Raw genomic sequence first — 115,343 nt, 5'->3', positions numbered from 1 at the left:
TGTTCGGCGAGCTTGACGGCGTAGCCGGCCAACGCAAGGTCACCGCGCGTGAGCGAGGTGCCCTTCTTCCAGCGCGGGATGAAGTCGACGCCTAGGCTGCGTAGGCGCGCAAAGTATTCTGTCTCGCTCTTAGACGCATAGGCGGCGGCGACTAGTCGGCGCTTGAGTTCGTCGCGTACCGGGCGCGAGTGCAGGGTGTGGGCGTAGTCGCGGTGAGTGTAGCCGCGTGTGGCGGTGTGTTTTTCGCGTGAGGTGATGACGTAGAGGCCGAAGGTCTTTTCGGTGTCGAGCGCGGCGGCTTGTAGGCGCTGATACATGTCGTTGCGTGTGGGGAGGCGGCGGCCTGCCAGTGAGGTAGAGGCGATGACAACGTGGATGTGGGAGAGCCCGTTGCCTTGTGAAGCACCGTGGTTGATGGCGGCCCATTTGTATTCGCTGTGCCCGGCGTCGTCGATGATCCCGGCTTTCTCGAATAGGTGGTTGACGATCATTCGCCACGTGGAGTTATCGAGTTGCCCGTCGGTGGGCGCGGCTGAGAGGACGATGTGGGAGGCACGCCAGGGTTGGCGCTTGCGGGTGGCGATGTCGTCTTTACTGGTGCGCTTAGAGATGTAGGTGGGCAGTTGGTCGAGGTCGTCGAGGTGTCCGGTGATGGCTTGGTTAAGGTCTGTAGCCATAGCCGGGGTGAGGGGTGTGTCGATGCCCCAGTGGTGTTGGGTGCCGGCGTCTGCGGCAATGAGTGTGGGGTCGTGGTGTTCGTTGTGGTGTCCGGGCCCGACGAGGTAGGCGATGAGGTCTTCGGGCCAGGCGGTGCGTAGTTCTTTAACGATCATGACAGGTGCCACCATGCGCGGTCGTGGGTGAGGTCGTGGCCAATGCGTGTGGCGATGGTTTTGGCGTAGCCGGTGTAGGAGTCTGCGAGGTCGTGTAGGTGTGCGCGGGTGCCGGGCCAGGCGGCGTAGTCGTTGGGGTACATCGCGGTTTGGGCGAGGTTGGATTCGCTCAACGCGAGGATGCGGGTGAAGTGGGCGAGGTAGCCGAGCAGATCGATAACGGTTGTAAGCGAGAACGTATCGAGGTGGGTCGGGGCTTCGGGTGTGAAGGCACACCGGTGGATGACGAGATGGGACAGCGAACAGCCGAGCGCGTTTGCGTTGTTAACCATGAGGGTCTTAACAAGCGGCGTGCACTTGACGTTAATGGTCACGGTGCGCCGGTCGCCTTCGCTGCGGACTTGGCGGCCCTTGGGGTTGAGTGCGTCGGGTGTGAGGATGCGTAGTCCACGTCGGTTGCGGTTGTAGAGGTAGTGCGTGAAGGTCTTCGACAACAACGTGTAGGGCATGAGGGTCTGGACGAAGGCTTGCACGGTGGTGTTGTAGGTGTTGGGGATGGCGCGTGAGAGGTGTGTTTGTCGTGTGGCGGCGTTGAGGTCGAGTGCACGTGTGTGCAAGCGGGCGTTGATGCTGCGCATGAGTACGGCAAGGTTGTTGACGTCGATACGGGTTAGGCCGAGTTCGGTTTGCAGGTTGGAGCCGGTGGTGACTTCGTAGGCACACCGGCGCACGATGTAGTTACTGACTGAACAGCCCGCGGCTGCCGCGTTGGTCTTAACCCGGTCGCGCTCTTCGGGAAAACAACGCACGGTAAGTCGTTCGATGCATCCGGGTGTGTGGTCCTTGGGTTGGCGTCCGCGCTTCAGAGGTGCGCGGTTGGTGAGGGGTTGGAGTGGTTGTGGTGTCGTCGTGTTCGTCGTCGTCATGGTCGCGTCTCCCTCCCCTGGTGTGTTGGTCATCTAGTAATGCGCCCCTGCGCACACACGCCGTGGTGTGTGTCGTGGTGGTGTGTTCATCGTCGAACGGGCCGCCGCGGGCGGCTAGTCGCGGGCGTGTAGCCGCACAGAATGCCCAGTGCAACGAGACCTAGACCTTTGCGCGCAATGGCGCGCAAAGGTGGGTCCAGTAGCGCTTGCGCGTAAAAAGTTAGGTCAGTACCTATCGCTATCTTGCGTCCCGGCCCCTCGGGCTGGGACCGTTGCGCGCGGTTGTGTGCGTGGTTGTGCACGGGCAGTGACGGCGAGCGTGAGCGAGTCGGCAAGGCGCGTGCGCGAGCATGTGCACGGCCGCGCGCGGGGGTAGTGACAGGCCGCTCGCCGGCCTGTGCGACTAGCGCGACAGGGTCGCGCACGCGTCGTGAACGCGAGTGTGAACGTGCTGTGCGCGCTCTTGCACGCGACGCGCACAGCACGTGTCCCCTCGCTTCACGGGTGCGTGACGGCCTCGCGCACGGGGTGGAACGGAACGGAACGGGGTCGGCTCGCGAGAGTCGAGAGAGTGCGCGTGAACCTGTGCGAGAGGAGGGAGCAGGGACGCGACGGGGTCGAGTTCGTTAGCGATAGAACTCTTAACGAACACGAACGGAGTCCACGCGCGGGGTTTGCGCGTGGGGTCTCACCGGGTCGTGCGGGGGTCGTGTGCGGGTGTGTGGAGACTGCACGCGGTAGCGTGCATCGTCTCCACGCCCGCGCCGACACCGTGCGCCGGGTGTGTGTGCCGGGGTGGTGGCGTGAACGAATGTTCACGGCGCTGGTTAGTGCCGCGGGTGGGCACGCGTGTGTGAAGGGTGTGCGGGCGTAGCCTCGCACGCGTCTTCACACACGCGCCGCCGCGGTGTCACGTGGCTGGTGCAAGGCGCGCGCGAGTACGTGCGCGAGTACGTGCGAGAGTGCGTGCGCGGGTGCGCGGGGCAGTGTGGGGACTGCACGCGGCAGCGTGCACAGTCCTCCACACACCCCGCGTCACTACCGCGTGCGGGGTGGTCGCGGGTGCGGCGTGGGTGTGGTCGCGGCGCGTGTGCGAGTGCGTGCGTGGGTCGTGTGGGACTGCACGCGGTAGCGTGCATAGTCCTTCACACACCCCGCGCCGCTGCTGTGTGCGGGGTGGCGCGTCGATGGTGTCGACGTGGTGGCGGGTGCGCAGTGGCGCGCGTGACTTGTCGCGCGCGGTGGGTGCGTCATCGTCTCTGTGACTGTCACTGGTCCACAGTGAGTCGCGGCGTGAACTGTGCATGCGTGTGGGTGTGCGTGTGGCAAGGGCCGTCGCTGCCGCGGCGGGCCTTGCCGCCCGGGCCAGCGGCCCGGGCCGTGCGCGGGGCGCGCGAGGGGTGAGCTGGCACCTCGCGGCTCGGCGTGAGCCGAGCAGAGGTGCGCGACCCCCGCTCGCGCCCGCCTCGCGCACAGACAGATTGCGACAGGTCGCGTAGCGGCCTGTGCCGCTGGTCGGTTGTCCACATTGGGTGCAGGCGCCGGCGTAGCCGGGGCGGCTGTGCCCACTGTGGGCAACACCGCGGTGAAGGTCTAACGCTAGTCGCTTATGCCAGGGGACCGCCCCGGCCGGGTTGCGCAGGGGGGTGTGGGGGGAGCGGGGACGGCGGAAAGACACTGCCGGTTTGTGTCGGGCCGGCCTCGCTCCCCCCACTTCGCCGCCGCGTCGCGGTGGCGAGACTCGGCCCGGCTCGTCGCCTTGCGGCGGGCCGGGCCGCGCCGGGTGTGGGCGGGGTTGTGGGTATGGGTAGCACCCCCGCCGCGTCTGGGCGGCGGGGGTGCGGGGTGTGGGGGCGGGTCTAGAAGAGGGGGATGTTTTCCCAATCGTTGCTAGTGATGGTGGCTGCGGTGTTGCGGTGGGCGGCTGCCGTGGTCGTGGTGGTGGCCTCGGTGGTGGGGGTGGTGGTTCCGAAGATCCGGTCGAAGGTGTCGAACACGTTCGCGCCTAGGTCGTCGTTTTTGAACGGTGCGTAGGGCGCCTTGGTGTCGATGCGCTTGTGGTTGATGATCATCGACCCGTGCGCGATGTTGGGGGCTTGGTAGTACTCGAAGGCGCGGGCGAAAATCTCGGTGGGTGTCATGTAGTAGTTAACCTGTGCGGGCGTCATGTTCTCCAGGTCGAGCAGCTCCCAGTAGGCGCGCATGATGGGTTCGAATTCCTTGGTGAGGGAGTAGCCGCCGAAGACTGCGAGGTCGAGGTGGTGGCCGTATTCGTGGATGAAGGAGCGGGTGTCGCGCACGTCAACGGCGATGGTGTTGACGTGGGACCAGTAGACGCCGAGGGCGCGATGCTTGCCGAGGTAGCGCACTCGCAGGGCGGGTGCGAGGGCTTCACAGTAGGGCAGGAACCCAAGAAGGGCTTTATTGGCTTCTTCGTCGAACGTGTGCCAGGCCGCGGGGGTGACATCGTTGTCGATCTCGATGTGGCTAAACCAGTGAGCGGCACGCGAGTCACGCGCAAGCACGTGATGCTCGACGTCGGGGAACTTCTTATCTTGCCAGGCCTTGGCGCGGTGGGCTTTGGTGGTGACGGACTTGAGGTAGTCCAGTTGCGATTTAATCGCGCGCCGGCGGGCTTGGTAGTTAGATAGGTTCTCGTAGACGCGTTCGGCCGTGAACTCGATGCCCTGTTCAAAGGCGCGGGCGCGTGCGGCCTGGCTCGCGTCGGTGTCGGTGTTGTCAAAGGTGATACGGCGCCCGGCTGCGACGTCTTCGATCAGTTCTTCTCGCCCGTCGGTGAGGGAGCTGTCACCGGTGATAGCGGTATAACGCGTAAGCGACACGGCCGCGGGCTCGTTGCGGCGCCGAAGCGTATACAAGACGCGGCGCAACCATTGGGGGGCGGTTTCGTTGGGGAGCCTGATCAGGCTGGCGTTAGGGAAGGTGCGCGGGATGTTTGCGCCGGTCTCGGCTTCCGTGATGCGGCGGTAGCGGTCCGCGAGGGCGTCGATGCTGGAGTCGTGGCGGGTGTGGGCGGGGATGGGGGCGGCGGCACGCGGCGCGGGGTTGTTGGTGTTGGTGGACTCCAGGCGCCCGGGCGCGTTCGTGGTAACGGTGTGGTTCGCGGGGCGGGTCTCGGGGAAACGAATGATGTGGCTCATGATTGAGTCCTTTCTAATTCGGGTCGTAGTGGGGCACCTTGTGTGCCCCACGTCGAGGGGCGGGCGCGGTCTTAGTGGTGCGCTACTTGGGGGAGGCGGCCTTGTAAGGCGTCGTCGAGGGCTTGGACGATGGGGGCGGGGACGGGCCGGGCGTGGCGGGGGCTGGTGAGCTGGCGCGTGTGGGTGTTGAGGCGGATTGTGGGCGCGGTGGGGGTGAGGGTGATCTCGGCTCCTCGGTATTCGCCTCGTGTCCCGATGCGGTAGACAATGTCGAGGGCTGCATCGTCGAGGTAGTTACCGGGGGCGAGGTCATGGTGGGCGAAGTAGGCGATGAGGTCGTCGTAGTAGGCGGCTAAACGGTCCACAGTTTCGTGAGCGGCAGTGTTCATGTCGGCCTCCTTTAGGTCGTATTTGGTGAGCTTGGGCGCTTCCCTTCGTTGGGAAGGCGCTTGCGCTCGATCACGCCTGGAGCAGAGCGCATAAGCCGGAGGGTGTGGCCTCGCTCATGCGCGCGTTAGCGCGTGTGTGCGAGGTGACACCCGGAGGCGTTGCGTGGCGCGAGAGGTGTGATAGACCCCGAAGGGGCTTCCCAATGAAGGGAGGTAGCGCCGGCGTCAACTCGACCGGGGGCCGACATGAATACTGCCGACCCCGTTTTGCTACCAAGTGGCCGCCTACTACGGCGGGCTTATCGCCTTCCTTTGGTGACCGAGCCCCCGGTGGCTGCCTCGGCGATTCCTCGATGGTCTACCGCATCGGGGCGCGAGGCGAACAGGGGTGGGGGCCGGGATCGCCCTCACCCCCCCGCGCCCTCGACTGGTCACCCACGCGTGCCGGCTCGCCAGTCCCCGACACGCCGGCCTGTTCGCGCCCCCATCGCTCAATCGTGTAGACGCCTTGCGGGGCCGCCTCCCCTGGCGCGTGAACGCCTCCGCGCCCGCCCCTTTCGGGCACGCTTGCGTGCCCGTGACACGAATAAGAAAGGGCTCAATCATGAGGCGTGCCGTGGCGTTTCCCCGAGACCCGCCCCGCGAACCACACGCGCTAATACGGGGCCCGGGCGTCTGGAGTCCACCAACACCCTTTTCGTGCGGGCTAGACCAGCCTTGCTGGGCTGGCCCGCACGGAAAGCAGGGGGACTGTGGCCACGCCCGTGAGGGTGTGGCCGCCTTTGTACCCCGCGCCGCGTGCCGTGCGCCCCCATCCCCGCCCACACCCGCCCCGACAAATGGGGACGCCGGAGGGGACCGCTACCGCTGCTTCACGCAAGCCGAGACCGGCGCAAAAGCAGTGGAGGGATGGAACCAAAAACGCCCCGGGTGGGGATCGAGGGTGAGTGGGCAATAGAGCGGCGGTGGGGCCAGGCATCCCAGCGCCGCCCCGTCGTGGGGCGGCGCCATGAGACTGTGACGCCACCCGCGGTGGCGTCGCCTGGGGCTGTTAAGCCCTCAACCGCTACAGCGCTGGGCCAGGTGTGGGCGCTGGTGGGTGTCGCAAGGCTCGACGCGGGCGGGTCAGCGTAGCTGAGCCGGTCGCGGGGGGATACAGTGACGCCGCCGCCTGCGGTGGCGTCGCCGCGGCGTACGCCCTCCCCTGGTCTAGCCAGGCCAGCCCGGCGCATGTTCCGCGCCCGGTCCCTTGGTGGGGCCGGGCGCGGCGGGGCTAGCGGGTGAGCTGGGTGAGTTCGGTGGGGTTGAACCCGGTGGAGACGATGACGGGGCCGGATGTGCCCGGCGTGTAGAGGACGGGGGCGCTGGTGGCGCCTCGGGTCTTGAGTTGGGCGAGGGTGTCGGGGTGGTTGGTCAGGTCGATGGTGGTGTGGGTGATGTTGTGGGTGGTGAGCCAGCGCTTGACCATGCGGCAGCGCGGGCAGTTGGGAAGAGTGGCGAGGTAGAGCGTGGTGGTCATTGGTCTGTTTCTTTCTGTGTGGCCCCGTGTGGGGGTATTGAGTGAAGACAAGGGGCGTGCCTCACGCGTCGACAAGCGGGAAGGCAGCACGGGTCCTGGGGTGGCCTAGCGCATACACCGCAGGTGTGTGGGCTAGGCCAGGCCGGGTGTGTTGCCTGGAGCGGGACGCGTGATAGACCCGGTTTGCTTCACTCCCCCACACCCCAGCCACGCCAGAGACAGGGGAAACAGGCCAAGGGACGCCACTAAGTCGCTTAATGAACCCGAACCGTGGCGAGTGCGGTTAGCGTTTGGCCCCACAACATTCACCCACGCCTGGCCCGGCACCCGGCGGTCTCGCCTAGCACCCCGGGCCCGGCCCCGCTCCCGCGGACACGCCCCGGTGGGGTGTGTCCGCGGCGCCGGCTAGAACTCGTCGTCATCGTCGACGGTGAACTCGTAGTCCCCATCGAAGGGAGGCTCCCCCGTCTTGGCGGGAGCGAAGACGGTGAGTGGAACATTGAAGGAGGCGCCGATGTGGTCGGCGTAGATGGTGCGCGAGATGCGTTTGTTTCCGTCCTCATCCACCCACTGCCGGGTTTTCAGGGTGCCGGCGACGATGACGGGGATCGGCCCACACGCTGTCACAGTGTCAACAAGGTTCGCGGCGGCCTTGCCGCGAACCTTAATGGAGTAATACGTGGTGGGGCCGTTCACCCAGTTGCCTTGTTCGTCGCGGGTGGAGTCGCGGGCGGAGAGGTGGGCATAGGTGTAGGTGGTGGCGTCGGCGGTGTGGAGCTGGGGTGCCTTGGCGATGATGCCGGAGACGGTGATGTGGACGCGTGACATGGTGGGGGTCCTTCCGGTTGTGAAAACTACTGGCACTTGTAAGGGCTCCCCTGCGCACACCCCCCACGCGTTTGTGTGCACAAGATCACGAATTTATTACGGTCTCTCATGAGATCTGGGGTCACATAGTGACCCCAGATAGGCCCGACACGTACCCCTGGTTAGTGAGGTGCGCCACTGCCTAGACGGTGTGGTGTGGGGTCGGAACATGTGTGGTGGGTGCCGGGTGTGGGTGGGGTGTGCGCGGTGGCGCATATGGGGGTATGGGAATTGAACTTGAACACTTGTCGCTCAATCTTGGCGCGCTCTACGTGTTGGGTCGCGCTGACGCAGATATGCGTGCCGCTCATGCGCGCTACACCACCGCTTTGAACGGTGCTCGCGCGGTGGGGTGGAGCGATCACGCGTTGCGTGCCTTGGGCGCAACGATTCATTCAAGTGCGTTGAAGGGGGAACCGTTCGCCCCGCTTGGTGACTTGAGGTTGCCTGATGAGGACGTGGCCCAGATTGAAGAAGATCTCGCACTCGCCGCTCAAGCCGTGGCGGAACAAGCCGAACAGGCCGAAGCAGCACAGGCAGGGGAAGGCGAGGCAGAGGATTAAGGGTTTTACCCGTAATGAACTGGTGATGTGTAGGGAGGTGGTGACTAGGTAGAGAATTCGCGAACGTCTTTTCGAGGGATGACGACTAAAGCCGGTCCCGATCCTGCCCCTAGGGTCGGTCCCGGCTTTAGTCATACCCACACACGCACGTTTACGTATAAGGCGGGTGATGGTGGAAGACGACCGGGTGCTCGACGTTGTCTGGGGTGTAGGTGTGGGGGTAGCGGCGGGTGCAAATCTCATCGAGGATCTCGGGTTGGAAGCCGTCACCGCGAACGAACATGGCTTCCCCGGTGTCTTCGATGATGAGGGGTGAGTGGGTGAGGCCAGCGGTGATGGCGGCGCGTTGTAGCTCGATGTTTCCGGCCAGCTCCCATTCTTCCCAGGCCCCATCGCTAATGCCGTGGTCGGTGAGCCATTGGATCGTGGTCACGGTGCGCAAACACTCCCGATATGCGGCCAAAATCAGACCCCCGGCAGGTGGAGGCGGCGGCGGAAGTAGCGGCATGGAAGACATGTCAGCGGCGGGTGTGTTGGTGGTGGTCATGGGTGGTGTGTCTTTCTAGTTTTTCTTCTCTAAGCGGGTTGCTGCGACGAAGGTGTCGGGGTAGAAGGTTTGCGCGATCACGCCGGCGCGCTGGTTCGCGGCGTGGTTGATCTGGCCGTTACCGACGTAGATAGCAACGTGGGTGATCCTGCCCGGGCCGGTGCCGTAGAAGAGTAGGTCGCCGGGTTGGGCCTTGGTGGTGACCTCGGAGGCTTTCGTGGTGATGGTGTGGGCTTTGGTGGCGTCGTATTGCTGTTGAGAGTTGTGGGGTAGGTCGACGCCTAGGGATTGGTACATGACGAATTTGGCGAAGCCCGAACAGTCAAAGCCGCCATTGGTGGGGCCGTTGTTGTCCCCGCCGCCCCACACGTATTTCGTCCCGATCTTGGATTTAGCGGTGTTCAAGATGGCGGCTTGGTGGGCGTTGGTGAGCGTGGTGGGGATGTCGTTAGTGGGTTGGTCGCTGCCTAGCCCGAACAGGTCGCACATGAATTCATCAAACCCGCCCCGTCAGAGCTGCCGGCTGCGGTGGTTCCGGTTGCGGTAGCGGTTTTACCCTCAATGAAGGGCATGGGGTCAATGGGTTGGCCATCGCGTTCAATCTGGTAGTGCACGTGCGGGCCAGTAACCGCCCCCGTCGACCCGGTTTTGCCGATTTCATCGCCCGCGCGGACGTGTTGGCCAACTTTGGCTTCTGGCACAGACAGGTGACAGTGCGTGGTGGTCCATTCATGCCCGCCAAATGAGCCGTGGCGGATACGGACCCAGTTACCGCATCCTTGCACCATTTTCACCTCATAGACCACGCCTGGCGCGGTCGCGAACTGGGCTTCTCCGGTGGGTGAGGCAAGGTCGACGCCTTGGTGGAGCTTCGGGGCCCCGGTGAGGGGGTGGATGCGGTAGCCGAAGGGAGAGGTGATGGACAGACTCCCGGTCTTGGGTGGAGAGAAACTGCCATCCCAACCCGACTCGCCCACTCCCCCACTCGCATTCGTCTTCGCATCCTGGCCTTCGCCTTCGGTTTTGGTGGGTTTCTTGGTCTTGTTCGGGTCGGTTAGCTTTGCAGCCTTAGTGGCTTGGGTGGTGGAGGCGGTGGTGGTGATGGTGGCCCCGTATTTCTTGGCCAGATCGTTGATCTTGGGGATATACGCGAGGGTTTGCCCGTATGGGGGTACGCCGTGGTTTTCTGCCACAGCCCCTTCGCCGGCGTTGTAGGCGGCCAAGGCTAGGTCGGTGATGGAGTAGGTGCCGAGGCTGATCTTTCCTGATTGTGCCCACGAGTTCATGCGTTCATACAGGTCACACATGAGGTGGCCTTGGGAGTAGATGGCATCGGCTGGGTTAGTTATGTCGGCTTTGCCGTCCCCGTCACCATCCAGGCCGGAACTGGCCCAGGTGGAGGGCATGAATTGGGAGATGCCGCGCGCGCCAGCCGATGAGGTGGCGTTGGGGTTCCAGTTGGATTCGGCTTCTACCTGGGCCGCAATGAGGGCAGGGGTGATGGGTGCACAAATCGAGCCGGCCTTTTTGACGGATTCGACGTAAGCCGGGGGGACGGTGCCGGGGTCGAACCCGGTCATGGTGGTTGTGGTGGCGTGGGCTTGACAGGTGTTGAGGATAGCGGCGGCTGGGAGGAATACGCATGAGGCGAGGCAGAGGGTGGGGGCGAAGATGGTTGCGAGTTTCATAGCGTCCTTACTCCTACAGGCGCGTTTGTGGGGGTGTGCCCGGCAAACCACACACGCTGGTGGGGTTTGCCGGGCACAACTAGAGGGGGGCCGTTTTAGGCCTTGGTGGTGGCCTTGCGGCGGTGGGCGCTCATCGAGATACCCGAGCCGATGAGGAAGAGGGCGAACAGGCCGACGGCAGCTGCGCTAGCCCCGGTCTTCGCCAGTTCCTGCGGCGGGTTGTTGACGTGGACCGTCTGACCCTTGTCCTCAATATCGGCGTGCACGGCGATCTCGCGATCGTTGTGTGCCAGGGACTCGAACACGACGATGTCGTGGCCGGCAAGGTGTGTGGCGTCAACGGTGAAGGTGACGTCTACACAGTCATTGGCCTTGGTCGGCTTATGCGTGATCGTCTCGCTCACAGGCTTGCCGTTGGCAGTAAGGGGCTTACCGGTGGCCTTGTCCATGAGGGTGCCGGTGAGGGTGTATTCCTTTGCCGGGTCAAGGTTGGTGTAGCAGACCTTATCGGTAATCGTCTGGTTGCCCTTGGGCGCGATTTCCTTGTCCCCGTCCTTGCCGTCCTTGGCGGTGGTCTTCACCCCAGGTGCGGGCGGGATGGTCTGGTCCTTGTCCTTGATATCGGCGTGGGTAGCTACCTTGAGCTTGCCCATGTGCAGGTCTTCAAACACCACGGTGGGAGCCGAGGTGAGGTCGCGCCCGTCGACGGTAAACTCGATCATTTCACAGCCCTTAGCCGCTTCAGGTGTGAAGGTTTTGGTGGCCGTGTAAGACTTACCCGTCGCCTTAGCGGTAAGGGGCTTACCGGTGGACTGGTTCATGAGGGTACCGGCGAGGGTGTATTCCTTACCCGGGATGAGCGAGTCGTAGCAGACCTTGTCGAACACCTTTTGGTTAGCCAGCCCGGCCACGAATTTATCCCCGTCAGTTGAGCCCATTGCGGTGGTCTTGACGGTGGGCGGGGGCGGGATGGTCTGGTCGTGGTCCTCGATGTCGGCGTGGGTGGCAACCGACTTGCCTTCATGGATGAGGTCTTCAAAGACGACGGTGGTTTTACCGATGAGGTCACGCCCGTCAACGTCGAACACCATATCGACACACCCCTCAGCCTTCTCAGGCTTAAAGGTCTTGGTGGCCTCATAGGGTTTACCCGTAGCCTGCGCCATCAACGCCTTACCCGTCGCCTTGTCGGTCAACTCGCCGTTTAGCGTGTATTCCTTACCGGCAATGAGGTTGGTGTAGCACACCGTGTCGGTGATCTTCTGGTTAGGCAGGGAGGGCACAACCTTGTCTTGGGCGCCCATCGCGGTGGTCTTCAACTTGATGTTTTCCACATCGAACTCGCCCGTGGGGCCGTAGTGGTCGGTGGGGTCGTTGCGGTTAAACAGCATGTTTTGGAAACCGGGCTTGGACTGGAGGTGGTTGACCGTGCCGTCAAAGTTGAACTTGGTGGCATAGGTAACCGTGCCGTTACCGGTGGCAACCCATTCCAGCTCGATCGGGCCAGCCTGGCTGGTGCCCGTCCACGTGTCCTTACCGTTGGCCTTGAACACGGCAGGGCCCTTCAAGATGACGGTGACCGGGATACCGGCTACCCACTGGTTGGCTTGGGAGTACACGCCGATGTTGTAGATCTTGCCTTCCTTGTCCTTGGCCCCGTCCACGGTCGAGGACGTGTAGGAGTGGGGGGAGGCGGCCTTGGCCTCGGCGATATATTGACGCGTCAGCTTGGCAACATTGGGGTATTGCTTCTGGATCTCGCCCCAGTAGGTGACCCAGGAATCCTTGTTCGTGGCGTCGTAGTTCAGGTGCACGATAGCGGCAATCGCGGCCCGCGAGTCCGCGGTGTTCACGGCCTCATACTTCTTCAAAATCCACGCCATCTGCGCGGCAGACCCGATGGTGATGTCTTCTCCACCCAGCGGCATGATTTGCTGGTTTGATACGAGTTCGTAGTCGTGGAGGTATTCGTGCGGGCCAGGCGCGACGGCGTCGATCTCGGTACACCACGAGATCCCCGCGTCTGCCTTACCGGAGGGGTCTTTGAACGCGCCTAGCCACGTGTAGTGGCCGGCTTGGGGAATGTACATGGCGTAGCCAGCACCCGAAGTGTTGGCGATCGTGACCGCGTGAGCGGCTTGGGGAGCGGCAAGCCCCATACCCGCGATCGAGAGGCAGCCAGCCAGCAGCAGCGCCAATGTGGAGGCGGTGCGTGCCCACTGTTTCCTTAGCGAGTCGGACATGTTTTGTCTCCTCGAAGAGATGGACAAGATTGACAGGTGGGGTATCGCCCACGTGGCGCGTGGGAGAGACCCCGCTATGACATGCACCCGTGCGCACACAACACGCCCCCACACACGCACACACACCCCGCGCACACGCACACACGCGCGGGGCTTGGGTAGGGGTGTGCCCGCCCCGAGGGAGTAACCACAGGGCGGGCACGATGTGTGTGGTGGTTAGGCGGTGGCTTTGAGTTGTGGGTGGAGGTGGGGGAGCACGACGGTGGCGATCACGTGGTCGAGTTCGTCTTCGTTAGGGGTATTACCCATACTCAAAAAGCCCCTAGTGGCGCCACGGCGTGACCCGGTGAGGGCGGTCATGAGGGCCATCGCGGCAGGCCGGGAGAATCCCATGATGCGCAAGGCGGGGTCTTTCCCGGCCACGGTGTGCTCATACGAGGCGCGAGTGGTCATCGCGATTTGGAAAACACGCAACGTAGCAGCCCAGGCCAGGCGCGGGTGGACCTGGTGAGAGATCAAAGCGAAGGCGAACCCGGTAAAAGCTGGGTGATCGAGCAGAGCGGCATAGGTGATGGCGTCAGTGGTAGGCCCACTCACCGAAGCCTTGCCGTCTACGTGTGTGGTGAGTGTGCGGGCCATATCGGTTGGGTCGAGGCTAGTAGCGGTGCCCTTGCATTGGTCCCGGAACCGGCGGGAGGCGTAGCGCAGCAGGACGGACCATGTGGCGGCGGGTGGGCGATTTCTTCGGCGTGTTCTTGTAGCGCGATCCACACATCCGCGGCCAAGGATTGCGCCCGCTAGGTGTGGTGGGGTCGATGCCGGCTGCGGTCATCGTGGTGTGTCCTGCCCGCTTGTTGTAGAGCATCATTTTATCTGCGGCCACTTCCATGAACATGCTCACCACACGGGTCTCGATAGCGTCCCAACCGGTGTTCTTAGCCGAGATCACGAGTTCACGGATCCCGGTATCAGTAGCGAGGTTGAGCCGCTCTAGGCCGGTACGGGCCGGGCTGGTTGTGGTGGTGGGGGTGACGGTGTTCGCGGCGTTAAGCCGCGCATCCGTGGCCTCCATATCGATGGGCAAACACATCTCAGTGACCGCGCCGCGATAGGTCGCGAAATGGCGTTGACGGATACGGATGAGGCCCAGGTCGGATAGGTGGGTGAGGATCTTCGCGACGTGGGTACGCGAGTAGCCGGTGGCGTCTTGAATGTCTCTACGGGTCAACCCCAGTGCGACGCCTTCGGGGTCAACCCAGCGGGCAACCTCGGTGAGGATCGGTTTTTGGGCACGCGAGAGCTGGTGGGACTCCACCCATAGGTGAGCATTCGGGGTCAACACGAGACATCACCCACTCCCCCACTCACGGCCTCACTAGCGCCGTTAATGCCGTCGGCGGCGGTGTCGGTGTCGTTGGTGGTGCCGTCGGCGTCGCTAGCGGTGTCGCTGGTGTTGGTGGTGTCGTTGTTGTCGTCTTGGTCGGTGAGGGGTGCGGGGTGGGTGGTGCCGGTCTCGAGATCGGCTGCGGCTGCCACGAGGTAGAGCCTGCCCCCGCTCGAGCGGTTGATTAAGCGATATTCCATAAGGCTGCGCATCGCGGCCCGGTAGTTCGCCCGCCCGGCCTTCGTTGCCCCGAACAGTGGAGCGAGGGTGTCGCGGTAGCCAGAAAGACGTCCCTCAGCATCACAGTGGTCCCACAAGATCGATAGCAGGCCGCGTGTGGCCGCGTCGGGGCCGGGTGCGGGTGGTTTCAAGGCGAGGAACCCGGATTGGCAGATCACCATGTTTTTCTCGATCACACTCACCACAACCCCTACGAGGCGTTCACAAGCATGGTGAGGGTCGAGCCCAGGGCAAGGGCGGTGGCGTTAGTGACAAGCCACAGACGCATCATCAGGCCGCCCCACACACTGCCCCGGTTCGCATAGGCGATCAGGCCGAAGCTAACCCAACCAAAGATCCACCCACACGCCAGAGCCATCACTTTTGCCACATCGAGGCCGGCCAAACCGGTGCCGGTGAAGAGGCCGGTGAGGAATGTGGCAATATTCGAGGCCAGGCCCCACGCGAGCCACATGTGCAACAAGCCCAACCCGGCTGGTGCGATCACGTCGAGACCCCAACCAAGCAGGCCGGCTAGGCCTATGCGGGTCCAGGTGGTGTCTTCCGGGGTGTTCTCAACCGGTTGGGACAGCGTGTGCGGTTGGTCGTGGAGGTTGCTCATTTCGCGGCCCCCTCACTCAACGAGGCCAAGCGCTCCGCGAGCCCTGCGAGGCGGGCATCGCCAGTGGCGGTAAGCGCTTTAGCCAGACCGGTAGGGGTGCCGTGGCGTTCGGTGAGTTTGCGCATCGTGCGCCACGCGGCGGCGATCGAGGCGCCGGTGGCGTGTTGGTGGCTCACGTAGGCGTCTCGGGCTTCCTCACACGCCCGCTCCAGCGGACTCATCGCGGCCAAACGTCTAGCGTCGGCCTCGGCGGCGGCTTTCGCGTCGGCGGCCTCACGCGCCGCCAAGGCCTCGCGCTCTTTCCCGGCCTGGGCGTTCTTGGTCTTTTTCGCTGTGATTGCCGGCGAATCCAGCCTCGCGATCTCGCTCGAGAGCCGGTGGAGGATCAGGCCACACGCGTTGCGCAACGCCGGCGGGAGCGGGTTTGAGCCCAAGCGTGCCTGGATCTGCGAGGGCGTCCACTCCCCCGGCCCCGTCAAGGCCTGCAAGTGCCGGGCGATCTCTTCGATCTGCGACGCTCCCAGCAACCCGATCCAGCCGGTTGGCAAACACGCGCTAGCCAGGGCAAACGCGTCCGGATCCACCCGGGTATTCCCGGCCCTCGAGGGGCGAGATGCAGCCGCCCTCGACGGGCCGGCCTGTGGGGCGCCCTGCGGGGTGCCTGGCTGGGGCTGGCTGGCGCTAACCCCGCCCGGCCTGGACCTGGTCGAGGTCCCGGCTTGGGGCCGGCCTGCGAGTGTTTTCCCCGGTGCTGCCTCGGCGCGGTGGCGTGCAAAGGCCCTAGCCGGCCCGGACTTCTCGCCAAGCCTCGCGCCAGCCTCGGGCCTAGCGCTGGCCTCGGGCCTGGCGCTGGCGTTGGTGCGTGGCGTCGAGGCTGGGGTGCGTCGGGCAGGCGGCGAACCCGCCGAGTCCTGCCGCGGTGGCGTGGTCGTGTCTGGTCGTTGCGGAGCATCCGCACCATACCGTTCCCGAGAATCGTTCTCGCGCGTTTGGTGAGAAGGTTCTATAACGGTTTGGTTTGGTTTGGGTTCTTCTGGTGTGGGTTCCTTCCTTATATGGAAGGTGCGCGCTGGGTCACCTTCGTTTTGCTGATTTGTCACCTTCGTTAACGATGGTGACAAATGAGCACCATCGTTGCGACCTGCGGTTTTACCCGGCTCGGCAAGGCTGCCCTTAGTAAGGTCGGCCTCGCTCGGGTTAGGCGTATTACCCGCGGTCTGGTCGGGTGCGTAGTCGTCGACGGGGGCCTCAGAGTGGGGGTATTCCTCCCCCGTCCAGCCCGTCCAGGTGTCGTCGTACTCGGGTGCGGGGTAGTCGCTCCAGGGGTCCTCGGGGGCGTCATAGCCCCAGGGGTCGGGTGGCATGTCCCAGTTGCCGTTATCGCCTTCCCACGGCTGCCACTGGTCAAAGCCCGCCCCGGCCTCGCCGGCCTCCTCGGGCGTAACCGTCTCGAGGCTAGGCGGGGCGTCGTTGGGCGTGGTGTTCTTGGGGGCGTTGTTCTGGTTGCGGCGGTGGACTTCATAGGCGTGGGCGTTGACCTGGTTACGGGTGCGCTCAATCGCGTCAGGCAGGGCGAGTACGTAGATGTTGCTGGCGCGTCTGATGTGTCCGTGTGAGGCCGTGTTCGTCGCGACTACCCAGCGTTCTTCAACCTGAACGAGCTTGGCTTCACGTAGTTCCGCTACCGAACGCGACACCGTGTAGGGACTACACATGCCGTGAAAGGCCAGGGTCTTACGCGAGGGCCAGGCCTCCCCATCGTCATTCGCATAGTTCGCCAGGGCGAGCAAGATCAGCTTGGTGGTGGGTTTCAACCCGGTGCAGTTCAGCGCCCAGGCCATTGCTTCAACACTCACAGCGACTCACCTCCCCCACGCTCAGTGCGGGTGTGCGCGCGGGTGAGTGCGGTGTCGCTATACCCATACAGGCCCCGGCGTTGGGGTGTGGGGGTATGCCACAACGGTTGCCCGTGTTCATGGCGGCAGTCCTTGAAGTTATGTGAGTAATCGGTCGAGCGACGCTGACCGCTGTGGTTAGCAGCGGCTAGCGTCGGGCGCTTAACCACCCGCTCACATTCGGGCCCGTAGCTTTCCCCCCGAGGGTCTTGTATGGCTACGCGCCGCCCGACTGCCGCCAAGCTGTAAGGCCGGCGATAGCCGATACAAATAGTCCCCATCACGGAGGGAAGGCCCGATGTGAGAGGTGTGGTTAGCACCCGCCATCAGGCTAGCACGCGTGAAGGGTCGACAGGTAGAGACAGGGGTGTGTGGGGTGTGGGCGTGTCCGCGTGTGTCCCGGCGTTGGGGTGTGCGGGTATGCCTAGCCTGTGTCATGGCGGCAGTCCTTGAGTTGTGTAGCAAATCGTTCGAGCGACGCTGGCTGTCTTGTTCAAGGACGGCTAGCGTCGGGCGCTTGAACACCCGGCTACACACGGGCCCGTAGCTTTCCCCCCGGAGGGGTCTTGTATGGCTACGCGCCGCCCGACTGCCGCCAAGCTGTAAGGCCGGCGATAGCCGATACAAATAAGCCCCATCACGGAGGGAAGGCCCGGTGTAGCAGGTGTGTTCAGCACCCACACTGAGAGTAACACGTGGGGCGGTCGAACCTAGCGGCCTTACTGGGGGCGTGTGTGGGGTGTTCATGCGGTCTGCCCCTTGTACTTGTTTCCTAGAGAGGCTTTGGTGTCTTCGCGCCAACACGCCCCGACAGCGACGGGGAGCCATTCGGCCAAGCTCTTGTCGATCACGCTGTGGGCGTTCTTGGTGAGGGTGAGGTGTGCGTATTGGTGGACGCGGCCGCTGGTGGAGCGGGGTGTGTCTTTATCCCAGTTGGGGATGTCGATCCATACGAGGTGGCGGTCAAAGTCGGCGGTGCCGAGGTCGTAAATGTCGAACGTGTAATGGTCCCATGTGGCGACCCATGCGGGTGCGAAGGGCATATCCAACAGTGGCCAGGTGTCTAGCTGTTCGCGGGTGGCGAGGCGGCGTGGTGTGGGGATGGTGTCCCTTATAGGGCCACACCATGTCCGGGAGTCCCACACTGTGTGCGCGACGGTGGGGCGCCTAACATCGGCGGGAAAGATCATGAAGTCTGGTGTGTTGACTCCACAGATGACGGGGACACTGATGTGGTCCCCGTCGGGTAGGACATAACCGGGGAACACATGGAGGTTCCCGATCCCGGCGAATGGGACGGTGAGGAGGGCGTCGCCTCCGGGTAGGTCGGGGAGTTTCCCGCTAACCCATTCAGGGTGCGGGGTGATAGTGAAAGTACTGTCGATCATCGCGCACTCCCCATGTTGGGTGTGCGGGTATGCCTCGCCTGTGTCATGGCGGCAGTCCTTGGGTCGTGTAGAAAATCGGTCGATCGACGCTGACCGCTGTGGTTAGCAGCGGCTAGCGTCGGGCGCTTAACCACCCGTCTACACTCGGGCCCGCAGCTTTCCCCCCGTAGGGGTCTTGTATGGCTACGCGCCGCCCGACTGCCGCCAAGCTGTGAGGCCAGCGGTAGCCGATACAAATAAGCCCCATCACGGAGGGAAGGCCCGGTGTAGAAGGTGTGGTTAGCACCCGGGGCCAGAGTAACACGTGGGGCCGCCGTCATCGCCGGCCTTACGGGGCACATGTGGGTTGGTGTGTTCATGGCGTCTCCCTTGGTTGGTGTCGTCATGATTGAGTGGGGGTGTGCGCACGGGGCGTGTGGCAGATGTAGGCGGCGACGTCGATTCCTGCCCACACCACACACGCCTGGGCGGCCACACTCCCCAGGCCGGCTAGGACAGTGGTTAGCGTTTGGAGTGTTAACGAATCACTACCGGCGAACGCGGCCCACGCCGCTAGCGCCGCAAGCGTGATGGCGGGGATGAAGGCGAGGGTGGCCCGTAGCCCGGGAACGCGTTTAGCTACACGCCAGGCGTAGTAGGCACGTAGGACGGTGATGGCGACGGGATTGTGGCCGCGCCTAGTCGAGGTCATGGTGGCAGTCCTTGCCATACCCCGCGCCGGCGCTAGTCAACATGTCGTCGATGTCTGAGGCGCGGAAGAACAGTCGCCCGGTGGGGGTGCGCATACTCGGCACGTAGCCCTTGCGTGCCCATCGTCGAACGGTGGCGGGTGATTGTCCTAGGCGCTGAGCTACTTCACTCGCCGTACATAGCTGCAACGATCCGCTATCTTCGCCTCGCATGTTCGTAACATACATAATGCACATCATGCATAGCAAGCGCTCGATTGGTCAGACTCGCTCAAGGTGGCGCATTGCGCGCACAGCGAGCAGGTGATACATTTGAGGCATGAGGAGATCACAGCGCGTGCGCGACGTCGGCAAGGTTACCGCCGATAGTGCTATCGGCATGACTGTGCGTCAATACCTCAATTATGGCGGTATCTCGGTCGGCACCTTCGGTGACATGATTGGTATTACCCAGGGGACGGCTAGCCGCAAGCTTGGCGGCAAGGTTGCATGGACCGCCCAAGAAGTGTTGATGGCGTCGGCCGCGCTTGGTCTTAGCCTTGAGGACTTGATGCCTACTTGGGATGGGGCGTCGGATGTTCCTAGCTGGATTCCTGCCCCGTTTAAGCCTGCGAAGGCGCTTGATTTTGAAGAGTTGTCGGTGCGCCCACAGGGGCTCGAACCCTGGACCCACGGATTAAAAGTCCGCTGCTCTACCAACTGAGCTATAGGCGCATTATCGCCAGTGTAGCGGACATTTTTGACTCCGCCGAAGTGGCGGCCGCCTCACTAACGACCACCTTCGCCACGCACGTTACCGCACGTTACCGAAGGCCTTCCACGCGGCACCTGCCATGAGGAGACCCAGCCCGGCCGCGCACACCGCGGTGAACCACGATCCATCACGCACGCTGATGACGACGGTAACAACCATAGCTGCGGCCAAGAACGTCGTGATCCCGACACGGAAGCGCGCCTCGCGCTGCACCGCAGCTCCACCATCGGTTTCAGTCAGGACACGCGCATAGTCCTGCGGCGCTCCAAACATGTCCTCCGGATCCACGCCATCCGCCGTAGCCGCGTCGCGCGCACGTTGGACCGCGGCATGCGCCTCGACGCGCGGCCACCACATGCGATGACGTAAGAGCACGTATACCTGGTGATACCAATCCCCTGCCTCGGAGTGTGTGGCAGGCGGGGTAAGCGTACGGTCGGGAATCTTCTTGACAATCACGACCATGACGAGCGCCGCGACGACCAACCACCACAATCGGCCCCACGGCAACGGCAGAGGCCGAGCCAAACCGGCGACGCCCTTACCGATTATCCCAAAGGCAGCCATGGCGATCGTGGCGGCAAAGCCGACAACAATGCTCCGTGACCGGAGTGCTCGCGGCCCCAACCAGCCCCACATCCACCCCAGATAGGGAGCGCCTACGAAAAGCAACACCACCGCACAGACACCAACGATTTGCGCCACGCTTATGCGCGACCATCCAAAAACCCACGCCCCGCGCGAGATCATCATGAGGCCGGCGCCCCCGACGGCGACACCGCGCAGAATAAGGTCTTGCCGCGTCAATCGAGAGCGCTCCCTTGCTACATCCGCAATGCGCCTGTTCATATCCGGCACCTCCCGACCAGCTCTGCGTTGAGATCGTCATAACGACGTTATCGCTGCTCCTCCAGGGCCGCAATGGCACGAACGCCCCGTGGTAGCGCACCGGCACAGCCATGGCGCCATGCACGGCTGGGCCCTGTGAGAGACAATGGAGGTGATTCATCTTGCCGATCACGGAGTGTGCATCATGGCTCGTGCGCCATTTCGTCGTCCTGCCCCACTCGACCCGGCCGATGCCGAAGCAATCGAAGCAGGCATCGACGTCCCCGGCGACTCGGAAGTAGCCCACGCCTCGGCGCGACTACTCGTCGGTCACGACGACTCTCACGATCTCGACGCGCTCGTCGGCATCATTCGCTCAGGTGGCGTCGACACGGTATGCGAACTGTGGTCGTCGTCGCCCGCTACGACATTGCCGGGGATCCTGTGGCGGCTCTACCTCATCCACCAGTGGGGGGTTCGCGACCCCGACCAGTTGGCCAAGCGGTACCGCGAGGGCATCGCGGCGCCGGTTATTCCAGGCGTTGCGGAGGGAGTCCAGGTCGGCCTTGACGAGACGCTACATGCGATTGGTGCCCTCATGCGCGGAGAATGGGCCGCTCCCGACGCGCCTCCTCTGTGGTCGCTTCTTGCCCGCTCCGGGGTGTTGCTGCGCATCCTCGCCGCCGGTGTCACATTCGGGGATGCATGGATCACCGACGACACCGACGCGCTTGCCGATTACGTGACGACCCGTGCACGCGCACTGACGCGTACCGCCGAGGAACTTCACGAAGCCGCCCGCCGAGCGCGAGCCGGCCGGCTAGATTAGACAGCGAGGACCTGTCGATCCGACCCAAAGGCTGTGACGTGATGAGTAACGAGTCCCCCTCTCCGACCGAGTCCACCGCCGACCATCACCACGACGTGGCGACTCCCCATGCCACGTCTGCGTCGGGACCGGATTTCGAGCCCGCCACCGCGGAAGAACTCGTGACCTCAAAGATCTCTCCCGAGGAATTCCCCGGAGAGGAGTACGAAGACGCCGACTACGAGGACGACGACGGCGAGGACGCGCCGCTGTTTAAGACCGTCCCGAACCTGCCCGACCTACGCAAGGCCGGGCCACTCGGCCTCGACCACCCCCTGCCCGCGGGGCGCTACGGCGACCGAGAACTGTCGTGGATGCAGTTCAACGAGCGCGTCCTCGAGCAAGCCGAAGACCCCAAGCTGCCGCTGTTGGAACGCGCCTGGTTCACCACCATTTTCACGTCGAACCTTGACGAGTTCTACATGGTTCGCGTGGCCGGACTCAAACGGCGCATCGCCGCCGGAATTGCGCGCACATCCGCCTCTGGGCTGACCCCGCGACAGGTACTTGACGGCATTAGCGAGCGCGCCCAAGACCTGTGCGCTCGGCAAGCGCAGTTCGTCCAGGACGAGCTGCTGCCGGCGTTGGCCGATGAGGGATTGCGGCTACGGCACTGGAGCAACCTCAGCGACGCCGAGCGCGACAAACTCCACGGCTTCTTCCGCAAACAGATCTTCCGATTCTCACTCCCCTCGCCGTCGATCCCTCCCACCCATTCCCCTACATTTCCGGTCTCTCGCTCAACCTCGCCGTCGTCTTGCGTAACCCGTTGACGGGGAAGCAGCATTTCGCCCGCGTCAAGGTTCCCGAGTCCCTGCCCCGCCTCGTGTGCATCGAGCACGTGACCCGCGCAATCAGCCCCGAAGACGCGATCGATTCGCGCCAGGGTGCGTCCTTTGTCCCCATCGAAGACATCATCGGCGCCCACCTCGATCACCTGTTCCCCGGCATGGAGATCCTCGAGCACCACACGTTCCGACTCACTCGCAACGAGGACCTCGAGGTCGAGGAGGACGACGCCGAGAACCTGTTGACGGCGATGGAAAAAGAACTTCTTCGCCGCCGATTTGGTCCGGCGGTGCGCCTCGAAGTCGCCGAGGGCATCACCCCCGTGGTCCGCGCTTTCTTGTTGGCGAAGCTGGAAATCGGTGCCGACGACGTGTTCACGCTGCCCGAACCGCTCGATCTCACGTGCCTCAACGAATTGCATGATCTCGACATTCGCCGCCTGAAGTACCCGGGCTTTGTTCCGGCGACTGCCCACGGTCTCGCCGAGGTCGAATCGGCCACGCCGACCGATATTTTCGCGGCAATCCGGGCCGGGGACATCCTCCTTCACCACCCTACGACTCGTTTTCGACGTCGGTGCAGCACTTCGTCACCACGGCGGCGAAGGATCCGCGGGTGCGCTCGATCAAACAGACGCTGTACCGCACGTCCTCGGATTCCCCCATCGTCTCGGCCCTCATCGAAGCCGCGCAAAGTGGCAAACAGGTGCTCGCAATCGTCGAAATCAAGGCACGTTTTGACGAGGACGCCAATATCGAGTGGGCGCGACAACTCGAGCGCGCGGGCGTTCACGTGGTCTACGGAATGGTCGGACTCAAGACGCACTGCAAACTGTCGATGGCGGTTCGCGAAGAGGCCGACGGAATGCACCGTTACTGCCACGTCGGAACCGGCAATTACCATCCCAAGACAGCGCGCGGATACGAAGACCTAGGTCTCCTCACATGCGATCCCGACGTCGCCCAGGATCTCACCCGGCTGTTTAACCAGCTCTCGGGCTACGCCCCGCGCACGTCGTTCCACCGGCTACTCGTCGCCCCGCGCACCATTCGCCCCGGTTTGATCGAGCGCATTGAGCGCGAGGCCGCCAACAAACAGGCCGGGAAAGAGGCCTACATCGGCATCAAGGTCAATTCGCTCGTCGACGAGGCTGTCACGGACGCCCTCTATCGGGCCAGTCAGGCCGGGGTGAGCATCGACATCGTCTGCCGCGGAATCTGCACCATTCGCGCCGGCGTCAAGGGGCTAAGCGAGAACATCCGGGTGCGCTCGATCCTCGGCCGCTTCCTCGAACACTCGCGCATCTATGCGTTCGCCAACGGCGGCGATCACGAGGTATGGATCGGTTCGGCCGATCTCATGCATCGCAATCTCGATCGCCGCGTTGAGGCCCTTATCAACATCAAGGATCCCGCCATGATCGCCGAGCTCTATGACCTCGTTCGTCGTGAGGCCTCCCCGTCGGTCCCGTCGTGGCACCTGCGTCGCTCGGGGACGTGGAAGCGGCACCAGGCCACCAAGGGCGGCGAACCTCTCGACGACATTCAGGATGTGTTGATGGCCCAGGCGAACGCCCGGATGACGGGACGCTAGCGGCCTACCTGTTCTGTCGGACGCGGCACCCGGTCTCTCGGCAGCAGGAAACTCAAGCCGAAACCGATGACGAGGACGACGGCAGCAGCCGCAAAACTCCACCCGTAGGCGGCAAGCACGCCGTCGTGGTCTCCTCCGGCATTCGCGAGTCCACGGGCCAAAACGGTCGACGTCATCGCCACGCCACTGGCGCTCATGACCTGGCCGACGATCGTGTAAACGGTCGTCGCGTTACCCATCGCGTGAGGCGGCAACCCCTGGATGGAGGCGGTTGACGTCGGCATCATCGTCGCGCCCATGCCCAGTCCCATGATGATGAGGAGGAAGCACATCACCCACCAGGGAAGATCCCCCATGAGCGCCATTCCCACGACGCCCACGGCGATACCCGCCATTCCCCACGGCACGATCCGCCCGACGGGAACCCGGTCGACGCGCGAAGAGGCAATCGGCATTGTCACCATCGAGGCCAGGCTCGACGGGGCCATGATGAGACCAATGTGGAACGACGAGACCTCGCCGATTTGCTGCATACGCGCGGGCACGAGGAACAGCGTGGCAAAGATGCCCACCTGGAACGTCATCATGACGACGAGGGGGCCGAGGAATGACCTATCGGCGAAGACGCGCAAATCGAGGAGAGGATTCGCCGCCTTGAGCGCGTGACGCACAAATGCGACCACCAGCGCGGCCCCAACGATAAATAGGGGGATGATCTGCGTCGCAGGCAGATTCGAGCCGATCCCCGTGATTGCCCACAGCAACAACGCCAACCCCGGCGACATAAGGCCGACACCGAGGAAGTCCACGCCCTTTTCGGCCCGCGTTCCGTTATCGGGCAGCAGCTTCAGCGCGAGGACGACGGCGATGAGACCAAAGGGAATGTTGATGAAGAAGATCCACCGCCACGTCGCGTACTGAACGAGCCAGCCACCAATGATCGGCCCTAGGACGGGCGCCAGCAGCATCGGCACCCCCATGATCGACATCATCCGCCCCAGACGTCCGGGCGGGGATGCAGCGGCGAGGACGGACACACCCAGCGGCATGAGGCAGCCGCCACCGAGTCCCTGAAGTACCCGGAAGAAGATGAGCATTCCTAGGCTGGGAGCCACACCGCATGCCAGCGATGTCACGGTGAAAAGCGCCGTGAGGATCGCGAAGGCGCGCCGCGCCCCAAGCCATCGGCGGATCCAGTCAGTCAGCGGGACGATGGCCGCTTGAGCGAGGGTGTACCCCAAAACGATCCACGCGATCGTCGAATAGGCCACGGATCCGCCACCGCCAAAATGCGTGCGCAGCACCGGCAAGGCGACATTCATCGCGGTTCCGTCGAGATTAGCCAAAAACGCACCGAGGATCGCAACGAGAGCGATACCGATCGGATCCTTGGTCGGTGTCGTGTCGTCAGGTGTCGAGGTCATGATTCCTCTATTAAATTCCGTCGTAACCCCACCGGTCGATGGGGTCTGCGGAGTTCTGGGCCTCGGCCAGGGAACCGCTCTCCGCCGTGGCGGAGACTCATGTGTGGGGCGAATGCAACACACCCGCCCCACACGCGTGAGAGACAACTACATGTCCGTGAGGATCTTCTCTCCCATCGCAAGGTGGCGACGCAGCTGTTCGTCGGCATCGTCGAGGTAGAAGGCATGTCCCTCGTACTCCGACAAGAAGACGCCCGTGAACCCTCCCTTGACCAGGGTCTGCATGGCCGCGGCGTAGGGGATCGTCGGCTCGTCAAGGTCCTCGTTGACGTGGTAGAACTTTCCGTGCACGTAGGACACGTACGGCACCATCGCGGCGAAGCCCTCGATGTCGGCCGGGGCGAACGACAGGTAACCGAACCACTCGGAGATCGCGATCTTCTCGCCCTCGCCGCCACCGCGTGAGGCGATGTGTTCCTGCATCTCCTCCTCGGTCATGCCGTTGTGGCGGTTCTCGATGATCCACTCCAGCCGGTCGCGATCCGCCCCCAGTTCGACGTAGCGGTTAATCGCGATCTCGGTGGGACGCTCGATGAACATCCCGAAGTCGGGCACGAGACCCACGCGGGTCGTCCCCAGCTTCTCCAGGACCTTCATGTACTCCAGCGTCGAGGGATCCGACGGCGTGTGCGGCGCGTGAATCTCGAGGCCGATCGTCACGTCGTGGCGCTCAGCGAGTTCGGCCACGCGCGGCAGCAGCTGGGCCGAGATGCCCGAGCCGCGCATGTACTTCGCACCCAGGGCCTTCGTCGTCATGATGTCGAGGTGGATGTCCGACAAGATGTCATCCTCGCTCATGCGATACCCGGTGATGCGCCCGAGGTCGACGTAGCCGCCATAGGAGAACGGCTCCAGTCCGTGTTTTTCGGACGATTCGAGCACCTCGTCGATTTCGCGGGCCTCGGGCACCGGGTAGGCACCGAAGGTTTGCGCACCGACGAGTTCGAAGCGGCGAACACCGAGGTCAGCGACATGCTTCAAGACGGTGTCGATGCCGAAATCGGGACGCTCAATGAATTGCTGGGTGTAGCTGTATGTCGACACACCCTGTTCAACTCCGTTGATCGTTGCCATGGCTATCACTCCTCCACCGTCATCGTGGCGCGGGCAGAACCGTCAAACATGCCGAAGACGCCCGGGGCAAACTCCATGTAGACGACGCGCGCTTCCAAGGTCAGTTCGATGTCGTGTTCACCCGGCGTCAGCGTCTCGCCGTAGACGTGGAGCCGGATCGGTGTACGCACGCCCCAATACTCGGTAAACGCCAGTGGCACCTCGTGGATGCGCAGTCGCTTGCCGTTGATCTCAACGAGGATGTCGTTGTCGTCGACACGCTTGCCGTCGACTGCGAGCTCGAGGCGCTCGACCGCCGACAGCGGCGTCCCACGGTAGTAGTTGAGGCCGACGTCGATGGTCCAACCGACGTCGTGGCCCTTTTCCTTCACGTTCTTCAGGTTGCGAAGCGTCTGTTTCTCAAATCCCAGACGCATGAACTTGGTGGGCATTACCCCACGTCCTTCCGTGTAGTTACGGGATCAGTCAGCTAATCAATGGTGAATCGAACACTCACCGTGTTCTGCGACAGAATGGGCAGGTACGACACCCGCAGCGTCTGCGTGACCTCCAGAGTGTGCTCACCCGCGGCGAGGCCGCCCGGATAGGCGACGCCCACGGTAGCGAACTCACGCAGCTCCCAGCGTTCGTCGTAGACATGAGCCAGCTCGGCAAACGTCCGCGTCTTCCCGTGCAGGGTAAATGTCACGTTCTCGCCTGCGATCTCCTCGCCGTCAATGACGATACGGGGAGTCTCGACCATCGACAGCCCGAGGCCGCGGTAGTAGGCAATGTGAGTCTCGAAAGCGAATCCCTCACGCTCACCCGACAGGTTACGGACCGACCCGTCTTTGACAATGAGGTCGTTAAACATTCGTCTCGTCCTCCTCATCAATGAGCGCGGCCAACATCCGCTGGTGAAGCCTCACCTGAGCCACCGAATCGACAGGCTCGGCGTCCTCGATGTGGCGGTTGCCCTCGTATTCACTCGACAGGTATCCCTCGTAATCCGCCTGTTTGAGCGCGGCGACAATCTTGGGATAGGGAATCGAGTATTCGTACGGGGTTTCGCCGTCGTCCACCATCTCGTAGAACTTCGCGTGAATGTGCTTGATGAACTCGCGATGTTCGATGAGACACTGCGGATCCTTGGCAATCATGAAGGTCGCGTTTCGCGCCAATCCCACCGTGACCGGGTCACAGCCATCAGCAATGAGGCGCTCCAACAATCCGTCAACGTCGCCGCGATCGTCGTAGGTCGCAATGATCTTCTTGGCGATCTCAGGATCCGCCCCGTCACGCAACGCCCGCTCGATGATGACTCGGGGCAGCCGCTCGACGAAGATTCCCAGGTCGGGCACGCATCCCACGACATCGGAACCGACGCGCGAGGCGACATCGAGGTGACGCTTGATCCAGTCGTCGTTCGAAGTGGAAGGGAGAGTGGATCTCCACGCCCATCCACACCCCGAGGTCACGCGCGTACGGAGCCGCCGCCTCGACGACCTCGGGCGGAGTGTTGACGATGATGCGGATGTAGGACGCCTCCAGCTTCGCCGTATGGCGGATGTCGCGTTTAAGCGAGTCCACCATTTCGTCGTGGCTGAGCAAACGGTCGGGATAGAGCTTCGTGTCGAGGAAGAGATCATGCGCCGTCGCCACGGTGCCGTGCGTGGCCATGAGTTGCTTCCACGAGTCGTAAAACGAGTCGGGCAGGTCGGGCTGGCCGGGCATCGGGTAACGGGAAACATCTGTTCCGCCAGCGTCTCGATGCCCAGCGCCCCCAGGCCGGCACTGACTGCGACGCAATCTTCCAGGTCGAGCGTGCCGCGCACGTATTCGTCCTGGTACGAGTACAGGCTGACGCCTCTCTTGATACCCATAGTTGTGCCTATGTCGTCTCAGTGCTGACCGACGTGATTAGTCGAAGACGACGGGCTTGCCACCGTTCTCGGCGGACTTGTAGATCGCGTCAAGAATCTCGGTGACAACGCAGGCCTGTTCGGCCGTGACGTAAGGCTCGGTGTCGTCGAGAATTGCGTCGAGCCACGCGCCTGCTTCCAGGCCGCCCATGTACTCGAACCCGCTCATCGCATCGCCGCCGGCACCGAAGTAGGCGGCCGCGGCTTCGGGGTGAGTCTTGACGAGTTCACCACCCTGAACGTTGTTGAGGGTCACGATGAGATCGGATCCGGCCGGAGCCTGGACGGTATCGGCACCACCTTCGGTGCCACACAGGGTGACGCAACCCTCGCGCGAGTCCTGGACGTTGAGCGCCCACGAGGCCTCAACAAAGAGCGAGGCGCCGTTCTTGAACGTGACGAAACCGAAGGCCGAGTCCTCGACCGAGTAGGTCTCGGGATCCCACGGGCCAGCCATGTTGCCCTCGGGCTTGTCGCCGAGCTTGTAGTTGACGACGCCGACGACCTGAGCGACCTCGTAGTTGTCCATGTACCACAGGGCCTGGTCGATCGCGTGACCACCGAGGTCGATCAGCGGGCCACCACCCTGCTTCTCCTTGTCGGTGAACACGCCCCAGATCGGCACGCCGCGGCGGCGGATCGCGTGGGCCTTGGCGGCGTAGATCTCGCCCAGGCGGCCCTCATCGACCACCTTGCGGAGGAACTGGGCTTCCTTGCGGAAGCGGTACTGGAAGCCGACCGACAGCTTCTTACCCGTGCGCTTGGCCGTCTCGACCATCTTGCGGGCATCCTCGCCGGTGACCGCCATCGGCTTCTCCACGAGGACGTGCTTGCCGGCCTCGAGCGCGGCGCAGGTGATCTCGCAGTGGTTGACGTTCCACGTGCACACGTGGACGACGTCGATCGACGGATCATCTACGACCTTGCGGTAGTCGGTGCAGGCGTAGGAGTCGTCGCTGCCGTATTCCTTCTGTGCCTTCTCGGCACGATCGATCTCGTAGTCGCAGAAAGCCACCATGTCGCAGCGATCCAGGTGCTGCGAAAGTCCGACCAGGTGCTTCTGGGTCCCGATGAACCCCAGCCCGATGATGCCAATGCGAAGCTTGTCGCTCATGATGAGAACTCCTATGTTCTGTGACGAATGCGCTCGTTCCGTCTGATCGAGCAGGCGGGCCTGTCGGCCTCACGCCCCCTACTTTTGCACAGTAGAGAACACTGATCGACACTTCGCCGCATTCTTCTGCCTTAACTGTGCATAAGCGGGGGGCGTGAGGATGTTAGCGATGCGCGTGCCTAAAACGCGTAGGGAGTGGCCTTGAGGCAGGTCACGGTATCGCCCAGCCGCAGCGACATGCGTTCGTCGCCGTTGAGGACGCGCCCGCGCTGCCACTGCCCGTCGATGAACGTCCCCTCTTCGACAGTGAGAAAGTCGACGGTGACATTGCGACCGGGCTTGGCCCGGAACGAGATCGTCGACATCATGCCGCAGATAATGAAGGACCCGTCCTCGCACTCGATGACGATGCCCGCTCCGACGGGCTTGCGCGACTCGCGGGGAGCATACGCGACGCTGATGTCGAACTCGCTGGCGCTAATGAACGTCCCGAAGTCCGTTTCGTTATGCCGACAAAATGCCCACATCCGATCGCTCGCACGATATTTGAGGTAGATCGGCATGAGACGCTCGCACATCTCGTAGGTTGCCGCCAGATAACGGGCACTACCGGCGGTGTCGAACGCAGTCGGGTCGATATTGAGCGCGCGCATGACGGCCATCGGCGGCTTGTCGATCTGCTCCTCGGGGAGGACGAGTTCCTCGATGCCGAACGGCGAGTATCCCAGCGCGTGAGCCTTGCCGAAGGCGTAGAGGCAATACGAGGCGGTGACGGCGTCTTTGCGCACCTCTGGGATAAACAGCGGGTTGCCGTCGTAGCCGTAGGCGTCAATGACGTCGGGCACGTAGGGCACGTAGATATCGGGAGCCAGGGTCACCAACGACGGGGCGGCGGCGCGCCACACCGGGTGAACATCGCACACCGGCCCGCCAGACGGATACGAACCCGGATACCAGGGATACTGCTTGAGCCAGGCATTCGCATAGCATGGCAGCGGATATTCGGCCCGACCTGCCGCGGTGATCTTCTCAACCGCGCTCGCGTAGTGGTAGGCCATGAAAGCCTCGCCGGCGTTATCGCCATAGACCTCGCTCCACGTACCAGTCGTGCCGTCCTCGCGAGACAGGCACTCGGGAACCGCGCTGGCGAAGGCGGCTTCGGCCTCAGCACTGTAGTCGCGATCAGAGCCGAGAATGCCGATTTCGTTTTCGACCTGCACCATGATGACCGTGCGCTCAGCATCAGTGTCGCGCAGATGAGCCATGAGCGCGGCGAAAGCCTGGGCGTCACGCGTGACGGCTGCCTCACACAGCGGGGTGACGATGGTCGCCGGTCGGCCCGAAACGTCTTCCCCCCGGCGGTAGGTATCCGTATCGCGCTTCACCCATGCGGGGGCATACATCGATTCGGAGTTCTTCCACAGACCGAACCACAGCAGGACGAGCCGCAGGGAGTTCTCGCGCGCTTGTGCCACCAGACCGTCGACGAGTGTGAAATCAAAGTGCCCCGGCTCCGGCTCAACGAGTTCCCAGTACACCGGCACGAGGACCGCATTCATGTTGAGGTCGCGCAGGTTGGGCCACACGTGGGAATTCATGTAGTCCAACTGCGACGCGCTGGAGTTATGCAACTCACCGCCGCGGATGAAGAACGGCTCGTCGTCAACGTAGAGCGTGGGGATGCCTCCGTGATTGCGTACGGCAGGAATCGGCTTCATGTTCATACTCCTTATGTGTGGTTATCGGTCGGGACTAGCCCACACGCGGACGGGACCGCTCAGGCCCTGCGGGCGGGTCGTCAGCTCAATGGGCCACGGGCCGGCAGTGACAACGCCCGCAGCTAAGGCTGCGTTGCGCAGCGGGGTTCGCACCTCGATCTCGAGGATCCCCTCGGCGTAGGCCGCAGGTGGAAGAGCGACGGGGCGGTCGGAGATGATCGGCGCGCCGAAAGCATTGCCCTCGCGAATGCGAGCTGAACCGTCGATGCGACCGAGACTGCACCACACCGTGCCGCGAACCTCACGCGGCCACCGCACCGGCGTTCGGTAGATGGCGACGCCCGACACCTCGCCCAACTCGTCGTCATCGCGCCAATCCCCCAGGTGCGCTCGCGTGAGCATGAGGTCTTCGCCGCGCGCTCCCGCCACCGCGATGGTCCACGGTCCGAGCTCGGCCTCGCATGCACCCGGCACCGGGGCAACCGGAGCCGCGAGCGCGTCCCACTCGGGGGCGGGAGTGTTGCTGAGTCGCAGCAGTGCGATGTCGCCTGCCTCGATCTCGATTGTGGGGGCGGGGGTGTGGTCGAGGCGGTGGGTGTGGCCGGTATCGGGATCGAGTTGGTGCATTGTGGGGGCTGTTGAGGGGATGGGAGCGGTGACCTGGTGGTCGGTGGTGTTGTATGCCAGTAGGTAGGTGGCGTCGTCGCTTTCGCGTACCTGGGTGAGGATGTTGCCGCCGGGGAAGGCGTAGCGCGGGGCGACGTTGAGGTCGCGCAGGGTGTGGGGGATTTTCGCCCAGGTGTCGACGTGGCGTACGTGCTCGGTGGTGAGCAGGGTTGTCAGGGTGTTATTGACGTTGTCGTCGCGGTCGCCTCCGCCCCAGCCGGAGTCGCCGGCGGGGAGGTCGCCGACGATGACGATGGGCACTCCGGTGGCGGCGATGCGGCGGAGTGCTGTGAGGGCGCGGGCGGCGAGGCGAGTGGTTGCGAGGATGAGGGCGCGGTAGCCGGGGCCGTTGGGGAATAGTTCGCCGTGTCCGATCGGGGCTTCGAGGATGCCGGAGGAGTCGATGTAGTGCACGGAGTATCCGGCGTTTTCGAGGGCGGTCGTGTCGGCGATGCGTTCGGGGGCTGTTGCGTCGTCTTCTGGGGTGCCGCGGGCTGCCGTGGTCAAGAATCCGTCGTAGTAGATGGCGACGTCGGTGCGTGGGGTTCCCGTCTCGAGGACGGTGACGGTTCGTGCCCATCGGTCGGTTAGGGCGGGCCAGTTCGTCCATTCGGGGTAGTGCTCGCGGTTCCATGACTCCGCCACGAAGTGTCCGAATCGTGATTCGCCGGGCCATTGGCAGTTGGGGGCCTGGCTTGCGTAGCCGTGGACGATGGGTGTGGTGATGCCGCTGGCCCATTCTTTGTTGAGGAGGGCGCGGTAGTCGCCGAGTGAGAAGGTGAAGGCTGCTCCCAGTTGTGCACCTAGTTCGCTGGAGATTCGAGTTGTTCCGCCCTGGTGGGCTCCGGCGACGACGCAGCGCATCCAGTCGAGGCTCCATCGCCATAGCGGGTGGTTTCTGTGTACGGGAATGCGTTCGCCGGCGTTTAGTGACTCGCCTTCGGCACGTCCTCCCTGGGCCGCGAGCGCGCGGAAGGAGGCGATGGGGCCGAGGTTGTGGCCGTAGGCGGCTTGGGCTTTGTGGCGCATGCCGTGGCCGGTGGCCCAGGTGTGGATGATCGAGAGGTGGTTGGTGATGTAGAGGTGGGTGAGGAGGGTGTTGTAGTCGGTGCGGATGCGTTGTGCCAGTGTGGTGGGGGTTTCGAAGTGTGAGGGGGTGTCGGTGTTGGGGACCCAGTAGTGGCACATGCCGTGGGAGAGGAGGAGGGGGAGGTAGGGGCGCAGATCGTAGCCGTGCCAGGCGTGGAAGTGGTCGAGGAAGTCGTCGCTCCAAAAGAGGGTGTCGGCGTTGAGTTCGAGGGAGTCTTCGAACATGTCGCGGCCGACGTCGGGGAGTAGTGGGGCGTTGTCGGGGCCGATTTGGTGGGTGTCGAGGTAGGCGAGGGCGGCGCGTGTGGCGTGTGGGTCGAGGAAGCTCGTGTAGGCCTGGGCGGTGTCGCGTTGCCAAAATGCGATGAGTGCCCAGGTGCCGGCGGGGGCGTTCCAGGTGAGGCGGGTGCCGGTGACGTGGGTGGTGATGTCGCGCAGCGTGGTGGGGTCGAGGATGGTTGGGGTGTCGGGGCCGATGACGGTGGTGGGTGGGCCGAAGGGTTTTGTGGAGGGGACGATGGAGATGTCGTCGCCTTCGGTGAGGACGCGTGCGGCGATGACGGCGATGAGTCGGCTGGGGCGGGTTATCTCGGGGTCGTCGAAGGGTGCGGGGATGGTGATGGTGCAGGGGCCTTTTTCGACGCGGGTGTGGCCGTATTGGAGTTCTTGGGCGGCGTGTGGGGTGCCGGTGGTCGTGTTGGGGGTGGTGAGGGGCCAGTTGGCGCCGAGTGTCATGGAGACGCCGATGTCGAGTTCGCGGGCGCGCACGAGCACGGCGTGCAGGCAGTCGCGCTGGTGCTGGGTGGCCCAGAAGTCGGGTGAGAAGGCGATTTCGACCTCGCCGAATCCTGCCTGGGCGATGTGGTCGAGTTCGTCGGTGAGGGTGTGGGCGTCGCGTGGGTGCATCCACCACCAGCGGATGCCGGGGCGGTCGCCGGAGTGTGGGGTGGCGAAGCGGGCGGCGTCGAGGTGGTAGCGGTGCTGCGGGTGGTGGAGTGCCTCGGGCGTGCTCATGGGGTTGGGTCGCTTTCTCCCCGGTAGGTGAAGTGGGTGAAGCGCACGCTTCCGCTGCCCGCGGCGAAGAGGGCGGGGCGCAGGCTGACGAGGTCGTTTGCCGTGTTGGCGTGGTAGCCGCTGGCTTCAAACCGGGTGGAGTGGCGGGTCCAGTCCTGGCCCGGCAGGCGGTAGTACATCGTGACGATGTGGCCGCGTTTGTCAATTCGCAGCCCGATGCGTTTCACGCCTGCGGGGACGGGTTCGCGGCCCCACGTGGGGGTGCCGCCGGCCCACGTCGTGAGTCCGGTGGGTTCGAGTTCCATGCCGACGAAGAGTCGGTGGTTGAAGTACAGGAGCAGGCCGGCGCGCGTGGTGTCGTCGAGGCGTTCGAGTTCGGTGCCGATGGTGTAGGAGTGGTCTCCGGCGAGGACGAGCATCGGTGAGCTCGAGGCGATGTCGGTGCCTTTGGCGGCAAGCGTGAGGCCGTCGTCGCCGAAGTGGGCACGGGTGGTTTCGTCGGCGTCGGGTCGGTCGAAGGTCCAGCGCCATCCCCACGCCGGCGCGGTGAAGTCGTCGGAGAGGGCGCGGCGGGTTTCGGGTGTGTGCTCGGTTGTTGCGGGGGCCGGTAGCGGTGTGCGCAGGTCGCCGCCGCGTGCGACGGGCCACCCGTCCTCACTCCAGTCGACGGGTTCGAGGCAGACCTGGCGGCCGAGTTCTTGGTGGCCGCGTTCGTAGGCGTGGTAGACGAGGTACCACTGGCCGTCGGGGCCTTCGAGGAGGGTGCCGTGTCCGCGTGACCACCACGGTTCGCTGTCATTTTGGCAGCGCACGAGCGGGTTGGTCGGCATGTTTTCCCACGGCCCGTCGATGCTGCGTGAGCGCGCGACGATGACCATGTGTCCGGTCGCGGGACCGGCGGTGCCGCCGACGGCGGAGATGAGGTAGTGCCAGTCGTCGCGGACGACGTGTTTGGGGCCTTCGAGAGAGTAGGCTTCGTCGATCCAGTCCTCGGGGTAGCGCCAGCCGTCGTAGACGTGTTCTTGGGGGCCGATGGTGCTCAGGCCGTCGTCGGCGAGGGCGATGCGCTCGACGCCGTTGAGGAAGAGGTAGCGCTTACCGTCCTCACCGATGGCGTGGCCGGGGTCGATCATGCCCCGAATGCCGAGGTCGATCGGGCCGTTCCACTCCCCCTCGATGTCGTCGGTCCACATGACGGCGATGGTGGGGGCGTCGAGGTCGGACCAGGGGGCGGGCATGAAGGGGATGTATATGTAGTAGCGGTCGCCAACGGCGATGAGGTCGCAGGCGAAGACGGTGCCCCAGGGGTTGGCGAGGATGGGGCCGACGATGTCCCAGTCGACGAGGTTGGTCGATTTCCACAAGATGATGCCGGGGCTGGCGTCGAAGGAGGAAAACGTCATGTAGTAGGTGTCGCCGACGCGCAGGATCGTCGGATCGGGGTGGTCACCGCCGATGACGGGGTTGCGGTAGGTCCCGTCTGCCAGGTTCGCGCGTCGCTGGCCCTCGATACCGCTGCTCCACATCGTGCTCATCGTGTCGTCACCGCTTTCAGATAGGTCGCCATGTTGGCGCAGGTTTGTGTGGCTGAGGGCAGGCCTGGCACGCTGAGGTGGCCGTGGATTTCGCCCGGTACGGTGTGCATCTCGACGTCGCAGCCAACCTCGCGCAGCTGGGTAGCGAATTTTTCGCCCGAGGCGCGCAGTTCGTCGAATTCGCAGTTTTCGATGTAGGTAGGCGGGAATCCGGTGAGGTCGTCGGCCTGGCCGGGGAGCGCCCACCCGATGTTGTCGACGTGTCCGGGCGGCTGATCAGCGCGCCCGCCCAGGTAGTTCCAGTTCAGTGCGTCGTGATCGGAGCTATCGGAGCGGAACAGGGGCGGGAGTTGGTCGAGCAGGTGTGAGAGTTCAGCGTCGGGTGCGGGGACGGGGTAATGGCAGGTCGGATAGATCAATACCACCGCGGCCGGCGACGTCGCGGCGTCGCGGCCGTGCACGCCGATGGTTCCCGCAAGGCAGCCGCCGGCGCTGGCTCCGCCGACGACCACGCGGGCTGGGTCGGTGGCGATCCCGTGGCCGCCCTCGCGCACCCACAGGTAGGCCGCCCACACGTCGTCGTGGGGCGCGGGGTGGCACACGCCATCGCGGCACAGGCGATAGTCGACCGAGATGACGGGGATGCCCGTGGCGTGGGCGATGCGGCGTGAGGTGTGGTCGGCCTCGGGACCGTCGAGGTCACCACTGATGAAGGCACCGCCGTGAATCCACACGAACGCAGGACGCCGGCCATCCTCGTCGGCCTCGACCAACACCTGCGGGGTGTACAGGCATACACCGATGGGGCCGCGCGGGCCGGGGACGCTCAGGTTGGTCGTGTCGACCTCGGGCAGTTCGATCGGCTCGACGGGGGCATCGAAGGCCGCGCCGATGCGGGCGTGCTCCTCGGTCCACTCCCGGTGGGGCGGCAGATCGGCGACGAGGTGGATACGTTCGGCGTGGGCGCCGAGGAGTCGGCCGGCTTTTTCGGGATAGGTAGTCGTGACAATCATGAGGAATTCCTCTCAGCGCGCCGTGACGGTCAGGGTGTGGGTGGCAGTGTCGGTGGTGCCGGCGACGTGGATGCGGAATTCGCCGGGTTCGACGATGAATCCGCGGGCATCGCCCGTATGGAATCCCAGCTGCTCGGCCCCGATCTGGCAGCGCCACGTGGCCGAGCCGTGGGCGCGGATCCGCAGCCGCTTAAAGTCGGCGAGACGGCGCACAGCCGGAGCGATGGAGGCGACGACGTCGGTGACGAAGACGAGCGGGGTCCACTCGACGTCGATCGAGGACGCGTTGCTCAGCGTCACCTCGACCGTGATCGTGGCGCCGGCATCGAGGTCGGCCAGGCTGATTGAATCGGTGCCCAGGCGCGTGTCCAGTGACAGATCGGCGTAGCTGAGGCCGTGGCCGAAGCTGAACTGCGGACCCAGGTCGAGATCGCGGTATTTCGAGGTGAAAAATTCTTGGAGGTTGGCGGGTCCGTCCAGCCCGACGTCAAACGTCGGCTTGCGCATGCTGCCGCCCACAGACGCCGGCCGTCCGGTGTTTTCGTGGGCGTCGTAGCAGGCGGGCAGCTGTCCTTCGTGGCGCGGGAATGCCATGGGCAGGCGCCCCGATGGGCTGACGTGGCCGAGCAGGATGTCGGCGATAGCGCGCGGCCCCTCAATTCCCAGGTGCCAGGCTTCGAGGACGGCATTGGGCTGGTCGATCCAGTCGGCGACGACGAGGGGACGCCCGTTGGTAAGGACGACGACGACGGGGATGCCCGTGGCGGTGGCCGCGGCGATGAGGCGTTCTTGGCCGCCCGGCAGTCGCAGGCTGGCACGCGAGGTGGCCTCGCCCGTGAGCTGGGAGGGTTCTTCGAGCGCCAACACGATGACGTCGCACCCGGCGGCCGCATCGCGCACGCGCTCGATGTCGGCGTCGATGATCGCGAGGGGATCCATCTGGCCGACGCTGACGAGCTCGGGCCCGTCGCTGCCTAGCAGCTCGCCCAACGCGTCGGCAAGGGTCTCGGTGGGCGGCGCGGCGAAGGCCTGCTGCACCCACGCACCCAGGTGATCGAGTGAATCCGCGCCGGGACCGGCAAGGAGGACCCGACGCATTGACCGAGACAGTGGCAAGGTACCGTCGTTGGTGAGGAGAACCGGACAGTGGCGGGCGACATTGAGGGCGCGCTGGCGCGTGTGATCGCTCGGCGCGTTGACCTCGGTCGCCTCGTCGACGTAGGGGTTGTCAAACAGCCCCATCGCCATCTTGAGTCGCAATACGATGCGACAGGCTTCCTCGACGCGTGCGACCACCTCGGGATCGCCCTCGTCGAGGAGGGCACCGTGATCGAGGCTGTACATGTTGCCACCCATCTCGATGCTCAATCCCGCGCGGTAGGCCAGTGTCGCGGCCTCGGCGAGGCCGTGGGCGAGGCCGTGAGGAACGAGGTTTTCCACGCCCGAGGCGTCGCCGACGACGGCGCCGGCAAACCCCAACTCGCCGCGCAAGACATCGGTAAGCAGGTAACGGTTGGCGTGGACGGGCACGCCGTTGAACGTGTTGAAGGAGGCCATGACCGTGGCGACGCCGGCATCGACGGCGCTGGCGAAGCTGGGCAGGTAAGTCGAGCGCAGCCGCAGCTCGGACATGTCAACGGTGTTGTAGTCGCGACCGCCCTCGCCTGCGCCATAGCCGATGAAGTGTTTTGCGCACGCCGCCATGGTCGCCGGGCCCGCCAGGTCATCGGTCTGGAAGCCGGCGACGCTGCCGGCGGCCATGCGCGAGGTGATGAGGGGGTCTTCGCCAAAACCCTCGGCGACGCGTCCCCACCGCGGGTCGCGGCTGACATCAATCATGGGCGCGAATGTCCAGTTCACGCCACCCGATCGCGCCTCCTCGGCGCTCGTGCGCGCCGCGCATTCGACATCTGCGGGCTCCAAACTGGCAGCCATCGCCAGCGGGATGGGGAACGTCGTGAATTGGCCGTGGATGACGTCAAGGCCGATGAGGAGGGGGATGCCCAGGCGCGATTGCTCGACCGCAACCCGCTGAATCCGGTTTGTCGCTGCCGCGCTCATGGGCCAAAAGAGCGCCCCGATGCCGCTTGCCGCCCGCGCGTCTTGCTCGTCGTCACTCATGGCGAAGGTGACTTGGAGCTGGTTGAGCTTGTCCTCCCAGGTCATGCGCGCCATCAGGTCATCGATACGCGCGTTCTGGGCGTCGCTGAGACGGTCGAATAATGCTGACATCCGGGTCCTCCTATGCTTGTCGATTCCGCCGGGACCAGGCGGGCCGCGCCCTCGCGGTAACCGCGTCCTTATCTCCGCACGCGGTCTCCCGGTCCAGAACCTATCGCGTCTCGTGCCTGTCTCAAGAAGACCTGCTGAGGGAGGCATCCCCGCTAGGCCAGGCAACCTCCCTCAGCAGCATCGTGTGTCTAGTCCTCGTCCTCTGCGTCGGCAACGATCGTGCCGGCGGCGCGACGCTCTTCGAGATCCTTGGCCACCTTCTGCATGGTCTTGTGGTCGAGCTTGTAGAACAGCATCGGGATGACGGCGACGAGCGCGAGAACGGCGGGCACGAGGTTTGCCGCGATGTTGATGCCCTGGATGGCTTCGGCGGTCTGCACCTTCGCGGCGCCGTTGTAGCCGAACCAGCCGATGATGTACAGGCCGATGGCGCCACCGAAGGCCGAAGCGATCTTGGTCGACAGCGACACGGTCGCGTAGCTCGTGCCGTCGGCGCGGATGCCATGCTTCCACTCGTAGTGGTCGACGGCGTCGGGAATCATCGACAGCGCGATCGGAGCGGCGAAGCCGGAGAAGCCGTAGACGGCGGTGAGCGCGAGGATGAGGGTGAAGTTATGCGGGTCGGCGAAGAAAATCGCGATCAGCGCCACGGCCGACAGGAGCAGCGACAGTATGCACATGCGCGCCTTGCCGACGACCGTCGCCAGTTTCGGCATGGCGAACTGGCCGAGCGTGGTGAAGATCGTGAAGGCAGTAAAGACAGCGGCGACCTTGGTCGGCTCCCCCATATTGTTGATGACGTAGAACGCCACCAAGCCGATGCGCCCGAACAGACCGATGAGGTTGATGAGCAGCATGCCGAAGACGCACATGAGCGGCAGGTTGCCGAACACGGCCTTGATTGTCGTGCGCAGCGGAACGTTTGACTGCTCGGGAGCCATCGTGATGACTTCCTTGGACTTCGCGCCCGCGATGATGAACATCGGCAGCGACACGATGGCGAAGACGATGATCGTCATGAGGAAGCCGCGCGAGTTGTACGTCTTGCCGTCGCCGATGCCCGAGAAGAACAGGATCATCGGCATGGTCACAACCGACAAGAAGACCTGGCTCAGGCCTGAGCCGATGGAACGGACCCAGTTCAGGGTCAGTCGCTCGTCCGTATCGGTCGTCATGACGCCGGCCATGGCACCATAGGCCATGTTCACGACGGTGTAGACGAAGCACAAGATGACGTAGGTGACGCCGGCGTACCACACCTTGACGGTGTCACCGGAGTTCGGCGAGACGAACGCGATGACCAGGCTCAGCGACAAGAACGGAGCGCCAAACATGACGTAGGGGCGGAAGCGACCCCACCGCGACTTCGTGCGTTCGGCGATGTAGCCAAACCCGATGTCCTGGATCCCGTCGAGGACACGGGCGACAAGCATGATCGTGGCTGCGGCGGCAGGTGCAATCAGGGCAACGTCGGTGTAGAACAGGACGAGGTACGAGCCGACGGTTGTCCATACGAACTGCGACCCGAACTCGCCGAGGGAGAAGGAGAGTTTTGAGATCAGGGGAACTTGCGCCCTCTTCTTCGGAGGCGCATCTGCTGTAGTCGCCATGACCAGCCTTTCTGAGAACTGATTCGATGGGCTCCACTGCCCACGGAGCGAAGCCTGGTCGACAAGATGTGTCGCCCGTTACGTCGCGTCCCAGTCCAACGCGACACCGATAATGGGGGCAAGGAACGCCCGCCAACTTTTGCACTATTCATGCATAAGGGCGACAAAAGGTCACTCATTTACGCCACGATTCACCAAAAGACGGGCGTCTGTTACCGTGTCTGCATGAACTGCGCCACCCCACCTCCGACACTTCTGCCGAATCCGGGCGCATGTCGTTGACGCATATCGCCCAGGTCGCCGATGTCGTGGCCTTCGTTCGCTCCAGCCCGCAGCCGGTTACGCGCGCGGACATCGGGTCTCACCTGCGCATTGGCCGCAACGCCGTGCAACGACGCATCGAGGCCGGAGCCGCCCTCGGACTCCTTCGTGTCGTCGGGCGCGGTGCATCGACGGGCGGGCGCTCCCCCGAGGTGTGGGGCTTCAACGATGATGCCGGACGCGTCCTCACCTGCTGCATCGGGATTCGCGAGAGTGCTCTCGCCGTCACGACGCTCACCGGGACATCCAGGCGCGACTCACCGTTAGTCTCGGCATCTCGACGACGTCACCGACGTGTGCACGAGCCTCGTCGCCAAGCTACGCGAGCTTATCGCCACCGCCGGCGATGGCAGCCCCATCTGGGGCTTGGGACTGACGGTGCCCATGCCGATCAACACGGCCACGGGTCGCCCGCTCAATCTCGTTGCTCTGGCCACGCACCAAGACGATCCCTGGGTGGAATTCCCCGTTCGCCAGTTCTTCAGCTACCACCTGAAGATGCCGGTGTGGATGGACGACGAGGTCGACGCAATGTCGCACGCGGCCGCCTCGCGGCCCGGTGCCCCGAGAATCTCTTCTACGTGCGCCTGTCGTTGGGGCTGGGTTGGGGATCGTCTCCGAGGGCGCTGTCCATCGCGGCGAAGCCGGGGCGTCGGGCGAACTCGCCCACATCCAGGTCGACACCTCCTCCACGAGCGTGTGCCGCTGCGGCAGGCGCGGGTGCCTGGAGACCTTCGTGTCGGGTGGCGCCTTCGAGGCCACCGCCAACCGGGGAGAGGTGTGGTGGAACAGCCCCTACCTGAAAGAGATTCACGACGACGTCGGCCACATCAGCATGGATGACGTGTTCAGCGGAATCGCGCAGGGCGATCAGCAGTGCGTGAAGATTGCCGCCGATGCCGGCATTCGCCTCGCCGGCGTTCTCGCGGTTCTCGCGACGATCTATAACCCGGCGAAATCGTGATCGGTGGCGCGGTGACCGAGTCGGGCAATCTCTTTGCCTCGATCGTCGAATCCTCGATTCGGCGCCGGGTCTTGCCGACAATCGGCGAGCGCATCGTCGTGCGCATGGGCGGGCGCGACCACAGTGACGAGATCACCGGGATCGCGCGTCTGCTCGCCGACGCGTTGCTGGGTGTCGATCGATTGGCTCGCTGGATTCCCGCGGGATCGCCTGCGGCGTGTCGCGACCTCATCGAAACACAGCCACAGATGACCGTCCCCCCCCCCGCGGAATATGAGTGGGCGGCGGGAGACAACCTCCCGCCGCCCAGCCTCGACTTAGGAGGCGGGAATGACGACCTTCCGGGTGTTTTCTCCCGAGAAGGGGACGGGGATGTAGGCGACGCGAATGCTCACTCGCAAGGTGACGTCGTGCTCGCCCGCTCCCAGTCCGTCGGGGCGCATGACCCGCACGATTGCCTCGTCGGCGTATTCCCACCTGAACGACGACACTGTCCACAGCTCGTCGAGGGTGAACCAGTGCTCGCCGTTATCGGCGCTGAAGCGGATCGTCTCGCGCTCGACAGGCTTGCCGTCGACGACGACCTCGACGTCGTGAACCATCGACAGGGGAATGCCGCGGTAGTAGGGAATGCGGGTAGCGATATCAAACCCGACGATCTTGTCGTCTTCCCAAACAGGCTTTTCGCTGCCTTCGGTGTAAATGTAACCGTCGAACATTTCTGTTTCTCACTTCCCGTCGTTGATGTAGCGCGCCAGCATGTCCTGATGCTTGGAGACCTGCTCGATGTCGCGGATTTCTTCACCCGGGACCACGAAGCGCTGGCCCTCGTACTCTGAGCAGATGTAGCCCTCGAAGCCCAGCTTCTTCAGGCGCTCGATAATCCGGGAGTAATCGATCGAGTATTCCTCACCCTCATCCGTCATTTCCCAGAACTTGCCGTGGAAGGACTTAATCCACGGCAGGTATTCGTCGAGGGTGTCGAGGCTCGTGTTCTCGTAACCGGTCGACATCATCGCGTAGAACTCGTCAAGCGGGTGGCGGAACATCTTACGCAGCTCATCGGGGAAGATCGGCTGCTCGAAGGACTCCTCGTTCGAGCCGTCGCCCTGGAACGCGGCAGACGGATCGGTGCCGGAGGCGAACACGTCGTCGATCCACGAGATGACGTCCTCGCTGACGCCGAGGTGCTTGAAGTAGTTCGAGGACACGCGCGGGTGACGCTGGCAGTAGATGCCAAAGTCAACGACGAGGCCGACGAAGGGGCTGTCAACCGCCTTCATCTCCTTGATCCACGCCGCCGTCATCGGGTGGCGGAAGCTCATGCCGGCGTGGACCTCGACCGCCATGGTGACGCCGAGCTTCTCGGCCAGCGGCAGGGTGCGGCGGATGACCGCGGGGTCGGTGCGCGAGACCAGGCGCACCAGCGGGATCCCCAGGCGGTGGGTGAGCTTGAGGTCGGCTTCGAGGGCGGCGACCTGCTCGTCCAGGGTCAGCCAGCGGTTCTTGTACAGCGAGGAATTAATGAAGATGTCGTTGACGGCGCGCTCGAGCGGGTGCGCCTCCATGATGCGGTCCCATTCGGCCAGGGTTTCCTCGCTAGCGTTGGCGGCCCCGCGAATCATCTGATCGCTGAGGATTTCGATCCCCTCGGTCCCCATCTTTTCAACTGCTTCGACGCAGCCTTCGAGACCGAGGCCTCCGCGCCCGTAAGCATCTTGAAGACTGTAGAGGGACACACCCCTCTTGATGTGGCTCATGTTTCGGTCCTTTCTCCATCATTGGAGGATCAGACGCGGCGGCAACCACGTCTTCTGGCCGAAGGACGTGTGATGGCCGCAACCAGTGGGCATAGCCCATATGCGCAGATTAAGAACGGGTCCCTGGGGGCAGCAATGCTCGCCGGCCGTCTTTTGCACGCAAGATGCATTAGTGTGGGAGTGAGCCATTAGTCCCGCCCGGGCGACCCCGACAAGAGAGATCTCCAATGCTCCTCTCCGATCAACCGCGCCTTCTTGCCACCCACGACGATCTCGCCGAGGTCGTCCGGCTCGTGCGCGCGAACCGGGCCCACACGCGGGCACAGCTCTGCGAGCAGACGGGTATCGGTCGAAACGCCGTATCGAACCTGTTGTCGCAGGCCGAGATCGCCGGTCTGCTCGAACGCAACGGCAACGCGCCCTCGACAGGTGGGCGCGCACCCCAGGCGTGGCGTTTTGCGGATTCCACCGCCTCGGTGCTCACCGCCAACATCGCGACTCGCCGCTATCAGGTTGCCCTGACCGACCTGGCGGGCAACGTCATCACCGAAGTTCAGCGCGAATGGCCGATCCAACGCGGCCCCGTCGAGACGTTGTCGCGCGTATGTGACGACCTCACGACGGTCATTGACCCCGAGCGCCCCCTGTGGGGCTTGGGCATCTGCCTGCCCGGCCCGATTGACTACGCCACCGGCATCCCCGTCTCACCCCCGATCATGCCCGGGTGGGACGGATTCGATGTCATTGGCTATGTGTCGTCACGCTTCGACGTCCCCGTCACCGTCGACAATGACGTCAACGCCATGGCCTTGGGGTACCCGGGGATCACCGGCGCCACCGACGCTATCTATGTCCTGCTCGGCACGGGTATCGGGGCGGGCATCATCACCCGCGGCACGATCCACCGCGGCGCGCAGGGTGCAGCCGGCGACATCGGCCATATTCCCGTCGCCACCCACGAGTCCGTGGGATGCCGCTGCGGGCGCACGGGTTGCCTGGAAGCCATCGCCGGAGGGTGGGCCATCGAACGCGACGCGGCTGCACTGTCGCTGCCCGGTGACATTGCCACCAGCGACGAGCGCGATCTTACGGCCCCCGCCAGCGTCGAGCAGGTGGCCCGCGCGGCCCAGAGCGGAAACTCGGCCGCGCGCAGTTTGCTCTCGACATGCTCGGCGGCACTGGGCGGGGTCCTCTCGGTCCTCGTCAGTTTCTTTAACCCCGACACGATCATCCTGGCCGGGACGGTTCCCAACCTGTCGGCCGAATTCGTCACCAACGTCGAGCGCATCATCGAGGCGCAGTCCCTGCCGCTGGCCAGCCGCACGCTGAAAGTCGTGTGCGCGCCCCACCCGACCCAGGATGCGACGCGCGGGTGTGCGCGCCTCGTCGTCGATAAGGTCGTCGCTCCCCACTAACATCCACTTGAGCCCCATTGATGCATAAGTAGGGGGCTCACTCCTTGGTCACGAACCCGAGCGCGCTTTAGCGTGCAAGTGCCGAGCTGGAGACGCCGCGCGAATTCTCTGCTCCGGCCGACGTCGCGAGAGCGCGATGCGTGGTTCGACAAGGAGGTCCCATAAATGACTCATACATTTGCGATTGTTGGGTACGGCACGCAGGGTGTCTATCACTGGAAGAATCTGCAGCAGATCGACGGCGCTGAGGTCAAGGGGATCTACGACATCGATCCGCGCGCCAACGACGACGCCGAGGCCGACGGCCTGCACGTGTACGAGTCGTTCCAGGAGATCCTCGACGATTCGGCAGTCGACTTCGTCTTCATCTGCACCCCCAACGACTCCCACCACGACTACGCGGTCGAGGCGATGAAGGCCGGCAAGGACGTCCTGTGCGAAAAACCCGCCATGATGACCTCGGCCGAGATGGAAGACGTCGATGAGGTCTCGCGCGAAACCGGCAAGCTGTTCATGGTTCACCAGAACCGCCGCTGGGATCCCGACTACCAGGTCATCAAGAAGATTTGCGACGAGGAGCTGATCGGCCCGGCCACCTACCTCGAACAGCGCATCCACGGCTCGCGCGGTATCCCCGGCGACTGGCGTCAACTCCCCGAGCAGGGCGGCGGCATGATCCTCGACTGGGGCGTGCACACGGTCGATCGCCTGCTCATGATGGTCGACTCCCCCGTCGTCGACGTCTACGGCGTGCGCAGCTTCGTCGCCGGCCACGATGTCGATGACGGCTTCCAGGCCTACTTCCGCTTCGCCAACGGCTTCCGCGCCCTCGTCGACGTCTCGACCAACGCCTACATCACGCTGCCCAAGTTCTACCTACAGTCGGCCACGGGCTGCGCGATCATTGAGGACTGGGAGATGAACGGGCGGATCATCCGCCACACGGGTGCCGAGGAAGACGATGCGACTCCCATCCAGGCCGGCGTCGGCCTGACGAAGACCATGGCCCCGCGCATCATGGACTACGCGAAGATGGCGTCGACGACCCCGCCGGTCGAGGAGCTGCCCCTGCCCGAGGTCGACAGCGACGTCATGGACTTCTACCGCAATGCGCTTGCCGCCGCCGAGGGCCGCGAGGAACCCGCGATCACGAACGCCTCGGTCATTCGCTGCCTGAAGATCCTCGAGGCCGTCATTCGCTCTGACGAAACCCGCGAGGTCGTCCACCCCGAGCAGGCCTAGCCCGAAGGAGAAATCTCATGTCTCGCACCATTACCCTGTTCACCGGCCAGTGGGTCGACCTTCCCTTCCGCGAGGTGTGCCGCCTCGCCCACGAGTGGGGCTACGACGGCCTGGAGGTCGCCGCCTCGGGAGATCACCTCGACGTGTTCCGTGCGGCCGAAGATGACGACTACGTCGCGTCGTTCCGCGCCACGCTGGAGGAATTCGACCTCAAGCTGTACGCCATCTCGAATCACTCGACGGGCCAGTGCGTCTGCGACGACCCGATCGACTTCCGCCACCGCGGCCTGCTCAGCGCCCGTACGTGGGGCGACGGCGACCCCGAGGGCGTGCGCCAGCGCGCCGCCGAGGAGATGAAGGTGACGGCGAAGGCCGCCGCGCGCGTGGGGGCGAAGGTCGTCACGGGCTTCACCGGGTCGAAGATCTGGCCCTACGTCGCGATGTATCCGCCGGTCGGCGCCGACGTCATCGAGGCCGGTTATCAGGACTTTGCGGACCGGTGGAACCCGATCATCGATGCGTTCGATGAGGCCGGCGTCAAGTTCGCCCTCGAGGTTCACCCCTCCGAGATCGCCTACGACTACTGGACGACCAAGGCCACCCTGGACGCGATCGGTCATCGCGAGAACTTCGGCATCAACTGGGACCCGTCGCACATGCTGTGGCAGGGCCTGGACCCGGCCGTGTTCCTCGCCGACTTTGCCGACCGGATCTACCACGTCCACGTCAAGGACACGAAGCTGCACTTCGACGGCCGCAACGGCCGCCTGTCCTCGCACCTGCCGTGGGGCGGGGTGCGCCGCGGCTGGAACTTCGTCTCGGCCGGGCTCGGTGACGCCGACTTTGAGCGCTACTTCCGCACGCTCGACCAGATCGGCTACGCCGGTCCGCTGTCGGTGGAGTGGGAGGACGCCGGCATGGACCGGCTCGAGGGCGCCCCCAAGGCGCTCGCCTTCGCCCGCGCCCACACGTATTCCCTGCCCGAGGCCGCGTTCGACTCGGCCTTCAAGAACCGCTAATTCGCGCGGAACTGTGAGGGGCCTGCCCGCTTGGGCAGGCCCCTCACTCGTGCGTCACGGCGGGCACCCACACGCAAACCGGCGGCGGGCCACGTGGGTCCCGCCGCCGGTTTGTCGTCGTGTCTAGGCAAGCACCGCTGCGGCGGCACCGACGATGCCCGCCGTGTTGCGCAGTCCCGCGCAGCGAACCGGGGTCCTCAGCTTGAGGTTCGGGATGAATTTATCGGCGTTTTCCGAAATTCCCCCGCCGATGACAAAGAGGTCGGGCGAGAACAGCATTTCGACGTGTTCGTAGTAGCGTTGCAGACGCTGCGTGTACTGCTCCCAATCGAGGTTTTCGTCGGTCTTCACCTTCGCCGAGGCACGCTTTTCCGCTTCGTTTCCATCGATCTCAAGGTGGCCCAATTCCGTATTCGGCACGAGCGTGCCGTTCACGACGATGCCCGAGCCAATGCCCGTGCCCAGCGTCGTCACGACGACAACTCCGTCGACGTCGGCGGCGGCACCGAAGGTGTATTCGCCGATGGCCGCGGCATCACCGTCGTTGACGACAACGGTGTGGCGGTTCAGACGCTCGCTGACGAGGTCCGTGATGGTGATGCCGACCCATTCCTGGTCGAGATTGGCCATAAAAGGGATGCGGCCGTGGACGATCGGGGCGGGGAACGAGATCCCGATCGGGGCATCCTCGGGACCGCCGATGAGCTCGACGACGCGCGCACACGCGTCAAGAACGGCCTGGGGAGTCGCCGGGTAGGGCGTGGCAACCGTGTGCACATCCGATTCGAGTGTGCCGGTATGGGCGTTGACTAACGCACCCTTAACACCGGATCCACCAATATCAATACCAATAGCGTACGAGGTCATCGCTCCTCCTTGAGACTCGTATATGTCTGTCCCTCACACGTGGGAATCAGACAGAAATTTTATCAACCACCAAACCGCCCCCCGCATTCCTCACTCCATCTTTGGCCCCAAGTAATCAAAAGGGGCCGCCACCGCCTCGGGCACACCACGCCTGGCTTGCGCATCGCCGCCAACCGCTGACCAAAGTCCCCACCCGACGCCGCCTGTCAGATGCGTCACAGGTCGCGAGGCCGCCCTGAGGGACCTTCGCCTATGCACGAAGAAAAAAATCGGGAACAATAGGAGACGTATCCGGCGGCGTCGCCAGGCGTCGCCAGCCACTATTTGCCGAGGAGGCATCACATATGACTGTGACGGAGAAGGACATCCGTGACGCCGCTCCCGCCAACGCGCCCGCCGAGGTCGTGGACTGGGTTGTCAAGACGGCTGAACTCACCAAGCCCGCGCGCATCGAATTCTGCGACGGTTCGGAAGAAGAGTGGAAGCGTCTGACCGACCAGATGGTCGAGTCCGGCATGTTCACCCGCCTCAACCCCGATAAGCGCCCCAACTCCTTCCTCGCTCGCTCGCTGCCCTCCGACGTTGCCCGCGTCGAGTCGCGCACCTTCATCTGCTGCGAGAAGGAAGAGGACGCCGGCCCGACCAACAACTGGGCTGACCCGAAGGAAATGAAGGCCATCCTGAACGAGAAGTTCGATGGCTGGCTGCGGGTCGCACGATGTACGTCGTGCCGTTCTCGATGGGTCCCCTCGGTGGCCCGATCTCGCAGCTGGGCATCGAGATCTCCGACTCGCCCTACGTCGTGTGCAACATGCGCATCATGACCCGCATGGGCGCCAAGGCCATGGACCTCATCAACGAGGGTGCCGAGTGGGTTCCCGCGATCCACTCCGTCGGCGTGCCGCTGGCTGAGGGCGAAGAAGACACGGCGTGGCCGTGCAACGACGAGAAGTACATCACCCACTTCCCCGAGACCAACGAGATCTGGTCCTTCGGTTCGGGCTACGGCGGCAACGCGCTGCTGGGCAAGAAGTGCTACGCGCTGCGCATCGCCTCGACGATGGCGCGTCGTGACGGCTGGATGGCCGAGCACATGCTCATCCTGCGCCTGACCGACGAGAAGAGCGGCAAGCAGTACCACGTCACCGCGGCCTTCCCCTCGGCCTGCGGCAAGACGAACCTCGCCATGCTCCAGCCCACCATCCCCGGCTACAAGGTCGAGACGGTCGGCGACGACATCGCGTGGATGCGCCCCGGCGAGGACGGCCGCCTGCGCGCGATCAACCCCGAGGCCGGCTTCTTCGGCGTTGCCCCGGGTACGTCGCCACGACACCAACCCGATGGCCATGGAGACGATGAAGGCCAACTCGATCTTCACCAACGTCGCGCTGACCGACGACGGTGACGTGTGGTGGGAAGGCTGCGACGAGCCGCAGCCCGAGCACCTCATTGACTGGCAGGGCAACGACTTCACGCCCGAGGACACGGCTGCCGGCAAGAAGGCCGCGCACCCGAACTCGCGCTTCACGACGCCTGCCTCGCAGTGCCCGATCATCTGCTCCGACTGGGAGGCCCCCGAAGGCGTGGCCATCGACGCCATCCTCTTCGGCGGTCGCCGCGCCACCAACGTGCCGCTGGTTGCCGAGCAGTACGAGCCGGCTCACGGCGTGTTCATCGGTGCGTCGGTTGCCTCCGAGGTCACCGCTGCCGCGACCGACGTCAAGGCCGGTTCGCTGCGCCACGACCCGTTCGCCATGCTGCCCTTCTGCGGCTACAACATGGCCGACTACTGGGGTCACTGGATCGAGATGCAGCGCGAGCTGGGCGACAAGTTCCCGAAGGTCTACCAGGTCAACTGGTTCCGCAAGGACGAGGACGGCAAGTTCATGTGGCCGGGTTACGGCGACAACAGCCGCGTTCTCGACTGGATCGTTCGCCGCGCCGCCGGCGAGGTCGAGGCCATTGAGGGCGTGACCGGCCTGTACCCGAAGTTCGAGGACTTCAACCTTGACGGTCTCGACGACATCGACGAGGAGACGTGGAACAAGCTGTTCGCCATCGACCCCGACGCCTGGGCCGCCGAGATGGACGACACCGAGAAGTACTTCGAGCAGTTCGGTGACCACGTTCCCGCCGAGGTTCGTGACCAGCTGGCGAAGTTCCGCCAGCGCATCGCTGACGCGAAGTAGCGCTCATTCCCGCTGAGCGGGATCGATTGGGGCCTCCCCGTGACTGACACGGGGAGGCCCCGCGCTTTCCCCTCGGCCCCACGCCGCTGCCGTTGCCGAGGTAAAGGGATGCGATAGCGTACGTAGAGACCGGTGACCCCAACGAGAGGAAACACATGAGTGCGCTCGGCGTTCGCTACGGCGGCGACTGGAACCCGGAACAGTGGGACGACGCCACCATCACCGAGGACATTCGCCTGATGGGTGAAGCGAAGGTCAATCTCGTCACTCTGGGCGTATTCTCGTGGGCCCTCACCGAGCCCGAAGAGGGCCGCTACGATTTCGCGTGGCTCATCGACATCATGGATCGTTGCGCCGAGGCGGGAATCAGCGTCGACCTGGCGACGGGTACCGCCTCGCCGCCCGCGTGGCTGGCCCGCACCTATCCCGAGACCTTGCCGATCGACCGCGATGGGCGCGTCCTCGAGTTCGGCTCGCGCCAACACTACAGCCCGACCAGCCCGATCTATCGCGAGAAGGCGACCGCGCTGACGCGCGCGCTCGCCCAGGCGGTCGCGTTCCATCCGGCGCTGGCGCTGTGGCACATCAACAACGAATACGGCTGCCACGTCAGCGAGTCCTTTGATCCCGTGTCGATCGCCGCCTTCCGCACGTGGCTGGCAGAGCGCTACCTCAACATTGACGCCCTCAACGCGTCGTGGGGAACGACGTTTTGGTCTCAGCGCTACGCCTCATTCGACGAGATCGGCGCACCGGCGTCGCTGCCGACGTTCCACAATCCCGGCCACCTGCGCGACTGGCGTCATTTCTTCTCCGACCAGCTGCGGGCCTGCTACGAGGCCGAGGCGGCCGTCCTGCGCGAGATCACACCGGATGTGCCGATCACGACCAATTTCATGGGGATGTTCGCGCCCATCGACTACTGGACGTGGGCCGAGGCCGTTGACGTCGTCGCCGACGACTCCTATCCCGACCCCGCGACCCCCTTCGCCGCCCACGAGGTGGCGATGACCGGTGACCTCATGCGCTCCCTTGGCGGCAACCGTCCCTTCCTCCTCATGGAACAGGCCCCGGGCGCGGTGCAGTGGCGCGAGTCCAACGCGACGAAGCGCCCCGGACAGTATCGGTTGTGGTCACTGTCGCGCGTGGGCCACGGCGCCGATGGCATCCTCCAGTTCCAGTGGCGCCAGTCCGAATCCGGTTCCGAGACGTTCCATTCGGGGATGCTGCCCCACGCCGGCACCGAGACGCCTCAGTGGCGCGAGGTCTGTGAGCTGGGCGAGGACCTCGACAAGCTCGCCGACGTCGTCGGTCAGGTGCCGACGAACCGCATCGGCATCGTCCTCGACTGGAAAGCCCAGTGGGCCGGCGAGGCGTTGATTTCGCGGGCACCGCTCGATCACTTCCGCGAGGTCCGCCACTGGCATCGCACGTGGTGGGAGGCCGGATTTGGCGTCGACATCCTGCCGGTGGACGCCGAGTTCGCCCCCTACGACATCGTCGTCATCCCGGGACTCGTCGCCGTGCCTGGCGATGGAAGCGACCTGGCGGCGCGCATCCGACGCGCCGCCGAGGCCGGTACGCACGTCCTCCTGGCCGGTCCCACCGCACACACCGATGCGCAGCTTCACGCCTTCCTGGGTGGCTACGGCGGTCCCCTGGCCCGCGAGGCGGGGGTGCGTATCTACGATCACGCGTGCGAGGCCCAGGCGAGTCACTGGCCGTGGACGAACGAGCCCACGCGCCCGCGCATCGATCGCATCAGCGGGGCCGTGTCAACCCCCGCCGCGCAGGGCCCCATCGAGCTGTCGGTGAAGGCCGATTCTGACCTGGCGAAGGTCGCTCAGGCGGCCGGCCTCGACGAAGGCTGGTGCACCGGTGAGGACTGGGCCGACCTGTTGGAAACGACGAACCCGGACGTTGAGGTTCTTGCCCGCTACGCCCAGCGTGGGGCCGCCGCCGATTACGCCGGAGTCCCCGCCATCACGCGACTGCGGTTCTCTCCGTCCCCGCTCGGTCGCGTCGGTGCAATCTGGTGGGTGGGAACCCAACTACAGGCTCCGGGGCGCGTGGCCTTGGCGGCTCTCACAGCCTCGAGCGCCAACCTCGCCCCGACGGGTGCGCAGCTGTGGCCGGCAGGCATCGAATGCGTCTCCCGTGGCGACTGCCTGTTCTTCCTCAACCACTCCGACCGCGAGATCACGCTGCCGGGCGTCCTTACCGAGACCGCGATTATCGCGGGCGGGGGCAGCGGCGAGGGCACAGACCTCGTCCTACCGGCGCGCACGGGTGCCGTCATCCGCTAGGTATGCTCGCCCGCCCGGTGCACGGCGTGGATCGCCGCTACACCGGGTGAGCGGCGATCGCCTGGGCGATCGCCGCGTCGGCTTCCTCGTCGGGGTCGAGGCCGAGGATCGCGCGCCACGCCGGCACCAGCTCGGCGTGGTAGGAGTGGCCGTGACCCGCTGGTGCCGATTCGGCCAGCGGCAGATCGCACAGCAGCTGGATGCACGTGACCAGCCGGTGCCACCGTAGGCGCGGCGACACGTCCGCCCCCGCGCGTTCCCCGATCCAGTCGGGGATTTTCCAGGCGAGGTCGGGTGTCCACCACACGACCGGATCAGAGGCGTGTTGGACATAGACGATGCGGGGGAACTCCCACCGGCCCAATTCGCGCCCATAGAGGTCGGTGTGGAGGTCGGCCGGTTTCGTCGCGAAACGCACGTGCCGGGCGTTGTCGACAACGGGGGCAATCTGGGGCGAGCCGCGGTGCCGCGCGCACGTCAACGTTTTGAGCAGCTCGGTGAATCCCGGCGTGCCGATCCACAAGGCGCCGTCGACGCGATCGAGTAGCTCCGCCGGCGAGGCGAATGCCGCCTGCGCGCCATAGGACCCCAAAGACTCGCCCGTGACGAATAGTCGCGGCCGATGGGCCGGGTCCATCCGAGCAATCTCGGCCGCCACGGCGTCGATCACACGATACCCTCCCTCGGCCGCCTGCTCGCGGTAACTGAGGAACGTCATCCAGCTGGGCAGGTACGAGTACTGAACGGCGACGCTGGCACAGTCGCCACCCGTGAGGTACTCGAGGGCCTGGACATTCCATTCGTCGACCCACCCGGATCCGGTGGGAACGACGACGAGGATGACCGATCGGGAGAAAGCCCCCGTGCGGCGCAACTCACTCATCGCTTCCTCGACACTGGCATCGAGATTTTCGCCGTGGGCAACCAGCGAGGAATAGACCCGCACAGGCTCGCGTGCGGCGCGGCGTGTCAGCGCCTCAATTCGCGGCTGCATGGGGGCACCGCCGAGATAGCGTTTGCCTTCGCGCGCCGTCGACGCCCACCGCACCGCCGATCCCGGGCTGGCCGAGCGTTCGGCGACGGCGGGAGCTTCGACTCCATGCGGGGTTTGCCGGTCGCGCGTCGAAGCCCAGCGTGATGCTGCCTTGACGACCTGCCGAATGAGTCCCCACTCCACCCCGAGCAACACGATGACGGCGACGAGGGCCCAGGCGAGCCACGTCGCCACGGTCGCGGGGATGCGAAGCGGTTCAGCGGCCATGAGGACAAGGCGCCATACCTGATAGATCGCCTCGTAGATGAAGACGAGGGCGCTGGTGACGGCGAATGCCCCGACGAGCGAGCCGACATAGCGGGCTAGCGAAGGCGCCGGCATGCCGACGAGGGCGGCCGTGCGTCGGGCCGAGCGATAGTTGATGACCAGCAAGGCGATGAAAACGACTGCGAGAGCTGCCAGTCCACCGATCCTCAAGGCGCTTGAGACGCGGGGGTCGTAGGTAACGGTGAGGTTCATCCAGTCGGCGATGAGGCGGGCGAGCCAGTCGATGACGAAGCCGGTGAGGTAGCCGGCGACCATAAGTGCACCGGACATGATGGCTTGGGCCCACCAGGGGCGCGGCATGAGGGAGGGGGACGTGGATAGGAGGAAGAGGCGAGGGCGAGGACGACGCCTAGCACCGACAGTGTCATTGTGCTCTCCGAGGTTGGGCTGGATGCTCTTCCACTGTAGCGGGCGGCGATGGCGGGAGTATCTGGGACTTCTGAACCTTGTATGCGGGTGCGATGACTGCCCGTTTGGGGTGGTGAGGAGGCCCACTTTTTGGGCCGCGCGGCTAGACTAGGTGTGTTGCGCGCGCATGGATGTGGGCGCGCCCACCGCGGTGCGGTGAACTCATTATGGAGGAGTTAAACGAAGTGCGTATCGGAGTTCCTAAGGAGCCCCAGGAGGGGCAGACTCTGGTCGCTGCAACACCCGATACGGTCGCCAAGCTCATGGCGCTGGGGTACGAGGTTGTCGTCGAGTCCGGTGCTGGTGCTCTGGCGTCATATCCCGATGCCCTGTATGAGCAGGCGGGTGCGACGGTCGCCAACGCGGCTGAGGTGTGGCAGTGCGACATTGTCACGGCGATGGATACCCCAGGGTCGGCCTATCTCGATCAGCTAAGGCCGGGGGCGATGTTTATTGCCCGGATGGCTCCGGGCGCCATGGCGACGTCGTCGATTACTTTACGGCTCACCAGGTGACGGCGTTGGCGATGGATGCGGTGCCCCGCATCTCTCGCGCTCAGTCGTTGGACGTGCTGTCGTCGATGGCCAACGTCGGGGGTTATCGGGCGATCATTGAGGCCGCGAACGTGTTCGGTCGCCTGTTTACCGGCCAGGTGACGGCGGCGGGCAAGGTTCCTCCCGCGACCGTGTACGTCATTGGTGCCGGTGTTGCGGGCTTGGCGGCCATTGGCACGGCTAATTCGATGGGCGCGGTTGTTCGCTCGACGGATCTGCGTCCCGAGGTTGCCGAGCAGGTTGAGTCGATGGGTGCCGAGTTCGTGCCGATTCCGGTGGCGAGCGAGGAGTCTGCGGACGGATACGCCAAGGAGATGACGGCCGATCAGGCAGATGCGGCGCTGCGCTTGTACACCGAGCAGGTGGGTGAGGCCGACATCGTTGTCACGACGGCGAATATCCCGGGGCGCACGTCCCCGATTCTCGTCACTGCCGAGGCGGTCGCGCGGATGAAGCCGGGATCGGTCATTGTCGATATGGCCGCGGCCAATGGCGGTAACTGTGAGCTGACGGTTCCGGGTAAGCGGGTCGTGACCGATAACGGGGTGACGATTCTCGGTTATACCGATTTGGCTGGTCGCTTGCCTGCGCAAGCCTCGCAGCTGTACGGCCAAAACATCGTGAATTTCTTCAAGCTGGTGACCCCGAATAAGGACGGTCAGCCGGTGTTGGATATGGACGACGAGGTCGTGCGTGGCATGACGGTGGCCAAGGACGGCGAGAAGCTGTGGCCGCCACCGCCCGTGACGGTCTCGGCCGCCCCGCTGGCGCCGGCTCCTGCGGGGCCGAGCGAGGAGGAGCTGGCTCGTCAGCGTGCCGAGGAAGAGCAGGCGGCGCTGAAGGCAAAGCGGTGGCGCACGATCGGTCTCACCGTTGCCGTGGTCTTGGGTATTGCTCTCGTGTTGGCGACGCCGCCGTCGATGATGACGTTCTATATCGTCTTGGCGCTGGCGATCGTCGTCGGCTTTTACGTCATCACGGCGGTGACACATTCGCTGCACACGCCGCTGATGAGTGAGACGAATGCGATTTCAGGCATCATCCTCGTGGGGGCCCTGTTGCAGGTGGGCTCGTCGAATACGGTGGTGACGGTGTTGGCCTTTGCCGCGATTGTCGTGGCGTCGATCAATATCTTTGGTGGCTTCCTCGTCACGCACCGGATGTTGGGGATGTTCCGGAAGGAGGGCGAGTAAGTCATGATGACGGTGTCCTTCACGGCCCCGGTGCCCGCGGTGATTTTCGGGGCAGACTATGACTGGCCCGGCCACATCACGGGGCTGGCCTATCTTGCCGCGGCGATCCTGTTCATCCTCGCGTTGGCTGGTCTATCGAAGAATGAGACCGCACTGCGCGGCAACATCTATGGCGCTGTCGGGATGACGATCGCGCTGGTGGCGACGGTGTATAAGGCGCTGTTTGCTGCCGATTCGTTTGTGCAAACGACGGGGCGTTCCCTCGGGACGACTCTCGCGCTTATCGTCGTCGCGATGGCGATCGGTGCGGCGATCGGCGTGTGGCGGGCGCGAACCGTCGAGATGACGGGGATGCCCGAACTCATCGCCATGCTGCATTCGTTTGTCGGCTTGGCGGCGGTTCTCGTCGGCTTCAACACGTTTATGGAGATCCTCGCCGATCCGGCTCCCCACGACGCGGGATTCCATTTGGGTGAGATCTTCCTTGGCGTCTTTATCGGCGCGGTAACGCTGACGGGGTCGGTTATCGCCTATCTCAAGCTCAGCGGGAAGATCAAGGGTGCGCCGTTGATGCTGCCGGGGCGCCACTGGCTCAATGTCGGGGCGATTGTCGCCTCGATCGCCCTCATGGTGTGGTTCATCGCGTCGTTTACCCCGGGTGCCTCCAGCGTTCAGCCGTGGATCGCCCTTATCGTCATGACGGTGATTGCCCTGGCCCTCGGGCTGCATCTCGTGGCCGCGATTGGCGGCGGCGATATGCCGGTGGTCGTGTCGATGCTGAATTCCTATTCGGGGTGGGCGGCGGCTGCGGCCGGCTTCATGCTCTCCAACGAACTCCTCATCATCACGGGTGCCCTCGTGGGCTCCTCGGGTGCCTACCTGTCCTACATCATGTGCAAGGCGATGAATCGCTCGTTCGTCTCGGTGATCCTCGGTGGTTTCGGCTCCGATGGCGCGGTCACGGGCGAGGCGAAGGACTATGGCGAGCACACCGAGGTCAGCGCCGCCGAGACGGCGCAGCTGCTCAAAGACGCCTCATCGGTCATCATCACCCCGGGATATGGCATGGCGGTCGCGCAGGCCCAGTATCCGGTGGCGGATCTGACGAAGAAGCTGCGCGAGGCCGGGGTGAACGTGCGTTTCGGCATTCACCCGGTGGCCGGTCGTCTGCCCGGGCATATGAACGTGTTGCTGGCCGAGGCGAAGGTTCCCTACGACATCGTGTTGGAGATGGACGAGATCAACGACGACTTCGCCGACACGGACGTCGTCCTCGTCATCGGTGCCAACGACACGGTGAATCCGGCGGCAACCGAGCCGGGGTCACCGATCGCGGGGATGCCGGTGTTGCATGTGTGGGAGGCCCGGAAGGTCATCGTCTTTAAGCGGTCGATGAATACGGGATACGCGGGCGTGCAAAACCCGCTGTTCTTCAACGAGAACTCCTCGATGCTGTTCGGTGACGCCAAAGCGACGGTCGAGGCAATTATCAAGGAGCTCTGAACCATGTGCCTCCGGTGCCCCCTCACCACTCGGTGAGGGGGCACCGCTATAGGGTCCCTCACGCGCCTTATCGAACCATGGCATAGGGGTGAGGGCCAGAAAACCCGTACGATCGAGGCATGTCCCGATCGACTCGGCCCCTTATTCTCGCGCTCGATCTTGGCACGTCGGGTGCCAAGGCTGCCCTCATTGACGTCAACGGCGACCTTCTCGCCCACGCATCCTCGCCCTACGACACACACGTCGGCCACGACGGTGCCATCACGCAGGAGCCGGGTGAATGGCTGCGGGCCGCGCGAGAGGCGATCGTACTTGTCGGCGCCGATGCCGGAGACGCAGTGATGTCGCGCATCGCGGGGCTGGGGCTGACCGGCCAGATGCAGGATCTCGTTCTGCTGCCCGCCGCGACTCCCACCGCGCCCGAGCAGATGGCGGCACTAGGTGAGGCGATTCTCTATGCGGATGCTCGCGCCCAAGCCGAGGCCGACGAGATTTCTCGAGCTGTCGGGTCGTGGGATACCACGTGCGGCAACATTCAGGGGGCAACGTCGCCAGCCGCCATGTGGCTGCGGCTGTCGCGGACGGGTGATCCCCGTCTAGCGTCGACTCGCCGAGTCGTATTCGGGCCCGCCGCCTATCTCGCGTGGGCGCTGGGGTTAGGCGCGTGGTGCGATCAGACGACCGCGACGACGACGGGGATTGCTCGGCGCGACGGTTCCGGCTGGTTGAGTGAGGTCTGTGCCGCTGCCGATCTGCCGCCGCGGGTCCTGCCGGCGCTGGCGGGCGAAGGCGTCGCGGGTCTTGGCACGCTCACCGCGATGGCCGGCGAGCTCATCGGGTTGCCCGCGGGCATCCCGGTCGTTCTCGCCCCCGGTGACGCGGGAACGACGACGCTGGGGACGGTGGGGGCCACTCTCGAATCGCCCTATGCCTACCTGGGCTCGTCGGGCTGGGTAGGAGCGCTCGCGCCGTTTAGGTCGACGCTGCCCGCGGCCACGCGCCACTGTCTGGCTGTCCCCTATGCCGCAGGCGCACAGACGCCGGGTGGGTCGGGGACGGCGTCGCTCGTCATCGCCGCGCTCGCATCGGCTGGGGCGACCGCCCAGTGGGGGCGCGACGTCGTGCTCGGCGGAGCCAGCGCGCAACAGGCCGATGCGGCGATGGACGCCTGGGAACGCGACCATGGCCGTGTCCCCACGGGCCTACTCACCCTTCCCGGGTTGGGTGGGGAGCGCTTTCCCGTGCGCAGCGAGGAGCTGGCCGGGGCCATCATCGGCATCCGTCCCACAACCGACGCGGCCACGCTCTACCGTGGCCTGCTCGAGGGAATTGCCTTTGGGCTGCGCCACGCCCTCGATGACATTGCCGGGGACGACAGGGAGAGCCTTCGAACGTTGCCGATCACGGGCGGCGGTGCAGAGTCCGAGCCGTGGCGACGTCTGCTGGCCGACATCATCGGCGTCGCGATCACCCACGTGCCCGGGGCTGATGCGACCCTCATCGGGTGCGCCCTGGCGACGGCCCACGCCCTGGGGCTCTCCCACCGAATCGCCCCCATTGCCGCGCGCGTCGACGCGCAGGTCACCGCTCCCGATCCCGACGCGAGCGCCGCATATGCCAACCTGGCTGTGCGCCATCGCCAGCTCTATACCGCCGTGGAGGCTCTATGACATTCGTGCGTCGCCTGCTCATCGTCGTCGTCATCGTCGCCGTTCTCGGCGGGATCGCAGACCGTGCGGCGTGGTGGTTTGCCCGCGATGTCGCCACCTCGCGGCTGGCCGATCGCGGCGTCTCCTCCCCCGCGCTCGACATCGGCGGGTTCCCGTTCCTCACCCAGGTGGCGAGCCAACGCTTTGACGACGTCACCGTGACGTCACCGCGCCTGGTCTCCAACGGCACCGAGATCCGCGACCTGTCGGCCCACGCCCGCGGTGTCGAGGTGAGCTTTGCCGATCGCTCGATCACCTCCATCGACTCGCTCCAGCTGCGTGCGCTCATCCCTACCGACGTGCTCACCCGCACGATCGCCGAACATGCAGCACGCGAGGATGTGACAATCGCAACCGAGACGGATCATCTCGTCGCCCGCGTGGCACTCCCGGGCGGATTCACGGCGTCCGCTCCCGTCACGTTGACTCCGGCCGGCCTATCGGAGACCGGATATGCGCAGGTCACAGCATCCTTTGGGGCGGTAAGCGTCGATAACGCCCGCGTGGGACGTCTGTACGCTTCCCGACTCGCGCTGCCCGCCGTCACCGTGCCGCTGACGAGCTTGCCGCGACACCTCGAGATCACCTCCATCGCCGTCCGCTCTGACGGCCTGGTCATCGACCTTGCGGGACAGGGCGTATCCTTGACGCGCTAACCCCATGTCGTCACCGGCGCGTGCCGGGGCTTTGTCGTGCCAGGAGGTGTCGTGTCTGCTTCGTCGCGCCCGCGTTTGTTTACCCGCCAGTTCCTCACCGGAGCAATCGGCAACGCGACGATGTCCTTCTCGTTCTTCATGTACATGTCCTCCATCGCGGGGTATTCGGTCGACGTGCTGGGAGCCTCGGCGGCGATGGGCGGAATCGTCTCGGGGCTCTTCGTCATCGCCGCGACCATTGGGCGCCTCATCACGGCACCATTCGTCACCCTCGTCGGACGCCGGGTCGCGCTGATGAGCGCGGTGATCGTATTCATGCTGGCATCGGGCGGCTACATGCTCGCCGACAACCTCGCCGAGGTCGTTCTCACCCGGTGTTGCCACGGCCTGGGTATGGGCGTGGGGGCGACACGCTGGGTGCGGTGACGCTCGCCGCGGCCCCGCGCTCACGTCAGGCCGAAGCCTCGGGATGGTTCGGTGCGGGCCTGGCGTTAGCCAGCGGCCTCGGCCCCGGAGTAGCGACGATCCTCATGAGGACGTACGGATACGACGCGATCTTCCTCCTCGGCTTCGTCTTGTCGTTTGCGACGGTGGCGTTTACGTGGGTGATGCTGCTCGAGGTGCCCAAGCGCGCTCGTGGGCGGCGATTCCTCAAGCCGCCGTTCACTCCCTCGGCGTTCGTCACCGTCAAGGCGCTGCCCATCGGGTTCGTCACGTTCTTGCCTGCCCTGGGCTTTGCATCGGTGTTGACCTACCTCACGACTTATGCCGCCGAACGTGATCTTGCGCGCGCGGCCGGCTTCTATTTCCTCCTCTATGCCGCCGTCATCATGGTTGCCCGGCCGCTGGCGGGGATCATCCAGGATCGTCACGGCCACGACATCGTCATCATCCCGGCGATCATCAGCGCCGGCCTCGGCTTGGGCCTGACGGCATGGGCGGGTAACGGGGCCGCGTTGTTGGCCGGAGGCGGTTTCTTGGGCCTGGGCTACGGCACGCTCATCTCGGCGGGACAGGCGATGGCTATCTCGCGCGTGGGACCCCTCGACGTCGGCCTCGCGGTCGGGTCCTTCTATCTGCTCGTCGATTCGGGGACGGGAGCGGGACCGATCGTGCTGGGGCCGGTCGCCGAGCATTTCGGGTACGCGGCGATGCTGTGGGTTGGTGTCGGCTTGAGCGCCGTGGCCCTCGTCATCTATCTCGCCGGCATCTCGGAGTGCATCGCCGGCCGGCGTCGCGCCCACCCCTGACATATGTCACGGGCTCTTCTGGCTATTTGCTCTAGGTAACGGCGCGCCCGTGCGCGGATCCTTGGGGCATGAGTCAAACCACTGCACCACCGCCTCGCGCCATCTTCACACGTGGACTCAGGAAGTCTTTTGGAGATGTCCTGGCCGTCGATGACGTGGATCTCGACATCTCGCCCGGCGAGATCGTTGCGCTCCTCGGCCCCAACGGTGCCGGCAAGACGACGCTGATCGACATCATCTTGGGGCTGCAATCGCCCGATCGGGGCGAGCGGATGTTGTGTGGGCTGTCCCCGCGCGACGCCATTGCTCGCGGCCTCGTCGGTGCGCTCCACCAGCACGGCGCCCTCCTGACCGATCTGCGCGTCGGTTCCCTCGTACGATTCGTCGCGGACACCATGGAAACGCACCGCGACCTCGACGAGCTCATGGTGGCGACGGGAATCGAGGCGCTGGCGCGGCGGCGCGTGGGGAAATGCTCGGGCGGGGAACAGCAGCGGATTCGTCTCGCCCTGGCGCTCCTATCCGATCCCCTGTTCCTCTTTCTCGACGAACCGACGGTCGGGATGGACGTCGCCTCGCGCACGGCGTTTTGGCAGATTATGGACGACGAGGCCCAGCGGGGCCGCACCATCGTGTTCGCGACGCACTATCTCACCGAGGCTCAGCAATACGCCCAACGCACCATCATCATGCGTTCGGGTCGGGTCATCGCCGACGGCTCGACCGCGCAACTCGCCGCCGACTACGCGGACTCGACCCTGACTCTGCGCTGCGATGCGACCGACACCGTCGCCCGCGACGCCCTCGAATCGGCATCCGCCGGTCGCCCGTGGCACATCACGGTGGAGGGCGGGATGGTCACCGTTCGCGGAAACGATCTCGACGATGCCGCCCGGGCTGGCCTGGCTTTGCCCGGCGCACGCGATCTCAGCCTCACCCATTCGACGATCGAGGACGCCTACCTCGCCTTGACCACGCAGACGACGCTATGACAACGCTCACCCCCACCAACCACACCGATGTCTTTATGCGCGAGCTCTCCACACGTCACCCGACCTCGTGGCACAGGGGATTTCTCGCGACGACACGCCACGAAATCGTCAACAAACTCGTCAACATCTGGACCGTTGCTTTCGTCATCGGTATTCCCGCGCTCATGTATCTCATGTTCGGCACGAACGACAAGATCGCTGATGTCTCGGTGGGAAACGGCAACGTCTCGGCGCATATCCTCATCTCGCTCGCACAATTTGGTGCGGCGATGGCGGCGACGACGCTGACGACCTCGCTTGCCGTCGAATACGTCACCGGATGGCCTCGCACGCTCGCTCTCACGCCTTTAGGCTTGCGGCCATGGTTGGCGGCAAAGGTCATCGCGGCGGTATGCGTGTCCGCGTGCGTGCTGGCGGTGATCTACCTGCTGGGATTTGCTCTGCGCGCGCACATGGACGCGCTCGTGTGGGCACAGGCCTTTGTCCTGTCGTGGGTGCTGTCGGTTATCCCAGCATTGTTGGGGATGGTCGTTGCCATCGTCGTCGGCTCGGATCAGGCGTACGGGATCCTCGGTGGCGGAATGTCCGTTCTCGGTTTCTTCTCGGGCATGTTTATCCCGCTCGACTCGCTGGGGCCGGTGTTTCAGGCAATCGCGAAGTTCACGCCACTGTGGGGCATGAATACGATCGCGCTGGCTCCGCTCTATGGGTGGCAGACGCTGGGGTGGGAACCGATCGTCAACGTCGCTGTATGGAGCCTCGTACTCCTGGCAGCGGCCGTGTGGACGGCACGGCGACTGACGCGACGGTGACACGATGATCGCCTGGATAAGCCGCGTATTCTCCGTCTCGGAAGACCGCGCCTCGAGTTTTGCCTACGCCGCACCGTGGACCGTGTTCATCATCATCGGGCAGGTCGCGGTGGCCTCTTCTGCCCCTCATTCGGTGAGGTCATGGTTGTTTGTTGCCAGTCAATGCGTCTTCCTTATCGGCTATATGGCCCAGTGGCTGCTGCACGATCCGGCACCGAGATCGCGACGAATGCGCCCGCGAGCGCTCGTGTCGCCGCTGGCGTTGGCGGTGGTGGCGGTGTGCTCGATTGTTCTCGTTCCCTCGGCTGGCATCTTTAATGCGGCGTTTTTCGCCTGCCTGGTTCTGCTGCTGACTCCGAGGTCGCTGTTGTGGCCTGCCTTCGGGGGTGTCACGGCGGTCGTCGCTCTCGCTTGTATCCCGGTGGCTATCGCTGAGCCCGGCTTGCTCATTCCGGTGACGATTTCCTATGTCGGTACCAGCCTGTTTTTGGTCATGGTTCGGCGTTCCCTTGAGGAGGGCATCGAGCAGACGCTTGCCCTCACTCGTGAGGCCTATGATGCGGCGCAGGCTGAGCGCGATCGGATGGCGTCGGATCTTCACGACGTCTTGGGGCAGTCGCTGACGGCGATGTCGACGCTATCGCAGCTGTCGGCGCGTCTCATCGATGCCGGGCGTCTGGATGAGGCGCGCGGGGCGTCGATGCAGGTTGCTGAGCTCTCGCGTGAGGCTCTCGCGCAGATGCGGGCGGTTGTTCATTCGCGCCAGCAGCGCCGCGTTGACGAGGAGTTGGCCAGTGCGCAGCTGTTGACCGATAGTGCGGGAATCGCTGTGAGCGTTGAGGGGGAGGTTCCCCGGTTCACGAGTGAGGTTGAGACTCTCGTTGCTCATACGATCCGTGAGTCGGTGGCTAACGTCGTTCATCATTCGCGTGCCACGTCGTGTCGTATCCGCTTCGCGAGTGATGGGGTCACGGTCACCAACGATGGTGTCGATCAGTCGGGCGCGGAATCGGCCCGGGGCGGGCGTGGCTTGGCGAATCTGCGCGCGCGGGCTCAGGGGCTTGGGCGCATCGACGCGGGTCGGGTCGGTGGCGAGTGGCGGGTGCAGCTTAAGCTGGATCCGAAGGTGGGTGGTGCCGGTGATTCGAGTGGCGGTGGTCGATGATCAGGCGCTGATTCGCGGTGCTTTGGCTGCCTTGCTTGGGCTCGAACCCGATATTGAGGTGGTGGCGACGGCGTCGTCTGGCGACGAGATCGTCTCGGTGCTCGCCGATGAGACCGTTGATGTTGTCCTTATGGATGTGGAGATGCCGGGTGGTGATGGGATTGCGACGTGTGCGCAGATCCGTGCGCGTTTTCCCTCTACGCGTGTCCTCATCGTCACGACCTTTGGGCGTGCCGGTTACGTGCGGCGGGCCTTCGCGGCCGGGGCCAGCGGGTTTGTCGTCAAGGATGCGCCGGCTGAGGAGCTGGCGCGTCACGTGCGCGATGTCCATGCGGGATTGCGGGTGATCGATCCACAGCTGGCTTCCGATTCCTTGGCGGTGGGGATCAATCCGTTGACGCCTCGCGAACGCGAGGTTCTTTGTGCGGTCGAGCTGGGCGGGACGATTAGTGACATTGCGGCTCGCCTCCACGTGTCGGCAGGCACGGTCCGCAATCATGTCTCGGCCGCGATGGGGAAGACCCAGGCACGCACGCGTGCCGATGCCGCGCGCGTTGCCCGAGATAACGGGTGGTTGTAGGTACAGGAAACGGCGCGGTCCCTCACGTGTGAGGGACCGCGCCGTTTTTCTGTCACTGGCTACACGACGGGAACCATCGTGCGCAGCAGCTCGGTGCGGTTGATGACGCCGACGAGGCGACCGTTGTCGAGGACGGGGACCTTTTTGACGTGGCGATCGGACAGCGCCTCGCATACGTCTTGCAGGCTGGCATCCGCGTCGACGGAGACCGGTCGGCGGAAGGCGACGTCCATGACGGGGATGTCTTTGAGGCGTTCGATCTGGCCCGAGAGGTCCTTTTCCTGCGCCCACAGGGCGTAGACGTAGGCCATGTTAATGGCGTCTTGGCCTTCACCGGAGAGGGCGCGCAGCAGGGCACCGTCGGTGACGAAGCCGACGAGGGTGTCGTTGTCGCCGATCACGGGCATACCCGAGGTGCGCTTGCGGGCCATGAGGGTGAGGGCATCGTAGGCGCTCGCCGTCGAATCGACGCTGAACACCTCCTTTTGCATGACCGTCTGGGCGGTTGCCTCGGAGTGGATGCGCGGTGTCGCGGATTCAGCTGCACTGTGATGGGCAGCCGGTTCGTCGTGGTGGTCGCCGACGCGGCGCTTGCCGGCCTCGCGGGCCATGCCCAGGGCGACGAGGAAGCCGACGAACGTGACGCCGCAGGCAACCAGCGTGGCCGCGTGGAAGCCGTCGGCGGCGGCGACGAGCGCCGTGGCGCGGGAGTTCTGCTCGGCCAGCGAGTAGACGCCCATGAACAGCGCCGATCCGAAGCACCCGGCCAGCTGGAAGGCGGTGCCGACGATCGTCGTGCCGTGGGGGTAGAGGTCGGGGGTCAGGCGCGACAGCGCGTGCGACTGGGAGGGGCCGACGACCATCGCGCACCCGGCGATGGCGGGGGCGTAGCAGGCGATGACCATGGCCGAGGTCGCGGTCTCGTCGAGTCGCGAGAGCACAACCATGCTGGCGAAAACGACGAACATGCCGACGGGAACCATGATGCGCACGCCGAACTTATCGAAGATTTTGCCGGCCACGGGCGCGAGCACGCACGAGACGAGGCAGGGCGGCAGCAGCGTGAGGGCGGCGACCATCGGGGTGAATCCGAGGGCCGACTGCATGAACACCGGCAGGATCATGTTCAGCGAGAACACGGTCATCAGGGCAATGACAACCAGCAAGACACCGAGGTTGAAGCCGGTCGTCATCAGCGGGGCGAGGTTGAGCAGCGGGTGCGCGCAACGACGCTGACGAACGAGGAAGGCCGCGATGACGATGATGCCGACGACGGCGATGACGGCGCCAAGCAGGGCCTGTCCCTTGAAGAGGATCGAGGAGCCGTACATGAGGCCGATCAGACCGACCGAGGCAAGGATGACCGAGGCGGCGTCCAGACGCGGCTTGGTGAGTTCGGCGATGTCCTTGACAGCAACCAGCGACAAGATGATGACGAGGACGATCATGACGGCGAACACGGCGAACAGGCCGTGCCACGAAGTCAGCGACATGATGCCGCCGGCGACGATCGGGCCAAACGCGGGGCCAAGCGTCGTCATCGCCGAGACGATCCCCATGTAGATGCCGAGCTTATGGGGCGGTGCCACCGCGAGCGTGAGGTTCATGCCGATGGGCACAACCATGCCGGTGCCAATCGCTTGAATGACGCGGGCCGCGACGAGGATGGGGAAGGTCGGGGCAATGACGCCGACCAGGGAGCCGACGAGCAGCAGGCCGAGCGAGATCAAGACGAGGCGGCGGGTCGCGATTGAACGATAGAGGAAGCCGGTGAGGGGAACGACGACGGCAGCGACGAGCATATAGGCCGTCGTCACCCACTGCCCCGTTGCCGCGTCGAGCGAAAAATCGCCCATGATCGGCGTGAGGGCCACGTTGAGGAATGTTTCATTAAAGGTCGCGAGGAAACTCGATGAGGCTACGACGGCCAGAATCCATGCCGGTTTCACGGAGCGTGAATCTGCTGCGCGCATACGATGGGGACTCCTGTACGCAATAAACGGAACGCCGTCGCGTAAACGACGGCGTTAGCGCGCCATGTAGCGCGCATCGGGGAACGTAACACAAATGCCCGATGCTTCGTAAGTTGCCGCTAACTGGCTACATCTGGGCCAGGACAGGAGCGACGAACGCGGCCGGCGCGATGCCGATGACCGCCCCGAGGGCGGGGTAGACGAGCAGCTGCACCCACCCCGTGACCTGGTCGGGCCACGTCCGATCATTGTCGCGGCACACAAGCACGGCGGCCAGCGCACACACGTATGCCAGGGCGATGGCGTAAAAGGGAAACAGGGTCTTGCCCGTGAGGAGGATAGCGCCGGCACACACGGCGCCAACCAGGGCAGCGACGTTGATAATCGTCGCGGGACTCATCCCGACGCCCTCTGCGGTGCCGCGTGCACACGCGACGCGAACAGCGGCGAGGACGATGAGCAGCAGGCACGCCGCGATGACGCCGCAGGCGAGCCGCACTCCCAGGCCCGGGCTGGGCAACCGGGTGACGCACAGGGCGGCCAGGGCAACGCATACCTCGCCGATGCGCGCGAGCGCCCTCGCGATGTCGGGTTCGCGGTTATCTGTTGCGTTCACGATGCCTCCAGACAGTGACCTGCGTCGCTTTTGGCCCGGACTTCCCCAGGGTATGTCATACTTAGTGGCGGACGCCACCAGGCGTTCGTGTCAACGCAGACACGCATCACCGTTGCTGCACAGACACTCCACTCGGATCGTCGGGCACGTACCTGCCCGTGGAGGAGATAAATAAACATGGCAACTGTCCGGTTTGACAATGTCAGCCGCATCTACCCGGGTGCTACGGAACCCGCGGTGAAGAACCTCAACCTTGAGGTCGCAGACGGCGAATTCCTCGTTCTCGTCGGCCCGTCCGGCTGTGGTAAGACCACGTCGCTGCGCATGTTGGCCGGTCTTGAGGACGTCAACGAGGGCCACATTTACATTGGCGACAAGGACGTCACCAACGTCCAGCCGAAGGATCGCGACATCGCGATGGTCTTCCAGAACTACGCCCTCTACCCGCACATGACGGTGCGCGACAACATGGGCTTCGCTCTGAAGATCGCCAAGCTGCCCAAGGACGAGATCAACAAGCGCGTCGAAAAGGCGGCGAAGACCCTGGGCCTGACCCAGTACCTCGACCGCAAGCCGAAGGCCCTCTCGGGTGGTCAGCGTCAGCGTGTCGCCATGGGGCGCGCGATCGTTCGCCAGCCGCAGGTGTTCCTCATGGACGAGCCGCTGTCCAACCTCGACGCCAAGCTGCGTGTGCAAACGCGTACGCAGATCGCCTCGCTTCAGCACGAGCTCGGGGTTACGACCCTGTACGTGACTCACGACCAGACCGAAGCGATGACGATGGGTGACCGGATCGCCGTTATCAAGGACGGCATCCTCCAGCAGGTCGGCACCCCGCGCGAGCTCTACGATCGCCCCGCGAACTCCTTCGTCGCCGGCTTCATCGGCTCGCCGTCGATGAACCTCGGACGCTTCCGTGTCGAGGGCGAGCACGCGGTTCTCGGCGAGGCCCGCGTCCCGCTCAGCGCCGCCACCCGCGACGCTCTGACGAGCGCCGACAACGGCCAGATCATCATCGGTTTCCGCCCCGAGGGCCTGCAGATTGCCCCCGAAGGTGCCACGGCGACGATCCCGCTGACGATCGACCTCGTTGAAGAGCTCGGTTCGGACGCCTACGTCTACGGCCACCTGGCCTCGGGCGAGCAGCTGAGCATCAGCGACGATGACGACTCGTCGGACAAGTTCGGTCAGATCGTCGTGCGCGTTCCTCCGCACACGGCGCCGCCGGCCGGCAACGTCATGCACCTGCAGATCGAGCCGGGCAAGCAGCACAACTTCTCGGCTGCCACGACAATGCGTCTGCCCGACTAAGCGGGCACTCGCCTCACACGCGATCAGCGGCGGCGGAGTCAACCTTCGGGTGGCTCCGCCGCCGTCGTCTCTACAGCCACCCGTCCGGTTGTCGTAATAGGGAGACGCCGCGGCCCCGGATGATGCTCCGGGGCCGCGGCGTCGGTGTGTGTCAGTGCTTACGCGTCGAGGTCTTTCTCGATGAGCGCGGCGATCTTGTCGACCGCTTCCGCGTTGTCCGAGCGCACGACGACGCGGTCACCGTGCTTGGCACCCAGCGTCATGACGAGCAGAGCCGAGGCGGCGTCGACGCCCTCGTCTTCGTCGTCCTGGTCGCCCTCGATGAACAGGAGGATGTCGTCGTCGAACTCGTCGGCGGCCTCGGCCACAATCGAGGCGGGGCGGGCGTGCAGGCCCACCGACGAGCCGACGGTCACGATCTTTTCGGCCATGGAGATTCTCCTTTTGGTCAACGGTCCCGGCGGGACCACTCGGTTTCCATTGTTGACAGCAACGCGACGTCGCGTGCGGCTTATATGAGACTAACCCGTCACACTCACCGTGTCCGCGTTAGCCTGCAGTTTCCTGTAGTGCAGTCCCTTCGCGATGGTCACCGCGCAGGCTCCGACGAGAACGCCGGCGACGATGGAGATGAGGAATCCCCACCACGGCGTGATCGCGAGGATGACGAAGATACCGCCGTGCGGCGCACGCAGGTTGACGCCGAACGCCATCGACAGCGCGCCCGTGACCGCACCGCCAAGCATCATCGACGGGATGACCCGCAGCGGGTCAGCGGCGGCGAACGGAATGGCACCCTCGGAGATGAACGAGGCACCGAGCAGCCACGCGGTCTTGCCGTTTTCGCGCTCGGCCTTCGAGTAGTACTTCTTGCGAATCACGGTCGACAGGGCCATCGCCAGGGGCGGAACCATGCCGGAGGCCATGACGGCGGCCATGACGAGGTAGGGACCCGTGCTCGTCGGCGAACCCTCAGCCAGGCCGGCGGTGGCGAACAGGTAGGCGGCCTTGTTGACGGGGCCACCGAGGTCGAAGCACATCATGAGGCCCAAGATGATGCCGAGAACGACGGCGGAGCCGCCGCTCATCGAGGAGAGGCCAGACTGGAGGGCTTCCATGAGAGCGGCCAGCGGACGCCCGAGGAACGCGAGCATCAACCCGCCGGTGATGAACGTGGCAACCAGGGGAATGATGACGACCGGCATGAGTCCGGCGAGCCAGCGAGGCGGCCTAAACGAGGCCAACCACATGGCGATGACGCCGGCGACGAGCCCGGTGACCAAACCGCCAATGAAGCCGGCACCCGTGAGCACGGAGATCGCACCGCCGACGAAGCCCGGCGCCAGGCCGGGGCGACCAGCCAACCCGAAGGCGATATAGCCCGACAGCGCGGCGACGAGGAATCCCATCGCCACCGATCCCAGTGTTGCCAGCAACGCGCCGATATAGAGAGCCAGGCCAGAGCGTGACATGGCCTCGCCGGAATCCAGCGTGACCGTGCCCGGCAGATCCCAGAACGAATGCGTCAACACGATGTCCTGGGCCTTGAACGCGACGTCGTAGCCGCCGATGACGAACGCCAACGCCGTCAACAGACCGCCGGCGGCGACGAAGGGGATCATGTAGGACACGCCGGTCATGAGGACCTGCTGGATCCGCTTGGCCATCGAGACCTGCTCGTTGCTGCCGCCCTCGCTCGAGGAGCTCTCGGCGCTGACACGGCTCGCCTGCGGGTCCTTGGCGGCGCGAATGGCGCGGTCAATAAGGGCGGGTGCGTCGTCGACGGCGCGCTTGACGCCGACATCGACGACGGGCAGCCCGGCGAAGCGGTGCTTATCGCGCACCTCAACGTCGTGGGCGAAGATGACGGCGTCGGCCGCCTTGATGACCTCGGGATCGAGGAAGTCGATTCCGCCCGATCCCTGCGGCTCCACGGCGATGGTGACGCCGGCCTCGCGGGCGGCGTTTTCCAGATTCTCGGCCGCCATGTAGGTGTGGGCAATGCCGGTGGGGCACGAGGTGACGGCAACGAGGGCGCATGTCGGTGCGCTCGTCGTCTCCGTGGCCGCCGGTGCACTCGGGGCAGATGCCGTCGCCGGCTTCTTCTTTTCCACCTGGGCCATGATGAGGTCAACGACCTCCTCGGCACTTCCGGCAGCTCGCAGCGACGCGACGAAGTCGGGCCGCGCCAACCCCCGCGCGAGGCGCTGGAGCAGCTTCAGGTGCATGTCCCCGGCACCATCGGGCGCGGCGATGAGGAACACGAGGTCGGCCGGGCCGTCCTTGGCGCCGAAATCCACGGGTTTCGGCAGCCGGGCAAACCCGAGCGCCGCCGTCGTCACGGCCCGCGAGCGCGCGTGGGGGATGGCGAATCCGCCGGGGAATCCCGTGGCTCCCTGTGCTTCGCGCTCGCCCAGGCTGGCGATGAGGCCGTTGGCTTCGGCGCGGCCTGTTGCGGCAACGCGTCGAGCGAGGGCCGCGATGACGTCTCGTTTGTTCTCACCCAGCGGATGGTCAAGGGACACGAGGTCCGTGGTGATTAGGGGGGCATCACTCATGATGGCTGCCTTTCGTCAGATCGGTGAGTGTCGATTCGTCGGGACGGATATCGGTGGGGCGGGGGCGCCCTGTGCCGGGTAGGGCCGCGGCGGCCGAGCCGTAGGCGCACGCGTGTGCGAGGCAGGTGGCGACGTCGTCGTTGCGCAGGCGTGAGAGGAGATAGCCGGTGAGGGAGGCGTCTCCGGCCCCGACCGTCGAGCGGACGGGGACGTCGGGGGCGGTTGCGTGCCACGCCTCCTCGGCGGTGACGGCGATGGCGCCAGCTCCGCCGAGGGTGGCGACGACGGTGTCGATTCCGCGTGCCACCAGTCCGCGCGCGGCCTCGATGACGGGGGCGAAGTTGCCGGCGTCGGCGGCGGCCTCCATGGCGTCGGGGTCGGCACCGACCATCTGGGCGAGTTCCTTCGCGTTCGGTTTGACGATGTCGGGCGCGGCGTCGGGCAGTGACTCGGCCAGGCGCATGAGCGGTCGATCTGAGGTGTCGACGGCGACGAGGACGTCGGGGGCGTCGTGTCGGATCGCCGTGACGGCGCGGATGTAGAAGTCGTCGTCCACCCCGGTGGGCAGCGAGCCGGCGAGGACGACGCAGCGGGCGTGGCGGGCCTCTTCCCTGATGGCCTCAAGCAAGGCGTCAACGTGTTCGGGGGTGAATGCCGGGCCGGCTTCGTTGATCTTCGTCGTCTCGCCGTCGGCGTCGATGACGGCGATGTTTGTGCGCACCTGCTGGTCGATCGCGACGGCCCGCACGGGTACGTCGGCTAGGTCGCCGAGTGGGTCGTCGGGTCCGAGCGGGACGATGGCGCATACTGTGCTGCCTGACTCGCGAGCGACGGCCGCCACGTTGAGGCCCTTGCCGCCGGGTTCGCGCAGTTCGTGGATGATGCGGTGCACGCCGCCCGGGGACAGGGACGCATCAATCGTGACGGTGCGATCAATCGAGGGATTGGGTGTCAACGTGACAATGTCGTAGGTGCACGATGTCATCAAACTGCTCCTTCGCGTCTTCTTGCTACCGCATCCTCCATCCTACCGTCTCTATCTGTCACATATTTGCGACGGGTCACAATCCATTGTCTGACCGCGTTAGCCAACACGCATTAGGCTGGCGATATCTCGTGATTGTCACCGTGGAGGATCTCATGTCTGATTTCGCATCTCGCGATACGTTTGGTACCCCCGTTGTTCCCGGTGTGGCCTATGGTCCCGTCGCCTGGGTCCGCCGCCCCGAAACGCCGTCGACCTCGGCACCGGCACTCGCTGAGGACCAGCGCGACGCCGAGTACGAACGCTTCCAGGAGGCGGCGAGCGTTGTCTCGCAGCGGTTGGCCGAGCGCGCCAAAAAGACAATCGGCACCGCGTCGGATGTGTTGGCAATGACGTCGCAGCTGGCTCGGGACAAGGGGTGGCAGCGCGAAGTTCGCAAGCGTATTCGTAAAGAGGGCACGCCGGCCGTTCAGGCGACGATGGCGGCAACCGATACTTTCGTGGCGCTTTTTAAGGAAGCGGGCGGTTTGATGGCCGAACGCGTCACCGATATTTGCGACGTTCGCGATCGCGTCATCGCCGAATTAGAGGGCCTGCCTGAGCCAGGCATTCCCGTACTCGATCACCCGGTGGTGCTGTTCGCCGACGACCTGGCCCCCGCCGATACCGCCGGCCTGAACCCCGACAACGTCTTGGGTATCGCGACGGTGCTGGGTGGCCCGACGTCGCACACGTCGATTATTGCCCGCCAGCTCGGCATTCCCTGCATCGTTGCCGCGCGCGATCTCGAACAGATTCCGCACGACACCATGGTCCAGCTCGATGGGCGCACCGGGCGTATCGAGATGGATCCCGACCCCGAGGCGGCCCAGGAGGCCGTTGCTGCCGATCGCACGCAGCGTGAGCTGGCAAAGTCGTGGCAGGGGCCGGGACGCACGCGCGATGGCGAGCCGGTGCAGCTGCTCGCCAACATCCAAGATGGCGAGGGCGCGAGGACAGCAGCGGGTTCGCAGGCCGAGGGCGTCGGCCTGTTCCGCACCGAGCTGTGCTTCCTCGGCGCCGCGAGCGAACCGAGTGTCGACCAGCAGGCCGACATTTACCGGCCGGTTTTCGAGGCGTTCCCGGGCCGCAAGGTCGTCGTGCGCACGCTCGATGCCGGCTCGGACAAGCCGGTCGCGTGGGCGAGTGTTCCCGATGAGGAGAATCCGGCGCTGGGTGTGCGCGGTCTGCGCACCTCGGGAATCGATCCGAACCAGCTGCCCCACCAGGTCGACGCGATCGCCCAGGCGGCGGCCGGACGCGAGGGCGAGACGTGGGTGATGGCGCCCATGGTGTCGACGGTGGCCGAGGCCAAGTGGTTCACGGATATGGCTCGCGAGCGCGGTCTTGTGGCCGGCATCATGGTTGAGGTCCCGGCCGTGGCGATCCTCGCCGAGCAGTTCCTCTCGATCGTCGACTTCTTCTCGATTGGTACCAACGACCTCACGCAGTACACGATGGCGGCCGACCGGATGAACCCCAACCTGGCCACCTACACCGATCCGTGGCAGCCGGGCGTCCTCGCCCTCATCGCGCGTACGGCCGAGGCGGGGCGCAAGCTCGGTAAGCCGGTCGGGGTGTGCGGTGAGGCAGCAGCTGATCCGCTGCTCGCGTGTGTCCTTCACGGAATGGGCATCACGTCGCTGTCGATGGCGTCGTCGGCGATCGGCGCCGTGGGGGCCCAGCTGTCGCAGGTGACGGGAGACCAGTGCCGTGAGGCCGCCCAGGCGGTTATCGGTGCCGGCTCGGCGGACGACGCTCGCGCCGAGGCTCGCCGAGTCCTCGGGGCCTAAGCGAACGATTACGGGTGTGGGCGCGGCCGGTGAGCGGTCGCGCCCACGCTCTTATGCGTCGTGTGGCGAGGCGTTGAGGAGGTCGAGGATCGCCGCCCGAGCGACGCGGCCCTCACGGGTGGGGAAGGTTGGCCAGTCGTGGATGCAGCCTCGCCCCACGTGGACGCGCACGGGAGCGCGTTCGCCCCACTCGCGCGCCAGCGACACCGACGCGGTCTTCAACACCTCGTGCTCACCGACGAATAGGTCGATGGGTGGGCACCCGTCGTACTCCCCCAGTCGTGGGCTCACGCGCGGGTCGTCGAGGGGCAGACCGCCGGCGAGCTGACGCCCAAGGACCGGCGTCGATCCCAATGCGATGACCGGGTCCTCGGCCTCGAGAGCCAGCGTGTCGGGATCGGGCGGGGTGACGAAATCCATCGGGGCGCTGAGCACGATGTAGCGGGCAGGCTGGACCTGTTCCTGCGCACGCAGCATCTGGTACAACACGAGGGAGGCGTGCCCGCCGGCAGAGTCTCCCATGACGACGATGTCGCGCGGATCCATCCCGTCCGCCAGGCAGTCTTGCCAGGCCGCCATGATCCCCTCGCGAAATTCCTTGCCCGTCGCATCGGGCAGCAGCGGGTATCGCGGCACGCGCACGCGCAATCCCGACCCTCGTGCGATGGCGGCGACGAATCCGGCTTGGAGGGCCGAGAAACGGAACATCCACGATCCGCCGTGGAAGAACAGGATGCAGCCCGGACGAGCCGGACCGGCTGTGGGGATGTATTCCCAGTACCCGACCGCGGCGTCGCGGTGGTTAACGACCTCGCATCCCACGCGGTAGGGCCACAGGTGGGGCCGGGCACGCCCGAGCGTATGTTTACGCGTGGTCGCCCATTCCCACAGGGTGTCATCGGTGAGTCCGAGCTGGGTCTTATAGGGCAGCGTCGCGGCGTAAGAGTTGATGAGGCGTTGGCTAAAGGAAGTCATCACCCCTATGGTATCGGCCGGCCTACTCCTGGTGGCGGCCCGGCCAGTGAGGGCGCCACGCGCCCTCGTGGAAGCGCTGCTGCATCCGTTGCCCCCACGACGTCACCTCGTCGCCGGCGTGAAGGGCCCGGTGTTGCTCGTCGTAGAGCAGCTGAACGAGGTCGCGAATGCGCAGGACCCCGACGACGCGACGCTCGGCGTTGACGACGGGGACCGCGCGCAGCGGGGTCGCCTCCATGACGCCGAGGAATCGCGAAGGCAGGGTATCGGGCGCCACGCAATCGGTGATGAGGTCGAGGTCGCCGACGGTTGTGGTCTCGGCATCGGGGGTGGTCGAGGCGCGCATGAGGGCCAGACGCGTCACCGAGCCCAGGAATTGGTCGCGGCGGATCACGGGCAAGGAGGTGTCGGGGACGTCGTTGAACGCGCGTACAGCCTCGTCGATCGTGCTTTCCGCACTCAGTAGCGGGGGGACGGGGTGCATGAGTTGACCAGCCGTGCGCCTGCCCATCACGGTGTGCTCGACGGGATCGCGCAAGGTATCGCCTCGGCGCAGCAGCTTTTCCGTGTAGATCGTCGTCGACGTCAGGTAGCGCGACATCCCGGTGGCGACGGCCACGGCCAGGAGCATCGGCAGGATCAGGGAGTATTGGCCGGTCATTTCGACGATGATGAGGGCCGCGGTGAGCGGCGCGCGTGCAGCGGCGGCGAAGGCCGCGCCCATGCCGATGACTCCGTAGACGGCGGCATCCGATGCCGACAGCGGCGACACGACGAGGCCGACGGCCATGCCCGCGGTTGCCCCGATCGCCAGGGACGGGGCGAACACTCCCCCAGAGCCACCGATCGCAATCGTGTAGGCCGTGAAGATCGCGCGCCCCACACACAGGGCGAGCAGAGCACCGATCCCATAGGTGCCGCTAAGCGTATCGACCTGAACGGAACCGCCGGCCCCGTACATCACGGGAAACGCCCACAGCCCCAGACCAAGGAGGAGCGAGCCGAGCGCGGGGCGTGCCCATTCGGGCCACCGATACAACCGATCGACGGCGTCTTCGATGACGTAGAGGAATTTGGCGAACCCCAGGCCTGCCAGACCGGCGATGATGGCGACGGCGACGACCCACCACAGGTCGCCCGCTGCCGCGAGCGAGAGGTTGTGGGGCAGCTCGACGGCCGGATGGTCGCCCAGCAGGGCATGAGAGACGACAGAGGCCGCGACCGACGCGAAGAGGACGTAACTAAACGTCGTCGCACTGAGGCCGCCGAGGATCACCTCCATCGCGAAGCAGGCACCGGCCAGGGGTGCGTTGAACGTCGCCGCAATTCCGGCGGCGCTGCCGCAGCCGGCAAAAAGGATGACCCGTCGGCGCGGAAGGTTGAGCGTGGACGAAATCCACGATCCCAGCGATGCCCCGACTTGAACGATCGGGCCTTCGCGCCCGACCGACCCGCCGCCGCCCAGGGTCAGCGCGGAACCGATGATCTTCACGAGCGCTACTCGCCCGGGAATGCGTCCTCCCTGGCGGGCGACGGCGAGCATGACTTCGGGGACACCGTGGCCGCGCGCGCTCGGGGCGAAGCGCTGAATGAGGGGGCCGTAGATGAGACCCGAGATAACGGGGACGACGATGATGAACCACGAGGGGAAGCCCCACGTGCCATGGGGCGCTCCCGCGTGCGGGGGATAGTCGGTGTAGCCCGTCATCACCCACGTCCACGCCTCAATGCAGTAGTGGAACAGCACCGAGGCGCCGCCGACGATCGCACCGATGACGAGGGCGATGAGGGCGAGAATGATGCGGTTGCGGGCGACTACTCGTCTCAGGGAGCCCGGTAGCGCCGGCAGCATCTTCACTCGGACTCACCCGCGGTAATGCTGACCGGCGCGTTGCGCCACCACAGGCGGATTGCCGTCCCGGCCAGCACGGCCTGGACGAGAGCGATCACAACGGCAGCGATCGGTGCGGCAGTGATCGGAACGAGGAGGACGACAAACGACACGAGCGCGGCGATCGCACTCATGGTTGCGAGCTGGATTGCCCGCGCAACCGCGTCGGGATAGGGGCGGTATCGGCGCAGTCGAACCGCGGTGGCACACATGACGATCGCGGCAAAGCAGCCGCAGAACAGAAATACCAGTGGGGCGAGTCGCGAGCGCTCCAGGACTATGGCGTAGGTGCCGCCGATGACCGCGGCCGCGCCGAGAACGCCGATGAACCCCGTGGCGACGCGGGCACACACCGACGCGGGGGCGTCGTCGTCATACGTCATGTCGCCTCCCATCCGCGCGCCTTCGCTGTGCAGTTTACTCGCCCGACTATCGCGAAACCACTCGCGCCGGGCCTGCTGTAGGCAAGCGGGCGTCACGCTCGCCGCGCGAGTGGTCACGCGACGCGGGGCGGTACCGGACGTCAGTCCCGTACCGCCCCGCGTCAGACGCTCAGCTAGCTACTGCCTCACTCGTGCGTCTTGCGTCGGCGTGCCGCGACGATGCTCCAGCCAGCCAGCAAGAGGGCAGCCGCCGCACCCGCGACCCCCGCAGCCGTGGCACCGGTGCGGGCCAGAGACCCGCGTGATTCCGCTGCCGGCTTGTTAGCGGTGGGCGGCGTGGTAGTCACCGAGCCGGTGCCCGAACTGGAGGAGGATCCGTTCGACCCAAACGTCACCTTTTCCGTGTAGGTCTTGCCGTCAACACCGGTGACAGTGACCGTGATCGTCTCGCCCGGCGTCAGCGGTTTCGGCAGCGTGACGGTGAAGTCGCCGTCTGCGTCGGCCGTCCCCGTCACCACCGTGCCATCAGGCAGGGTGACGGTTACCGGAGCGTTGGGATCCGTCGTGCCGGTGACGGTCTTGCCGTCGTCGGTGATCGTCACGTCGGTCAGACCGTTGGAGGTGAAGTCGGCGGTCGTCGTGGACTGTGACGTCTTTCCGTTGTGCGGGTTCTTCGCAACGACCGTAACCGTGTCACCGTTCGTGACGGCGGGATTGATGGTCGCCGTGTAGTTGCCGTCCTTATCCGTCGTCGTCTCGGTGCACCGCTTGCCGGCCGTGCCGTCGACGCACACCGTGATCGTCGTGTTCGGATCCGACGTGCCGGTGATCGTCCCGGGCTTGGCCGGATCGATCACGATCGTCGGCTTGGCGGGCACGCGCGCGTCGACCGGAGTCTTCACCGTCGTCGTGTTACCAGCCGGGTCCGTGGCGACCACGGTGATGGTCGTGCCGTCCTTCGCCGGGGGAACGAGCTTCGCGGTGAACGAGCCGTCCTCGGCCACCGGAACCTTCACCGTGTGCTCGGTGCCGTCCTTATCCGTGTAGGTGATCTCGACGCTCGCGTCCGGTTCGGTCTTGCCCGTCAGCGAGTCACCCGACGAGTAGTCGTCGGTCGACAGTGCCGGCGGCTTGGCATCAACGACGTAGGGGTCGGAGGGAACAGACGTGTTCCCCGCCGGATCGGTCATCGTGCCCGTCAGCGTCATCCCGTCGACCACCTGGTTGGCGGGAATGGTGAAGGTGACGGCGCCGGTGTTCGGGTCGACCTTGCCGGTCAGACCGGAGTTTCCGGCGGGCTCGCCCGGCTTGGCGATGAGCAGGTTTGCGGTGTTCTTGCCGCTGTCCTTGTCGTCCGGGTTCGGGGTGATGACCGCCGTGTAGGACCCGTCCTCGTTGCGCGTGACCGACAGGCCCGGTTTTCCGGGCGCCGTGTAGTCGACGACGACGCTGGCGGGATCGGAGTCGTTACCCGTCGCCGGGTCCTTAGCCGTGGCGGTGACCGTGTCGCCGTCCTTCAGGCCGGGAACCGGCACGCGATAGTTGCCCTTGGCATCGGCGGTCGTCGTCACGCACGTCTCGCCCACGCACACCGTCACGGTGTTGCCGGGATCCGCGGTTCCCGAGATGACGCCGGGCGTCTTCGGGTCGGCGACCACGGTCGGCGTGCCGGGCTTGGTCAGGTTGACCGTGCCGCGCGCCGGGGTGGACTCCACGCCGGTGTCCTTGTTCGTCACCGTGACGTGCACCGTATCGCCGTGGGCGGGGACCTTGCCCTTGTCGTAGGTGACGGTGAAGGTTCCGTCGCTCGTCGTTCCCGTGCCGATGACGTCGCCGTCAGCGTTCGTCACGGTCACCTTGGACCCATTCGGAACGGACTCGTCGACCTTGCCGGTCACGCCCGTCGCGTTCGCGGCGATATCGCTGGGCGGAGGCGTCGTCACCTGCGGGATGGTTGCCTTGCCCGGCGTCGAGACGTTACCTGCCTTGTCCGCGACCGTCGCTTCGACCGTCAGGGGCTTCTCGGTGCGCTGAGCAACCGGCACCGTGTAGGAGTAGGTGCCGTCGTCGTTCTTCGTCAGCGGAACCTTCTTGCCGTCGATCGTCGCGACAGGATCGCCCTCAACATCACTCGCGGGCGGGGTCACCGTCACGGTCGCCGAACCGTCCGAATTCTCGGTCACCGTCACCTTGGGGGCATCCGGGGCCGTGAAGTCGACCGTCGTCTTGGCCGTGTCGGACGTGTTGCCCGTCTGCGCGTCCTTAGCAACGACGGTGATGACGTCACCGGTCGTCAGCGCGGGGTGAACGGGAACGGTGTAGTGGCCGTTCTCGTCGACCGCCGCGTCGACGCAGTTCTTGGCGTTGACGCACACCGTAACCGTGTCGCCGGGGTGGGCCGTACCAGAGACCTCTCCGGGCTTCTTGGGATCGGGCGCCGAGATCGTCGGGGTCTGCGCCTTGGTCGTGTCGACCGTCAACGGCTTGGACGGAGCCGACGTCGTGTTCGTCGCCGAATCGGTGACGGTCGCCCGCACGGGCTCACCGTTCGCCGGTTCCTTGCCCGGGGTGTAGGTGATCGTGAACGAGCCATCCGAGGTGGTCGTCCCCGTTCCGATCTTCTCGCCGGCGCCGTTGAGCAGCGTCACCGTCGATCCCGTGGCGACGTGATCCGGAGCCTTGCCGGTAACGCCGGTGGCGTTGGCGCTGGTCAGGGTCGGGGCGGCGGGAACAACCGTGATCGGCTTGGTCCCCAGCGGGTTCGAGCCGTCAGGGTTGGCCGACACGCCGATCTGCTGAGTGCCGGGCGCTGTCGGCGTGAAGGGCGGTAGCGGGGCTTTCCCGTCCTTGCCAACCGTGACCTCGACAGGAGCCTCGGCACCGGGAACGCTGACGTAAACCTTGGTGCCTTCGGGCACCGGGTTGCCCGCGGAATCGGTGACAACCGCGTTACCCGGGCTGGGTACCTGGGTTCCCACCGTGCCGGTCAGCGGACCATCGGGCATGGTGACCTTCGCCGGGCTTCCGGCGGTCACCGTGAAGCTCGTCGAGGGACCGGTCTCGCCGCCGACCTGAGCAGTCACCGTGTTCGTTCCAGCCTTCGACGCGGTTGCCGAGCCGCGATAGGTGCCGTCGGGCTGCTTGGTCAACGTGACTGTCTCGGTCGTCCCGTCGGCCTTAGGAACGGCAACGGTCACGGTCGCGCCCTCGGGCACGCTCGTCAGGTTCCCGTGCTCGTCGCGCGGGGTGTAGACGATGGTGATCGGTTGACCGGCGGTCGCGGTGTTGTTCGGCAGCGGAGAGCCGGAGGCGTCGGTGATCACGAGCGTCGAATTCGTCGCGGTCGGCGCACCGGGCGTGACCGTCAGCCGCGCCTTGTCGTCGAGCTGCGGCGTGTTCGGGAACGTCACCTTCGCGTTATCACCCGTCGCCGTCGTCGTCGGCGTCGCCGTTGCCGTGTAGGTGCCATCAGCCTGCTTCGTCAACGTGACCGGGGCCATCACCACGGGCACCTTCACCGTTGGGATTCGCCCATGTCAACGGGGTTGCCATTACGGTCCTTCGGCGTCACGGTCACCGTCACGGGCGTCCCGACAGGAACGGTATCGGTGGCTTTCCCGCCAGCGGTGACGACCACGGTCGTGTCGGTTGCCGAGAGCTCACCGGCGACGAACGTTGCCGTCTGGTTACCCTGCGAGCGAATACTCACCTGTGCGCCATCGAGCGTCACGGCGATCTGTGCGGCACCGGCCTTCGCCTGAGTCGACGTCACCGTGGCCGTGTAGACCCCAGCATGGGTGGCATCTTCCGTGAAGCTACCGACCTGGGCGCCGGGCAATCCCGTGGCCGTAGCAGCGAGCTTCGCCGCCTGGCCCGATACCGGGTTGCCGTGAGCATCCGCCAGCGTGACCGTCACCGTGTGCTGGCCGCCCTCAGCCGGCGCGGCGCCGGTAGAGACGGTGTAGTTCGAGTGACTGACATCGTTGAGATCCGCGGGACCGGCGACGAAGGGGACGTCCACGCTGCCGATCTCGCCCGCGCCGTCACCGGTAACCGAGACGGTGATCGGGAAGGATCCCACCTTGGTCGACCGTACGGCGATCGTGTATCGACCCGGGGTCGACGGATCGGCAACGACGTCGCCGAGGGTGACGCCCGCGGGTGCGCCGGTCGCCCGGAGGCGATCCGCGGCGTTTGCCAGCGGGTTGCCCTTAACGTCCTTCAGCGTGATCTCGATGATCCGGGTGTCCGTATCATTCGCGACGGCCTGGCCATCGCGCAACGTCACCGTCGATGCCTTCGGGTCCGCGGCCGGAGGGGTCGTGCTCGACCACACGGCGTAGACGGTCATGTCGGTTGTGACGGTGGTATCGGCCGTGAAATCGGCTTCGGTCGCCTTCTCGCTGGTGGCCCAGCCGACGAACGTGTAGCCGTCGCGGATGGGCTTAGCCTGCGGGAAGTCACCCTTGAGAGCGGTGCCCACTCCGACGTTCTTGTGTGCGGGAACATCGCCGAGCTGGCCGCCATTCGGATTGAACGTGACGGTCTTCTGCTCGCACGAGGGGATCACCACGTCAGTAGATGGGGAATAGGCGTCGTCCTTGGCCGTCGCGACGGCCTTTGTCAGATCACCCTGGGCAGGGAAGTTCGCCTCGGTTGCCCGCAGGGTGATGTCGGGGCAAGTCGCGAGCTGTGCAGGATCGATGGAGATCGAGAAGTTCTGACCACCGTCGATGTTTCCGGCGACTTTCGCGGACTGACCCAGGACGACCTCTTGCCCCTCGGCGTTCTTGATGTAGGCGGTGACCTGCGTCTTCGTCGTGTTCTGGTGTTGTTTGCCCAGCGTGCCGGTGATCGAACCGGCATTCTTGGCGACCGGGTTGTCGGCCGAGTACTGGGTAGCCGGCGCATTCGTCTTGACCGAGGTGACGGTGATCGGCTGGTCGTCGGAGATCGCGTTCATGCCATCACGGGCGGCGGCGACGAGCTTCTTGTTGCCGTTGGCCGTCACGCCGAGCTCGGCCAGCGTCATGGCCTTGGTGCCCTCCTTGGCCGTATCCGGCAGCTCACCCTCGTCGTCGGGCGTGCTGGCCTGATCGGTGAGCTTGAGCATCCAGTTACCGTTGTCGTCGGCAACCGTTCGGCCGATCGTGTGCCGCTTCGGCTGTTCGGCGGTTCCGGCGGCAGCCTCATCGACAACAGCGACGATGACGTTAGCCCCCGGGGTCGCGGTGCCGCGCACGAAATTCTGAGTTTCGCGAACGGTGTTCACCGTGTCGGTGACGTCGTCGGCCTTCTTGTCGGCGTTGCCGACCGAGATGTTGCGCACCTCGGGTTTGGCCGAGATGCCCATCGGCCACGACACGGTGGCCTGCGTGCGCGGAAGAATACGAGTGGTGCCGTTTTCCTGGTCACTCAGGTACGTCGCCACGCGCACTCGGTAGGAGCCATCGGCGGGGATGAGTTCCTTCAGCTTCGCCTCGTCCACCGGCAGGTCGACGATGGTGCCACCGACAATCGGCTCCAGGGCGTTGGTTTGGATGTAGTGACCGACGTTGGAGGCGTAGAAGTAGCCGTTCTGCGTCGTGTCCTTCATATCCGCGCGGTTGGTCACCGTCAGATGACCATCGGGAGTGAACCGCGACACGGGGATGACGAGGGGCGGTTCGGACGCCTTCGACAGGTTTTGCGCGGCCGACTGCGTGGTGACCGAGTAGGCCTCCCACACGACGATGTTCTCGCCAGACAGTCGCGAGACGATCTCGGGATCGATCTGGATGTGCAAATCGGCCGGCTTATTCCATCCACTCGAGGTGTTGTAGGACACGAGCGGCCGGGGGGGTACGCCGTCACGATGCGCATGACCGAGGCCCCTGCGGGGGACGCAACGTTCTTCTTGTCCTGACCCATGATCGGACCCTCGTAGCGCACGATGGCCTTGGAGTAGGCGTGCGACTGAAGCCAGTTGAAGTTCTTGGCCTCGGGACGTGGCAGAGTGTCGTCGAAATAGATCGCCGCCCCGGTGTCGACCCGGCGTTCGATCCACACCTTCGTTCCGTCGTCACCGTTGTCTTGCCAGCGCACGTCGGCATCGAACTGCGAGGTTCCGGCCTCGGCGATGATGTCCGAGATCGGCGCATCGAGCTTGACCTCGACCTTGGCCCAGTTCTGGTAGTTCTGCAGCGGCACGTCGGTGAATACGCCCCAGTTGCCCGAGAGGAGATTGCGTTGAGTCGTGTTCCCCAGCTGGGCTGTCGCGGCCTTCTTCGAGTTGATGACGCGCCACACGTTGCCCTCGTGGGCGTACGGGTCCTCGGCACCGGTGCCGTCGCCGTTGTTCTTGATGTGCCCCTTCATTCCAGGGACGACCTTTTCGAAGTAGCGCTGGTACTTCACCGTCGGGGAGGAGCCGTCGGGCTGGGCCTTCACCGTCATCTCGGTGATGTGCTTGTTCAAGCGCGGGTCCATCCGCAGGTAGATCCACTCGATACCGGGGTCGACGACCGCGCGATAGGTCAGTGTCATCGTGAACGAGCGATCGTCGTCGCCGCGGCTATGGTAGCTGAGGCCACCCGAAATCAGCGACACGCCGTTGGAGACGGTCGCGCCCTTGGGAACATCCCACTTCCCCATCGCCCCGTCTTGAGCGCGAGCAAAGAGGGATTGTCCGGCAACAACCATGACGGCACATACGAGGGCGATTGCCGCCAACACAGCCACCGGGCGAGCGAATCGTGTGCGGCGGTGATTGTGAGGGGTCGCGTTCTGTTCACCAGTCATTGAGCAGCTCATCCTCTCGGAGCTAGCAAGCTGAGTCGGGACACACGTCCACACCCATACATGTGTGAAACCCTGTCAATCCTACCAGGCTTGACAGATGGCAACTGTGCTTTCCATCACGGTAGGAATTCGTCGCGATGCGCATCGTCGTTCCTGGTCGCCACCGTTTTTCGCTCCTGCCCGCATATCGCCCCATAGCGCGGCATCGGCTCACTGCGGGGCAATCACCGTAGACTGTGGAGCCATGGGAGACTTCCAGGCCTCGTCGGATTCGCCTCTCGCTGCCCGCGCCCGAGATGTCCTGACTTCCCTCTTCCTCACTCCGCGGCGACTGGATTCGCTCGTCGCACACTCGCGAACCAGCTCCGACGCCGGCCTGAGCGTGACGTCGCCGCTAACGCAAACGACGCTAGCGACCCTGCCTCGCTCCACTCCTCGCGACGTGTCGGAGGCATGCGCTCGCGCACGCGCGGCACAACAGCGCTGGGAACGCGTACCCGTGCGCGAACGCTGCCGTTTCCTGCCCCGCCTCGTTGACGCCCTCGATCGTCACCACGACGCCCTGGTCGACCTGGTGTGCCTGGAGAACGGCAAAGCGCGTTCGCATGCCCAAGACGAGGTTATCGACGCCTCGTTGAACGCGTCTTTTCTTGCCGCCCACGGGCCGGCGGCTCTGGCACCGACGCGGCGGCGCGGGGCCATTCCGGGGGTGACGAAGGTGGTAACCGAGCGTCATCCCGAGGGAGTAGTCGGGATCATTGCGCCATGGAACTATCCGTTCACGCTGGCCCTATCTGATGCGTTGGCGGCCCTGGTCGCGGGGAATGCCGTGGTGCTCAAGCCGGCCACCCTTACGCCGTTGTCTGCGCTCGCTGCCCGCCGGCTCTTGCTTGGTAGCGGACTCGATCCCGATCTGTTTCAGGTGGTGACCGGTTCGGGGACAGAGACGGGATCGGCGCTGATCGAGTCGGTCGATCACGTCATGTTTACGGGGTCGACGGCGGCCGGGGCGAGCGTGGGGGCGCAGGCGGGTGCCCGGCTGTGCGCGTTTTCCGCGGAGTTGGGTGGAAAGAATCCCCTCATCGTGCTGCCGGGCGCTCCCCTGGCGGCGAGCGTGCGCGGCATTGTTGCCGCGTGTTTTGCCTCCTCGGGACAGTTGTGCGTGAGTATCGAGCGCATCTATATCCATGCGGCGGAGTGGGAGAGAGTGGTGCCGCGCCTCGTGCGCGCGGTCGGCGAGCTGCGCGTTCAGGCCGATCTCGATTGGGAGGCCGATATGGGGCCGCTCGTTTCCGTTGACCACATGCGTGAGGTTCATGCCCACGTGGCGGATGCCGTGGCTGAGGGGGCGCGGGTGCTGGTGGGAGGTCATCCGTTGCCCGACGTTGCCCCGAGCGCCTATGCCCCGACTCTGCTCACCGATGTTCCGCCCACGGCTCGGCTGTATCGGGAGGAGACGTTCGGTCCGGTTGTCGCCCTGACGCGTGTCGAGAGCGTGGATGAGGCCGTCGCGGCTGCGAACGATACGGCGTACGGGTTGAATGCGGCGGTGTGGGGACCTGCCCGCGAGGCTGAGCGGGTAGCCGCACGTCTGCGGGCCGGTTCGGTCAATATCAATGACGGCTACACGGCAACGTGGGCCAGCACGGCGGCTCCGTTGGGCGGGTGGGGTCGTTCGGGGATCGGTTGTCGGCACGGGCGCGAAGGGCTGCTGGCGTTTACGCGCACACGCACGATTGCCCGTTCGCGGGTGTGGCCGTTGACGGCTCCCGTCGGATTTAGTCATCGGCGCTGGGCCCGCCTCATGCGGGTCTTCGCTGCACTTAAACGGAAAGGACCGTTGGCATGATGCTGAGTTCACGTATAAGCGATGCCGTCATGGCGACGGCGTCGCGGTATCGTCGCGCCCGCCGTCCGTTGGCCGGGCGGCGTGTCCTCGTGACCGGCGCGGCGTCGGGGATTGGCGAGATCATGGCCCGCGAGGCCGCACGTCGTGGCGCATCCCACGTCGTCATTTGGGATCGCGATGAGCACGGGGCGGAACGGGTCGCGCGCACGATCACGGCTCGCGGCCACCGGGCGTGCGCGTGGGAGGTCGACCTCACCGACGCCGAGGCGGTTGAGCGTGCCGGGCGCGCGGTCACTGAGGCGATCGGGGGAATCGACGTCCTCATCAATTGCGCGGGTGTCGTCACGGGCAAGGCCGTTCTTGACGTGGGTGAGGATGATCTTGAGCGGGTCTACGGCGTCAACGTGTTTGCGCTTTATCGCACGGCGCGCGCGTTCTTGCCGGGGATGCTCGAACGCGATGACGGCCTCATCGTCACAATCGCCTCGGCGGCCGGTCTGGTGGGTGTCGCGCGGCAGACCGATTATTCGGCATCGAAATTCGCGGCGGTGGGGTTCTCTGAGGCGCTGCGTGCCGAGCTGCGCCACGCTGGGAGCGCCGTGACGACGTTGACGGTCATGCCCTACTACATCGACACGGGGATGTTTGCCGGTGTGCGCACACGTTTCCCGCGCTTACTCCCCGTCCTCGAGCCGGCCGATGTGGCCCGCCGTGTTCTCGATCAGATCGAGGCCGGTGCCGCTACCGTGGCCCTGCCGCGATTTGCCCGCGCTGTTCAGCTGGTCAAGGTGGTGACGCCGGTGCACGACATCCTCACCGATATTTTCGGCATCAACGCGACGATGGATCACTTCACGGGGCGCGTTCGTCGCGCCGATGCCGACACGACGACACCGGGGGTATGAGGGGCTATCGCCGGCGGCCTCGTAGAATGTCACTGTTATATCCGCGTCACTACGGAGTCAGAAGGGGTCATCGTGCATTTCTTGTCGCGCCCGCGAGTCATTAGTTTCGGCATCATTCCCGCCGTCCTCGTCGTGGTGTTTTTCGGCTCGAGTGCGGTCATCACCTCTGGCGAAGTGATCACGCAGCTGGTCCAAATTGTCGTACCCGTCTACTGCGCGCTCGGCGCAGTAGCGGTGATCGTGTCGGCGATCGCCGCGGTGCGCCAGCCGATTCACGTTGTCGCGAAGGCGTTCCACGTGGGTGCGGCCGGGTTGTTCGTCTTGTCGATCATCGCCTGGATCGTCATGCCAACCATGTACATGGGCAGCGGGGCACCGACGGTGCTTGCTTTTTCGCCCAGCGACATCGATGAGCGCCTGCTGTCGATGTCGATACTGGGTGCCATCGCCTCGGTGCTGGCGGCGTTCCTCGTCCTCATCACGACGGTGCTGACGCGGGTTCTCGCGTCTCGTCGCTAGTCGCGTCAGCGCGTTGCGCGCGCCAGCGGCGCACCTCCGCTCACCTGCTCGCCGTCGCCGACGAGGTGCTCAATGGCGGCGATGGTCTCCATGAAGATGACGGGGCAGATCGCCGACAGACCACGAGCCTCGATGTCACGCGGGTTCCACGTGATGAGCGGCTGGCCTGCCTCGACCTCGTCTCCGGTGGCAGCGTGGACGGTGAATCCCTCGCCGTCGAGCTTGACCGTGTCGAGTCCCAGGTGGACGAGGACGTTGACGCCTGAGGCGCACACGATGAAGGCGTGGGGATGAATCTTCGCGATGGTGCCCGACAGGGGTGCCACCGCGTCGACGTCGCCCTCCCCCGTCGGGGCGATCGCGAGGCCGGGGCCCACCATGCCGCGCGCGAACACGGGATCGGGGACATCGCTCAGGGGGTGAATAGTTCCGGACAGGGGGGCAAGAATGACGTCGGCGTCGCTCATGATGTTCTCTTCTCGGCCGTGGTCTCCGTTGACGCGCCACCAAGGACGCAACTGGTCTAGACGTCTAGAAGGCTACCACGTCCGCGCGCGACGCGACGCGCCAATGTGGCGTCTACCGCTCGCCGAAACGCTCGCGCAGTTCGTCGGTCAAGATCTCGGCGCGGGGCCCGACGATCACCTGGCACGCCGTGCCGACCAGGGTCGCACCGAAGCACAGGGGCGGGCGCAGCGCGTCCAGGCTCACGAGTGAGGGGTCGGCAAGTTCAAAGCGCATCCGCGTCACACACGGCTCGACCGTGCGGATGTTGGCGACGCCGCCGAGGGCGTCAACGATGCGACTGAGATTGTCCTGGGTCATAGTCACTCCTCACGACTTTCGCTGCGTCGATGATGGATGAATGGGCGAGAGCGGCTGAGCAATCGGCACCCACAACTTGTAACGGTCGCCGCGGTAGTAGGAGACGGCGAATTCCACAGGAACATCCTCGGCGAAGGTGCGGCGCGTGACGACGATGCTTGCCGCCCCGACCTCGACGTCGAGCAGTGCCGCCTGGGCGCGGTCGAGATTCACCGATTCGATCGTGTCCTCACCCCACGTCGGGCGAAAGCCGCGAACCTGGAGGTCGCCGTAGAGCGAATCGGGCGGGGCGGGATCGAAGAAGCCGGGCAGAAGGGCATGGGGCAGCCACGACTCCTCGACACACATGGGGACGTCGTCGGCATAGCGCAGGCGTCGAACGTAATAGGTTTTCGCGTCCTCGCTCAGCGCCAGGGCTTGTGCGATGTGGGTGGGCGGCACTGCTTCGTCGGTCTCCAGCAGCTTCGTTGAGGGCACCATCCCGCGCATCCGCATTTCTTGGCCGAATGACGTGATGCGTAGCTGGAGGTCCAGTTTCTGCTGGGCAACGAATGTTCCGCGTCCTTGCTGGCGAACGAGAACGCCCTCGTTGACGAGGACGTCGACGGCTTGACGGACCGTCATTCGCGACACGCCGAAGCGCTGGCACAGCGCCCGTTCGGAGGGAATCCGGTCTCCCGGCGACAGCCGGGAATCCACCAGGTCGGCCAGATAGGTGGATATCTCGACGTATTTCACGTTAGCGATCATACGTGGGCTCTTGACGACGCAGGTGGGGTGTGGTGAGATTGCACCAGCTGGTCTAGACAACCGCAGGCGCATGTGCGCATGAACTCAAGGAAGAGAACACCGATATGGGCACCCCATCATCCTCGAAACGTCAGGGCAAGGTCTTTGCTCTCGCGCAGCGGCTCGGCCGCTCGCTCATGCTCCCCATTGCCTCCCTGCCCGCAGCGGCGCTGCTGCTGCGCCTGGGCCAACCCGACATGCTCGGCGCCGATGGGCTCGGCGCTCACCTGACCTGGCTCAACCCCGTCGCCGACGTCATGGCGGCAGCCGGTAACGCCCTCATCAGCAACCTCGCCTACCTCTTCGCGCTGGGCGTGGCCATCGGGTTCGCGCGCAAGTCCGATGGGTCGACGGCGTTGGCCGCCCTCATCGGTTACTTCGTTTTCACCGCGGTTACCGACACGCTCGCCCCCTATTTCGGGCAGGAGACCCCGGGAACGTGCGCCGACGCCGTGGCGACGGCCGGCCTCGACGCCGCTAATTTCGCGTGCGCCGCACCGACGTATTCCATCAACTACGGGGTCCTCGGCGGCATCGCCGTCGGTATTCTCGCCGCGATTCTCTATCAAAAGTTCTATCGCATCCGGCTGCCGCAATACCTGGCGTTCTTCGGTGGGCGGCGCTTCGTTCCCATCATCACCGCGGCGTGCTCGATCGTGCTTGCCGTCATCTTCTCCCTCGCCTACCCCATTTTCGATTACCTCTTCAACAAGCTGCTCGGCGGCTTCATCATGGAGCACGGCTCCAACCCGGCGACGGGATTCGTCTTCGGCACTGTCAACCGCCTGCTGATCCCCTTCGGGTTGCACCACCTGCTCAATTCGCTGCCGTGGTTCCAGCTCGGGCAGTGCACGAACGCGGCCGGTGAAACCATCCACGGCGACATCACGTGCTTCCTCTCGGGTGTCGACGGCACCAACGCGTGGACCGGCAACTTCATGACCGGCTTCTTCCCCATCATGATGTTCGCTCTGCTGGGTGCGGCGCTCGCCTTCTACCGCACGGCCCTGCCGCAAAACCGCAAAGTCGTCGGCGGCGTCATGATCTCGCTGGGATTGACGTCGTTTATTACCGGCGTCACCGAACCGCTGGAATTCGCCTTCGCCTACGTCGCCGCCCCGCTGTACGTCGTCCACGCCCTGCTCACGGGGTCGTCGCTGGCGCTCGTGAATTACCTGGGGATCAAGTCGGGATTCGGCTTCTCGGCCGGCGCGATTGACTACCTGCTCAACCTGACGAAGGCCGCCGGGTTGTCGGGAGGATTCGGCAAGGTCTTGCTCATCATCCCCATCGGTCTGGTCTACGCCGCGATCTACTATTTCTTGTTCTCGTGGGCCATTCGCCGCTTCAACCTGCCCACCCCGGGCCGCGACGCCGGTGGGTCCGCGAGCGACGCGATCGCCGAGGAGACCTCGGCACCGGCTAAGGAAGGCACCACCACAGCCACGCCGGAGGCGTCGTCGACAACATCCTGACGAGCGCGAGGGGTCACCGCGCCTGTGTGCGGTGACCCCTCGTCGCCTCGACGAGGCGCTCGTGCTGAACGCCATGACGACGATGAGGACGACGAGGTAGAGGGGCAGCAGGGCCGCGCTCACGTTCTCGGCAAGCACCCCGAAGACCGCGGGCATGACGAGGGTTCCCGTGTAGGCGCTGGCCATCTGGACGCCGATGATCGCCTGCGAGCGATGGGCACCGAAATGGTGCGGCGTGGAGTGGATGACGCAGGGATACACCGGCGCGCAGCCCAGGCCAATGACGACAAAAGAGGCGATGGCGACGCCGGTGACCGGCACGAACACCATCACGGCACCGACGAACATGATGATGGCGCCGCCGCGAATCAGCTGTTGGTCACTCCACCGCACGGTGAGGAAACCGCTGATCGCGCGCCCGAGCGTGATGCCGACAAAGAACAGCGACCCGCACGTGGCGGCGACGTCCGCGGAGACGCCGCGAACGAGCGTGAGATAGCTCGACGCCCACAACCCCGCGGTCGATTCGATAGCGCAGTAGCAAAAGAAGCAGATCATCACCTGCTTCGCCCCGGGGATGGCGACGATCGTGCGCAGCGACAGCGGGCCGGCATCGTCTGTCTGCGCTGTCACCGCGCGTTTCCTCCACAGAGGTAGCGAGGCGACGATCCCGATGGCGAGGACGATCTGGATGATGCCGATCGTCGCGTATCCCGTGTTCCACGGGTGGCCCCGCGTCAGCAGCGCACCCATGACGTAGGGACCGGCCGAGGCGCCAATGCCCCACATGCAGTGCAACCAGCTCATGTGGGCCGAGGAGTAGTGCACGGCGACGTAGTTGTTCAGCGACGCGTCGACGGATCCCGCGCCCAACCCGTAGGGGATTGCCCACACGATGAGCAGCCAAAACGACCCCGTCACGGAAAAGCCACACAGGGCGACGGCCGTCATCACGACGCTCACTGCCGTAACGAGACCGGTCCCCCAGCGCCTCGTCAGGCGATCACTGAGCAGGCTCGATGCGATTGTTCCCAGCGAAATGACGATCGAGACGATCCCGGACCCGGCGTAGGAGACGGGAACGCCGAAGCTCGGGTACATCGTCGGCCAGGCGGCACCCAGCAGGCCATCGGGCAGACCCAGGCTGATAAACGCCACGTAGATGATCGCCAACAGCAGGTGAACCACTTTTCCTCCTTCGCCCGCAGGCACTATACGCCAGGCGGTGCGACTGGCTCTCGTCGCGCCGCGGTCTCGCCTAGGCTGTGGCTCGAGAGGAGGGGTCATGAGCGCAGTCGTCGACCTGGACGAGGACACGTGGCGCGAGCGCGTGGGCGCCTCGCGCGCCTGCGTCATCGAGTTCTGGGCGCCGTGGTGCTCCTCCTGCCTTGTGCAGCGCCCCATCATCGACGACCTCGCCCGAAGCCTTGCCGCCCATCTCGATTTCTTCCGGGTTGATGTCGCGGCGACGCGCATCGATCGGGCCCTCGGGGTGCGCGCCCTGCCCACCGTCCTCGTCATGCGCGACGGACGCGAGGTCGCGCGCCGCAGCGGCGACGTGACGCGGGCGGATCTGCTCGAAGCCTTTGCCGCAGCCCTGTCGTGACGTCCTAGCTCGCGGCGACGTCGGTGCCGATCTCGCCGCGGTAGAGGGCGTCGATCTCGTCGGCGAAGCGCTCGGCAATGCGGGAACGCTTCATCTTCAACGACGGCGTCAACAGGCCGTTTTCCTCGCTAAAGTCGCCGTCAAGAATGACGAAGCGCCGCACAGATTCGGCACGCGAGACCGCCCGGTTGGCCTCGGCAAAGGCCGCGCTGACCTGCGCGCTCGCGCTGTCGACGTCGCCGGGAGCCTCGGGGTCGCGGGTGACGAGTGCCGCGACGTATTTGCGCCCCTCCCCGACGACCATGACCTGGCTGACCTGGGGGTGTCGGCGAACCGCCTCTTCCAGCGGTGCCGGCTGAACGTTCTTGCCGCCGGCGGTGACGATGACGTCCTTCTTGCGCCCCGTGATGGTCACGTAGCCCTCGGCGTCGATCTCTCCGAGGTCGCCCGAGCGGAACCACCCGTCCGGCGTGAACGCGGCTTCCGTGGCGGCGGCGTCGTTGGCGTAGCCGGTGAAGATGCCGATTCCCGCCAGCTCGAGTTCACCGTCCGCGCTCACCCGCACGCGGCAGCCGGGCAGCGGTCGCCCGGCTGTTCCCGCTTTCGCCTCGCTAAACGTGTTGCATAGAAAGCCACCACTCGACTCGGTGAGGCCGTAGCCGTTGCAGATGCGGATTCCCATGCCGGTGAAGAAGTCGTCGAGAGCGGGATCGAGAGGCGCCCCGCCCGAGACGACGCATCGCAGCTGGCCGCCCATCGTCTCGACGAGGCGCCCGAGCACGAGCGCGTGCGCCAGTCGGTAACGCAGCGCGAGGCCTCGCGGGATGGCGCGGTCGTAGCGAACGTAGGGGGCGCGCTCGCGCGCGACCCGCTGCGCCCACGCGAATACGTGCGCCGCCAGACCCGACGAGGCCTTGCGCTGCGCCGCCTCCTCGATCTTTTCCAGCACCCGCGGCACCGCGCCAATCGTCGTCGGGCGGAACTGGCGCAGATTCGCCACCAGGTCACCGGCAGCGGCCGTCACGTGCCCCGAGACGCCCTCACCGGCTAGTGGCATGTAGGCGGCCGTGCGCGCGAATACGTGCGCCATCGGCAAGAACAGCAGGCAGCGCACATCGGCGTCGTGGATGGCCTGGGGGAAGAACATCTGCTGCTGGATGAGCATTCCCGCCAGATTGCGATGGGTGAGGACGACACCGCGGGGGCGCCCGGTCGTGCCCGAAGAGTAGACGATCGTGGCAACCTCGTCGGCGCGTCGCTTGGCCAGTCGGGTCAGCGCGGGGGTCGGATCGATCTCGGCTGCGGGATCGTCAAGGCCGGAGGCGGTCACGGCCCAGCCGAAGTCGCGCACGTCGACACCGGCCTCGGTGAGGCGGCCCGCCGCATCACCATCGGCGAAGGCGCGAGTGATGGCGGATTCGGTGATGATCGCGTGGATTTGGGTCGGCGATGCCGTGTCGTAGATGGGGACGACGACGGCGCCGATCATCTGGAGGGCGAGGTCGATGAGGTTCCACTCCAGCCCGGAAGGTCCCTGGATGGCGACGTGGTCACCTTCGCGGACTCCCCATGCGATCGCGGCGGCACCGACGCGGGCGAAGGCATCGGCGAAGGCCGCGGCGGTGACGGGGCACCAGTGATCGGGGCCAAGGCAGCGCTCGACGATAGGAGCGTCGGGAGTGCGGCGGGCGCGGTCGATGACGACTCCAGGGACAGTTAAGTCGTCGGGAACGTCGTAGATGGGATCGACGCTGACGGAGGTGTCGGTGAGGTGTAGTCCCATTAGTTAGTGCGCGTCGGGGACGTCGGTGTGGGTGGCGCCAGAGCCGGTGTCGCCGGCATAGAGGGCCGCGATCTCGTCGGCGAATTGGCTGTTGACCTGGGCGCGGCGGACCTTCAGTGAGGGGGTGAGCAGACCGTTAGCCTCGGTGAAGTCGCCGGGCAGGATGGTGAATTTGCGGACCGATTCGGCGCGCGAAACGGCGGCGTTGGCCCGGGTGATCGCGCGGGCGATGGCCTGGTGGACGCGCGGGTGGCGGGCTGCGGCGACCTGGTCCATACGCGGAAGCTTGTGGTTGTCGAGCCACACGGGCAGCGCGTCGGGGTCGAGGGTGATGAGCGCGGCAATGAAGGGCTGGCCCTCACCGACGGCGACGACCTGAGAAACGAGGGGGTGCTGGCGGATGTTGTCCTCAACGAGGGCGGGTTGGACGTTTTTGCCGCCGGCGGTGACGATGAGTTCCTTTTTGCGCCCGGAGATGAAGAGGAATCCGTCGTCGTCGATGTGGCCGAGGTCGCCGGTGCGGAACCAGCCGTCGGAAGTGAAATAGGCGGGGTCGTGGGGCGTCTCGCCGTGGTAGCCGGAGAAGATGCCCGGGCCGGTCAGGAGGACTTCGCCGTCATCGTCGATCTTTGCCGCCGCACCGGGACAGGGCACGCCAACGGCACCGAGGCGACGGTGGGTCTCGGTGTTACAGATGATGCCGCCCGAGGCTTCGGTGAGGCCGTATCCCTGGTGAATCCGCACACCCATGCCGGTGAAGAACTGTTCGATGTGGGCCGCAAGTGGCGCGCCGCCCGAGACGACGTAGCGCATTTGCCCGCCGAGCATGTCTTCGAGCTTGCCGAAGACGAGGGTGTGGGCGAGGCGATAGACGACGCGATTGCCGATCGTCTCGTCGCGCCCGGCGCGGATGCGTTCGGCGCGGGCGGAGGCGACCTTCTCACACCAGGCGAATATGCGTCGCTTGACTCCGGACGCGGCGGCCTTGGCTTTAGCCGCGGCGTAGACCTTCTCGAGCACGCGCGGGACCGCACCGATGGTGGTGGGACGGAAGGAAGCCATGTCGTCGACGAGGTTGCGGGTGTTGGGAACGTGTCCGCAGCGGCCGTGACCGATGAGCACCATGTAGCAGGCGGTACGCGCATAGATGTGGGCCATGGGGAGGAACAGCAATAGGCGCACCGATTCCTCGCGCACGGCCTCGGGGAAGAACGGCAGGTCCTGGAGGATAGAGGAGGCGAGGTTCATGTGGGTGAGGGGAACCCCGCGGGGGCGTCCCGTCGTGCCCGAGGTGTAGACAATGGTCGCGATATCGCCGCCGCGCAGTCGGTCCATGCGCCGCTCAGTTTCGGCCGACGAGCTCAGGCCGGCGGCGATGAGGCGATCGATGTCCCCCTCGTCGATGACCCACGCCTCGACGTCGGCGACGGAGGTGGCGATGGCGGCCTGGCCGCGGTCTTTCGTGATGACGCGTCGTGCCCCGGAGTCGGCGAAAATCCACTCGATCTGCGAGGCCGAATCGGATTCGTAGATGGGCACGACGATGGCACCAATCGCCTGAATAGCCATGTCGAGCAGGGTCCACTCGTAACACGTCGGCGCGAACAGCCCGATCGCGTCGCCGGGATTGACCCCCTCACCGATGAGGCCGGCGCCCAGGGCGTAGACCTGGTCCATGAATTGCGCGGCCGTAATGGGCAGCCACGCGTTACCGAGCTCGCTTTTGCGTTCGATAATCACCCCGTCGGGAGCGGTGAGTGCGCGCATTTGAACGAGCTTGGGCATCGACATGCCATCGGGGACGTTGACCGCCAGCGGATTGGCGACATAGCCGGGCGCGAGTTCTAACACCATGGGAAGCTCCCTATAAGTTACCGAACCGTAGGTATCAGCGTAGAGGGCCGTCCACACGCTTCCGAATACAGCACTGTATCCACGCAGGTCATGCGACGTTTCACGGCCTATAACAGGGCGATAAACGTGCGAACGAGGGTGGCTGCGGCAACCGCGATGAGCAGGAGGCCAAAGATCAACGTCAGGGTCGATTCCCTCGCCCGCCGCGACGCCGGAGCCCCCAACAGCCCACCGATCATCGACGCGATGGAAAAGGCAAGGACGAGCGGCCAGTCAATGACAATTCCCGTCCCCACGCGCGAGGCGAGGCCGACCGTCGACGTGATGATCATGACGAGTAACGACGTGGCGACGGCCGAACGCATGGGAATCGCCAGACCCAACACGAGCATGGGGACGACGACGAATCCCCCACCCACGCCGAAGAATCCCGTGAGAAATCCCGTCAGGCACGCCGCAGCCACAACGGCGCCCGGGGAGGCGGTAGCGTCGGCACGGCGCGGCGCCTCCCCAGCACGCGCGCGGCGGGCTTTGCCGATCATGACGATGCCGACCGCGGCGAGCAGAACGCCGAAGGCGACCATGAGGGCGTCCTCGGGGACGAGGACCGACAACCGCGACCCGGCCACCGCACCAATGACGGAGAGCAGCCCGAATGTCAGGCCGTCGCGCACGCGGACTCGCCCGGCTCGCGCATGGGGAATGATCGAGACGATCGCCGTCAGCGCGACGATGACGAGAGATTCGGCAGCCGCATCGTGGGGGGATTGGCCGAGGAGATAGACGAGGATCGGCACCGACAAGATACCGCCGCCGGCCCCCAGGGCCCCGACGACGATGCCGACTAGGACCCCGATGCCCACCGCCGTAAGGATCGTCGTTGCCTCCACCGACCTGTCCCCCCTTCACCGCGCCCTCACGCTAACACCGCGCGAGGCCGCGACGACATGCGCAAGCGGCACCCCGAACCGCATGAGCCGGGGTGCCGCCTGCCGGGTAATCGCTAGATCTGCTCCAGCGATTCGCCCTTGGTTTCGCGAGCGAACAGGTAGATGATGCCGCCGACAAAGAGGAGGACGGCGAACAGCAAGAACGCGGGACGCACGGCGTCGAGCGAGACGTTCTGGGCGACGTAGCCGCCACCGATCATCGCGCCCATGAGCGCCGGACCGACGACCTTGGCCGCCGCGCCGATGCCGTAGCCCAGGCCCAACCCCGACGAGCGCGCCTCGTTGGGGAACTGCTCGGAGCCGAAGGCGTTGAGGATGCCGAAGGCCCCGTCGCCGAACGTCATGACGATGAGGATGCCGACGAAGAACAGCCACCCGGAATCACCCGATGTCGCCAGCGCCGCGATGATGGCGCCGATGCCGCCGAGGATACCGAACGACAGCATCGTGTAGCGTCGCCCGATCTTATCCGCAAGCCATGCCGAGCCCAGTCGACCCAGCAGATCGCCCAGCGAGACGATCATGAACAAGGTGCCGACGAAGGCGGCGTCAAAGCCGTAGGCGTCCTTCAGCAGGGTCTGGCCCCACGACTGAACGGTGAAGGAGCCGAGGATGAAGCAGAACGACCCCAACGTGACGACCGCGAGCGCGCGCGGGTAGCGCTTGAAGATCACCGAGTAGGCCTGCGGCTTCGTCTCGGCCGACAGCGGCGGCAGCGGGGCGAGGTCCTTCTCGTCGATCTCGAGGGCCCATGCGAGGGCTTCGCGGGCTTCCTTGGTGCGGCCCTGGGTCTGGAGGAAGCGCGGGGATTCGGGTACGAGCTTGAGCCAGAACAGCAGGAAGATCGGGATGACGCCCAGCGCGATGAGGCCGCGCCAGCCGATGAGGTCGCCGAGGAAGCGTTGCGCCAGGGCGCCGAGGAACAGGCCGGCGGGGATGAACACGCTGGCCAGGCCCGACAGGAAGCCGCGGTGCTTGGCGGGCACGAATTCCTGGACGTAGGGGATGGAGGTGATGTTGAGGCCGCCGACGCCGGCGCCGACGAGGATGCGCAGCACCGCGAGCAGGATCCACCCGCGGTCTGGGGTGACGACGCAGGCCGCCGTGAAGACGACGAACATGAGGATGCACCACGTGAAGGCGTGCTTGCGGCCGTAGCGGTCCGCGAGGCGGCCCCATACGATGGCGCCGATGACGGTGCCCAGGCCAGAGCAGGCGAGGATGGTGCCGGTCTCGAAGCCTGTGAGCTGCCAGGGTTTGGTCAGCAGGGAAACGGCGAAGCCGATGAGGAACATGTCGAAGAATTCCGACACGTTGGCGATGATGGCCAGCCAGATGACGGACTTTTGGTGTCCGGTGAGCTTGGTTCTCTGATCGATTTGGTCGAGGGCGGTGATTCCCGCCGGTTGTGTGGTCATAGGAGTTGTCCTTGCCTGACGCCGAGGCGCCCGCAGGTGATCATCGGACGATGTCCGTGGTCACGGGAATATCGAGTTCCGTGGGCGAGAAGTAGGTGAGGTCGCCGTGGTGAGTGAGGGCGTAGGCCGAGGTGCGCTGGCCGTAGCGCACGCCGTCGACGATGTTGCCCTGGAGGTAGCCGTGGATGGTGCCCGCGACGAAGGAGTCGCCGGCGCCGGGGCGGTCGACAACGGGGACGGGGTGGACCGAGAAGGTCTGTTCGCCCTCGGGGCCGGACAGGTAGACGCCGCGGACCTGGTCGGTGGAGACGACGTAGTTGACGCCGATTTCCTCGCGCAGTTTCCGGCAGACGTCTTCGCCTTCGCCGGTGATTCCGTAGATGATTTCGGTGTCTTTGCGCGAGCAGAAGACGACCGTCGAGGCGCGTGCGATCGGGTCGAGGACCGCGTGGGCCTGTTCGGCATCCCACAGCATCGAGCGGTAGTTGACGTCGAGGATGACTTCGACGCCGCGTTCGACGGCCTGGTCGACGAAGTAGCGCACGACCTTGGCGGTGTTTTCTGTCAGGGCGGTGGTGATGCCCGTAACGAAGACGACGCGGGTGTCGAGGAGGGAGTCCCAGTTGAACATGTCGACGGTCATGTCGCGGAACGGGGTGTGTTCGCGGTCGTACATGACGCGGGCGGGCATGGGGTATTCGCCGGGTTCCATGAAGTACAGGGCGACGCGGCCGCCCTCGGAGCGCACGACGTTGGACAGGTCGACGCCGACCGAGCGGTATTCGGAGAAGATGCGCTTCGTCAGGGCGTGTCCCTTGGGCAGGATGGTTGCCCACGAGCATTTGCGTCCGAGCTGCGACAGCAGGCCCGACACGTTAGCTTCCGAGCAGGCTGCGGACATCCGCAGCTGACGAGCTGACCCCAGTCGCTCACCTTTGAGGCAGGTGAGGCGGATTTGGCCTTCACCCAGTGTGGTCAGATCGAAGGCTGTCATTGTGTTACTCCTTCCGAGGCAGCCATCGTGCCGTAGCGGTGTGTATAGCGGTCATAGTTGGCGGCGATCTCGTCGGCGGGCAGGTCGGTGATGGTGCCGAGCGTGTGGGCGACGGCCACGGTCTTGGCCACATCTTCGACCATGACGGCTGCCTGGAGCGCCTTGGTGATGGTGGCGCCGATGGTGAAGACGCCGTGCTGTTTCATGAGGATCGCGGGGCTGTGCCCGATCGAAGCCAGCAGCTCCTTGCCGATCTCGTCGGAGCCGATTCGTGCGTAGCCTCCGCACGGGATCGGGCCGCCGAATTCGTCGGCGATTGCCGTGAGGCAGCACGGGATCTCCCGTCCCACCGCCGCGAAGGCGGTGGCGTAGGTGGAGTGGGTGTGGACAACCGCGCCCACGTCCTCGCGTCCGGCGTAAATCTGCAGGTGAGACAGGGTATCCGAGGACGGGCCGTGCTCGCCCTCGACGACCTTGCCGTCGAAGTCGACGACGACCATGTCCTCGGGCGTCATGTCGTCGTACAACATGCCCGAAGGCTTGATGACGATGACGCCTCGGTCGCGATCGATGGCCGACAGATTCCCTCCTGTCCATGCCACCAGTCCGTGGCGAGCGAGGGCAAGATTACCTTCGCACACCTCTTTGCGCATCTGTTCCAACATTGTGTTTACCTCTTCCTTGAGGGAGGAACGACGTCAATTCCGGCCTCGTCGAGCCAGGAGGCGACGATAGCGCGGGCATCGGCGCACCGCGCAGCGGAATCGGCAGCCTCGTCGTTCCACATTTCGATCATCATGCGTCCGCACCAGCCCTGGCGGGCCAGCTCGGCGAAGGCCCCGGCGAAGTCGGCCACGCCCTCGCCCAGCGGGATGCGCCGCGGTTGTCCCGGCAGCACGTCCTTGACGTGGATGGCCACCATGTGGTTTTCACCGGCGGCCAGCTCGGTGCGGGCGTCGCCGCCGTGTTCGGCGATGTTGCCGACGTCGGGGTAGACCTGTAGCCACGCCGAGGGGCACTCGTCGAGGACGGCCATCGCGTCGGGGATTGAGGCGATGTCGTGGCCGTCGACGTTCTCGATACCGAGGATGATCCCGGCCTGTGCCGCGTAGGGCAGGGCGCGCGCGAGGGTGTCGACGTAGCGGCTGCGGGCATCCGGGTCATCGTCCTCGTAGTAGGCGAAATACCCGGCTACCTGGAGCACGCTGACGCCGAGGCGTCGACACAGGTCGATGCCTTTGAGGTAGACCTGGTAGGCCTCCTCGCGAATCGCCGGATCCGCCGAACCGGGCATGATGCGCCGGTGCAGCGACAGGCAGATCCCGCCGATCTGGACCCCGGCCGCCGCGGCGGCCTCGCGCACCTCGGCGCACTGGGCGTCGTCCCAGTCCAGGCGCGCCGCGCGTTCGGGCGTCTCGTCGACGGAGATGTCGACGAAGCTGAAGCCCGCCTCCACCGCCTGGTCGAAGAAGCTGCGCCACTCGCCCGTCCACCGCAGGGCCTTTTCGTAGATCCCCAACGTCACCGCTGCCGGGATAGGTGCCCGAGCGGTCGTCGCGCTCATGCGTCCTCACCCCACACGCGCGCAATCGCCTCGTTGAGGGTGTGCGCCGCGGCTGCCGGGTCCTCGGCGGCGACGATGGCGCGTCCGGCGATGACGACGCCGACGGGGGCACCGGCGAACGTGTCGAGTTCATCGGCTTTGATGCCGCCGGTGACGGTGACGGTGAAGCCCATCTCGGCCAGTTCGTGGACGCGGGCGACGTCCTCGGGATGCCAGGCAAGCGTGCCGGCGGCCTCGGCGTCGCGGGAGCGGTGGACGATGACGTGCTTCGCTCCCAGCTCGGCCCACTTACGCGCCTGGTCGGCGTCGTAGTCCTCGCCCAGTTCGATCTGGACCTCGCCACCGAACTCGTCGGCAACCTTGACGACCTGCTCGACCGTCGTCAACGAGGCACCCGCGACGACGCTCACCCAGTCCGCACCGGCCTCAAAGCACAGGCGCGACAGCTTCGCTCCGGCCTCGGCGATGCGCACGTCGGCGAGGATCGTCTTGTCGGGATAGAGCGCGCGGACGTTGCGAACAGCGCTCAGCCCCTCGGCCAGCAGCAACACGGTGCCGCATTCGATGACATCGATCTCGTCGACACACTTCGCTAGCGGCCCCAGCGTCGAGGGCATGTCGAGGGTGTCGAGGGCGACCTGGAGCCTGGGCCGCATCGCTACTTCGCCTCCCGCATCTGGAAGAACGTCGCGGCGTTATTGATGAGCAGGTCTTCGACGTAGGAGCGCTCGAAGCCCTCGTCGAGCATGCGCGGGCCGTCGTTGGCGGGGTTGAAGTCGACGCCGGTGACCGAGCCGTAGGCCTTCTGATAGGAGGCCTTGCCCGAGTCGGTGCCCAGCAGGATCCGCTTGCCGTAGCCCATTTCGCCGAGTTCGCGCAGCTCCATGATGCGGTTGGAGTCGGGCTGGTACTTGATGCGGTTGGTGCCGTCGATCTCGAGGTAGGCGCCGGTGTCGAGAATCTGCTTGAGGTACCACACGTCGGCGTTGCGCTGGATGTGGCCGATGGCGATCTGATCGGCGGGGACGCCCATAGCGATGAGTTCTTGAGCCTGCTCGAGCCCGCACGTGCCAAACGTCGTGTGGGTGTTGATCGGGGCGCCGGTGGCGATCGAGGCCTGGGCGGCCGCACGCATGCACTTGTGCTCAAAGTCGGTGATCATGCCGTAGGAGGTGGCGATCTTGATGCAGCCGGCCTTGGCGTCGGTGCGCTCGACGATGGGGCCGGAGTAGTCGTGGCGGTCGATGCCCTCTTCGATGTCGGCGATGAGGAGATCGGTGATCTGGTCGACGCTGTAGCGGCTCACCCAGTGGCTGCGGGTCTCGAGATAGACCTTTTCGCGGTGGAAGCCGGTGGTGGCGATGACCTTGAGGTTGGGAATGCGCGAGACGACCTCGCGCAGCTTGTCCATGTCGCGGCCCGAGTTGGCCGGGCACATGTCGACGATGGTGCCGCCCTTGTCGGACCACTTCAGCGATGCCTCGGCGAAATACGTGCCTTCTTCGACGGCCTTGTCGATGTCGTCGAGCAGGTGATCAGGGTCGATGAAGACCTCGCCCGCGCCGGTGCGAATGAGGTGATCGTGTGCGTTGACGACACCGAGTTCGCTGGCCTCCACGTCGCCGTTGATCGTCCGGACCTTGCCCATGAGTCACTCCTTTGTCTCGATTGCGCCCCTGTGTGGGCGTATCTCCACGGTGCCACCAAAAACACCACCCCATAAGGGCTATGTGTGCACATATGTCAACTAAGCGGACCCGAAGCCCGGTTCTTACCCCGATAACCTGCGCTCTTGATCATGTTCGCTCCGTCACAGAATCTTGGTTTTGCACATTTGTACTCCACACCGGGATCGATACCGCTCGCAATCGGCTGCGTGAGGCCGCGGCGATGACTAGCCTGAAAGGAAAATCGAGCGCCGACCGGAGGTGTCACAGTGGACGGCCGGAGTGGACGTGGGCACGTGCATTTGCTGCTCAAGGTTGCCCAGATGTATTACGACGAGGGGGCTACCCAGGCCCAGATTGCGCGCGAGGTGGGCTATTCGCGCCCGACGATTTCTCGCCTCCTCACCGAAGCCCGCCAGCGCGGAATCGTCACGATCACCATTTCCCATCCTCTCGAACGTCTCATCGCGCTCGAAGACGCCCTCGTCGACCTCTACGGCCTCAAGGCCGCGCGCGTGACGGACAGCGAGGCGGGGATACCGATCTCGGAGTCGGTCGGGCGCGAGGCCGCCCAGCTACTCATCGGATACGGCGGCCACGACAAGGTCATCGCCCTGTCGAATGGGCGCTCCGTAGCCGCTGTCGTGCGCAACATGCCCCGGCGCCATTGGGCACGCGCATGCGTGGCCCAGATGATCGGCTCGATTGGGCGCGGGCTGACCGTGGAGGACTCCCCGGCCATCTGTCGGATCCTCGCCGACCGCATCGGTGGCAACTACGCGCAGATGCCCGTACCCCTCATGCTTGAATCCGCCGCACTGGCCGGCGCGCTCCAGAGCGAACCCCAGGTTGCGGCCGCCCTCCAGTTGGCCGCGCACGCCGACGTTGCGCTCGTTGGTGTGGGAGCGGTGGATGCGTCGGGCGTCGGTGGGCCGATTCTCCAGCCCTACATCACCGACGAGATGGCAGCCGAGATCCTCGCCCTCGGGGCGATTGGGCACATCTGCGGTCACCACTTTGATGCGCGCGGGCGTCACATCCACACGGCACTGTGCGATCGCATGATTGCCCTCGACCCCCTGAAGCTGCGCGACGTTCCCATCGTCATCGGTGTCGCGTGGGAACCGGCAAAGGCCCGCGCCCTCAAGGCGGCGATGGCCGGGGGTTATCTCAACACCCTTGTCGTCGACCGCGAGACGGCCGAGCTGCTGCTCGACGAGGACTAGCTGTACCGATCTCTGCCTGTCACCTCGCAGTTTTCTTTGTTATGCTGCGAGCGCCATAGTTTCCCCTGGGAACATGACCCGCACAGTCAAAGGAGCATGAAATATGTCAACCCCCCCCCACGAGCGATAATTCTCAGGTAAACGCGCCGGCGAAGAAGCCGTTCTATAAGAAGTGGTGGTTCTGGCTGATCGTTGTCATCGTCGTCATCGCCATCGCGATGGGCATGGGCAACGGCGGCAATTCGACCGACGGCGCCAAGGACTCGTCTTCGGCACCGGCCGCGTCGCAGGAGCAGACGCAGGACGATAAGTCCTCCTCCAAGGCCGAGGAGCCTGCCGAGGCCACTCCCGAAGTTACGGTGAGCGCCGCCGAGATCGTCACCGCCTACACCGACAACGAGCTGGCTGCCGACAAGCAGTACAAGGGCAAGGTCGTCCAGATTACCGGCACGATGGACCAGGTCACCGACATCTTGAGTTCCAAGGCTGTGCGCATCACCAGCGGCGACGAGTACGCGTTCGAAGGCATCACGTGCGCGATCGATGATTCGCAGGTCGACAAAGCGGCCGAGCTCACCAAGGGCGGTCAGGTCACCGTCGTCGGTAAGGTCGACGGCTTCAACCAGATGAATATCGAACTCAGCGACTGCACGATTAAGTAGCACACGCTAACGCGCGGGCGGCCTCCCCAGATGAGGGGAGGCCGCCCGCGTCGTATTCTCAGCTACGCGTTATCGGCGCGTGTCCGACAGGCGCCCGGGCAGCAGCGGGTGGCGTACGATCGTCGCGTCGCGCTCGGCACCCACGCCGATCACCGAGATCCGGCAGCCCGAGAGCTGCTCGAGGGTCTCGATGTAGTCGCGGGCGTTCTTGGGCAGATCACCGAAGGTACGCGCCTGCGTGATGTCCTCATCCCAGCCGGGGAAGTATTCGTAGATCGGCTGTGCGTGGTGGAACGCCGTTTGGTCGTTGGGCAGCTCGTCGACGCGCGTGCCATCAACGTCGTAGGCCACACACACGGGAATCTTCTCGTACCCGGTCAGCACGTCGAGTTTGGTCACGACGAGATCAGTCAGGCCGTTGACGCGCGAGGCGAAGCGGGCGACGACGGCGTCGTACCAGCCGGTGCGGCGGGGACGTCCCGTCGTCACGCCGAATTCGCCACCAGCCTGGCGGAGCTTCTCGCCGTCCTCGCCCATCAACTCGGTGGGGAAGGGGCCTTCGCCGACCCGAGTCGTGTAGGCCTTGGCGACACCAATGACGCGGTCGATTCGGGTGGGGCCGACGCCGGTGCCGGTGCACGCCCCGCCCGCGGTGCAGTTCGACGAGGTGACGAACGGATAGGTGCCGTGGTCGATGTCGAGCATCGTTGCCTGGCCGCCCTCGAACAGCACGGTCTCGCCGCGATCCAGGGCGCGGTTAACCTCGAGGGAGCAGTCGAACACCATCGGGCGCACGCGTTCGGCGTAGGCGAGCAGGGCGTCGGCGACCTGTTCGGGGTCGACCGGATCGAGGGCGAACTGGGTCGCCATGACGCTGTTCTTGCCCTCGAGCGCTGAGCGGACCTTCTGCCGCAGGATCGACTCGTCGAACAGGTCCTGGACGCGCAGACCGATGCGGTTCATCTTGTCGGCGTAGGTGGGGCCGATGCCGCGTCCCGTCGTGCCGATCTTGCGCTCGCCGAGGCTGCGTTCGGCCAGACCGTCCATGATCTTGTTGTAAGGCGGGATGATGTGGGCGTTGTCGGAGATGCGCAGGCGCGAGCAGTCGACTCCGGCCGAGGTCAGCTGGGCGATCTCGGCGAAGAGGACGTCGAGATCAACGACGACGCCGTTGCCGATCACCGGGGTGACACGCTTGGACAGGATGCCGGCGGGGATGAGGTGCAAGCCGTACTTCTTGCCGTCAACGACGACGGTGTGCCCGGCGTTGTTTCCTCCGTTGAACTTCACGACCCAATCGACGTCTTGGCCGACAAGGTCAGTGACCTTCCCCTTGCCTTCGTCGCCCCACTGGGCACCAAGAACAATGAGCGCTGGCATGTGTGGCCCTTTCCGTATGGTGAGCGGCACCCCAGGTGGGGGCGCCCGTCTCAGTGTAGCGGGCGAGGAACGTCACGGCGTGGAGAGCTCACCCCTCTGTCTCGGCGGTGCGGCGGCGCTTGCGATGGAGCCACGCGAGGATTCCCGCGGCGATGAGCGCGCACAGCCCCGCGAGCGCGATGGTGCCGCCGATGCCGAGGAGGAGGCCCAGGAGCAGGCGGTCATGCCCGGTGGTGAGGTCCGTGGCGGTGCCGAGGTCTGCCGAGGTCGTTTTTGTAAACGTCTCGTGGGTTTGGGGTGACTCCTCCGGTGCCGCAGCCGCGGCGGGTGCCGGTGTGGTCTGGGCGGGAGGCGCGCTGATGGTTCGTGCGGGTGCGCTAGCCACCGCCGGTGTTGTCATGGTCGAGGTGGTGTCGCCGGAGTTGTGTGCCGGGTAGTCGGCGTGGGCTTCTCCGGGCGCACCGGTGGGTAGGGGTTTCTTGTGAGGGCGTCCCGGGGTTGGGCGCGGGTGCCGGGGTTGGCGTCGTGTCGCCGCTGATCGGGCCGGCGATGCTCGTGCCGTCGCAAGCGTGGGGATCGGCCAGGGGGGTGCCGAGCTGGGTGAGCTGGTCTCGTCCGAGGGTGCCCACGGCGTAGGTCGCCCGCATGGTCGTGGCGTGGGTGTCGCCGGATGCCGCGTCGATCCATCGGTAGGTGTAGTCGAGGACGTAGATGCCGGGTTGGGTGAAGAAGGTCGCCGGGTGTTCGTGGACGGGTTCGCGATAGAGGCGGCGCAGCTCGGGCTTGGCGGAGTCGAAGAACGTCTGCCACGGGGTCATGACCGATCCGCCCTGGCCGACGATGACGCGGCCTTTGGCCGGCATGACGCGCGGGGTCATCGTCAGGCTCACACCCGCGCGGGTAGGGGTGCCAAGGTGTTGGGTCGAGATGCCGACCCAGGGACGATCGTTTTCTTGGGTCTGGGGGATGTACCAGGCCTTCCCCAGTGAGGTGATCTCTTTGTCGGCTCCGGTGAGCGCGGAGAGGTCGTGGGTGGGGTCTGGCACCGTGAAGGCGACGGTCCCCGAGGCATGCGTGCGGGGGTGAGCTGGGTCGGCGGTGTCGACGACGACGGCGTTACCGTGCGCATCTGGGCCCATGTCCATATGTCCGGCGGTGACGACGGCGGGGGCACGGTGCCCCAGTGCCACTCGTGCCGGACATAGCTTCTCGCCTGTCGGGGTTGGTTGGGAGGGGTCGGGGTGGGGGGTCGGTTCGGGCATGGGGTTTGGTGTGGGATCCGGTTTGGGATCGGGATGGGCCGCGCACGTCTCTCCCGCCCGCGAGTCTTGTGGCAGGTTGGCGGTTTTGCCGATGATGCGGTGGAATTCGTTGATCGACGAGTTGCCGACGACGGTGTAGAACGGGATGCTCTGTTGGGCTGACGAGCCGTCGGTGCGCGTGTACGTGATGTCGACAGAGTCGCTGTACATTCCCGGGGCGTTAAATGCCAGGTCGAAGACGATCGGCGTGTTCGCCGGGGCGCTGAATTCGCCGCTGATGCCGCTGTCGGAGCGGGCGATCGGCGAGAACGTCTGGCCGTTCCATTTCCCCCATGCGTGAACGCGGTTTTCGTCCGAGGCGTCGAGGGAGGGGAGGACGGAGACGGGGTGGGAGGTGTCGATGCCGGGCAGGTGGGCAACGTCGATCGTCACCGCCGGGTGTCCCCCGCGCCCCGTTGCCCACAGCCAGCCGGTCGGCAGGGCACGTCCGAGGTCGGCGTTTTCGGGCGTGTCGGCGAGGCAGGCGAGGGAGTTCGGGGAGTCGTCGACGTCGAGGAAGAGCGCGGTTTTGCCGGGATGGTTCCCGATGCGCACGTTGCCGTCGTCGTCGCCGCTCAGGTTCACCGGGTCGGCGGTCTCCAGCGAGGTGTCCTCGTCCCAGCTTGCGCCGAATTCCATCTGCGAGCGCACGCTCGCCACGCCGGTGGCTCCCGCGGGCGGGGGGCCGGGGGTCTTCGAGTGTCCGCCCTGGATTCCGTCATCATCGTCGTGGGGATCGCTGAGACCCATCGCATCGCGCATCATCTCGGCACTCGTGGACGGCTCGGAGTATTCGCGGGGGAAGTCCTTCGGTAGCCCGGCGTCGGCGTTGGTGCCCACGAGCCAAATGACGTCTGTCGCGGCGGCGTGTTGGGGAACGTTCGCGCCCTCGATGTAGCTGCCGGACCAGTGGGTGTGGTAAATCCCGGGTTTGGTGAAGGCGAAGCTCATGTGGGCGTGACCGCCGGGTTGTAGCTGGGTTGAGTGGTAGAGCGGATCGGCTGAATTGATGATCTGCTTGGCCGGCGACATGGCTGCGTCGATGAACACGTTCATTCGGCCCGGTCCGGCGAAGTCCTCTAGCGACAGGGTGACTTTGTGGTCGGGGATATCGGGCTGGCTCAGCTCGTGTTCGGGGTCGAAGGCGCCGACTCCGGCCCACAGCGGCGAATTGTTGTCAGCGCGAGTAAAGGGGGCGTACCACAGGATGCGTCCGGGTTTGCCGAGGAAGGCATAACTGGAGTCTTTCGGCACGACCATGCGCGAGGTTTCGCGCCCGCCCGACGAATCGGGCCCCAGGCGCAGGCAGACGCTGTTGGCGGGCACGACGGCTGATCCGGCGACGACCATCATCGTCGGCTTGCCGCCGCTCTTGGTCAGGTAGATCGGATCGACGTGGTCGCGGTAGATGAGGTAGCGTCCCGCGCACGGGTGCGGCGTTCCGTCGGGAAGCTTCAGATCGGCGGGTACGCGCTCGCGCAGGCGCAGCACGCCGGGCTTGTGGTCGCTCGAGACGAGGGACGCCGGGGAATCCGCGCGAGCACTCGCGCCACCTCCCGCCACGATGGTTGCGATCGCGACGAGGAGAGTCGCGGTGGTGGCGAGGAATTTTCTCGGTGTCATACGGATGCCCCTTTCCGAGGCTGGCGGCGTGCGGAGGCGCGGCGTGCCCACCCGATCGCGAGAAGACCGCGTCGAGGTGCGAGGAGCCACGTGAGGACAAACAGAGCGGTGGCGACCAAGACGATCGCGGCACCGGTGGGGACGTCGAATACCCACGACAGGTAGATGCCGATAAAGGCGGCGAGGACGCCGACAAGCGGGGCGAGCATCATCATGCGACCGATGCGGTCGGTGAGGAGGCGGGCCGTGGCGGCCGGGGTGATGAGCAGGGCGAGAACGAGAATATTGCCGATCGTGCGCACGCTCATGACGACGGCCGCCGTGACGGCCAGGTACAAGACGATGTCGAGCAGGGTGACCGGCATGAGGGTGGCTCGGGCAAATTCGCGGTCGAGGGAGACGGCGACCAACTGCTTGTGGAAGAACGCCACGATTCCCAACACGCAGGCCCCGCCGATCGCGACGACGATGAGGTCGGTATCGCTCACGCCGGTCAGTGACCCGAAGAGAAACGATTGCAACGAACCGGAGTATCCGGGGACTCGCGAGATGACGACGAGCCCGATCGCGAAGGCAGCCGCGAAGAAGATCCCGATGATCGAGTCCTCCTTTAGGCGTCGGTTTTGCGAGAATGCGGCGACGAGGACGGCGACGACGAGCCCGGCGATGGCGCCTCCGGCCAGCAGCGACGCCGACAGGGCGAAGGCGATGGCCAAGCCGGGAAAGACCGCGTGGGCGAGAGCATCGCCGATGAATGCCATTCCGCGCAGGACGACGTGGCTACCGACGATCCCGCACACGAGTGCCGACAGCGTCGACACGAGGAGGGCCTTCGGGAGAAACACGAGCGTGGGATTGGTCAGATCGGTCAGGAAATCGAGCGGATTCATGCGCGCACCCCCACGCTTGCCAGAAGCGACGAGTCGGCCCCAACCCCGTAGGTGCTCATCCACACCTCGGCGTCGGTCAATGCCTCGGCGGGCGCATCGGCGCGCACCGTCGTGTTAACGAGGACGAGCCTCGGGCAACGATGGCACGCCCCGGCCAGGTCGTGGGTCGACATGAGGAGTGTCGAGCCGCCGGCGGCCAGCTCGGTGAACAGGTCGAACAGCAAATCGATCGTCGGCTGATCCAGGCCGGTGAAGGGCTCATCCAACAGCAACAGGTCGGGATTGCGCACGAGGGCGCGGGCGACGAGAACGCGCTGGCGTTGCCCGCCCGAGAGCTCGCCAATCGTGCGGGTGCGCGCGTGATCCATCGCGACGTGACGCAGGGCGCGAAAACACGCGGCGTAATCGTCTTCGCGTGCCCGCCGGCCCCACCGCATCAACGGCGTGAGGCCGCTCATGACCACCTGTTCGACGCTGACGGGATAGTCCCAGGCGAAATCGTGGCGCTGGGGCACGTAGCCGATGCGCGCCGCGGCCGCACGCCCGCTCACTCCGGCGACTCTGATGGTTCCCGCGGTCGGGGTGAGGATGCCGAGGATCGTGCGCAGCAGCGTCGTCTTTCCCGCACCGTTGGGGCCGACGAGGCCGACGAATTCGCCCCGGTGAAGCGACAGGGTGACGTCGCGCAGCGCCTCGTGGGAGCCGTAGCTCACGCACACGCCATTGACGTCAAGGGGTCTCGCGCTCACTGCTCGACCTCGCGGGCGGCGCGGGCGAGCGCCGCCGCTTGACGCGAGCGCGACGTGCGCACGACAACGACGGCAACGACGATGGCGATGATGCCGATGACGCCCAGACCGATCCCGACGCCGATGAGGACGGTGTGGGAGGATTCCGCGGTGTCACCGACGGCCTCCACGGCGTCGTTGGGGTGTGCCTGGGAGTGGGCCGTGGTCGTCCACGACGCATCGGCGGCCTGCTGGGCCGACACCTTCTCGCCCACGGCGAACCGCACGACCTGCGAGTCCTGCACCGTGGTGCCGTCCTTGAGGGTCGCTTTCGCGGTGAGGCGGACCAGGTGAACGCCGGGGGTCGTGAACACCCAGTTGGTGTGAACGTGGGTATTGAGGTCGACGTGGAGGATCTGGGCCTCCTTGGTCGTCGACGTCCAGTTTTGTTCGGGGCCGCCGAAGTTCCCGGCCTGGTAGAAGTTCGTGAATTGGCCGGGGCCCTGGTGGCCCTCGAAGATCATCTCGATGGGGCCGTCCGCGGCGGCGACGACCGCGGGCGATTGGGTCGACCAGCCCAGCCACGGCACACCCGCGACCTCTGACTGAGGAACGACGTAGACGTTGTCGCCGGGCTTGGCCCCGGTAAACGCGTAGTCCTTGCCCTCGGGCAGCTTCATGATCGCCTTGTCGGACACGCGAAACACGACGTTATCTAGGGGGCGCCACACCGACGGGCTGACCGTGTCGTCGCGCGCCATGAGTTTCCACGTGCCGTCAATAAGCTTGGGAGCGAGGTCGCAATGGCCGTGGTCAAGGACGACGGTCGAGTCTTGGTCGATCGGTTCGTTGTCACTGACGACCTGCTGGAGCGCCGGATCTGAGGGGGTGTCATCTGCCCAAGCCGGCAGGGCCGCACCGCCGAAGCACAAACCTGTCGCCAGCAGCATCGCCGCGAGCGCGCGCAGGCGCCGTGAGCTGTATCGAGTCATCTGGTCGTTCCTTTCTCGACATCGCCGAGCAGGTGGGCCCGGGTCTTGGGTGGACGGGGAGCCTCGAAGCGGGCGGGCGGAGCCCCCGCCGGGTCCAGGCACACTTTGAGGTTGTAGGCGTTCGATGCCATCGCCTCGACGTAGGAGTCGACGTCGGGGGTGAAGGTGTCGCCGTAGAGGGTGCAGACGCGCCGGTGCGTGGTGCCGGCAGCCTCGACGAGTTCGCGCGAATAGGTGGCGAACATCGGTTCGACGAAGACAGCCGGAACGTCGAGGCTTTTCAGGCTGCGGTTGAGGCGGATCAGGTCGGTTGTTGAGGGTTCGACGCCGGGGTTCGGGGTGACGAATGCCGTGATGGTCAGGCCGTATTCGTGTCCGAGGTAGCCGTAGGCGTCGTGTGTCGTCACGAGGTTTCTCGCCTGTGGCGGGATTGACCCGATGACCTCGCGCATGTAGGCGTCCAGGCGTGCGAGTCGTGCCTGGTAGCGCGCGGCGTTGGCGCGGTAGGTGGAAGCCCCAGCCGGGTCGAGGCGGATGAGGGTATCGCGGATGACGTCGACTTCGGCACTCACGTTGGGCACGGATTGCCATACGTGTGGGTCGATTTCGCCGTGTACGTGCTTGCCGAGGACGGCCTGGGCGAGGACGTAGATGTGGTCGCCGGCTGCGCCGAGGAACCGGTAGGCCGGGTCGCCGGGTACTTCGGTGAGGGCGTGCTCGGGCACGACGACGAGGGTGGTGGCTGGGTCGTAGGAGGCGTCACCGGGACCACCGTCGGCGCGGTCGCCGAAGAACTCCAGGGCGCCGCTGTCCCAGTTTGCGCTGAGGTCGACGTGGCCAGACGCGAGGGTCGTGCGCGGTGGTGCCCCCATCGCGGTCTCGGCTTTCGCCGGATCAACTCCGACAGCGAAGGTGACCCACACCGGCGGTAGCGTCGCGGTTGCCGGCTGACCCGGTGCGGGTGCTCTCTCCGCGTCGACCTGCATCCGATAAATTCCGGGAGCGGTGAATGCCCAGGACATGTGGGTGTGGGCGTTGAGGGGGAGGGCGACGACGTCGGAGTGGTCGATTCCGTCGCCCGAGTTGATGTAGGGCTGGGGTTGACCAAATGTTCCCGTGAGGTAGGCAGCGACCGTGCCAGGCCCCTGGACGTCGCGGACACGGATCCGCACCTCGTCGTCGCCGCCGCTCGCGCGCAGTTTCTCGGCGCGCACGCGCATTCCCAGCCACACGGTATCTAGCGAGCGGTCCTCGACCAGTTGGATGAGGTGGGCACCGTAGGTCTTAGATTCTTCGGCGAGCCGGATGTGACGCTCGGGTGCGGAGATGTTGGCGTCGATCGTGTGGATGAGGGAGTTTTCCTCCAGCAACAAGTTGTTCGAGAACACGGCGTCGGCGTGAGCGACCGTGCGCGTGTCACGCAGGGTGGGTTCCCACGAGTGGGGATCGGCCCCATTCGGAATGAGCTGGGCGACGTCGGCGCGATCACCGGCGACGTTGCGGACGATGTCGGTGACGACCGCGGTGGTCCCGGCGAGCTGTAGCCGCCCTCCCCCGCTGCCGCCGGATGCGGCGGCAGCGGCGGGGCTCAGCGTCGTGACACACGCGAGGACGCCAAAAATCGCGCAGACCAGCAGACGGGGACGGGTCATGACTACTTTCGTGCCCGCAGCTGAGCGCGCAGGGCGAGTCCGCCGAAGCCGGCCAGGATCAGTGCCACGCCGAAGAGGGCGATCGCGGGGGTGAGCGGGCTAGCGCCGGTTGAGGCCAGACCGCCGTGAAGGGTGCACGGCTGACCCGACGGGGTGCGCCCGGCGATCTCGGTGAGGGTGTAGGTGCCATCGGCGTTCTTCGTCACCCGGGCACCGCCAGCGCCAGCAGCACCGGCGGGTCCCTGGACGTCCTCGAGCTTCCACGTCACGGGTCCGGCAGCTTGGGCCAGAAGCGATTCGTTCTGCGTGTTCGCCCCCACCCACGGCACGCCGGCCTTCTGGGTCGATCCGATCATGTAGACGGTGCCGGAGATCCCGAGCGTACCGAGCTGAGCGGGCACCGCGGTCTTTCCTGCCTCGCCGACGCCGAACGTCACGGATTCGGGGTTGACCCACGTCGGCGGGGACTTGCGGTCGTCCTTGAGCATCGGCTGGAGCGTGTTCCCGCGCAGTTCGGCCCCCAGGTCGAAGTGTCCGTCGTTAGCGGTGCCGCTGCCGCCGGCGATGAAGGTCAACGTCGTCTTTCCCGAAACGACCTGGCCGTTCTTCAGCGGCACGCTTTGGGATAGCGTCACCCGATAGGTTCCGGCGGCGGGAAAGATCCAGTTGGGGTGCACGTGGGTGTGCAACGGCAGCTGGTGAGTATCTCCCACTTTGGTGAACCAGACGTTGCCGACAACCGTGCCGAGGTTGCCCGACTCAAAGACCGCGATGCGCGATGCTGACCCGCCGCCGCGGTGCTTCTCAGCCTCCTCAGCCGAGACCTTGCGCGTGACCTCCTTGGGCAGGCATACCTCGGTCGAGGCCGCCGGAGCCGCCGGGGCCGGGGCAGCCTGACCCGCGCCCGCGGGAGCAGGTGAGGTTGCCGGCGCGCCTGCGGGCGTCTCGTCCGGGTGAGCAGGCGCGGTGTTAGCCGTGATGTGCTCGGCTGGCGGCGGTGTGGTGTCTCCCGCTTCGGGGGTAGACGACGGGGCCTTTTCGCCCTTCGCGACCTGGCAGGCTTCACCGGTGTGGCCCCCGACAGCGAAGGTGTAGGACTGGCGCGCCGACGAGGTCGTGCCGGCATCGCCGTGGGCCTCGATGTGGGCGCTCACCGTGTAGATGCCGGCCTTGTCGAAGGCCCAGTAGAAGTGCTTGTGCGTCAGCGGCGGCCCGTCGACGAGGCGGTCCCCGCCGCGCACGACGTAGTCGTCGGCGGCTTTCCCCTTGGCCAGGGGTCGCGGAGCTTCTCCCAAATTGCCGCCGATAAACAGGCGCAGCGCACCGGGCCCCGACACCTCGTCGAGGACGATGTCGGCACTGCGGAATTTGCCCTGGGCCAGCTCCATGAGGTCCCAGCCCACCCACGGGATGTTGGCCTCTTGGACCTGCGGCAGCACGTAGGCCGGGTGCCCGATGACGGCCTTCGCGTTGTCGGCCCATGCCGCTTGCGGAACGTCGATGACGGTGTGGCCGGGTTCGTAGCGCGTGCGGGAATCGCCGGAGTTATCCCATCCCAGTTCCAGGGTGACGCTCCCCGATGCGGCCGTCGCCTTGAAGGCGTCAACATGCCCGGATTCGATGACGGTAATTCCCTCGCACTGCGGATCGGCGGCGACGCTCGGCGTGGCCGCCGATCCGATCGTGCCGATGGCGACGGCTCCCACCGCCACTCCAGCCGCGCACATGCGTCCCAGCTTGCGCAGACATCCTCTCGCCATGCCGGCTCCTCCCGCAATCGATAACCAGTATCAACCGACCGGCTCACCGTAGCAGAAACCGACGCCTATTGCGAACTACTCCCGTTACCGAAAATGAGACGACAACGCCGCGGGCACCATCGTGGGTACCCGCGGCGTTGAGAGAGCGAGAATTAGATCTCGACGGTGTCGGACAACGGCGTCCGGTTACCGAAACGGTGGTTCGTGAAGCTGACCGCCTGCTCGTGAACAAACGGCAGCATCTCGACGTACCCCGAATACGTCACCGGATGCGACCAGATAGCGACATCGACGGAGCCGTCGACGGCCTGTGCGACCTCGGCGTGGGAGCCGCCGATGAGGCGAATGCGCCCGTCCAGCCCGGCCTCGTTGACCCACTCATTGAGGTGCTCGGCGAACTGCGCATCGGTATCGACGCGCACCTCGACGTGGTGGAGCCGCAAGAACTGCGCCATGTCGCCGTCGAGGGGACGCGGCACCGAGACGGTGAGGTCGGAGCCGACGGAGCGGCCAGCCGCGACCACGTGGAGGAGATCGGCCAGGGCCTTCTCGCCCAGCCCGTCGCCCTCGCCCACCTGGTCGTCGGCGACGCGGATGGTCACGGGCAGCGGGAAGTACCGCAACACGTTCTTCTCGCACGGCAGACCCGACGGATCGTGCGTGACCCCAAACTCGCGATCGAGCGCCTGCTGATCGGAGCGCAGCGACGCCAGCGCCGCCTCGCGGATGGAGGCGTCGGTGAAGCGTTCGGCGACCTTGCGGGCGTCGAGGAGGATGCGCGAGCGCAAGACGACCTCGCCGTTCGGGCGCGACGGCTCTGCGGGCTGCCACTCGCCGAGCCCCGCCAGGTAGTTGGGGCCACCGGCCTTTCCGCCCGCGCCGACGGCCGAGCGCTTCCACCCGCCGAAGGGCTGACGGCGAACAATGGCACCGGTGATCCCGCGGTTGATGTAGACGTTGCCGGCCTCGACGCGCTCAAGCCAGTAGTTGATTTCGTCGGCGTCGAGCGAGTGCAGGCCCGCGGTCAGGCCGTAGTCCGTGGCGTTTTGCCACTCGATGGCTTCCTCGAGCGTGTCGCAGCGCATGATGCCGAGGATCGGGCCGAAGTACTCGACCATGTGGTATTCCGATCCCGGCTTGACGCCCGCGCGCACGCCGGGGCTCCACAGCCGGCCCGTCGTGTCGA

The 115,343-nt window shown here is 65.3% G+C and carries 93 protein-coding genes, 1 tRNA gene and 4 pseudogenes (2 of these 98 cut by a window edge); 28 read left to right on the top strand and 70 right to left on the bottom strand.

The genetic code is table 11. The features are described from left to right. The 6 genes from H8R18_RS00700 to H8R18_RS00675 form a co-directional block, all read right to left on the bottom strand. On the bottom strand, positions 1–833 hold the start of the coding sequence (locus H8R18_RS00700) for a relaxase/mobilization nuclease domain-containing protein (protein WP_191071787.1). The gene continues 1,123 nt to the left of window position 1, outside the view; only the first 833 of its 1,956 coding nucleotides appear in the window; its start codon is at positions 831–833; the stop codon falls past the left edge of the window. Further along, the gene (locus H8R18_RS00695; RefSeq protein WP_191071786.1) at positions 830–1,759 is read right to left on the bottom strand and encodes a plasmid mobilization protein; all 930 of its coding nucleotides are present in this window, start codon (positions 1,757–1,759) and stop codon (positions 830–832) included. Before H8R18_RS00695 ends, H8R18_RS00700 begins: the two co-directional genes overlap by 4 nt. Positions 1,760–3,618: 1,859 nt before the next feature. Then, positions 3,619–4,920 carry a hypothetical protein gene (locus H8R18_RS00690; protein WP_191071785.1) on the bottom strand — a complete coding sequence of 434 codons (1,302 nt, stop codon included), beginning with the start codon at positions 4,918–4,920 and terminating at the stop codon, positions 3,619–3,621. A 71-nt stretch (positions 4,921–4,991) separates the two neighbouring features. Beyond that, positions 4,992–5,309 (bottom strand): hypothetical protein, encoded by a 318-nt coding sequence (locus H8R18_RS00685; RefSeq protein WP_191071784.1) that lies wholly within the window; start codon positions 5,307–5,309, stop codon positions 4,992–4,994. 1,273 nt (positions 5,310–6,582) lie between these two features. Then, a complete protein-coding gene (locus tag H8R18_RS00680; protein WP_191071783.1) occupies positions 6,583–6,828 on the bottom strand; it encodes a glutaredoxin family protein in 246 nt (81 codons plus the stop codon). Positions 6,829–7,233: 405 nt separating this feature from the next. Continuing rightward, a complete protein-coding gene (locus H8R18_RS00675) occupies positions 7,234–7,656 on the bottom strand; it encodes a single-stranded DNA-binding protein (protein WP_191071782.1) in 423 nt (140 codons plus the stop codon). Positions 7,657–7,919: 263 nt separating this feature from the next. Between H8R18_RS00675 and H8R18_RS00670 the strand changes: the two genes are divergently transcribed. After that, entirely contained in the window at positions 7,920–8,258 is a 339-nt protein-coding gene (locus H8R18_RS00670; RefSeq protein ID WP_191071781.1) for a hypothetical protein, read from the top strand. Between the two features lie 151 nt (positions 8,259–8,409). Here the strand turns inward: H8R18_RS00670 and H8R18_RS00665 are convergent, their stop codons facing one another. The 14 genes from H8R18_RS00665 to H8R18_RS00600 form a co-directional block, all read right to left on the bottom strand. Next, positions 8,410–8,691, bottom strand: a complete 282-nt coding sequence (locus tag H8R18_RS00665; protein WP_191071780.1) for a hypothetical protein — start codon at positions 8,689–8,691, stop codon at positions 8,410–8,412. A 129-nt stretch (positions 8,692–8,820) separates the two neighbouring features. Then, positions 8,821–9,294 carry a C40 family peptidase gene (locus H8R18_RS00660; protein ID WP_194189298.1) on the bottom strand — a complete coding sequence of 158 codons (474 nt, stop codon included), beginning with the start codon at positions 9,292–9,294 and terminating at the stop codon, positions 8,821–8,823. Next, on the bottom strand, positions 9,273–10,493 hold the full coding sequence (locus tag H8R18_RS00655; RefSeq protein ID WP_194189297.1) for a peptidoglycan DD-metalloendopeptidase family protein: 1,221 nt from the start codon (positions 10,491–10,493) through the stop codon (positions 9,273–9,275). Before H8R18_RS00655 ends, H8R18_RS00660 begins: the two co-directional genes overlap by 22 nt. Before the next feature lie 95 nt (positions 10,494–10,588). Further along, a complete protein-coding gene (locus tag H8R18_RS00650; protein WP_191071778.1) occupies positions 10,589–12,736 on the bottom strand; it encodes a VaFE repeat-containing surface-anchored protein in 2,148 nt (715 codons plus the stop codon). Between the two features lie 216 nt (positions 12,737–12,952). Continuing rightward, entirely contained in the window at positions 12,953–13,333 is a 381-nt protein-coding gene (locus tag H8R18_RS00645) for a hypothetical protein (protein ID WP_194189296.1), read from the bottom strand. A 58-nt stretch (positions 13,334–13,391) separates the two neighbouring features. Beyond that, positions 13,392–14,051, bottom strand: a complete 660-nt coding sequence (locus H8R18_RS00640) for a helix-turn-helix domain-containing protein (protein ID WP_194189295.1) — start codon at positions 14,049–14,051, stop codon at positions 13,392–13,394. A 20-nt stretch (positions 14,052–14,071) separates the two neighbouring features. Then, positions 14,072–14,542, bottom strand: a complete 471-nt coding sequence (locus H8R18_RS00635; RefSeq protein WP_191071776.1) for a hypothetical protein — start codon at positions 14,540–14,542, stop codon at positions 14,072–14,074. An 8-nt stretch (positions 14,543–14,550) separates the two neighbouring features. Continuing rightward, on the bottom strand, positions 14,551–14,961 hold the full coding sequence (locus tag H8R18_RS00630) for a hypothetical protein (protein WP_191071775.1): 411 nt from the start codon (positions 14,959–14,961) through the stop codon (positions 14,551–14,553). Next, on the bottom strand, positions 14,958–16,817 hold the full coding sequence (locus H8R18_RS00625) for a helix-turn-helix domain-containing protein (protein ID WP_191071774.1): 1,860 nt from the start codon (positions 16,815–16,817) through the stop codon (positions 14,958–14,960). Before H8R18_RS00625 ends, H8R18_RS00630 begins: the two co-directional genes overlap by 4 nt. A 782-nt stretch (positions 16,818–17,599) precedes the next feature. After that, complete coding sequence (locus H8R18_RS00620; RefSeq protein WP_191071773.1) at positions 17,600–17,899, bottom strand: hypothetical protein; 300 nt, start codon at positions 17,897–17,899, stop codon at positions 17,600–17,602. Between the two features lie 727 nt (positions 17,900–18,626). Beyond that, complete coding sequence (locus H8R18_RS00615; RefSeq protein WP_191071772.1) at positions 18,627–18,935, bottom strand: hypothetical protein; 309 nt, start codon at positions 18,933–18,935, stop codon at positions 18,627–18,629. Then, positions 18,922–19,146, bottom strand: a complete 225-nt coding sequence (locus H8R18_RS00610) for a MerR family transcriptional regulator (protein ID WP_191071771.1) — start codon at positions 19,144–19,146, stop codon at positions 18,922–18,924. The genes H8R18_RS00615 and H8R18_RS00610 overlap by 14 nt, the downstream gene beginning before the upstream one ends. Before the next feature lie 428 nt (positions 19,147–19,574). Further along, a tRNA-Lys gene (locus H8R18_RS00605) sits at positions 19,575–19,647 on the bottom strand. A 79-nt stretch (positions 19,648–19,726) separates the two neighbouring features. Next, on the bottom strand, positions 19,727–20,254 hold the full coding sequence (locus H8R18_RS00600) for a hypothetical protein (protein ID WP_191071770.1): 528 nt from the start codon (positions 20,252–20,254) through the stop codon (positions 19,727–19,729). Positions 20,255–20,720: 466 nt separating this feature from the next. Here H8R18_RS00600 and H8R18_RS08980 point away from each other — a divergent pair, with 466 nt between their 5' ends. Both H8R18_RS08980 and H8R18_RS00595 read left to right on the top strand, forming a co-directional pair. Next, positions 20,721–21,344, top strand: coding sequence for a hypothetical protein (locus H8R18_RS08980; RefSeq protein WP_191071769.1), 624 nt, complete (start codon positions 20,721–20,723; stop codon positions 21,342–21,344). Positions 21,345–21,382: 38 nt separating this feature from the next. Continuing rightward, a pseudogene (locus tag H8R18_RS00595) lies at positions 21,383–23,765 on the top strand (RNA degradosome polyphosphate kinase). Here H8R18_RS00595 and H8R18_RS00590 read toward each other — a convergent pair. The 13 genes from H8R18_RS00590 to H8R18_RS00535 form a co-directional block, all read right to left on the bottom strand. Further along, on the bottom strand, positions 23,762–25,189 hold the full coding sequence (locus tag H8R18_RS00590; RefSeq protein ID WP_191071767.1) for a DHA2 family efflux MFS transporter permease subunit: 1,428 nt from the start codon (positions 25,187–25,189) through the stop codon (positions 23,762–23,764). The pseudogene H8R18_RS00595 and the gene H8R18_RS00590 sit on opposite strands and share 4 nt — an antisense overlap. Before the next feature lie 147 nt (positions 25,190–25,336). Continuing rightward, complete coding sequence (locus tag H8R18_RS00585) at positions 25,337–26,323, bottom strand: sugar phosphate isomerase/epimerase family protein (RefSeq protein ID WP_191071766.1); 987 nt, start codon at positions 26,321–26,323, stop codon at positions 25,337–25,339. 5 nt (positions 26,324–26,328) lie between these two features. Further along, positions 26,329–26,754, bottom strand: coding sequence for a C-glycoside deglycosidase beta subunit domain-containing protein (locus H8R18_RS00580; protein WP_191071765.1), 426 nt, complete (start codon positions 26,752–26,754; stop codon positions 26,329–26,331). A 38-nt stretch (positions 26,755–26,792) separates the two neighbouring features. Beyond that, positions 26,793–27,176 (bottom strand): C-glycoside deglycosidase beta subunit domain-containing protein, encoded by a 384-nt coding sequence (locus tag H8R18_RS00575; protein ID WP_191071764.1) that lies wholly within the window; start codon positions 27,174–27,176, stop codon positions 26,793–26,795. Then, positions 27,169–27,663, bottom strand: a complete 495-nt coding sequence (locus H8R18_RS08975) for an apurinic/apyrimidinic endonuclease family protein (protein WP_227712822.1) — start codon at positions 27,661–27,663, stop codon at positions 27,169–27,171. Before H8R18_RS08975 ends, H8R18_RS00575 begins: the two co-directional genes overlap by 8 nt. Beyond that, on the bottom strand, positions 27,599–28,036 hold the full coding sequence (locus H8R18_RS08970) for a sugar phosphate isomerase/epimerase (RefSeq protein ID WP_227712821.1): 438 nt from the start codon (positions 28,034–28,036) through the stop codon (positions 27,599–27,601). The genes H8R18_RS08975 and H8R18_RS08970 overlap by 65 nt, the downstream gene beginning before the upstream one ends. 186 nt (positions 28,037–28,222) lie before the next feature. Then, a complete protein-coding gene (locus H8R18_RS00565; protein WP_191071762.1) occupies positions 28,223–29,338 on the bottom strand; it encodes a Gfo/Idh/MocA family protein in 1,116 nt (371 codons plus the stop codon). A 179-nt stretch (positions 29,339–29,517) separates the two neighbouring features. Continuing rightward, positions 29,518–31,056 (bottom strand): GH35 family beta-galactosidase, encoded by a 1,539-nt coding sequence (locus H8R18_RS00560; RefSeq protein ID WP_191071761.1) that lies wholly within the window; start codon positions 31,054–31,056, stop codon positions 29,518–29,520. A 21-nt stretch (positions 31,057–31,077) separates the two neighbouring features. After that, a complete protein-coding gene (locus tag H8R18_RS00555; RefSeq protein WP_194189294.1) occupies positions 31,078–33,825 on the bottom strand; it encodes a glycosyl hydrolase in 2,748 nt (915 codons plus the stop codon). Further along, positions 33,822–35,360: a family 43 glycosylhydrolase gene (locus H8R18_RS00550; RefSeq protein WP_191071759.1), complete on the bottom strand. Its 1,539-nt coding sequence runs from the start codon at positions 35,358–35,360 to the stop codon at positions 33,822–33,824. The genes H8R18_RS00555 and H8R18_RS00550 overlap by 4 nt, the downstream gene beginning before the upstream one ends. Further along, a complete protein-coding gene (locus H8R18_RS00545) occupies positions 35,357–36,373 on the bottom strand; it encodes an alpha/beta hydrolase (RefSeq protein WP_191071758.1) in 1,017 nt (338 codons plus the stop codon). Before H8R18_RS00545 ends, H8R18_RS00550 begins: the two co-directional genes overlap by 4 nt. A gap of 12 nt (positions 36,374–36,385) precedes the next feature. Next, positions 36,386–38,605: a glycoside hydrolase family 3 N-terminal domain-containing protein gene (locus H8R18_RS00540; protein WP_191071757.1), complete on the bottom strand. Its 2,220-nt coding sequence runs from the start codon at positions 38,603–38,605 to the stop codon at positions 36,386–36,388. A gap of 188 nt (positions 38,606–38,793) precedes the next feature. Beyond that, on the bottom strand, positions 38,794–40,215 hold the full coding sequence (locus H8R18_RS00535) for an MFS transporter (RefSeq protein WP_191071756.1): 1,422 nt from the start codon (positions 40,213–40,215) through the stop codon (positions 38,794–38,796). Between the two features lie 925 nt (positions 40,216–41,140). Here H8R18_RS00535 and H8R18_RS00530 point away from each other — a divergent pair. Beyond that, complete coding sequence (locus tag H8R18_RS00530) at positions 41,141–41,500, top strand: ROK family protein (protein WP_194189293.1); 360 nt, start codon at positions 41,141–41,143, stop codon at positions 41,498–41,500. A gap of 317 nt (positions 41,501–41,817) precedes the next feature. Here the strand turns inward: H8R18_RS00530 and H8R18_RS00525 are convergent, their stop codons facing one another. After that, complete coding sequence (locus H8R18_RS00525; protein WP_194189292.1) at positions 41,818–42,219, bottom strand: C-glycoside deglycosidase beta subunit domain-containing protein; 402 nt, start codon at positions 42,217–42,219, stop codon at positions 41,818–41,820. A 9-nt stretch (positions 42,220–42,228) separates the two neighbouring features. Next, positions 42,229–43,260, bottom strand: a complete 1,032-nt coding sequence (locus H8R18_RS00520; RefSeq protein WP_191071754.1) for a sugar phosphate isomerase/epimerase family protein — start codon at positions 43,258–43,260, stop codon at positions 42,229–42,231. A gap of 227 nt (positions 43,261–43,487) precedes the next feature. Here H8R18_RS00520 and H8R18_RS00515 point away from each other — a divergent pair, with 227 nt between their 5' ends. The 3 genes from H8R18_RS00515 to H8R18_RS00505 all read left to right on the top strand — a co-directional run bounded on the left by H8R18_RS00515 (position 43,488) and on the right by H8R18_RS00505 (position 46,936). Continuing rightward, on the top strand, positions 43,488–44,675 hold the full coding sequence (locus tag H8R18_RS00515) for an ROK family protein (RefSeq protein WP_191071753.1): 1,188 nt from the start codon (positions 43,488–43,490) through the stop codon (positions 44,673–44,675). A gap of 165 nt (positions 44,676–44,840) precedes the next feature. After that, the gene (locus H8R18_RS00510; protein ID WP_191071752.1) at positions 44,841–45,917 is read left to right on the top strand and encodes a Gfo/Idh/MocA family oxidoreductase; all 1,077 of its coding nucleotides are present in this window, start codon (positions 44,841–44,843) and stop codon (positions 45,915–45,917) included. Between the two features lie 17 nt (positions 45,918–45,934). Continuing rightward, positions 45,935–46,936, top strand: coding sequence for a sugar phosphate isomerase/epimerase family protein (locus H8R18_RS00505; protein WP_191071751.1), 1,002 nt, complete (start codon positions 45,935–45,937; stop codon positions 46,934–46,936). A gap of 123 nt (positions 46,937–47,059) precedes the next feature. Here the strand turns inward: H8R18_RS00505 and ppgK are convergent, their stop codons facing one another. Beyond that, positions 47,060–47,803: a polyphosphate--glucose phosphotransferase gene (ppgK, locus tag H8R18_RS00500; protein WP_191071750.1), complete on the bottom strand. Its 744-nt coding sequence runs from the start codon at positions 47,801–47,803 to the stop codon at positions 47,060–47,062. 344 nt (positions 47,804–48,147) lie between these two features. On the opposite strand from ppgK, the pseudogene H8R18_RS00495 reads away from it, so the two are divergent. Together H8R18_RS00495 and H8R18_RS00490 are read left to right on the top strand one after the other, a co-directional pair. Beyond that, positions 48,148–49,992: pseudogene (locus H8R18_RS00495) on the top strand (phosphoenolpyruvate carboxykinase (GTP)). 155 nt (positions 49,993–50,147) lie between these two features. Further along, complete coding sequence (locus H8R18_RS00490) at positions 50,148–52,298, top strand: beta-galactosidase (protein WP_191071748.1); 2,151 nt, start codon at positions 50,148–50,150, stop codon at positions 52,296–52,298. Positions 52,299–52,335: 37 nt separating this feature from the next. Here the strand turns inward: H8R18_RS00490 and H8R18_RS00485 are convergent, their stop codons facing one another. After that, positions 52,336–53,919, bottom strand: a complete 1,584-nt coding sequence (locus tag H8R18_RS00485) for an alpha/beta-hydrolase family protein (RefSeq protein WP_194189291.1) — start codon at positions 53,917–53,919, stop codon at positions 52,336–52,338. Positions 53,920–54,212: 293 nt separating this feature from the next. On the opposite strand from H8R18_RS00485, the pseudogene H8R18_RS00480 reads away from it, so the two are divergent. The 10 genes and pseudogenes from H8R18_RS00480 (at position 54,213) to H8R18_RS00435 (ending at position 64,441) form a co-directional block, all read left to right on the top strand. After that, positions 54,213–55,774 (top strand): annotated as a pseudogene (locus H8R18_RS00480) (Re/Si-specific NAD(P)(+) transhydrogenase subunit alpha). A gap of 6 nt (positions 55,775–55,780) precedes the next feature. Continuing rightward, positions 55,781–57,277, top strand: coding sequence for a Re/Si-specific NAD(P)(+) transhydrogenase subunit beta (gene pntB, locus H8R18_RS00475; RefSeq protein WP_191072010.1), 1,497 nt, complete (start codon positions 55,781–55,783; stop codon positions 57,275–57,277). 119 nt (positions 57,278–57,396) lie between these two features. Further along, positions 57,397–58,947 (top strand): FGGY family carbohydrate kinase, encoded by a 1,551-nt coding sequence (locus H8R18_RS00470; protein ID WP_191071745.1) that lies wholly within the window; start codon positions 57,397–57,399, stop codon positions 58,945–58,947. Then, positions 58,944–59,642: an LmeA family phospholipid-binding protein gene (locus H8R18_RS00465; protein WP_191071744.1), complete on the top strand. Its 699-nt coding sequence runs from the start codon at positions 58,944–58,946 to the stop codon at positions 59,640–59,642. Before H8R18_RS00470 ends, H8R18_RS00465 begins: the two co-directional genes overlap by 4 nt. 51 nt (positions 59,643–59,693) lie before the next feature. Next, the gene (locus H8R18_RS00460) at positions 59,694–60,068 is read left to right on the top strand and encodes an MFS transporter (protein WP_194189290.1); all 375 of its coding nucleotides are present in this window, start codon (positions 59,694–59,696) and stop codon (positions 60,066–60,068) included. After that, positions 60,065–60,892 (top strand): MFS transporter, encoded by an 828-nt coding sequence (locus tag H8R18_RS00455; protein WP_194189289.1) that lies wholly within the window; start codon positions 60,065–60,067, stop codon positions 60,890–60,892. Before H8R18_RS00460 ends, H8R18_RS00455 begins: the two co-directional genes overlap by 4 nt. Before the next feature lie 155 nt (positions 60,893–61,047). Beyond that, the gene (locus H8R18_RS00450) at positions 61,048–61,884 is read left to right on the top strand and encodes an ABC transporter ATP-binding protein (RefSeq protein WP_194189288.1); all 837 of its coding nucleotides are present in this window, start codon (positions 61,048–61,050) and stop codon (positions 61,882–61,884) included. Further along, the gene (locus H8R18_RS00445) at positions 61,881–62,696 is read left to right on the top strand and encodes an ABC transporter permease (protein WP_191071741.1); all 816 of its coding nucleotides are present in this window, start codon (positions 61,881–61,883) and stop codon (positions 62,694–62,696) included. Before H8R18_RS00450 ends, H8R18_RS00445 begins: the two co-directional genes overlap by 4 nt. A 4-nt stretch (positions 62,697–62,700) precedes the next feature. Beyond that, positions 62,701–63,861, top strand: a complete 1,161-nt coding sequence (locus H8R18_RS00440; protein WP_191071740.1) for a sensor histidine kinase — start codon at positions 62,701–62,703, stop codon at positions 63,859–63,861. Further along, the gene (locus H8R18_RS00435) at positions 63,836–64,441 is read left to right on the top strand and encodes a response regulator transcription factor (protein ID WP_191072009.1); all 606 of its coding nucleotides are present in this window, start codon (positions 63,836–63,838) and stop codon (positions 64,439–64,441) included. The genes H8R18_RS00440 and H8R18_RS00435 overlap by 26 nt, the downstream gene beginning before the upstream one ends. A 59-nt stretch (positions 64,442–64,500) precedes the next feature. On the opposite strand, the gene H8R18_RS00430 is transcribed toward H8R18_RS00435, so the two are convergent. Continuing rightward, positions 64,501–66,414 (bottom strand): MFS transporter, encoded by a 1,914-nt coding sequence (locus tag H8R18_RS00430; protein ID WP_191071739.1) that lies wholly within the window; start codon positions 66,412–66,414, stop codon positions 64,501–64,503. Positions 66,415–66,541: 127 nt separating this feature from the next. Next, complete coding sequence (locus H8R18_RS00425; RefSeq protein ID WP_191071738.1) at positions 66,542–67,030, bottom strand: hypothetical protein; 489 nt, start codon at positions 67,028–67,030, stop codon at positions 66,542–66,544. Positions 67,031–67,207: 177 nt separating this feature from the next. On the opposite strand from H8R18_RS00425, the gene H8R18_RS00420 reads away from it, so the two are divergent. Next, complete coding sequence (locus H8R18_RS00420) at positions 67,208–68,341, top strand: ABC transporter ATP-binding protein (RefSeq protein ID WP_191071737.1); 1,134 nt, start codon at positions 67,208–67,210, stop codon at positions 68,339–68,341. A 158-nt stretch (positions 68,342–68,499) separates the two neighbouring features. Here the strand turns inward: H8R18_RS00420 and H8R18_RS00415 are convergent, their stop codons facing one another. From H8R18_RS00415 to H8R18_RS00405, 3 genes are all read right to left on the bottom strand, one after another. Continuing rightward, complete coding sequence (locus H8R18_RS00415) at positions 68,500–68,772, bottom strand: HPr family phosphocarrier protein (protein ID WP_191071736.1); 273 nt, start codon at positions 68,770–68,772, stop codon at positions 68,500–68,502. A gap of 90 nt (positions 68,773–68,862) precedes the next feature. Continuing rightward, a complete protein-coding gene (locus H8R18_RS00410) occupies positions 68,863–70,899 on the bottom strand; it encodes a PTS fructose transporter subunit IIABC (RefSeq protein ID WP_191071735.1) in 2,037 nt (678 codons plus the stop codon). Beyond that, on the bottom strand, positions 70,892–71,884 hold the full coding sequence (locus tag H8R18_RS00405) for a 1-phosphofructokinase family hexose kinase (RefSeq protein WP_191071734.1): 993 nt from the start codon (positions 71,882–71,884) through the stop codon (positions 70,892–70,894). Before H8R18_RS00405 ends, H8R18_RS00410 begins: the two co-directional genes overlap by 8 nt. A 155-nt stretch (positions 71,885–72,039) precedes the next feature. Between H8R18_RS00405 and ptsP the strand changes: the two genes are divergently transcribed. Continuing rightward, positions 72,040–73,716 (top strand): phosphoenolpyruvate--protein phosphotransferase, encoded by a 1,677-nt coding sequence (gene ptsP, locus H8R18_RS00400; protein ID WP_191071733.1) that lies wholly within the window; start codon positions 72,040–72,042, stop codon positions 73,714–73,716. A gap of 51 nt (positions 73,717–73,767) precedes the next feature. Here ptsP and H8R18_RS00395 read toward each other — a convergent pair whose 3' ends face one another. From H8R18_RS00395 to H8R18_RS08960, 6 genes are all read right to left on the bottom strand, one after another. After that, on the bottom strand, positions 73,768–74,691 hold the full coding sequence (locus tag H8R18_RS00395) for an alpha/beta hydrolase fold domain-containing protein (protein WP_191071732.1): 924 nt from the start codon (positions 74,689–74,691) through the stop codon (positions 73,768–73,770). 22 nt (positions 74,692–74,713) lie between these two features. Beyond that, positions 74,714–76,543 carry a chloride channel protein gene (locus H8R18_RS00390; RefSeq protein ID WP_191072008.1) on the bottom strand — a complete coding sequence of 610 codons (1,830 nt, stop codon included), beginning with the start codon at positions 76,541–76,543 and terminating at the stop codon, positions 74,714–74,716. Between the two features lie 2 nt (positions 76,544–76,545). Continuing rightward, entirely contained in the window at positions 76,546–76,965 is a 420-nt protein-coding gene (locus tag H8R18_RS00385; protein WP_191071731.1) for a hypothetical protein, read from the bottom strand. A gap of 185 nt (positions 76,966–77,150) precedes the next feature. Beyond that, on the bottom strand, positions 77,151–80,465 hold the full coding sequence (locus H8R18_RS00380; protein ID WP_227712916.1) for an Ig-like domain-containing protein: 3,315 nt from the start codon (positions 80,463–80,465) through the stop codon (positions 77,151–77,153). Positions 80,466–80,479: 14 nt separating this feature from the next. Then, positions 80,480–81,928: an invasin domain 3-containing protein gene (locus H8R18_RS08965; RefSeq protein WP_227712915.1), complete on the bottom strand. Its 1,449-nt coding sequence runs from the start codon at positions 81,926–81,928 to the stop codon at positions 80,480–80,482. A 653-nt stretch (positions 81,929–82,581) separates the two neighbouring features. Then, positions 82,582–83,745 (bottom strand): hypothetical protein, encoded by a 1,164-nt coding sequence (locus H8R18_RS08960; RefSeq protein WP_227712819.1) that lies wholly within the window; start codon positions 83,743–83,745, stop codon positions 82,582–82,584. A gap of 244 nt (positions 83,746–83,989) precedes the next feature. Between H8R18_RS08960 and H8R18_RS00370 the strand changes: the two genes are divergently transcribed. The 3 genes from H8R18_RS00370 (at position 83,990) to H8R18_RS00360 (ending at position 87,018) form a co-directional block, all read left to right on the top strand. Further along, complete coding sequence (locus tag H8R18_RS00370) at positions 83,990–85,594, top strand: succinic semialdehyde dehydrogenase (RefSeq protein WP_191071729.1); 1,605 nt, start codon at positions 83,990–83,992, stop codon at positions 85,592–85,594. Then, entirely contained in the window at positions 85,591–86,499 is a 909-nt protein-coding gene (locus tag H8R18_RS00365) for an SDR family oxidoreductase (RefSeq protein ID WP_223875131.1), read from the top strand. Before H8R18_RS00370 ends, H8R18_RS00365 begins: the two co-directional genes overlap by 4 nt. A gap of 72 nt (positions 86,500–86,571) precedes the next feature. Beyond that, the gene (locus H8R18_RS00360) at positions 86,572–87,018 is read left to right on the top strand and encodes a hypothetical protein (protein WP_191071728.1); all 447 of its coding nucleotides are present in this window, start codon (positions 86,572–86,574) and stop codon (positions 87,016–87,018) included. Positions 87,019–87,023: 5 nt separating this feature from the next. Here H8R18_RS00360 and H8R18_RS00355 read toward each other — a convergent pair whose 3' ends face one another. From H8R18_RS00355 to H8R18_RS00345, 3 genes are all read right to left on the bottom strand, one after another. Next, a complete protein-coding gene (locus H8R18_RS00355) occupies positions 87,024–87,485 on the bottom strand; it encodes a PTS sugar transporter subunit IIA (protein ID WP_191071727.1) in 462 nt (153 codons plus the stop codon). 112 nt (positions 87,486–87,597) lie between these two features. After that, the gene (locus H8R18_RS00350) at positions 87,598–87,843 is read right to left on the bottom strand and encodes a PTS sugar transporter subunit IIB (protein ID WP_191071726.1); all 246 of its coding nucleotides are present in this window, start codon (positions 87,841–87,843) and stop codon (positions 87,598–87,600) included. A 9-nt stretch (positions 87,844–87,852) separates the two neighbouring features. Beyond that, positions 87,853–88,593, bottom strand: coding sequence for a GntR family transcriptional regulator (locus H8R18_RS00345; RefSeq protein WP_191071725.1), 741 nt, complete (start codon positions 88,591–88,593; stop codon positions 87,853–87,855). A gap of 104 nt (positions 88,594–88,697) precedes the next feature. On the opposite strand from H8R18_RS00345, the gene H8R18_RS00340 reads away from it, so the two are divergent. After that, positions 88,698–90,107 (top strand): PTS transporter subunit EIIC, encoded by a 1,410-nt coding sequence (locus tag H8R18_RS00340; RefSeq protein WP_191071724.1) that lies wholly within the window; start codon positions 88,698–88,700, stop codon positions 90,105–90,107. A 129-nt stretch (positions 90,108–90,236) separates the two neighbouring features. On the opposite strand, the pseudogene H8R18_RS00335 reads toward H8R18_RS00340, so the two are convergent. Next, positions 90,237–91,208 (bottom strand): annotated as a pseudogene (locus H8R18_RS00335) (MFS transporter); the annotation flags it as partial. A gap of 184 nt (positions 91,209–91,392) precedes the next feature. On the opposite strand from H8R18_RS00335, the gene H8R18_RS00330 reads away from it, so the two are divergent. Continuing rightward, positions 91,393–91,713: a thioredoxin family protein gene (locus H8R18_RS00330; RefSeq protein ID WP_191071722.1), complete on the top strand. Its 321-nt coding sequence runs from the start codon at positions 91,393–91,395 to the stop codon at positions 91,711–91,713. A 4-nt stretch (positions 91,714–91,717) separates the two neighbouring features. Here H8R18_RS00330 and H8R18_RS00325 read toward each other — a convergent pair whose 3' ends face one another. From H8R18_RS00325 to H8R18_RS00285, 9 genes are all read right to left on the bottom strand, one after another. Then, on the bottom strand, positions 91,718–93,496 hold the full coding sequence (locus H8R18_RS00325; protein ID WP_191071721.1) for an AMP-dependent synthetase/ligase: 1,779 nt from the start codon (positions 93,494–93,496) through the stop codon (positions 91,718–91,720). Between the two features lie 3 nt (positions 93,497–93,499). Continuing rightward, positions 93,500–95,350: an AMP-dependent synthetase/ligase gene (locus tag H8R18_RS00320; protein ID WP_223875130.1), complete on the bottom strand. Its 1,851-nt coding sequence runs from the start codon at positions 95,348–95,350 to the stop codon at positions 93,500–93,502. 107 nt (positions 95,351–95,457) lie between these two features. Continuing rightward, positions 95,458–96,240 (bottom strand): sulfite exporter TauE/SafE family protein, encoded by a 783-nt coding sequence (locus H8R18_RS00315; RefSeq protein WP_191071720.1) that lies wholly within the window; start codon positions 96,238–96,240, stop codon positions 95,458–95,460. A gap of 113 nt (positions 96,241–96,353) precedes the next feature. Further along, positions 96,354–97,718, bottom strand: a complete 1,365-nt coding sequence (locus H8R18_RS00310; RefSeq protein ID WP_191071719.1) for an MFS transporter — start codon at positions 97,716–97,718, stop codon at positions 96,354–96,356. 40 nt (positions 97,719–97,758) lie between these two features. Then, positions 97,759–98,712 carry a sugar kinase gene (locus tag H8R18_RS00305; protein ID WP_191071718.1) on the bottom strand — a complete coding sequence of 318 codons (954 nt, stop codon included), beginning with the start codon at positions 98,710–98,712 and terminating at the stop codon, positions 97,759–97,761. Then, on the bottom strand, positions 98,709–99,377 hold the full coding sequence (locus H8R18_RS00300) for an L-ribulose-5-phosphate 4-epimerase (RefSeq protein WP_191071717.1): 669 nt from the start codon (positions 99,375–99,377) through the stop codon (positions 98,709–98,711). Before H8R18_RS00300 ends, H8R18_RS00305 begins: the two co-directional genes overlap by 4 nt. A gap of 5 nt (positions 99,378–99,382) precedes the next feature. Then, the gene (locus tag H8R18_RS00295; RefSeq protein ID WP_191071716.1) at positions 99,383–100,276 is read right to left on the bottom strand and encodes an L-ribulose-5-phosphate 3-epimerase; all 894 of its coding nucleotides are present in this window, start codon (positions 100,274–100,276) and stop codon (positions 99,383–99,385) included. Further along, positions 100,273–100,932 (bottom strand): orotidine 5'-phosphate decarboxylase / HUMPS family protein, encoded by a 660-nt coding sequence (locus tag H8R18_RS00290; protein WP_191071715.1) that lies wholly within the window; start codon positions 100,930–100,932, stop codon positions 100,273–100,275. The genes H8R18_RS00295 and H8R18_RS00290 overlap by 4 nt, the downstream gene beginning before the upstream one ends. A gap of 2 nt (positions 100,933–100,934) precedes the next feature. Next, positions 100,935–101,924, bottom strand: a complete 990-nt coding sequence (locus H8R18_RS00285) for a phosphotriesterase family protein (protein WP_191071714.1) — start codon at positions 101,922–101,924, stop codon at positions 100,935–100,937. Between the two features lie 315 nt (positions 101,925–102,239). Between H8R18_RS00285 and H8R18_RS00280 the strand changes: the two genes are divergently transcribed. Next, positions 102,240–103,169, top strand: coding sequence for a sugar-binding transcriptional regulator (locus H8R18_RS00280; protein ID WP_194189285.1), 930 nt, complete (start codon positions 102,240–102,242; stop codon positions 103,167–103,169). A gap of 101 nt (positions 103,170–103,270) precedes the next feature. After that, entirely contained in the window at positions 103,271–103,831 is a 561-nt protein-coding gene (locus H8R18_RS00275) for an OB-fold protein (RefSeq protein ID WP_191072005.1), read from the top strand. Positions 103,832–103,900: 69 nt separating this feature from the next. On the opposite strand, the gene H8R18_RS00270 is transcribed toward H8R18_RS00275, so the two are convergent. From H8R18_RS00270 to H8R18_RS00230, 9 genes are all read right to left on the bottom strand, one after another. Next, complete coding sequence (locus tag H8R18_RS00270) at positions 103,901–105,211, bottom strand: adenylosuccinate synthase (RefSeq protein ID WP_191071712.1); 1,311 nt, start codon at positions 105,209–105,211, stop codon at positions 103,901–103,903. Between the two features lie 88 nt (positions 105,212–105,299). Next, on the bottom strand, positions 105,300–105,596 hold the full coding sequence (locus H8R18_RS00265; protein WP_194189284.1) for a hypothetical protein: 297 nt from the start codon (positions 105,594–105,596) through the stop codon (positions 105,300–105,302). Then, on the bottom strand, positions 105,589–108,135 hold the full coding sequence (locus H8R18_RS00260) for a choice-of-anchor M domain-containing protein (protein WP_194189283.1): 2,547 nt from the start codon (positions 108,133–108,135) through the stop codon (positions 105,589–105,591). The genes H8R18_RS00265 and H8R18_RS00260 overlap by 8 nt, the downstream gene beginning before the upstream one ends. Beyond that, positions 108,132–109,025, bottom strand: coding sequence for an anchored repeat-type ABC transporter permease subunit (locus H8R18_RS00255; RefSeq protein WP_191071710.1), 894 nt, complete (start codon positions 109,023–109,025; stop codon positions 108,132–108,134). The genes H8R18_RS00260 and H8R18_RS00255 overlap by 4 nt, the downstream gene beginning before the upstream one ends. Then, complete coding sequence (locus H8R18_RS00250; protein WP_191071709.1) at positions 109,022–109,774, bottom strand: anchored repeat-type ABC transporter ATP-binding subunit; 753 nt, start codon at positions 109,772–109,774, stop codon at positions 109,022–109,024. Before H8R18_RS00250 ends, H8R18_RS00255 begins: the two co-directional genes overlap by 4 nt. Next, positions 109,771–110,745 (bottom strand): choice-of-anchor M domain-containing protein, encoded by a 975-nt coding sequence (locus tag H8R18_RS00245; protein ID WP_191071708.1) that lies wholly within the window; start codon positions 110,743–110,745, stop codon positions 109,771–109,773. Before H8R18_RS00245 ends, H8R18_RS00250 begins: the two co-directional genes overlap by 4 nt. After that, positions 110,742–112,397, bottom strand: a complete 1,656-nt coding sequence (locus H8R18_RS00240) for an anchored repeat ABC transporter, substrate-binding protein (protein ID WP_191071707.1) — start codon at positions 112,395–112,397, stop codon at positions 110,742–110,744. Before H8R18_RS00240 ends, H8R18_RS00245 begins: the two co-directional genes overlap by 4 nt. A gap of 2 nt (positions 112,398–112,399) precedes the next feature. Continuing rightward, complete coding sequence (locus H8R18_RS00235; protein ID WP_191071706.1) at positions 112,400–114,157, bottom strand: choice-of-anchor M domain-containing protein; 1,758 nt, start codon at positions 114,155–114,157, stop codon at positions 112,400–112,402. 152 nt (positions 114,158–114,309) lie between these two features. Continuing rightward, positions 114,310–115,343: the 3' end of a bifunctional proline dehydrogenase/L-glutamate gamma-semialdehyde dehydrogenase gene (locus H8R18_RS00230; RefSeq protein ID WP_191071705.1), read on the bottom strand. The gene runs 2,470 nt beyond the window's last position; only the last 1,034 of its 3,504 coding nucleotides appear in the window; its start codon lies off the right edge, out of view; the stop codon is at positions 114,310–114,312.

It is taken from the genome of Nanchangia anserum, from assembly GCF_015240065.1.
Lineage (GTDB): Bacteria > Actinomycetota > Actinomycetes > Actinomycetales > Actinomycetaceae > Nanchangia > Nanchangia anserum.
Note: the sequence above shows the minus strand (reverse complement) of the source record. Positions and strands in the feature narration are given on the sequence as shown.

Bases quoted from the DNA above. Each gene is read 5' to 3' on its own strand.
- H8R18_RS08965 (WP_227712915.1), bottom strand. From the start codon at position 81,928: ATGAACGCGATCTCCGACGACCAGCCGATCACCGTCACCTCGGTCAAG.
- H8R18_RS00340 (WP_191071724.1), top strand. From the start codon at position 88,698: ATGGGCACCCCATCATCCTCGAAACGTCAGGGCAAGGTCTTTGCTCTC.
- H8R18_RS00330 (WP_191071722.1), top strand. From the start codon at position 91,393: ATGAGCGCAGTCGTCGACCTGGACGAGGACACGTGGCGCGAGCGCGTG.
- H8R18_RS00515 (WP_191071753.1), top strand. From the start codon at position 43,488: ATGCTCCTCTCCGATCAACCGCGCCTTCTTGCCACCCACGACGATCTC.
- H8R18_RS00235 (WP_191071706.1), bottom strand. From the start codon at position 114,157: ATGGCGAGAGGATGTCTGCGCAAGCTGGGACGCATGTGCGCGGCTGGA.
- H8R18_RS00245 (WP_191071708.1), bottom strand. From the start codon at position 110,745: ATGACTCGATACAGCTCACGGCGCCTGCGCGCGCTCGCGGCGATGCTG.
- H8R18_RS00510 (WP_191071752.1), top strand. From the start codon at position 44,841: ATGACTCATACATTTGCGATTGTTGGGTACGGCACGCAGGGTGTCTAT.
- H8R18_RS00565 (WP_191071762.1), bottom strand. From the start codon at position 29,338: ATGAGCGACAAGCTTCGCATTGGCATCATCGGGCTGGGGTTCATCGGG.
- H8R18_RS00310 (WP_191071719.1), bottom strand. From the start codon at position 97,718: ATGACCACACAACCGGCGGGAATCACCGCCCTCGACCAAATCGATCAG.
- H8R18_RS00580 (WP_191071765.1), bottom strand. From the start codon at position 26,754: ATGCCCACCAAGTTCATGCGTCTGGGATTTGAGAAACAGACGCTTCGC.
- H8R18_RS00545 (WP_191071758.1), bottom strand. From the start codon at position 36,373: ATGATTGTCACGACTACCTATCCCGAAAAAGCCGGCCGACTCCTCGGC.
- H8R18_RS00620 (WP_191071773.1), bottom strand. From the start codon at position 17,899: ATGCCCTTCGCACCCGCATGGGTCGCCACATGGGACCATTACACGTTC.
- H8R18_RS00660 (WP_194189298.1), bottom strand. From the start codon at position 9,294: ATGTGCGACCTGTTCGGGCTAGGCAGCGACCAACCCACTAACGACATC.
- H8R18_RS00405 (WP_191071734.1), bottom strand. From the start codon at position 71,884: ATGACATCGTGCACCTACGACATTGTCACGTTGACACCCAATCCCTCG.
- H8R18_RS00680 (WP_191071783.1), bottom strand. From the start codon at position 6,828: ATGACCACCACGCTCTACCTCGCCACTCTTCCCAACTGCCCGCGCTGC.
- H8R18_RS00610 (WP_191071771.1), bottom strand. From the start codon at position 19,146: ATGCGAGGCGAAGATAGCGGATCGTTGCAGCTATGTACGGCGAGTGAA.
- H8R18_RS00420 (WP_191071737.1), top strand. From the start codon at position 67,208: ATGGCAACTGTCCGGTTTGACAATGTCAGCCGCATCTACCCGGGTGCT.
- H8R18_RS08960 (WP_227712819.1), bottom strand. From the start codon at position 83,745: ATGACTGGTGAACAGAACGCGACCCCTCACAATCACCGCCGCACACGA.
- H8R18_RS00300 (WP_191071717.1), bottom strand. From the start codon at position 99,377: ATGTTGGAACAGATGCGCAAAGAGGTGTGCGAAGGTAATCTTGCCCTC.
- H8R18_RS00385 (WP_191071731.1), bottom strand. From the start codon at position 76,965: ATGACGTATGACGACGACGCCCCCGCGTCGGTGTGTGCCCGCGTCGCC.
- H8R18_RS00470 (WP_191071745.1), top strand. From the start codon at position 57,397: ATGTCCCGATCGACTCGGCCCCTTATTCTCGCGCTCGATCTTGGCACG.
- H8R18_RS00525 (WP_194189292.1), bottom strand. From the start codon at position 42,219: ATGTTCGACGGTTACATTTACACCGAAGGCAGCGAAAAGCCTGTTTGG.
- H8R18_RS00485 (WP_194189291.1), bottom strand. From the start codon at position 53,919: ATGCCGCGCCCCTGGTGGGCCCAAGCCATCATGTCCGGTGCACTTATG.
- H8R18_RS00305 (WP_191071718.1), bottom strand. From the start codon at position 98,712: ATGACAGCCTTCGATCTGACCACACTGGGTGAAGGCCAAATCCGCCTC.
- H8R18_RS00440 (WP_191071740.1), top strand. From the start codon at position 62,701: ATGATCGCCTGGATAAGCCGCGTATTCTCCGTCTCGGAAGACCGCGCC.
- H8R18_RS00535 (WP_191071756.1), bottom strand. From the start codon at position 40,215: ATGGCGACTACAGCAGATGCGCCTCCGAAGAAGAGGGCGCAAGTTCCC.
- H8R18_RS00430 (WP_191071739.1), bottom strand. From the start codon at position 66,414: ATGCGCGCAGCAGATTCACGCTCCGTGAAACCGGCATGGATTCTGGCC.
- H8R18_RS00320 (WP_223875130.1), bottom strand. From the start codon at position 95,350: ATGGTGTTAGAACTCGCGCCCGGCTATGTCGCCAATCCGCTGGCGGTC.
- H8R18_RS00255 (WP_191071710.1), bottom strand. From the start codon at position 109,025: ATGAATCCGCTCGATTTCCTGACCGATCTGACCAATCCCACGCTCGTG.
- H8R18_RS00355 (WP_191071727.1), bottom strand. From the start codon at position 87,485: ATGAGCGACGCCGACGTCATTCTTGCCCCCCTGTCCGGAACTATTCAC.
- H8R18_RS00240 (WP_191071707.1), bottom strand. From the start codon at position 112,397: ATGACCCGTCCCCGTCTGCTGGTCTGCGCGATTTTTGGCGTCCTCGCG.
- H8R18_RS00350 (WP_191071726.1), bottom strand. From the start codon at position 87,843: ATGACCCAGGACAATCTCAGTCGCATCGTTGACGCCCTCGGCGGCGTC.
- H8R18_RS00600 (WP_191071770.1), bottom strand. From the start codon at position 20,254: ATGGCTGCCTTTGGGATAATCGGTAAGGGCGTCGCCGGTTTGGCTCGG.
- H8R18_RS00415 (WP_191071736.1), bottom strand. From the start codon at position 68,772: ATGGCCGAAAAGATCGTGACCGTCGGCTCGTCGGTGGGCCTGCACGCC.
- H8R18_RS00655 (WP_194189297.1), bottom strand. From the start codon at position 10,493: ATGAAACTCGCAACCATCTTCGCCCCCACCCTCTGCCTCGCCTCATGC.
- H8R18_RS00695 (WP_191071786.1), bottom strand. From the start codon at position 1,759: ATGACGACGACGAACACGACGACACCACAACCACTCCAACCCCTCACC.
- H8R18_RS00395 (WP_191071732.1), bottom strand. From the start codon at position 74,691: ATGACTTCCTTTAGCCAACGCCTCATCAACTCTTACGCCGCGACGCTG.
- H8R18_RS00505 (WP_191071751.1), top strand. From the start codon at position 45,935: ATGTCTCGCACCATTACCCTGTTCACCGGCCAGTGGGTCGACCTTCCC.
- H8R18_RS00690 (WP_191071785.1), bottom strand. From the start codon at position 4,920: ATGAGCCACATCATTCGTTTCCCCGAGACCCGCCCCGCGAACCACACC.
- H8R18_RS00325 (WP_191071721.1), bottom strand. From the start codon at position 93,496: ATGGGACTACACCTCACCGACACCTCCGTCAGCGTCGATCCCATCTAC.
- H8R18_RS00295 (WP_191071716.1), bottom strand. From the start codon at position 100,276: ATGAGCGCGACGACCGCTCGGGCACCTATCCCGGCAGCGGTGACGTTG.
- ptsP (WP_191071733.1), top strand. From the start codon at position 72,040: ATGTCTGATTTCGCATCTCGCGATACGTTTGGTACCCCCGTTGTTCCC.
- H8R18_RS00560 (WP_191071761.1), bottom strand. From the start codon at position 31,056: ATGAAGCCGATTCCTGCCGTACGCAATCACGGAGGCATCCCCACGCTC.
- H8R18_RS00345 (WP_191071725.1), bottom strand. From the start codon at position 88,593: ATGATCGCTAACGTGAAATACGTCGAGATATCCACCTATCTGGCCGAC.
- H8R18_RS00380 (WP_227712916.1), bottom strand. From the start codon at position 80,465: ATGGCCCCGGTCACGTTGACGAAGCAGGCTGATGGCACCTACACGGCA.
- H8R18_RS00685 (WP_191071784.1), bottom strand. From the start codon at position 5,309: ATGAACACTGCCGCTCACGAAACTGTGGACCGTTTAGCCGCCTACTAC.
- H8R18_RS00490 (WP_191071748.1), top strand. From the start codon at position 50,148: ATGAGTGCGCTCGGCGTTCGCTACGGCGGCGACTGGAACCCGGAACAG.
- H8R18_RS00585 (WP_191071766.1), bottom strand. From the start codon at position 26,323: ATGGCAACGATCAACGGAGTTGAACAGGGTGTGTCGACATACAGCTAC.
- H8R18_RS00520 (WP_191071754.1), bottom strand. From the start codon at position 43,260: ATGAGCCACATCAAGAGGGGTGTGTCCCTCTACAGTCTTCAAGATGCT.
- H8R18_RS00290 (WP_191071715.1), bottom strand. From the start codon at position 100,932: ATGCGGCCCAGGCTCCAGGTCGCCCTCGACACCCTCGACATGCCCTCG.
- H8R18_RS00615 (WP_191071772.1), bottom strand. From the start codon at position 18,935: ATGACCTCGACTAGGCGCGGCCACAATCCCGTCGCCATCACCGTCCTA.
- H8R18_RS00285 (WP_191071714.1), bottom strand. From the start codon at position 101,924: ATGGGCAAGGTCCGGACGATCAACGGCGACGTGGAGGCCAGCGAACTC.
- H8R18_RS00575 (WP_191071764.1), bottom strand. From the start codon at position 27,176: ATGTTTAACGACCTCATTGTCAAAGACGGGTCGGTCCGTAACCTGTCG.
- H8R18_RS00370 (WP_191071729.1), top strand. From the start codon at position 83,990: ATGGGAGACTTCCAGGCCTCGTCGGATTCGCCTCTCGCTGCCCGCGCC.
- H8R18_RS08970 (WP_227712821.1), bottom strand. From the start codon at position 28,036: ATGCCCGGCCAGCCCGACCTGCCCGACTCGTTTTACGACTCGTGGAAG.
- pntB (WP_191072010.1), top strand. From the start codon at position 55,781: ATGACGGTGTCCTTCACGGCCCCGGTGCCCGCGGTGATTTTCGGGGCA.
- H8R18_RS00540 (WP_191071757.1), bottom strand. From the start codon at position 38,605: ATGTCAGCATTATTCGACCGTCTCAGCGACGCCCAGAACGCGCGTATC.
- H8R18_RS00675 (WP_191071782.1), bottom strand. From the start codon at position 7,656: ATGTCACGCGTCCACATCACCGTCTCCGGCATCATCGCCAAGGCACCC.
- H8R18_RS00550 (WP_191071759.1), bottom strand. From the start codon at position 35,360: ATGAGCACGATGTGGAGCAGCGGTATCGAGGGCCAGCGACGCGCGAAC.
- H8R18_RS00650 (WP_191071778.1), bottom strand. From the start codon at position 12,736: ATGTCCGACTCGCTAAGGAAACAGTGGGCACGCACCGCCTCCACATTG.
- H8R18_RS00555 (WP_194189294.1), bottom strand. From the start codon at position 33,825: ATGAGCACGCCCGAGGCACTCCACCACCCGCAGCACCGCTACCACCTC.
- H8R18_RS08980 (WP_191071769.1), top strand. From the start codon at position 20,721: ATGGCTCGTGCGCCATTTCGTCGTCCTGCCCCACTCGACCCGGCCGAT.
- ppgK (WP_191071750.1), bottom strand. From the start codon at position 47,803: ATGACCTCGTACGCTATTGGTATTGATATTGGTGGATCCGGTGTTAAG.
- H8R18_RS00390 (WP_191072008.1), bottom strand. From the start codon at position 76,543: ATGCTGCCGGCGCTACCGGGCTCCCTGAGACGAGTAGTCGCCCGCAAC.
- H8R18_RS00410 (WP_191071735.1), bottom strand. From the start codon at position 70,899: ATGAGTGATGCCCCCCTAATCACCACGGACCTCGTGTCCCTTGACCAT.
- H8R18_RS00270 (WP_191071712.1), bottom strand. From the start codon at position 105,211: ATGCCAGCGCTCATTGTTCTTGGTGCCCAGTGGGGCGACGAAGGCAAG.
- H8R18_RS00260 (WP_194189283.1), bottom strand. From the start codon at position 108,135: ATGACACCGAGAAAATTCCTCGCCACCACCGCGACTCTCCTCGTCGCG.
- H8R18_RS00630 (WP_191071775.1), bottom strand. From the start codon at position 14,961: ATGAGCAACCTCCACGACCAACCGCACACGCTGTCCCAACCGGTTGAG.
- H8R18_RS00445 (WP_191071741.1), top strand. From the start codon at position 61,881: ATGACAACGCTCACCCCCACCAACCACACCGATGTCTTTATGCGCGAG.
- H8R18_RS00590 (WP_191071767.1), bottom strand. From the start codon at position 25,189: ATGACCTCGACACCTGACGACACGACACCGACCAAGGATCCGATCGGT.
- H8R18_RS00670 (WP_191071781.1), top strand. From the start codon at position 7,920: ATGGGAATTGAACTTGAACACTTGTCGCTCAATCTTGGCGCGCTCTAC.
- H8R18_RS00365 (WP_223875131.1), top strand. From the start codon at position 85,591: ATGATGCTGAGTTCACGTATAAGCGATGCCGTCATGGCGACGGCGTCG.
- H8R18_RS00465 (WP_191071744.1), top strand. From the start codon at position 58,944: ATGACATTCGTGCGTCGCCTGCTCATCGTCGTCGTCATCGTCGCCGTT.